Origin of the sequence: Microbacterium pratiae, assembly GCF_047302165.1 — a bacterium.
In the GTDB taxonomy this organism is placed as follows: domain Bacteria; phylum Actinomycetota; class Actinomycetes; order Actinomycetales; family Microbacteriaceae; genus Microbacterium.
This window is the reverse complement of record NZ_CP154843.1, coordinates 2,548,865-2,664,207: the sequence shown is the minus strand read 5'-3', so window position 1 is coordinate 2,664,207 and position 115,343 is coordinate 2,548,865. Positions and strand designations below refer to the sequence as shown.

Annotated in this window: 97 protein-coding genes, 2 tRNA genes and 2 pseudogenes (1 of these 101 cut by a window edge); 65 read left to right on the top strand and 36 right to left on the bottom strand. The window is 70.7% G+C overall.

Going from position 1 to position 115,343, the window contains the following annotated elements; all coding sequences use genetic code 11:
- Positions 1-18: 18 nt before the first annotated feature.
- Positions 19-1,251 carry a multiple monosaccharide ABC transporter permease gene (gene mmsB / locus AA0Y20_RS12625; RefSeq protein ID WP_412939544.1) on the top strand — a complete coding sequence of 411 codons (1,233 nt, stop codon included), beginning with the start codon at positions 19-21 and terminating at the stop codon, positions 1,249-1,251.
- 93 nt (positions 1,252-1,344) lie between these two features.
- Here mmsB and AA0Y20_RS12620 read toward each other — a convergent pair whose 3' ends face one another.
- From AA0Y20_RS12620 to AA0Y20_RS12560, 13 genes and pseudogenes are all read right to left on the bottom strand, one after another.
- Positions 1,345-2,286, bottom strand: a complete 942-nt coding sequence (locus tag AA0Y20_RS12620) for a quinone oxidoreductase family protein (RefSeq protein WP_412939543.1) — start codon at positions 2,284-2,286, stop codon at positions 1,345-1,347.
- Positions 2,287-2,306: 20 nt separating this feature from the next.
- Positions 2,307-6,413, bottom strand: a pseudogene (gene hrpA / locus AA0Y20_RS12615) (ATP-dependent RNA helicase HrpA); the annotation flags it as partial.
- Positions 6,335-7,117, bottom strand: a complete 783-nt coding sequence (locus tag AA0Y20_RS12610; protein WP_412939542.1) for a hypothetical protein — start codon at positions 7,115-7,117, stop codon at positions 6,335-6,337. The gene AA0Y20_RS12610 and the pseudogene hrpA, both read right to left, overlap by 79 nt.
- Positions 7,114-8,595: a protein kinase gene (locus AA0Y20_RS12605; RefSeq protein WP_412939541.1), complete on the bottom strand. Its 1,482-nt coding sequence runs from the start codon at positions 8,593-8,595 to the stop codon at positions 7,114-7,116. The genes AA0Y20_RS12610 and AA0Y20_RS12605 overlap by 4 nt, the downstream gene beginning before the upstream one ends.
- Positions 8,588-9,442, bottom strand: a complete 855-nt coding sequence (locus AA0Y20_RS12600; RefSeq protein WP_412939540.1) for a PP2C family protein-serine/threonine phosphatase — start codon at positions 9,440-9,442, stop codon at positions 8,588-8,590. The genes AA0Y20_RS12605 and AA0Y20_RS12600 overlap by 8 nt, the downstream gene beginning before the upstream one ends.
- Positions 9,442-10,782 carry an FHA domain-containing protein gene (locus AA0Y20_RS12595; protein ID WP_412939538.1) on the bottom strand — a complete coding sequence of 447 codons (1,341 nt, stop codon included), beginning with the start codon at positions 10,780-10,782 and terminating at the stop codon, positions 9,442-9,444. Before AA0Y20_RS12595 ends, AA0Y20_RS12600 begins: the two co-directional genes overlap by 1 nt.
- A 51-nt stretch (positions 10,783-10,833) precedes the next feature.
- Entirely contained in the window at positions 10,834-13,338 is a 2,505-nt protein-coding gene (locus AA0Y20_RS12590; protein WP_412939537.1) for a transglutaminase domain-containing protein, read from the bottom strand.
- On the bottom strand, positions 13,335-14,690 hold the full coding sequence (locus AA0Y20_RS12585; RefSeq protein ID WP_412939536.1) for a DUF58 domain-containing protein: 1,356 nt from the start codon (positions 14,688-14,690) through the stop codon (positions 13,335-13,337). The genes AA0Y20_RS12590 and AA0Y20_RS12585 overlap by 4 nt, the downstream gene beginning before the upstream one ends.
- Complete coding sequence (locus tag AA0Y20_RS12580; protein ID WP_120262379.1) at positions 14,687-15,652, bottom strand: AAA family ATPase; 966 nt, start codon at positions 15,650-15,652, stop codon at positions 14,687-14,689. The genes AA0Y20_RS12585 and AA0Y20_RS12580 overlap by 4 nt, the downstream gene beginning before the upstream one ends.
- 36 nt (positions 15,653-15,688) lie before the next feature.
- Positions 15,689-21,625 (bottom strand): Ig-like domain-containing protein, encoded by a 5,937-nt coding sequence (locus AA0Y20_RS12575; RefSeq protein WP_412939535.1) that lies wholly within the window; start codon positions 21,623-21,625, stop codon positions 15,689-15,691.
- A 1-nt stretch (position 21,626) separates the two neighbouring features.
- Positions 21,627-22,772, bottom strand: a complete 1,146-nt coding sequence (locus AA0Y20_RS12570; protein ID WP_412939534.1) for a serine/threonine-protein kinase — start codon at positions 22,770-22,772, stop codon at positions 21,627-21,629.
- A 111-nt stretch (positions 22,773-22,883) separates the two neighbouring features.
- The gene (locus AA0Y20_RS12565) at positions 22,884-24,005 is read right to left on the bottom strand and encodes an FHA domain-containing protein (protein WP_412939533.1); all 1,122 of its coding nucleotides are present in this window, start codon (positions 24,003-24,005) and stop codon (positions 22,884-22,886) included.
- 33 nt (positions 24,006-24,038) lie between these two features.
- Positions 24,039-25,634 carry a dolichyl-phosphate-mannose--protein mannosyltransferase gene (locus AA0Y20_RS12560; protein ID WP_412939532.1) on the bottom strand — a complete coding sequence of 532 codons (1,596 nt, stop codon included), beginning with the start codon at positions 25,632-25,634 and terminating at the stop codon, positions 24,039-24,041.
- 22 nt (positions 25,635-25,656) lie between these two features.
- Here AA0Y20_RS12560 and rsmI point away from each other — a divergent pair, with 22 nt between their 5' ends.
- On the top strand, positions 25,657-26,481 hold the full coding sequence (rsmI, locus tag AA0Y20_RS12555; RefSeq protein WP_412939531.1) for a 16S rRNA (cytidine(1402)-2'-O)-methyltransferase: 825 nt from the start codon (positions 25,657-25,659) through the stop codon (positions 26,479-26,481).
- 89 nt (positions 26,482-26,570) lie between these two features.
- On the opposite strand, the gene AA0Y20_RS12550 is transcribed toward rsmI, so the two are convergent.
- The 5 genes from AA0Y20_RS12550 to AA0Y20_RS12530 form a co-directional block, all read right to left on the bottom strand.
- Positions 26,571-28,907 (bottom strand): glycosyl hydrolase 53 family protein, encoded by a 2,337-nt coding sequence (locus AA0Y20_RS12550; RefSeq protein WP_412939530.1) that lies wholly within the window; start codon positions 28,905-28,907, stop codon positions 26,571-26,573.
- A 105-nt stretch (positions 28,908-29,012) separates the two neighbouring features.
- Positions 29,013-29,906 (bottom strand): sugar ABC transporter permease, encoded by an 894-nt coding sequence (locus AA0Y20_RS12545; RefSeq protein ID WP_412939529.1) that lies wholly within the window; start codon positions 29,904-29,906, stop codon positions 29,013-29,015.
- On the bottom strand, positions 29,906-31,534 hold the full coding sequence (locus AA0Y20_RS12540) for an ABC transporter permease subunit (protein WP_412939528.1): 1,629 nt from the start codon (positions 31,532-31,534) through the stop codon (positions 29,906-29,908). Before AA0Y20_RS12540 ends, AA0Y20_RS12545 begins: the two co-directional genes overlap by 1 nt.
- A 61-nt stretch (positions 31,535-31,595) precedes the next feature.
- Positions 31,596-32,828, bottom strand: coding sequence for an extracellular solute-binding protein (locus AA0Y20_RS12535; RefSeq protein WP_412939526.1), 1,233 nt, complete (start codon positions 32,826-32,828; stop codon positions 31,596-31,598).
- Positions 32,829-32,975: 147 nt separating this feature from the next.
- Positions 32,976-34,997 carry a beta-galactosidase gene (locus AA0Y20_RS12530; protein ID WP_412939525.1) on the bottom strand — a complete coding sequence of 674 codons (2,022 nt, stop codon included), beginning with the start codon at positions 34,995-34,997 and terminating at the stop codon, positions 32,976-32,978.
- 198 nt (positions 34,998-35,195) lie between these two features.
- Here AA0Y20_RS12530 and AA0Y20_RS12525 point away from each other — a divergent pair, with 198 nt between their 5' ends.
- From AA0Y20_RS12525 to AA0Y20_RS12515, 3 genes are read left to right on the top strand one after another with little or no spacing between them, the layout of a single operon-like run.
- Positions 35,196-36,212 carry a LacI family DNA-binding transcriptional regulator gene (locus AA0Y20_RS12525; RefSeq protein WP_412939524.1) on the top strand — a complete coding sequence of 339 codons (1,017 nt, stop codon included), beginning with the start codon at positions 35,196-35,198 and terminating at the stop codon, positions 36,210-36,212.
- 59 nt (positions 36,213-36,271) lie between these two features.
- Complete coding sequence (gene metG / locus AA0Y20_RS12520) at positions 36,272-37,831, top strand: methionine--tRNA ligase (RefSeq protein ID WP_412939523.1); 1,560 nt, start codon at positions 36,272-36,274, stop codon at positions 37,829-37,831.
- Positions 37,832-37,833: 2 nt separating this feature from the next.
- Positions 37,834-38,772: a TatD family hydrolase gene (locus tag AA0Y20_RS12515; protein WP_412939522.1), complete on the top strand. Its 939-nt coding sequence runs from the start codon at positions 37,834-37,836 to the stop codon at positions 38,770-38,772.
- A 4-nt stretch (positions 38,773-38,776) separates the two neighbouring features.
- On the opposite strand, the gene AA0Y20_RS12510 is transcribed toward AA0Y20_RS12515, so the two are convergent.
- Positions 38,777-39,754, bottom strand: a complete 978-nt coding sequence (locus AA0Y20_RS12510) for a LacI family DNA-binding transcriptional regulator (protein WP_412939521.1) — start codon at positions 39,752-39,754, stop codon at positions 38,777-38,779.
- A complete protein-coding gene (locus tag AA0Y20_RS12505; RefSeq protein WP_412939520.1) occupies positions 39,751-41,067 on the bottom strand; it encodes a glutamyl-tRNA reductase in 1,317 nt (438 codons plus the stop codon). The genes AA0Y20_RS12510 and AA0Y20_RS12505 overlap by 4 nt, the downstream gene beginning before the upstream one ends.
- 116 nt (positions 41,068-41,183) lie before the next feature.
- Here AA0Y20_RS12505 and hemE point away from each other — a divergent pair, with 116 nt between their 5' ends.
- The 10 genes from hemE (at position 41,184) to AA0Y20_RS12455 (ending at position 51,533) form a co-directional block, all read left to right on the top strand.
- Positions 41,184-42,254 (top strand): uroporphyrinogen decarboxylase, encoded by a 1,071-nt coding sequence (gene hemE, locus AA0Y20_RS12500; RefSeq protein WP_412939768.1) that lies wholly within the window; start codon positions 41,184-41,186, stop codon positions 42,252-42,254.
- A complete protein-coding gene (locus AA0Y20_RS12495; protein ID WP_412939519.1) occupies positions 42,239-43,657 on the top strand; it encodes a protoporphyrinogen/coproporphyrinogen oxidase in 1,419 nt (472 codons plus the stop codon). The genes hemE and AA0Y20_RS12495 overlap by 16 nt, the downstream gene beginning before the upstream one ends.
- The gene (hemQ, locus tag AA0Y20_RS12490; protein ID WP_412939518.1) at positions 43,654-44,343 is read left to right on the top strand and encodes a hydrogen peroxide-dependent heme synthase; all 690 of its coding nucleotides are present in this window, start codon (positions 43,654-43,656) and stop codon (positions 44,341-44,343) included. Before AA0Y20_RS12495 ends, hemQ begins: the two co-directional genes overlap by 4 nt.
- A complete protein-coding gene (locus tag AA0Y20_RS12485) occupies positions 44,343-45,557 on the top strand; it encodes a ferrochelatase (RefSeq protein ID WP_412939517.1) in 1,215 nt (404 codons plus the stop codon). Before hemQ ends, AA0Y20_RS12485 begins: the two co-directional genes overlap by 1 nt.
- A complete protein-coding gene (hemC, locus tag AA0Y20_RS12480; protein WP_412939516.1) occupies positions 45,554-46,534 on the top strand; it encodes a hydroxymethylbilane synthase in 981 nt (326 codons plus the stop codon). Before AA0Y20_RS12485 ends, hemC begins: the two co-directional genes overlap by 4 nt.
- Positions 46,531-47,301 (top strand): uroporphyrinogen-III synthase, encoded by a 771-nt coding sequence (locus tag AA0Y20_RS12475; protein WP_412939515.1) that lies wholly within the window; start codon positions 46,531-46,533, stop codon positions 47,299-47,301. The genes hemC and AA0Y20_RS12475 overlap by 4 nt, the downstream gene beginning before the upstream one ends.
- Positions 47,298-48,293, top strand: coding sequence for a porphobilinogen synthase (hemB, locus tag AA0Y20_RS12470; protein WP_412939514.1), 996 nt, complete (start codon positions 47,298-47,300; stop codon positions 48,291-48,293). The genes AA0Y20_RS12475 and hemB overlap by 4 nt, the downstream gene beginning before the upstream one ends.
- Complete coding sequence (gene hemL, locus AA0Y20_RS12465) at positions 48,290-49,609, top strand: glutamate-1-semialdehyde 2,1-aminomutase (protein ID WP_413331588.1); 1,320 nt, start codon at positions 48,290-48,292, stop codon at positions 49,607-49,609. Before hemB ends, hemL begins: the two co-directional genes overlap by 4 nt.
- Before the next feature lie 57 nt (positions 49,610-49,666).
- Positions 49,667-50,512: a 16S rRNA (adenine(1518)-N(6)/adenine(1519)-N(6))-dimethyltransferase RsmA gene (rsmA, locus tag AA0Y20_RS12460; protein ID WP_412939512.1), complete on the top strand. Its 846-nt coding sequence runs from the start codon at positions 49,667-49,669 to the stop codon at positions 50,510-50,512.
- A 100-nt stretch (positions 50,513-50,612) separates the two neighbouring features.
- Positions 50,613-51,533 carry a phosphodiesterase gene (locus AA0Y20_RS12455; RefSeq protein ID WP_412939511.1) on the top strand — a complete coding sequence of 307 codons (921 nt, stop codon included), beginning with the start codon at positions 50,613-50,615 and terminating at the stop codon, positions 51,531-51,533.
- Here AA0Y20_RS12455 and AA0Y20_RS12450 read toward each other — a convergent pair.
- Positions 51,478-53,175 carry a stealth conserved region 3 domain-containing protein gene (locus AA0Y20_RS12450; RefSeq protein ID WP_412939510.1) on the bottom strand — a complete coding sequence of 566 codons (1,698 nt, stop codon included), beginning with the start codon at positions 53,173-53,175 and terminating at the stop codon, positions 51,478-51,480. The two genes, AA0Y20_RS12455 and AA0Y20_RS12450, sit on opposite strands and share 56 nt — an antisense overlap.
- A 24-nt stretch (positions 53,176-53,199) precedes the next feature.
- Between AA0Y20_RS12450 and AA0Y20_RS12445 the strand changes: the two genes are divergently transcribed.
- From AA0Y20_RS12445 to AA0Y20_RS12410, 8 genes are all read left to right on the top strand, one after another.
- Positions 53,200-54,270 carry an aldo/keto reductase gene (locus AA0Y20_RS12445; protein WP_412939509.1) on the top strand — a complete coding sequence of 357 codons (1,071 nt, stop codon included), beginning with the start codon at positions 53,200-53,202 and terminating at the stop codon, positions 54,268-54,270.
- Complete coding sequence (locus tag AA0Y20_RS12440) at positions 54,267-55,208, top strand: 4-(cytidine 5'-diphospho)-2-C-methyl-D-erythritol kinase (protein ID WP_412939508.1); 942 nt, start codon at positions 54,267-54,269, stop codon at positions 55,206-55,208. Before AA0Y20_RS12445 ends, AA0Y20_RS12440 begins: the two co-directional genes overlap by 4 nt.
- Positions 55,205-56,518 carry a GNAT family N-acetyltransferase gene (locus AA0Y20_RS12435; RefSeq protein WP_412939507.1) on the top strand — a complete coding sequence of 438 codons (1,314 nt, stop codon included), beginning with the start codon at positions 55,205-55,207 and terminating at the stop codon, positions 56,516-56,518. The genes AA0Y20_RS12440 and AA0Y20_RS12435 overlap by 4 nt, the downstream gene beginning before the upstream one ends.
- Positions 56,519-56,631: 113 nt before the next feature.
- Entirely contained in the window at positions 56,632-56,922 is a 291-nt protein-coding gene (locus AA0Y20_RS12430) for a DUF427 domain-containing protein (RefSeq protein WP_412939506.1), read from the top strand.
- 4 nt (positions 56,923-56,926) lie between these two features.
- Positions 56,927-57,748, top strand: coding sequence for an ABC transporter ATP-binding protein (locus tag AA0Y20_RS12425; RefSeq protein ID WP_412939505.1), 822 nt, complete (start codon positions 56,927-56,929; stop codon positions 57,746-57,748).
- Position 57,749: 1 nt separating this feature from the next.
- A complete protein-coding gene (locus AA0Y20_RS12420; RefSeq protein WP_412939503.1) occupies positions 57,750-58,433 on the top strand; it encodes an ABC transporter permease in 684 nt (227 codons plus the stop codon).
- Positions 58,430-59,143 carry an ABC transporter permease gene (locus AA0Y20_RS12415; protein WP_412939501.1) on the top strand — a complete coding sequence of 238 codons (714 nt, stop codon included), beginning with the start codon at positions 58,430-58,432 and terminating at the stop codon, positions 59,141-59,143. The genes AA0Y20_RS12420 and AA0Y20_RS12415 overlap by 4 nt, the downstream gene beginning before the upstream one ends.
- A 54-nt stretch (positions 59,144-59,197) precedes the next feature.
- Complete coding sequence (locus tag AA0Y20_RS12410; protein ID WP_412939500.1) at positions 59,198-60,115, top strand: ABC transporter substrate-binding protein; 918 nt, start codon at positions 59,198-59,200, stop codon at positions 60,113-60,115.
- Between the two features lie 50 nt (positions 60,116-60,165).
- Here AA0Y20_RS12410 and AA0Y20_RS12405 read toward each other — a convergent pair whose 3' ends face one another.
- Both AA0Y20_RS12405 and AA0Y20_RS12400 read right to left on the bottom strand, forming a co-directional pair.
- Positions 60,166-61,989, bottom strand: coding sequence for an ABC-F family ATP-binding cassette domain-containing protein (locus tag AA0Y20_RS12405; protein WP_412939499.1), 1,824 nt, complete (start codon positions 61,987-61,989; stop codon positions 60,166-60,168).
- 70 nt (positions 61,990-62,059) lie between these two features.
- On the bottom strand, positions 62,060-62,578 hold the full coding sequence (locus AA0Y20_RS12400; protein ID WP_412939498.1) for a MarR family winged helix-turn-helix transcriptional regulator: 519 nt from the start codon (positions 62,576-62,578) through the stop codon (positions 62,060-62,062).
- A gap of 115 nt (positions 62,579-62,693) precedes the next feature.
- Between AA0Y20_RS12400 and AA0Y20_RS12395 the strand changes: the two genes are divergently transcribed.
- The 7 genes from AA0Y20_RS12395 (at position 62,694) to AA0Y20_RS12365 (ending at position 71,329) form a co-directional block, all read left to right on the top strand.
- A tRNA-Gln gene (locus AA0Y20_RS12395) sits at positions 62,694-62,765 on the top strand.
- A 1-nt stretch (position 62,766) separates the two neighbouring features.
- Positions 62,767-64,239 carry a bifunctional UDP-N-acetylglucosamine diphosphorylase/glucosamine-1-phosphate N-acetyltransferase GlmU gene (gene glmU, locus AA0Y20_RS12390; RefSeq protein WP_412939497.1) on the top strand — a complete coding sequence of 491 codons (1,473 nt, stop codon included), beginning with the start codon at positions 62,767-62,769 and terminating at the stop codon, positions 64,237-64,239.
- On the top strand, positions 64,214-65,248 hold the full coding sequence (locus AA0Y20_RS12385) for a ribose-phosphate diphosphokinase (protein WP_412939496.1): 1,035 nt from the start codon (positions 64,214-64,216) through the stop codon (positions 65,246-65,248). Before glmU ends, AA0Y20_RS12385 begins: the two co-directional genes overlap by 26 nt.
- A gap of 374 nt (positions 65,249-65,622) precedes the next feature.
- Positions 65,623-68,331, top strand: coding sequence for an HAD-IC family P-type ATPase (locus AA0Y20_RS12380; protein WP_412939495.1), 2,709 nt, complete (start codon positions 65,623-65,625; stop codon positions 68,329-68,331).
- Positions 68,332-68,418: 87 nt separating this feature from the next.
- On the top strand, positions 68,419-68,916 hold the full coding sequence (locus tag AA0Y20_RS12375; protein ID WP_412939494.1) for an FMN-binding protein: 498 nt from the start codon (positions 68,419-68,421) through the stop codon (positions 68,914-68,916).
- Positions 68,913-69,785: an FAD:protein FMN transferase gene (locus AA0Y20_RS12370; protein ID WP_412939493.1), complete on the top strand. Its 873-nt coding sequence runs from the start codon at positions 68,913-68,915 to the stop codon at positions 69,783-69,785. The genes AA0Y20_RS12375 and AA0Y20_RS12370 overlap by 4 nt, the downstream gene beginning before the upstream one ends.
- Positions 69,782-71,329: an FAD-dependent oxidoreductase gene (locus AA0Y20_RS12365; protein ID WP_412939492.1), complete on the top strand. Its 1,548-nt coding sequence runs from the start codon at positions 69,782-69,784 to the stop codon at positions 71,327-71,329. Before AA0Y20_RS12370 ends, AA0Y20_RS12365 begins: the two co-directional genes overlap by 4 nt.
- Before the next feature lie 295 nt (positions 71,330-71,624).
- On the opposite strand, the gene AA0Y20_RS12360 is transcribed toward AA0Y20_RS12365, so the two are convergent.
- From AA0Y20_RS12360 to AA0Y20_RS12350, 3 genes are all read right to left on the bottom strand, one after another.
- Positions 71,625-73,004: an HNH endonuclease gene (locus tag AA0Y20_RS12360; protein WP_412939491.1), complete on the bottom strand. Its 1,380-nt coding sequence runs from the start codon at positions 73,002-73,004 to the stop codon at positions 71,625-71,627.
- A gap of 324 nt (positions 73,005-73,328) precedes the next feature.
- A complete protein-coding gene (locus AA0Y20_RS12355; protein WP_412939489.1) occupies positions 73,329-74,990 on the bottom strand; it encodes a sensor histidine kinase in 1,662 nt (553 codons plus the stop codon).
- The gene (locus AA0Y20_RS12350) at positions 74,987-75,718 is read right to left on the bottom strand and encodes a response regulator transcription factor (protein ID WP_412939488.1); all 732 of its coding nucleotides are present in this window, start codon (positions 75,716-75,718) and stop codon (positions 74,987-74,989) included. The genes AA0Y20_RS12355 and AA0Y20_RS12350 overlap by 4 nt, the downstream gene beginning before the upstream one ends.
- Positions 75,719-75,806: 88 nt before the next feature.
- Here AA0Y20_RS12350 and AA0Y20_RS12345 point away from each other — a divergent pair, with 88 nt between their 5' ends.
- Complete coding sequence (locus tag AA0Y20_RS12345) at positions 75,807-76,820, top strand: magnesium and cobalt transport protein CorA (protein WP_412939487.1); 1,014 nt, start codon at positions 75,807-75,809, stop codon at positions 76,818-76,820.
- A gap of 96 nt (positions 76,821-76,916) precedes the next feature.
- Here AA0Y20_RS12345 and gndA read toward each other — a convergent pair whose 3' ends face one another.
- Both gndA and eda read right to left on the bottom strand, forming a co-directional pair.
- Positions 76,917-78,509 (bottom strand): NADP-dependent phosphogluconate dehydrogenase, encoded by a 1,593-nt coding sequence (gene gndA, locus AA0Y20_RS12340; protein WP_412939486.1) that lies wholly within the window; start codon positions 78,507-78,509, stop codon positions 76,917-76,919.
- Between the two features lie 69 nt (positions 78,510-78,578).
- Positions 78,579-79,241: a bifunctional 4-hydroxy-2-oxoglutarate aldolase/2-dehydro-3-deoxy-phosphogluconate aldolase gene (gene eda, locus AA0Y20_RS12335; RefSeq protein WP_412939485.1), complete on the bottom strand. Its 663-nt coding sequence runs from the start codon at positions 79,239-79,241 to the stop codon at positions 78,579-78,581.
- 96 nt (positions 79,242-79,337) lie between these two features.
- Here eda and AA0Y20_RS12330 point away from each other — a divergent pair, with 96 nt between their 5' ends.
- Together AA0Y20_RS12330 and AA0Y20_RS12325 are read left to right on the top strand one after the other, a co-directional pair.
- Positions 79,338-80,780: a gluconokinase gene (locus AA0Y20_RS12330; RefSeq protein WP_412939484.1), complete on the top strand. Its 1,443-nt coding sequence runs from the start codon at positions 79,338-79,340 to the stop codon at positions 80,778-80,780.
- Positions 80,777-81,745 carry a phosphoglycerate dehydrogenase gene (locus AA0Y20_RS12325; RefSeq protein ID WP_412939483.1) on the top strand — a complete coding sequence of 323 codons (969 nt, stop codon included), beginning with the start codon at positions 80,777-80,779 and terminating at the stop codon, positions 81,743-81,745. The genes AA0Y20_RS12330 and AA0Y20_RS12325 overlap by 4 nt, the downstream gene beginning before the upstream one ends.
- Here the strand turns inward: AA0Y20_RS12325 and AA0Y20_RS12320 are convergent.
- A complete protein-coding gene (locus tag AA0Y20_RS12320; RefSeq protein WP_412939481.1) occupies positions 81,720-82,415 on the bottom strand; it encodes a FadR/GntR family transcriptional regulator in 696 nt (231 codons plus the stop codon). The two genes, AA0Y20_RS12325 and AA0Y20_RS12320, sit on opposite strands and share 26 nt — an antisense overlap.
- A gap of 163 nt (positions 82,416-82,578) precedes the next feature.
- On the opposite strand from AA0Y20_RS12320, the gene AA0Y20_RS12315 reads away from it, so the two are divergent.
- Genes AA0Y20_RS12315 through AA0Y20_RS12305 form a run of 3 tightly spaced genes read left to right on the top strand, consistent with a single transcriptional unit; the run spans position 82,579 to position 85,806 of the window.
- Positions 82,579-83,967, top strand: coding sequence for a GntP family permease (locus tag AA0Y20_RS12315; RefSeq protein WP_412939480.1), 1,389 nt, complete (start codon positions 82,579-82,581; stop codon positions 83,965-83,967).
- 43 nt (positions 83,968-84,010) lie between these two features.
- A complete protein-coding gene (locus AA0Y20_RS12310; protein WP_412939479.1) occupies positions 84,011-84,778 on the top strand; it encodes an SDR family oxidoreductase in 768 nt (255 codons plus the stop codon).
- Positions 84,779-84,792: 14 nt separating this feature from the next.
- Positions 84,793-85,806 (top strand): zinc-binding dehydrogenase, encoded by a 1,014-nt coding sequence (locus AA0Y20_RS12305; protein ID WP_412939478.1) that lies wholly within the window; start codon positions 84,793-84,795, stop codon positions 85,804-85,806.
- A 94-nt stretch (positions 85,807-85,900) separates the two neighbouring features.
- Here AA0Y20_RS12305 and AA0Y20_RS12300 read toward each other — a convergent pair whose 3' ends face one another.
- Complete coding sequence (locus AA0Y20_RS12300; RefSeq protein WP_259455154.1) at positions 85,901-86,023, bottom strand: hypothetical protein; 123 nt, start codon at positions 86,021-86,023, stop codon at positions 85,901-85,903.
- A 213-nt stretch (positions 86,024-86,236) separates the two neighbouring features.
- On the opposite strand from AA0Y20_RS12300, the gene AA0Y20_RS12295 reads away from it, so the two are divergent.
- From AA0Y20_RS12295 to mfd, 3 genes are all read left to right on the top strand, one after another.
- On the top strand, positions 86,237-86,875 hold the full coding sequence (locus tag AA0Y20_RS12295) for a 50S ribosomal protein L25/general stress protein Ctc (RefSeq protein ID WP_412939477.1): 639 nt from the start codon (positions 86,237-86,239) through the stop codon (positions 86,873-86,875).
- A gap of 65 nt (positions 86,876-86,940) precedes the next feature.
- Complete coding sequence (pth, locus tag AA0Y20_RS12290; protein WP_412939476.1) at positions 86,941-87,522, top strand: aminoacyl-tRNA hydrolase; 582 nt, start codon at positions 86,941-86,943, stop codon at positions 87,520-87,522.
- A 58-nt stretch (positions 87,523-87,580) separates the two neighbouring features.
- Positions 87,581-91,177: a transcription-repair coupling factor gene (mfd, locus tag AA0Y20_RS12285; protein ID WP_412939475.1), complete on the top strand. Its 3,597-nt coding sequence runs from the start codon at positions 87,581-87,583 to the stop codon at positions 91,175-91,177.
- A gap of 15 nt (positions 91,178-91,192) precedes the next feature.
- On the opposite strand, the gene AA0Y20_RS12280 is transcribed toward mfd, so the two are convergent.
- The 3 genes from AA0Y20_RS12280 to AA0Y20_RS12270 all read right to left on the bottom strand — a co-directional run bounded on the left by AA0Y20_RS12280 (position 91,193) and on the right by AA0Y20_RS12270 (position 96,865).
- Positions 91,193-92,584, bottom strand: a complete 1,392-nt coding sequence (locus AA0Y20_RS12280) for a basic amino acid/polyamine antiporter (protein ID WP_412939766.1) — start codon at positions 92,582-92,584, stop codon at positions 91,193-91,195.
- Positions 92,585-92,705: 121 nt separating this feature from the next.
- On the bottom strand, positions 92,706-94,064 hold the full coding sequence (gdhA, locus tag AA0Y20_RS12275; protein ID WP_412939474.1) for an NADP-specific glutamate dehydrogenase: 1,359 nt from the start codon (positions 94,062-94,064) through the stop codon (positions 92,706-92,708).
- 128 nt (positions 94,065-94,192) lie between these two features.
- Entirely contained in the window at positions 94,193-96,865 is a 2,673-nt protein-coding gene (locus tag AA0Y20_RS12270; RefSeq protein ID WP_412939473.1) for a phosphoenolpyruvate carboxylase, read from the bottom strand.
- 114 nt (positions 96,866-96,979) lie between these two features.
- Here AA0Y20_RS12270 and AA0Y20_RS12265 point away from each other — a divergent pair, with 114 nt between their 5' ends.
- The 10 genes and pseudogenes from AA0Y20_RS12265 (at position 96,980) to AA0Y20_RS12220 (ending at position 106,188) form a co-directional block, all read left to right on the top strand.
- Positions 96,980-97,639: a MazG family protein gene (locus tag AA0Y20_RS12265; protein ID WP_412939472.1), complete on the top strand. Its 660-nt coding sequence runs from the start codon at positions 96,980-96,982 to the stop codon at positions 97,637-97,639.
- A 31-nt stretch (positions 97,640-97,670) separates the two neighbouring features.
- Complete coding sequence (gene hisS, locus AA0Y20_RS12260) at positions 97,671-98,927, top strand: histidine--tRNA ligase (RefSeq protein WP_412939765.1); 1,257 nt, start codon at positions 97,671-97,673, stop codon at positions 98,925-98,927.
- A 75-nt stretch (positions 98,928-99,002) separates the two neighbouring features.
- Positions 99,003-99,746, top strand: a pseudogene (locus AA0Y20_RS12255) (SGNH/GDSL hydrolase family protein); the annotation flags it as partial.
- Between the two features lie 96 nt (positions 99,747-99,842).
- Positions 99,843-100,520 carry an O-methyltransferase gene (locus AA0Y20_RS12250; protein WP_412939764.1) on the top strand — a complete coding sequence of 226 codons (678 nt, stop codon included), beginning with the start codon at positions 99,843-99,845 and terminating at the stop codon, positions 100,518-100,520.
- A gap of 98 nt (positions 100,521-100,618) precedes the next feature.
- Positions 100,619-101,899: a phosphopyruvate hydratase gene (gene eno, locus AA0Y20_RS12245; RefSeq protein WP_412939471.1), complete on the top strand. Its 1,281-nt coding sequence runs from the start codon at positions 100,619-100,621 to the stop codon at positions 101,897-101,899.
- A 31-nt stretch (positions 101,900-101,930) separates the two neighbouring features.
- Positions 101,931-102,401 (top strand): FtsB family cell division protein, encoded by a 471-nt coding sequence (locus AA0Y20_RS12240; RefSeq protein WP_412939470.1) that lies wholly within the window; start codon positions 101,931-101,933, stop codon positions 102,399-102,401.
- Positions 102,402-102,505: 104 nt separating this feature from the next.
- The gene (locus AA0Y20_RS12235; protein ID WP_412939763.1) at positions 102,506-102,976 is read left to right on the top strand and encodes a DUF501 domain-containing protein; all 471 of its coding nucleotides are present in this window, start codon (positions 102,506-102,508) and stop codon (positions 102,974-102,976) included.
- Positions 102,973-104,238 (top strand): S8 family serine peptidase, encoded by a 1,266-nt coding sequence (locus AA0Y20_RS12230; RefSeq protein ID WP_412939469.1) that lies wholly within the window; start codon positions 102,973-102,975, stop codon positions 104,236-104,238. The genes AA0Y20_RS12235 and AA0Y20_RS12230 overlap by 4 nt, the downstream gene beginning before the upstream one ends.
- 43 nt (positions 104,239-104,281) lie before the next feature.
- On the top strand, positions 104,282-105,718 hold the full coding sequence (locus AA0Y20_RS12225) for an NAD(P)/FAD-dependent oxidoreductase (protein ID WP_289331504.1): 1,437 nt from the start codon (positions 104,282-104,284) through the stop codon (positions 105,716-105,718).
- Positions 105,719-106,115: 397 nt separating this feature from the next.
- A tRNA-Leu gene (locus tag AA0Y20_RS12220) sits at positions 106,116-106,188 on the top strand.
- 69 nt (positions 106,189-106,257) lie between these two features.
- Here the strand turns inward: AA0Y20_RS12220 and AA0Y20_RS12215 are convergent.
- The 3 genes from AA0Y20_RS12215 to AA0Y20_RS12205 are packed head-to-tail and all read right to left on the bottom strand — an operon-like array spanning position 106,258 to position 108,257.
- The gene (locus AA0Y20_RS12215; protein WP_412939467.1) at positions 106,258-107,418 is read right to left on the bottom strand and encodes a tyrosine-type recombinase/integrase; all 1,161 of its coding nucleotides are present in this window, start codon (positions 107,416-107,418) and stop codon (positions 106,258-106,260) included.
- Positions 107,419-107,433: 15 nt separating this feature from the next.
- Positions 107,434-107,892 carry an ImmA/IrrE family metallo-endopeptidase gene (locus AA0Y20_RS12210; protein WP_412939466.1) on the bottom strand — a complete coding sequence of 153 codons (459 nt, stop codon included), beginning with the start codon at positions 107,890-107,892 and terminating at the stop codon, positions 107,434-107,436.
- Positions 107,889-108,257 carry a helix-turn-helix transcriptional regulator gene (locus AA0Y20_RS12205; RefSeq protein ID WP_412939465.1) on the bottom strand — a complete coding sequence of 123 codons (369 nt, stop codon included), beginning with the start codon at positions 108,255-108,257 and terminating at the stop codon, positions 107,889-107,891. The genes AA0Y20_RS12210 and AA0Y20_RS12205 overlap by 4 nt, the downstream gene beginning before the upstream one ends.
- A 94-nt stretch (positions 108,258-108,351) precedes the next feature.
- On the opposite strand from AA0Y20_RS12205, the gene AA0Y20_RS12200 reads away from it, so the two are divergent.
- The 16 genes from AA0Y20_RS12200 to AA0Y20_RS12125 form a co-directional block, all read left to right on the top strand.
- Positions 108,352-108,597, top strand: a complete 246-nt coding sequence (locus AA0Y20_RS12200; RefSeq protein ID WP_412939464.1) for a hypothetical protein — start codon at positions 108,352-108,354, stop codon at positions 108,595-108,597.
- Entirely contained in the window at positions 108,594-108,824 is a 231-nt protein-coding gene (locus AA0Y20_RS12195; protein WP_412939463.1) for a helix-turn-helix domain-containing protein, read from the top strand. The genes AA0Y20_RS12200 and AA0Y20_RS12195 overlap by 4 nt, the downstream gene beginning before the upstream one ends.
- Positions 108,821-108,952: a hypothetical protein gene (locus AA0Y20_RS12190; RefSeq protein ID WP_412939462.1), complete on the top strand. Its 132-nt coding sequence runs from the start codon at positions 108,821-108,823 to the stop codon at positions 108,950-108,952. The genes AA0Y20_RS12195 and AA0Y20_RS12190 overlap by 4 nt, the downstream gene beginning before the upstream one ends.
- Before the next feature lie 102 nt (positions 108,953-109,054).
- Entirely contained in the window at positions 109,055-109,240 is a 186-nt protein-coding gene (locus AA0Y20_RS12185) for a hypothetical protein (protein WP_412939460.1), read from the top strand.
- Complete coding sequence (locus AA0Y20_RS12180) at positions 109,237-109,455, top strand: hypothetical protein (protein WP_412939459.1); 219 nt, start codon at positions 109,237-109,239, stop codon at positions 109,453-109,455. Before AA0Y20_RS12185 ends, AA0Y20_RS12180 begins: the two co-directional genes overlap by 4 nt.
- The gene (locus AA0Y20_RS12175; protein ID WP_412939458.1) at positions 109,452-110,408 is read left to right on the top strand and encodes a hypothetical protein; all 957 of its coding nucleotides are present in this window, start codon (positions 109,452-109,454) and stop codon (positions 110,406-110,408) included. The genes AA0Y20_RS12180 and AA0Y20_RS12175 overlap by 4 nt, the downstream gene beginning before the upstream one ends.
- Before the next feature lie 3 nt (positions 110,409-110,411).
- The gene (locus tag AA0Y20_RS12170) at positions 110,412-111,185 is read left to right on the top strand and encodes a hypothetical protein (protein ID WP_412939457.1); all 774 of its coding nucleotides are present in this window, start codon (positions 110,412-110,414) and stop codon (positions 111,183-111,185) included.
- On the top strand, positions 111,182-111,652 hold the full coding sequence (locus AA0Y20_RS12165) for a hypothetical protein (protein ID WP_412939456.1): 471 nt from the start codon (positions 111,182-111,184) through the stop codon (positions 111,650-111,652). The genes AA0Y20_RS12170 and AA0Y20_RS12165 overlap by 4 nt, the downstream gene beginning before the upstream one ends.
- On the top strand, positions 111,649-111,972 hold the full coding sequence (locus AA0Y20_RS12160; RefSeq protein WP_412939455.1) for an HNH endonuclease: 324 nt from the start codon (positions 111,649-111,651) through the stop codon (positions 111,970-111,972). The genes AA0Y20_RS12165 and AA0Y20_RS12160 overlap by 4 nt, the downstream gene beginning before the upstream one ends.
- Positions 111,969-112,268, top strand: coding sequence for a hypothetical protein (locus tag AA0Y20_RS12155; RefSeq protein WP_412939454.1), 300 nt, complete (start codon positions 111,969-111,971; stop codon positions 112,266-112,268). Before AA0Y20_RS12160 ends, AA0Y20_RS12155 begins: the two co-directional genes overlap by 4 nt.
- Entirely contained in the window at positions 112,265-112,567 is a 303-nt protein-coding gene (locus tag AA0Y20_RS12150) for a hypothetical protein (protein ID WP_412939453.1), read from the top strand. Before AA0Y20_RS12155 ends, AA0Y20_RS12150 begins: the two co-directional genes overlap by 4 nt.
- Before the next feature lie 605 nt (positions 112,568-113,172).
- On the top strand, positions 113,173-113,820 hold the full coding sequence (locus AA0Y20_RS12145; protein WP_413331573.1) for a hypothetical protein: 648 nt from the start codon (positions 113,173-113,175) through the stop codon (positions 113,818-113,820).
- Positions 113,807-114,058: a hypothetical protein gene (locus AA0Y20_RS12140; RefSeq protein ID WP_412939451.1), complete on the top strand. Its 252-nt coding sequence runs from the start codon at positions 113,807-113,809 to the stop codon at positions 114,056-114,058. Before AA0Y20_RS12145 ends, AA0Y20_RS12140 begins: the two co-directional genes overlap by 14 nt.
- Complete coding sequence (locus AA0Y20_RS12135) at positions 114,055-114,507, top strand: hypothetical protein (protein WP_412939450.1); 453 nt, start codon at positions 114,055-114,057, stop codon at positions 114,505-114,507. Before AA0Y20_RS12140 ends, AA0Y20_RS12135 begins: the two co-directional genes overlap by 4 nt.
- Entirely contained in the window at positions 114,507-114,983 is a 477-nt protein-coding gene (locus AA0Y20_RS12130) for a single-stranded DNA-binding protein (protein ID WP_412939449.1), read from the top strand. The genes AA0Y20_RS12135 and AA0Y20_RS12130 overlap by 1 nt, the downstream gene beginning before the upstream one ends.
- Positions 114,984-114,994: 11 nt before the next feature.
- A protein-coding gene (locus AA0Y20_RS12125; protein WP_412939448.1) for a hypothetical protein crosses the window boundary here: on the top strand, positions 114,995-115,343 show its beginning. 560 nt of this gene lie beyond the right edge of the window; the window shows 349 of its 909 coding nt (coding positions 1-349); it begins with the start codon at positions 114,995-114,997; the stop codon falls past the right edge of the window.

The window sequence follows — 115,343 nt, the reverse complement described above, 5'->3', positions numbered from 1 at the left end:
GCCGCAGGAGATCCTCGAATGTCTCAGAACCTGAACGCTCCCGAGACCGCCGCCGGCGGCGGGATCAACCCGAACGAGAACCGCTTCACGCGGTGGCTCGGACATATCCTCGCCGACCTCGGCAAGAACGGCATCTTCATCGCGCTGATCGCGGTGGTGGCCCTCTTCGCCATCCTGACCAACGGCATCCTGCTGCGCCCGCAGAACCTGTCGAACCTGGTCGTGCAGAACGGCTACATCCTGGTGCTGGCGATCGGCATGGTGATGATCATCATCGCCGGTCACATCGACCTCTCCGTCGGATCGGTGGCCGCGTTCATCGGTGCCGTCTCCGGCGTGTTCGCCGTCAAGATGGGGATGCCGTGGTGGCTCGCCATCGTCCTGTCGCTCCTGATCGGTGCGCTGGTGGGCGCCTGGCAGGGCTTCTGGGTCGCGTACGTCGGCATACCCGCGTTCATCGTGACATTGGCGGGCATGCTCATCTTCCGCGGCCTGGCGCTCGTCGTGCTGGGCAACGCGAACATCGGCTCGTTCCCCACCGAGTACCGGGCCCTGGGGAACGGCTTCCTGGCCGGCATATTCGGAGAATCCGATCCAGACCTCTTCACGCTCCTGATCGGCGCGCTCGGCATCGTCGCCCTGGTGGTGCAGCAGTGGCGCACCCGGGCCGGACGCCAGAAGTACTCGCAGGACGTCGAGCCGCTCGTCTGGTTCGTCGCCAAGCTCGCCCTGATCGCCGTCGTCATCGGCTGGTTCACCTGGGCGCTCGCCTCGTACAAGGGCATCCCGGTGACGCTGATCGTGCTGGCGGTGCTGGTGCTCGTCTACGGCATCGTCATGAACCGCACCGTGTTCGGTCGTCACATCTACGCGATCGGCGGAAACCGCCACGCGGCTGAGCTCTCGGGCATCAAGACGCGCCGCGCGGACTTCTGGCTGTTCGTCAACATGGGCGTGCTGGCGGCGCTCGCGGGTCTCATCTTCACCGCACGACTGAACCTCGCCGGTCCCAAGGCCGGTGACGGCTTCGAGCTCGAGGCGATCTCGGCCGCCTTCATCGGCGGTGCGGCCGTGCAGGGTGGTGTCGGCACCATCGGTGGCGCGATCATCGGTGGCCTCATCATCGGCGTGCTCAACAACGGCATGTCGATCATGGGCATCGGCATCGAGTGGCAGCAGGCCGTGAAGGGTCTCGTGCTGCTGCTCGCGGTCGCCTTCGACGTCTACAACAAGCGGCGCTCGGGCAACTGACGTCGCGGGGCCGAACGAAGCGGCGCTCGCATCGGCATCCTGAGTGGATCGCCGGCGCGAGCGCCGCTCGTCTGTGTACCGCGTCGCGGCCGGTCAGGGCAGAAGCGTGATCTTGCCGGGCGTGTGCGCGGCGACCAGGCGGTGGGCCTCGGCCGCCTCGGCGAGGGGCAGCTCGGGACCGAGCTCGATCCGGAAGGCGCCCGCGGCCAGCAGCGCCGCGACGACGGGGATCGCCTCGGCGCGCCATGCCAGCTGCTGCTCGGTGAGCGGATCGGGGCTTCCACCGGAGAACGCGCGGATACCGAGGCCCGCGGCATCCGCGCCGCGCACGATCGTCGCGATGCGCGACCGGTCGGCGACCAGCTCGATCGACACGTCGAGCGCCTCGTCGGTGCCCGCGCAGTCGAGCGCCACGGTCACGCCCTGCGGCGCCGCCGTCCGGACGCGGTCGGCGAGTCCGTCGCCGTACGACACGGGTGTGGCGCCCAGATCGCGGATGCGTTCGGCGCGGGCATCGCTCGCCGTCGCGATGACGGACGCTCCTCGAAGCCGCGCGAACTGGATGGCCGCTTGACCGACCGATCCGCTGCCGGCGTGGATCAGCAGGGTGTCGGCGGGGCCGACGTCGAGCGAGCGCAACGACTGGTACGCCGTCGCCACCGGGATGCCGAGGGCGGCGCCGACGTCGGGCGACACCCCGACGGGCAGCGGAGTGAGCTTGTCGGGGGTCACCACGATCTCTGTCGCGTAGACGCCGCTCGCCCCGAACACCACGACCTCGTCGCCGACACGGAACCCGTCGACATCCGCTCCGACCTCGGTGACCACACCCGCGCCGTCGTTGCCGATGCGGCGCGGCTGGGAGATGGTGGCGGACGGGCGCAGGCCAGCGCGGAGCTTGTGGTCGATCGGGTTCACCCCGACGGCGGTGACGCGCACCCGCACCTGGCCGGGATCGGGTGCGGGGACCTCGATCTCGCGAAGAGTGAGGACCTCGGGTCCGCCGAATTCGGAGTACGTCACTGCGTGGGCCATGGGGCCACGCTACCGACTGATCAGCGCTTGTCGGCGAGCGTCTTCGTGATCCGTTGGATCGACACGGGGTCGGCCGTGCCGAGGCGCTGCGCGAACAGGCTGACGCGATACTCCTCGAGCAGCCACCGCGCGTGTCGCAGGTGCGGCGGGGTGTCGTCGGCAGGCGGGATCGTCCCGCCCGCCTCGGTGAACAGCGTCGCGGCGCGCTCGTACTCGGTGAGGCGCTGCCGGTCGCGTCCGGGGTTGTCGCTCAGGGTCGTCACGCGATCGAGAGCGCCCTGGAGGTATCGGGGCAGATGCGCGAGCCGGGCCGTGCCCGTCCGCGAGAGGAACCCGGGGAAGACCAGGCCGGCGAGCTGCTGCTTCACGTCGCCCAGGGCGGCGAGCAGGACCATCGAGTTCTCCTTGCGGATCGCCCGCTCGACCTCGCGCTGGAGAGTGAGGATGCGTGCGCCGAGCGAGACGGTCTGGAACAGCTCGTCGACGACGGCCGCCGAGAACGCGTCGCGCACCGCCTGGAACTGCGCCGGAGTGCGGACGGATGTCGCGGTGCGATTGATGACGCTGTCGGCCACGGCGACGCGCGCGTCTTCGATGAGCGCCTTGGCCGACGGGTAGGGGGATGCCGCGAGCGCGAGCTTCTCGGGTGCGGTGAGGTGGTCGAGGACGTACGTCGCCGGAGACGGCACCGACAGCAGGACGAGACGCCGGACGCCGGCCCGGGTCAGGTGCGCCGCCCGTTCGGGGGTCGCCTCGATGCGCAGGGCGACGCTCGCTCCCTCGTCGACGAGGGCGGGGTAGCCCCGCACGACGCCGCCTGCGACCCGGGTGTCGACGAGTTCGGGAAGCTCCCCGAAGGTCCAGTCGGTCAGACCCGTCTGCTCGGCGATGCCGCCGGCATGGTCGCCGGCCGGGCCCGGGCCGGGTGCGCCGGCCGGCACCGCGACCGCGGGTTGGGCGCCGGGACGCGGCGCGGCCTTCGCGAGGGAGCGGGCGACGGATGCCCGGCTGCGGTTCGAGAGCCGCCGCTGCAGCTCGGCCAGGTCGCGCGACGAGCCGAGCGGACGCCCGCGCTCGTCGACGGCACGGAAAGACATCGAGAGGTGCGCGGGCACGCGATCGAGGTCGAAGTCCGATGGGGTGACCGGCTGGTTCGCGACCCGCTGGATGCGTGCGGCGAGCGCGTCGCGCAGAGGGCGTTCGGGCAGGCCGTCCCGTGACTCGGGCCCGTCGCCGGAGAGCTCCTCGGCGAATCGCGATGCCCAATCGGCGGCGGGCACGACGTGGCGTCGGATCGCCTTGGGCAGTGCGCGCAGAAGCCCGGCGATCAGCTCGTCGCGCAGGCCCGGCACCTGCCAGTCGAACCCGTCGGGTCGGAGCGAGGCGAGCAGCGCAAGCGGGACGACCACGCTGACGCCGTCGTCCGGTGCGCCCGGCTCGAAGCGATAAGCGAGCGAGAGCACCTGATCGCCCTGACGCCACCGCGCCGGGAAGGCGCGCTCGTCGCTGCCGGACGCGTCTCCGGCGAGGTCGCTCTCGGTCATGTCGAGCAGGCGCGGCGTGCGCCCGGCGGCGTCGCGCCACCAGGCTTCGAACGAGCGGACATCAAACACGTCACGGGGGATGCGGGCGTCGTAGAAGGCGAACACCGCTTCGTCGCCCACGAGGATGTCGCGACGTCGCTCGCGCTCTTCGATCTTCTCGAGGCGTCGTCTCAGCTCGAGGTTCCGACGCTCGAAGGCGGTGAGCCGCTTGTCGAGGTGCGACGTGTTCCAATCGCCCTCGACGAGGGCGTGCCGCAGGAACAGCTCGCGGGCGAGCTCGCGGTCGCGTCCGGCCAGCTGCACGCGCCGGCGCGGGACGATCTCGACCCCGAAGAGGGTGACCTTCTCGGCGGCGACCGCGGCTCCGGCATCCTTCGACCAGTGGGGGTCGCTCATCGACCGGTGCGCGAGGTCGCCTGCCAGGTCCTCGGCCCAGGACGGGTCGATCGCGGCCACCGTGCGCGCGTAGAGCCGCGACGTCTCGACGAGCTCCGCCGCCATCACGGCGTCGGGGGAGGCCTTGCGCAGCCCCGACCCGGGGAAGATCGCGAACTTGGCGCCGCGAGCTCCGCGGTACTCGGCGCGGGGACGCTGGGGCTTGCCGCCGCCGCTGCGGCCTCCCGCCCCCCGCGCGCTCGTCGTGTTCCGCGTGTCGAGGATGCCGATCTGCGACAGGAGACCGGCGAGGATCGCGCGGTGCACGCGATCGGGATGGGCGGCTCCCGTCGCGGTCTCGGGCGGGTTCGGAACGTCGGCTTCCGCGTCGTCCGGGCGAGCGTCCCGGTCCTGCCTTCGGCGATCACGGTCGCGGTCACCGCGGGCGAGCGTGCTGAGCTGACGGTGGACGTCGAACCATTCGCGAACCCGGACGTAGTTGAGGTGCTCCGCGCGGCAGGTGCGCCGGAATGCGCTGGAACCGAGCTCGCGCTGCTGGTCCTGCAGGTGGTTCCACAGGTTCAGCAGCGTCAGGAAGTCGCTCGTCGGGTCGGTGAACCGGGCGTGGAGCCGATCGGCCTCGTCGCGGCGCTCCTCGGGCCGCTCCCGCACGTCCTGGATCGACATGCCCGCGACGATCGCGAGCACGTCGCGGGTCACGCCGAGCGTGCGCGCCTCGACGAGCATGCGTGCGAACCGCGGGTCGATCGGCAGGCGTGAGATCTCGCGCCCGATGTCGGTCAGGCGCCAGGCGCCTGTGTCGTCGCGGCGTACCGCGCGCAGCTCCACGAGGAGGTCGAACGCGGCCTTGACGCCCCGAGAGTCCGGCGGTGTCAGGAACGGGAAGTCGGCGATGTCGCCGAATCCGAGCGCGAGCATCTGGAGCACCACAGACGCAAGCGAGGTGCGGAGGATCTCGGGTTCGGTGAACTCGGGGCGCGAGGTGAAGTCGTCCTCGGCGTAGAGCCGGACGGCGATGCCGGCGGAGGTCCGGCCGGCGCGACCGGCGCGCTGCTGCGCGGATGCCTGCGACACGGCCTCGATCGGCAGGCGCTGGATCTTCGACCGGTTGCTGTAACGCGAGATGCGCGCGGTGCCGGCATCGACGACGTAGCGGATGCCGGGCACGGTGAGGCTCGTCTCGGCCACGTTGGTGGCGAGGATGACCCGGCGCCGCACACCGGCGACACGCGAAGGCTCGAAGACGCGGTGCTGCTCGGCGGCGGACAGCCGGCCGTACAGGGGCAGCACCTCGGTGGGGCGGGCATCCTTCGCGTAGGCCGACCGCACCGCATCCATCGCATCGCGGATCTCCGCCTCGCCGGGAAGGAAGACGAGCACGTCGCCGTCGGGCTCGCGGTCCAGCTCGCGCAGCGCGGCGATGAGTCCGTCGACGTCGTCGGCGGCCGTGTCGTCGTCGCCGGCGTCGTCATGGGGTCGGTAGCGCACCTCCACGGGATACGTCCGGCCCGAGACCTCGATGATCGGCGCGGGGGCGCCCTGAGCATCGGCGAAGTGCGCCGCGAAGCTCTCGGGGTCGATCGTCGCCGACGTGACGATGACCTTCAGATCGGGGCGACGGGGGAGGATGCGGCGCAGGTATCCGAGGAGGAAGTCGATGTTGAGCGATCGCTCGTGCGCCTCGTCGATGATGATCGTGTCGTACCGGCGCAGCATCCGGTCGCGGTGGATCTCATTCAGGAGGATGCCGTCGGTGACCAGCGCCACCTGTGTATCGGACGAGACCTGGTCGGTGAACCGCACCTTATAGCCGACGGCCCCGCCGAGCGGGACCTCCATCTCGGCGGCGATGCGCTCGGCGACGGTGCGGGCGGCGATCCGGCGTGGCTGCGTGTGCGCGATGCTCGTGCGCCCGAGCTCGAGACAGATCTTCGGCAGCTGGGTCGTCTTGCCCGAGCCGGTGGCCCCCGCAACGATGACGACCTGGTGCTCGCGGATGGCACGCGCGATCTCCTCCCGTGCCGCGCTGACGGGCAGCTCGGGCGGGAAGGAGATGACAGGGGCGGGCGAGGACACAGCCCTCCATCGTACGGCGCTGAGGCGCGGGGTCAGGCCTGTTCGGTGCGGATCTCGTCGAGCAGCGGCAGATCCGCGGCGGTGACGAGGCGGGAGAGCACGGCGTGCTCGACGAGTCGCGCGCGCCGGTTGGTGGCGAGTTTGCCCACACCGCCGCGCAGACCGCGGACGCCCTCACGATCGAGCTTGTCGCACACGTTGTCGAGCTTTCGGTTGAACGTCGTCAGCGGCCAGCCCAGGCGCTCGGCCGCGGCGGCCGACGTCGGCACCTGGCTCGATCCGACCATGCCGCCCCGGAGGATCGGCTCGCACATCGCGAGCAGCAGCAGCCGCTGGCTGGAGGTCAGCGCGACCGCCCCCACGGTGGTGGTGCCGATGTGCTCGTCCGCGGTGCGGGGGAAGCTGTCGCGCACGGTGAAGCGCGACCCATCGGTGTGGACGGTGAGCTCGTACGTGTAGGCGCCGGCCGTGAACATCACGACGAGCGCGGGGAAGACAAGCGGAACCCGTGCGCCGGGGCCGAGGACAGCCTGGTACGCGCCGTCGGGCGTCGCGAGACTGACGGAGATCGACTGGCCGGTGTTCGACAGCCACCACAGACCGTGCTCGGCGTCGATCGCGAGGAGGCGGCGATGCAGGTACGGGTTGGTGTCGATGATGAGGTCGGCGTCACGCCCGATCGCGTACGTCGTGCCGGCGGTGGGCCGGAACCACTCGCCGCAGAACTCGATCGCCACGCTCTCGGAGATCTCGCTCGCGGCGGTGACCCCGTCCTCGCGCACGTGCTCGTCGGTCTCATGCTCGATGCCTGTCATGCTCCTCCTCCGATCATCATCACGACAGCCGTCGCGGCCGCGCCGAGGACGACCGCCCCGACGCCGATGACCACGACGACCGTTCCTCTGCCGCGCCGTCGCGGTGCGGCTGTCGTCGGGGGCTGCCGCACGGGTGCCTCGACGCGGACACGTGAGACCTCGGCGAGATCGGGCGTCGTCCGCACACGGTAGCGCTCGCCGTCGCCGTCCGGGCCGACGGCCTGGCGCGCCGTATCGACTCGGCCCCGCACCAGGTCGTCGCGCCGCTGCCGCCGGACGAAGGCCGTCGGCTCCGGGTCGGCATCGCTCGCGGGGAGCTCCGGCGGCGCCGGGGGGTCCTCCGGGGCGGGCAGCGACCGCGCTGCGAGGCGGGTGTGCTCGTCGTCGGGATCAGTGCCGCGCGTCGAGAGGACGGTGCGGTCGTCGTCGGGTCGGATGCTGCGCGTCGAGAGGACGGTGTGGTCCTCCGTATCCATCGGCATCGCACCGCCCGGGACCGGACCGCGCCGGCGATCGGCGAGAACCGTGCGCTCGTCATCCCCGTCGCCGCCCCCGCCACCGGCCTCGACATCGGTGTCGGCCCGGCGCCGACGGGCGAGTACGGTGTGCTCGTCCGCAGGCGCGTGGCGATTCGACAGAACAGTTCGTTCGTCCTCGTCGTCCGCCGGAGCATCCGTCGGCCCGGACGCATCGGGGTCTCGCACGTCGAGGTGCGTGATCGGGATGTGCTGGTCGGCCTCGACGCGCTGCAGGGCGAGACCGAACTCCGCGGCAGAGGGGGCGCGGTCCGCGGCAGCTGCCTCGAGGGTGGCCAGGACGAGCGTCTCCAGCTCTACGGGAACCTCATCGGCACCGCTGAGAGACGACGCCGACTCGGCGACGGGGCGACCCGTCAGGAGCTCCGTCGCCGCCACCGCCAGTCCGTGGACATCGGTCGCTCGAACGGCAGCGCTCGCACCGGGCTCATCACGGCGCAGGAGGTTGTCGCGGTCGAAGCCGATCATCGCCGGCCAGCCGTAGTCGGTGGTCAGGACGTTCTCGATACCGACACGGCCGTGCGCGATGCCGTTGCGGTGGGCGGTCTCCACGGCGCCGCACAACCTGATCAGCAGGCGAAGCGCCTCGGGCACGCTCATCGGCCGGCGAGACGCGGTCTCGGCGAGGTCGGCGCGCGAGCAGTACTCCATCACGAGATACGGGCGGCCCTCGTCCGTCGTTCCGACGGACTGGACCGTCGCCACGCTCGGGTGCGTCGACAGCGCGACCAGTCGTGCTGCGCCGCCCGCGAACGCCTCGCGCTCGCTCCGGTCCAACGGGTCGCGGAACACTTTCACCGCGGCCGGGCTGCGGCCCTCGGCATCCCGATACAGGTACACGTCCGCGCGAGCACTCGACGCCAACAGCCGGTCTGGGCGGCGGGCGTCGATCTCGCCGGGAGCGGGCAGCGGATGCCGCGACCGTCGAGCCGGCTCAGTCATGATCGGCTCTGCGACGTCGCGAGCGCGCCGTGGCCACCTCGACCGTCGCGGTGACGGACTCGCTGTTCATGATGCCGCCCGTGGTGTCCTCGAGGCGGGGGCTGATGCCGCCGGCCACGACATCCAGCACGATCGTGCTGATGTTGTCGCGACCTCCGTGTGCGAGCGCCTGCGCGACGAGCGACTCCGCCGTCTGGGCGGGGGAGCCCCCCATCATGAGCCCGGCGCGGAGCGCCTCATCGGACAGCTCGCCGGTGAGTCCGTCCGAGCACACGACGATGCGCTCGCCGGTGACGATCGGGATGAGCCAGAAGTCGGCGCGGCTGCGCTCGCCGCCGATGGCTCGGGTGATGACGTTGCGGCCCTCGTACGTCGCCATCTGATCGCGGGTCAGCCGGCCGGCGTCGACCAGCTCCTGCGCGACCGAGTGGTCGATCGTCAGCTGTTCCAGGCGCTCGGTGAGCAGGCGGTATACGCGCGAGTCGCCGACGTTGACGATGAGCCAGCGCCGCACGCCGCCCTGCTGCACGGCAACGACGCCCGACAGGGTCGAGCCCGCGCCGCGGGTCGTGCCGGCAGCGACGAGGGCCACCGCAGAATGCGCCCGTTCGACGGCGTCGGCGACCTCTTCGGGACGCAGATCGTCGCGGCCGACGAGCGGCCGGAAGACCTCGATGACCGCGGCCGATGCGCGATCGCCGGCGTCGTGCCCGCCCATGCCGTCGGCCACGACGAAGACGGGATACTCGGCCAGCAACGCGTCTTCGTTCACCGACCGTCGGCGTCCCGTGTCGGTGCGGCTGCCGCTCGTCACATGGACGTCGATGGGAGGCGTGGCGGTGGTCATCAGGCCTCGGTGAGCTGGAGCTCGGCATCGCCGAGGTGGAAGATCCCCGAGACGGGGGTCGGTCCGGACGCCTCGACGTCGTCGGGACCGACGAAGACGCCGTTGGTGGAGGCCAGGTCGGTGATGGTCCACTCCGTGCCGGTATGCCGGAGCAGCGCGTGCGTCTTCGAGACGGTGCGCGTGACGTCGTCGACCGCGATGACCTGCGCGTCGGGTGCCTCGTCGGGGGCGAGCGGGTTGCGACCGAGGACGACGGCGGTGGCCGACAGGACGACCGTCGACCCGTTCGGGAGCCGGAGCGCGGTCTGCGGACCGCGACGGGCCGCCAGGACGGTGTGGTCGTCGATGTCGGCCTCGTCCGAGACCGGCGGCGCGACGGGGGCGCTCGGCGTCGCTGCAACCGGGGCCGCGACCGGGGCCGCGGGCTGCGCAGGCACCGCGGGCTGTCCCGCCGGGGCTGTTACCGGAGCGCCCGTCGGAGCTGACCACGCCTGCGGAGCGGCCGGGGCGGCCGGGGCCGAGGCGCCGGTCTCGGCGGGCGGGGGAGGCGGCGCCCAGGGGCTCGCGCTGATCGGCTCGGAAGGAGCAGGGGCCGTGGATGCGGCGGCGGGCGCGGGCGTTCCGGCCGCCGCGCTCGAGGGGGCGAACAGCGGCGGAGCGGGCACGGCCGCCGGTGTCGGAGTCGCGAGGGAAGTGGCGGCAGGCGGCGCCGGGACCCCGGTGTCGGTGGGCGGGGGAGTCCGGAACGGTGCCGGCTCCGCCGGCGCCTCACGACCGAGCCACCGCGCCGAACCCCAGCCGACGACGCTCGCCCACACCGGGAACAGCAGCGCGCCGAGCACGACGTACCCGGTGCCCAGACCGAACCCGCGGCACAGGGCGCGCAGCATCCGGATGTGGATCACCAGCGCGAACGCCACGAAGACGAGCCAGATGAGCGCGGGGACGATCGCTGCGGCGGCCAGTGCGCCCGCCGCGCTGCCGGCGTCGCCGCCGAACCCCGCGTTGAGGGCGATACCGGCGAAGAGCCCGGCCACGACGCCCGCGATGATCGTCACGAGGACGGCCCCTCCCGCGAGCACTGCCGCCCACCAGCCGCGCATCCCGGCGAGGACGAAGAGCTCCCAGATGTTCAGGACCGGGACCCAGGCCCGCCAGGGGTCGATTCCCGTCTTGCGGAACACGGCGGTCAGCGCGAAAGCCGTCCACACGTAGATCCCGATGCCGAGCACCACCTGGACGACCCCGAGCGCCGCGAACGCACCCGTGGGGCCGCCGTTCCCGCTCCCGAGCGCGATGACCGCCGTCGCGTGGTCGATCGTGAAGCCGTATGCCTTCACCTGTTCTCCTGCCTTCGAGCGCGGAGCGTTCCGCGCGTGCCGCGTGCCACCTTATCGATCTCGCCGGTCGCGCGGCAGCCGTTGCGCCCGGTCGATGCGACGCTCTCGTCGCATCAGGGAGCGCAACGACACCCGCGCCCGGAGCCGGGCCCAGAAACCCAGACCCTCGTCGAGCCGGGAGCGCTCGGATTCGACGATCTCCCAGAAACGATCCGCGTCGTCGGCGTCGGGCGGCGCGACGTCGAACACCGAGCGGTCGGCGAGTGTCGCCAGCTCGGCCGCGCCGGCCGATCCGCCGTACGCGGCGACGAGCTCGTGCCGCGTCCGCGAGCCCTGGCCGGGAAGCCCGTGGTCCACCGCGGAATCGACGAACTCCTGCCAGCCGCCCGTGAACCGCTCGACCGGATCGGCGCTCGTCCGGCGGCCTCGTCGGCGCGCGAGCTTGATCAGCACGATGAGCGCGAACGGCCCGAAGAGCAGCAGAAGGGCCAGCAGAGAGATCCCGCCGATCCGCAGCGTCGCCCACAGCGCGCTGAGGTCTTGCGATGTCGCCGTGTCGTCGCTCGGGCTCCGTCCGCCGTCGCTGGGGTTGGCGTCGGCGGGCTGCACCGTGTCGGCCTGCTCCTGCCGCACATCGGTGGGGATCTTCGGGTCCTGACGCTGCTGGGTGTCGGGAGAGGGGAACACCGCATGCTGCGGGGTCACGTCGACGGGGACCCAGGGTGAGCCGAGACCGCGCACCTCGAGCCATGCGGACATGTCACCGGCGGTGCAGAGACCGTCATCGCAGGTCGCGAGGGTGTCGTCGGCGGATTCCAGCCGCATCCCGACCACGATCCGGGCATCGAAGCCGAGCCGGTCGGCGATCATCATCGCGGCCACGGCGAACTGTTCGTCATCGCCGACGGCGGCAACCAGCGCGGCGTCGTCGTCGCCGCCGACCTCGTCCTCGCGAGCCAGGAGATCTGCGAAGAGCTGCTCGATGCGGTCGGTGGAGTGTCCCGCGCGGCTCGGCTGGAACGCGTAGTCGCCGAGCTCCGTCGCCCACGACGGCGGAGTCGCCGCATCGATCGTGAGGGCATGGCTGAGGAATCCTCGCGCGCGCAGCAGCTCGATCAGCTGTTCGAGGCCGGCGCCGCCCGAGCCGCCGGCATGCTCGTCGACCCATCGCACGAGGCTCTCGGGCACGATGTCCTCGCCGAGCGTGGGAGCCGATCGCGCGGGCTCGAGCGAGCCGAGCGCCGGAACGTCCTCGGGGTAGGCGGCCCCCTGCCGGTACTCGGCGCCCGTCGTCAGTCCCGGGTCGGCGAGCTGCACGCCCGAGGAGGTCTCGCCGTTGTAGTAGAAGCCGTCGGCCAGGGCCGCGGCATCCGCGCCGTCGAAGTCGATCGAGGTCACCGCACCGACCGTCGGCATCCACACGCCGTCCCAGCCTTCGATCGCGATGACCGCGGAGCCGGTGACCGATCCGGGCCTCGCGGGGAGAGCCGAGGGGACCCGGGTGAAGGACGAGCGCGGATCATCGGACGAGGCGGAAGGGTCGACGACGCGGGCGACCCGGCCGTCGTAGAAGGGCAGGGTTGCCAGGCGCACCCGGTCGACGCCCTCGGGGGCGGCGACGCGGAACACCGGCTGGTCGAACCGGTCGTCGCCGAACCACGTCCGGTACTGCCCGAGCGGGCTCAGCTCGGCAGCGAGCTCCAAGCGGGGGTCGACATCGGCCCGCAGGACGTCGCGCGTCGAGCCGGCGAGCGCCCACGGCGCGACGATCGTCGCGCCGACCAGGCCGACCGCGACCATTCCCGCGGCGGTCGCGGTGCGCCCGGCGAGTCCGCGGACAGGGCGACCAGCCCCGCGCACGCCCGTCGCGGCCGTCGCCGTGGCGATCGCGCGTCGTCGGTCCGCCGTCGTCCGCCATACGATCGCGCCGAGCGCCGCGACCAGGGCCGCCATTCCCACGAGCGCTTCGCGGCTCAGCGCCAGGGGTCCGAGGGCGGGAGCGGGCATCGGGGCCGTGGATCCGAAGGCGATGCCGAAGGCGGTGGGGACGAGCGCGAAGATGACGGCGAGCGGCCACCATCGCCCGCCTCGCCACGCGATCGACAGGGCGAGAACGGTGGCGCCGAGGAAGACCAGGAGCGCCGGTGCGAGTGTCGCCTGATAGCTGCCGAGGGGCAGCTCCAGGGTCAGGAGGTCCTTCCACCCGGTGACGGGGGCCGTCACGACGCCGCGCAGTCCGGGAAGCACCTGCGACAGCGAGCCGAGTGATCCGGGCGCCCCGAGGGGCAGACCGAGCACGAGGTAGGTCCCGATGGTGATGAGCGCGACCCACCAGCCGTTCAGGCGCCACCGCAGACCTGCCGCCGCGACAGCCGCCGCGGCGACCGTGGCGACGACGACGAGGACGACGAACGCCGGGCCGCGGTAGATCGGCCACGCGGCGAACGCACCCACGGCGATGACGAGCAGCAGGACCGAGGCCTGCACGATGAGGAAGCGCCACGGCGTCCGCGCGGCGCGTCGAGCGCGCAGGTCGCGGCGTGCGGGGGCGCTCACGACTGCGCCGCCCGCGACAGCAGGTGGCGGAGGTCGTCGAGCAGACCGATCGAGAGCACCGACATGGCTCCGAGCGACCGGAAGCCCGGTTCGGCCTCGAGCGAGCAGCTGACCGCGATCACACCGACGTCGGCGGGGAAGGCCAGCGCGGCGGACTGCAGCTGTGCGGCGGTCAACGTGGAGCCGCAGACGAGGAACGCGATCGAGACGTCGGGGTGGCTCTCGGCGGCGAGCGACGCGGCATCGCGCAACGGGCTGACGTGCTCGATGCGGTCGAGCCCCGCGAGGTCGTCGAGCAGCGTTCGCGTCGTGATCGTGGTGAGCTCGCGGATGGTGCGGATGCGGCGGCGCGCGAACTCGGGCACCTCACCGCCGACGACGACGTCGACGTCGCGGCCGTCGCGGATGCCGCGGATGCCGAGCGACGCGGCGGCGCTGACGGCGAGCTCGAACTCGTCGTCGGAGGCGTACTCGTCGTCGCCCACGGCGAGGGCGATGACCATGCGGCTGCGCCGCGTCTCCTCGTACTGGCGCACCATGAGGGTGCCGGTCTTCGCGGTCGACTTCCAGTGGATCTGACGCTGCGAGTCGCCGGCGACATAGGGGCGGATGGCGTGGAACGAGAAGTCGGCGTCGACGACGGTGCGCGACGCGCTGCCCTCCAGATCGCGGATGTACCCGGTCGTGGTGCTGCGCAGCGCCGTCGTGACCGGGTGGATGTAGAGCGTGTGCACGTCGTCCCAGGTGCCCTCGCGCTTGAGGATGCCGAGCGGGTCGCCCCGAACGGTGCGGGCCGGGCCGACCGTGATGATGCCGCGGCGGTGGGTGGGCACGACGACCTGCTCGGTGTGGGTGTGGCCGTGGCGCAGCAACGGCACGTGGACGTCGACGATGCCGTCGCCCACCGGGACGTCGATGCGGCCCGGGAGGGCGGGCGCGGTGCCGACATTGGTGATGACGAGCGTGCCCTCGACCGGGGTGCCGGCGACGACCCGGTCATGCTCGAGCTGCAGGTCGACCTGGTAGGCGCGTGCGCTGAAGAGGAACGGCACCGACAGCACGAGCAGCACGAGCGCGACCACGCCGGCAGCGGCGAGCTCCATGAGGCCGAGCGGGAGTCCGATGCCGAGGCCCAGGACGGCGGTGGCGACCATGAGCCATCCGGCGACCGTGACGGTCTCTGCGACCCACCGGGCCGTCGCTCGGGCAGCACGCCGCACGCGTCGCCACGATTGCACGCCGCGCACCGCGAGCACGGTGGTGCGGCCGGTCGTGCCGAACCGCGTGCGCGCGAAACCCGTGCCCTCCGAGAAGGAGGTGCGGGTCAGGCGGGACTCGGTGTCGAAGCTCACACGGTCTCTCTCTGGCTGGGCGGCACCGTGTCGAGGAGGACCTGCCCGATGACCGCGCCCGCGGTCACGCCGTCGAACTCGGCCTCGGGGTCGAGGATGAGCCGGTGCGCGAGCACCGGCTCGGCCAGCGCCTTCACGTCGTCGGGCGTGACGTAGCTGCGTCCGTGTGCGATCGCCCAGGTCTTCGCCGCCTTCGTCAGCGCGATCGCGCCGCGGACGCTCACCCCGAGGCGCACCTCGGTGGCGAGGCGGGTCGCCTCGATCAGGCGGGCGATGTAGTCGAGGACGAGCGCGTCGAGGTAGACCCCGCGCGCGATGTCGGCCATGCTCACGACGCCCTGAGGGGTGATGACCGGAGAGACCTCGCGGCGCGATTCGGCCGCGCCCTCGAGGATGCGTACCGTCGCGGCGTGATCGGGGTAGCCGAGCGTCGTCTTCATCAGGAAGCGGTCCAGCTGCGCCTCGGGGAGTCGATAGGTCCCCGCCTGCTCGACGGGGTTCTGCGTCGCGACGACGAGGAACGGCACACCGACGCGTCGGCTCACACCGTCGACTGTGACCTGGCCCTCCTCCATGACCTCCAGCAGGGCCGACTGCGTCTTCGGCGATGCCCGGTTGATCTCGTCGGCGAGGACGATGTTGGCGAAGATCGGTCCCTGGTGGAACTCGAACTCGCCGCGGCTCTGGTCGTAGACCGTGATGCCGGTGACGTCGCCGGGCAGCAGGTCGGGGGTGAACTGGATGCGGCTGCTCGTCCCCTGCACGGTCTGCCCCATCGCGCGCGCGAGCGAGGTCTTGCCGGTGCCCGGGTAGTCCTCGAGCAGCAGATGACCCTCGGAGACCATCGCGGTGAACGCGAGCTCGATGACGTGCCGCTTGCCGAGGACGACCTTCTCGACGTTGTCGACGAGCGTCGCGAACGTCTCCTGGAACCAGGCGGTCTGCTCCGGTGTGATGCTCATGGGGTCCTCTCGCTTCGCCGTGCGGCGGGGGTCAGGTCAGGGGGCGGTGTTGGTTTCGGCGGGCTCGGTCGGCTCCGCCGACGGCGGCGTGACCGTCTCGCACGTCTGGCGCACGGTGAACGGGTCGAGGGGGGCCAGCTTGCCGGTCCAGGTCACGGTGTAATCGACGTGCGTGATGGCTCCGGACGTCCCGCCGATCTGCGATGTGACCTCGTATGTGAGATTCGCCCATCGGGGATTCCAAGTGGCAGCCGCGGTGTCGGTGCTGCGGCAGGGCGGCAGGTTCTGGATGCTCACCGACACCGGAGTCGATGCGCTTCCTGATTCGGGGGAGATGGCGATCGGGTCCGAGCAATCGCTGTCGAAGCCGAGGAAGCTGTCGCACCACCTCGCCGTCCACTGGTCGTCGGGACGGTTGAACTCCGGCGAGAACGAGTCGCGCCGGTTGCCGTTGACGAAGTAGACGAGTCGGGCATCTTCGAACGGTTTGGCGCCGGGATCGCTGTGCGTTCCCTGGAGCGCGTAGGTGAAGCCGCTCTGGGCGTTCCCACTCGGCGTCGACGACACCCGGAACGTCATCCCGTTCGGCGCCTCGACGCTGCCGACCGGCCGTGCCGAGATCTCGGCACGGGTGACCCCGAAGCCCTTCTTGCCGTTGAACGTGTGCTCGGCACATGCCCACACCGTCTTGCGTTTGAATGCCTGCGCCTCGAACTGCTGGCTCGTCGCCGAACCGGACGGGACGCACGCGTCGGCCGACACCTCGCTGAACCCGATGAGGGTCTGCGTCCCGTCGCCGTTCGAGGTCACCGATGCGGTCACGCGCATCGAGTTCGACGTGTTGGTCTCCGACAGGGTCAGGCCCGGTGCCCCGACTCCGTGCGCCGTCACGGCACGCGACTGTCCTTCGCTCGAGCCCGCCGCGATGGGAGGCAGGTCGAAGGTCGTCAGCGGCGTCGCGGTGAGCGTCGTGGCGGAGTTGGAGCCGACGTCGTAGTTCGTGAAGGTCGCGGTACCGCCGACCACCGGACGCGTGTCCGATCCCTGGCGGCCGCCGGTCAGTCGGACGCTGCCGGTCGTGGCGTCGAGTCCCGTCACCGTGATCGTCGCGCGGCCGCCGTCGCGGCCGTTGGGCGCCGGCTCGAACGACGAGCCGGCGGGCTGTGCCGGCGGGCGGTAGGCCCAGGCCTGCGCGCGCACGGTCGATCGCGACTCGCCGACGGAGCTGTACGCGCGGGCTTCGTACGTGATCTTCTCGCCGACGGGAGCGGAGATCGGCGAGCACGATCCGGATGCCGGGCACGTGGCGACCTCGCGACCGTCCGCCGTGATGCGGTAGCCCTGGAGCGCGGGGTAGGACCCGCCGTCGGAGGTCACCCGCAGGCTCACGGAGTCGCCGGTGTACGCGGTCCACTCCATGCGGGCGGGATCGGCCGGGAGGCCCTGCAGGTCGAGGATGACCTGCCCGTTGCGGCCGCCGCTCGACTGGCGGCCCTGAGCGTCCTCGACGGTGAAGCTTCCGGTGCACTCGGCGGCGCCGGGGGCGTCCGCACTCCACGTGGCCCGAACCGCGGTGTCGCTCGCGCGCGAGAACGACACCCCCGTGCAGTTTCCGGGGCCGCTCGCGCCGACGAGCCGGAGCGGAGTCCCGGGCAGCGGGTTGACCTCGCCGGCTCCGCCGATCACCTCGATCGTGCACGAGGTCGAACCGCCGGACTGAGAGCAGGTCTGCACGGCGGAGCCGCCCTTGGGCAGGGTCGAGGGCGCCGGACCGACCGTCAGGAGCAGGTTGGCGGGAGCGGTGTCGGAGTGGCTCGGGAGGGAGATCGCGACGGGCTCCTGGCGGCCCGGGCGTGCGGCATCCGCTGCTGTCACGGTGGCCGTGTTGCCGTCGACGGTGACGGTGAACTGGTCGCCGCCATACGATTCGGCGTAGCGGACCGACTCCCAGTCGGCGCGACCCGCCCATTGGACCATCTGCGCGAGGTCGTACGTCTGGGTCGAGCCCGGGCTGACGGTGAGCGACGCGCTCCGCAGGCTGGGCTGCGGGATCTCCGCCTCGATGATCACCCGGAGCGTCAGGAAGGTCGCGACATCCTGCGTGCTCAGTCGCGCCGGCACGATGCAGCTGTCGGTCCAGGGCGCGCCGGCACCGGCGGTATAGCGGATCGTGGTGCCCGACACGACGCTGCAGACGGCTTCGCCCCGCGCCCCTCCCGCGCGGATGCCGTCGTCGACGACGAGGGTCGCGCCGCGGGGGATGCGCACGGCGTCGGCGAGGTCGATCTCGACGCTCTCCTTCTCCCGCACCTGCAGGGGCGGGAACCCCTCGCGCAGCGCGAGGCGGACATCGGCCTCGCCGGGAACACGGAGGAACCCGTACGAGGTCACCTCGGTCCCGTCGAACGCGGTGCCGGTGACTTCGAACGGGATCAGGCGCGACCGCTCGGGCAGCTCGCCCGAGATCTTCCAGCCGTCGACGTCGAGGTCGGTCGGCTCGCCCCACAACGACAGACGGAGGCCGGAGACGTCGCCGGTGTTCCACGACACCTGGCCGTCGAGCACGTCGATGCCCCGGGGGAAGTCCTCGCGGTTCTCGAGGGTCAGCACGGTGTCGCGCACGACGGGGTAGTCGGGCACCGGCTCGCGGACGGTCTTGACCACGATCAGCCCGATCGCGGTGTCGCCCCGCTCGTTGCGGACGGTGTAGGTGTACGAGAACGTGCCGAGCACCTCGCCCGCGCTCAGCGTCACGGCGCCGTTCTCGACGGGGCCGATGAGGGCCAGCAGCGCGTCGTACTCGCTCGACCCCTCCTGGGCGTTGGGCGCGACGTCGATCAGCTCGAGATCGCTTCCCGACGGGTCGATGTCGTTGTCGGTCGGGCGCACCACCGCCGTGCTCTCGGCGCCGACCTGCACCTGGAGGTAGTCGCTGTACGTGACCGGGCTGGGGTCGGTCTGCGTGTCGATCACGCCGACGCGGACGTCAGCGGTGCCGGTCGCTCCGCTGGGGTCGCGGACGGCGTAGCGGAACCTGACCTGTCCGCTGAACCCGTCGGGACTCGTGTAGACGATCGCCGAGCCGTCGGCCGAGATCGTCGCCGACCCCTGCTCGGGCTGCGCGACGATGCGGTCGAGCACCACCGGGTCGCCATCCGGATCGACGGCATAGCTGTCGAGCGGGATGCCGACCGACTGGCCGCTCAGCACGCGGCCGACGAGGGTCCGGGGGAGCGGGGCCTGATTCGACTCGTCGCCCACGACGGTGACGGTCACGCGCGCGGTGTCGGTGACCTCGGGGAAGCCGAGGCGGAAGATCGTGTACGTCAACGCGTACGTGCCGGCCTGTTCGGGCGCGAGGTAGCGGAGCACCCGGCTGGTGGCGAACGCGAGGCCGCCCCCGGTCTCGTTCACGATCGACGACGGGTCGATCGCGATGAGCGCGCCGGAGGGCGCGGTGTCGTTGTCGAGGACCGGGATGTCGATCTGGGTTCCCGCTCGCACCGTGACGGCGTCGTCGACGGCGATGGGCGGTTCCGCGCTGGCCGACGGCAGCAGGACCACCGTCAACTCGCCCTGCGCCGTCACGGCCGCGCTGCCGGTGCCGTCCGAGACCGTGTACCGCACGACGCCGAGCCGGCCGGGCTCGCCCGAATCCGTCGTGCCGCTCACGCGGAGGAGGCTCTGCCCCACCAGGTCGACGGCGAGCGACGCGAAGGGGTCGCTCTCGGGACGGATGTCGCTGAGCAGCAGCACCGAGCCGGCCGGATTCGACACCGCCGACGCGACGTCGATCGTCGCGTCCTCGTTCGGGCGGACGAAGGCGGTGAGGGGCGGGGTCGTGATGCCGGCCGATTCCGGTGCCAGCATCGTCACGCGCACGGTCGCCGTCGCCTCGGTGAGCGAGTCGCGGACGTTGTACTGCACCAGATACGAGCCGGGTGCGGAGGCGCTCACCACCATGCTGAGCGCGGCGGGGTTCGCCGCCGCCGCGGACTGCGCCTCGTCGAGCGGCACGACGCCGGTGAGGGAGACCGGCCCCGCGGCGCCCGTCACGTACGGCGCGACCGAGACGTCGAGGGGTTCGCCCACGACGCCGGTGACCGCGAACGACTCCGCGGTGAGCTCCGGGGTCGGGGTCACGGTGATGGTGAGCGGCTGCGTGACCGTCGCCCCGCGCGCGTCGGAGACCGTCACCGTGATCGTCACAGCGAGGCCTTCGGTCGCGTTGGGATCGGGATGCTGGTAGGTCAGCGTGCCCTCGGGTGACGTCGTCACGGTTCCGACGCCGGTGTCGTTCGTCGCGCCGGCCAGGAACACCGGGTCGCCCTCGGGGTCGACCCAGCCCTCGAGCAGCTCGGCCGACACGGTCGCCCCGGGAGCCACCGTGAGCGAGGGCCACGATGCGAGGCATCCCTCGACGCCGCACCACACCGGCGGATTGTTCTGGTCGTCGGGGACGACGGTGAGCGTGACCGTCGCGAAGTCCGACAGCAGTCCGTCGGCCGCGGTGCCGTCGGTCACGCGATAGCGCAGCGTCGCGGTCCCCGAGGCATCGGGAGACACCGCCACCGTCAGCTGCTGTTGCGCGCCCGTGATCGACGCGGTCCCGAACGCGGGATCGAGGTTCTCCAGCGAGGCCGGGTCGATGCTCAGCACGTCCTCGTTGGGGTCGTGATCGTTGAGCAGCACGGGCAGGAGCGTCACCGAGCCGGCACGGACGCCGAACGCGTCGTCGACGGCCACCGGCGGCTTGGGGTCGACGACGCGCTCCGAGGTCGCGTCATCCTGCTGCTCGACCTCGATCTGGCGATCGAGATCCCACTGCTGCGACGATGCGACGAGCGCGCCGTCGGGCACGTTCCAGACCCAGCCCGAACGGCGGTCGTTCAGTGCGAGCCTCGTGCCGTTGCCGATGAACGCGGGGTCGACGTTGTCGCCGATGTCCGCGCCGCGGTAGTCCAGGTCGGTTACGGTGTCGGGGTCGGCGCTCGACCAGAGAGACCCGGCCGACTCGCCGTCGCCCAGCCACGCGGCGTAGACGGTCGCGTCGAGCACGGCGGGCGTGGCCGCGGTGCCGGCCCCGGGACGATCGAGAGCGCGTGACGCGGTCGCGTCCGAGATGTCGACGGCGACGACGCCCTCGGTGTCGGCGATGTAGACGCTGTCGCCGTCGGGCGCGGCATCCTGCAGTCGCGCGCCCGCGGCGAGGTCCGTCGTCACCGGCTCGTCGCGTCCGCGCAGCCAGACGTCACCGGTCGCCTCGTCGAGGAGCACCCAGCGTGTTCCGACGACGCTCAGCTGTGTCGCCTCGATGTCGGCCGGGGCGGCGTCCTCGCCGAGGATGCTGCCCGTGCGCGAGTCGGCGCGGATCACGCGATCCTCCGCGGCGGAGTAGGCGTACACGACGCCGGCAGCGTCGACCGCGACGGCCGTGGCCACGAATCGGGGCCGCTCTTCGCCTTCGGGAACCTCGGCATCGGCATAGGGGTCGATCGGGATCCCCTCGCCGCCGCCGGACAGGCTCGAGCCGAACACCGCGCCCGCCTCCGTCTGGTAAGCGATCGCATCACCGGTCACGGCGATGTCGGCGGTTCCGGGAGGCGTCGGCGTGAAGACGTCCTCGGCGTCGTCGGTGAGGTCCGCGGGCCGGCCCATGTCGACGTCGGAGAACTGCGACGAGCCGTCACTGTAGACGAACAGGCGATCGGTGGTCTGGGCGAGCGCGCTGCCGTTGTCGACCTGCTTGACGGTGTCGATCTCGCCCAGCTCGAGGTTCACTCGCGCGTATCCGCTGCCGGCTCCGTTCTGGAGCGCCCAGACGGTGGGATCGTCGGGCGGCGTCTGCTGCGCGTCGTAGCCGGGCCAGACGACCGCCAGCGTCGCGGTGACCGCGAGAACCGCCGTCACCGCGCCTGCTGCGATCCAGGTCGTGCGGCGCACGCGGGGACGCGTGCTCTCACGCCGGGCCATGTCAGAACCCTCCGCCGACGATGAGCAGCGTCGTCATCGCGCCCACTCCGGCCACGAGCAGGGCACCGCCCGCGATCAGGGCGACTCGCGCCGCGGTTCCGAGACGGCGGGTCGGCTCGGAACCGGCGAGGATCGTCCCCTCGTCGGGACGACGGTCGACGACCCTCGTGGCCCGTGCCGGTCGACGCGACTCGTACGAGACCGAGGGGCGGACGGGCCCGCGCGCACGGTCGTCGGCGAAGTCGACGCTCGCTCCGGCCGCGGCCCATTCGTCGACGGCGACCTCCATGGGCGTGTGCGGGAGCCCGAGCTCGTGCTGCACCAGCTGCAGGTCGTGGGCGAGCTCCGCGGCCGTGGCGTGCCGCGCGCCGGGGTCGCGGCTCATGGCCCGCGCGAGCACCTGCTCGAGTCGTTCGGGGACGTCGGCGCGGCCGATCGGCGTGTATGCGGCCTTGCGGATGCGCGACTTCAGCTGCTCGCGGGTGTTCTGGCCGCTGCCCGCGCGTTCGAAGGGGCTCCGACCCGCGAGAAGCGAGTACAGCGTGGCGCCGAGGCCCCACACCTCTGCCGGCACCGAGCCCGAGACGCGCTCGTCGATGATCTCGGGTGCACTCCACGGCACCGACATCGCGAAGATCTCATCTCCGTCGGAGCGCCCCGAGATGGCCGCGGCGATGCCGAAGTCCGAGAGGACCGGCGTGCCGAAGGTCGTGATGAGGATGTTGGACGGCTTGATGTCGCGATGCAGCAACCCGGAGCGGTGCGCGGTCTCGAGCGCCGAGCCGATCTTCACACCCAGCTGAAGCACCTCGGCGACCGGGATCACCTCGCGCCGATAGCGGTTCGTGAGCGAGGTCGGGCAGTACTCCATCACGATGTACGGCCGCCCGTCAGAGGAGATCGAGGCTTCGTAGATCGTCAGGATCGAGGGGTGCGAGCTGAGGCGTGCCATGACGTCCGCCTCGGCGTTGAACATCCGGAGCAGGTTCTCATCGACGATGTCCTCGAGAAGGACCTTCACGGCGACCGGGCGGCGGGGGAGGTTCTGCTCGAAGAGGAAGACATCGGCGAACCCGCCGGTTCCCAGTGGACGGACGTAGGTGAAACCGGCGAGACCGGGCGGCGCGGAGGGCAGTCTCGACGCCACGTCACGCACCCCCCGTCGACGGGGGCACGCATCTGTGATCCCCCGGAATCCGAATCCCGTGAGATTTTTCTAACACACCGGCGTCAGCCCGGGAAATCGCTTGACGCCTGTTCACGAGGGCGACTCGAAGGACGCCAGCACGCCGTCGCCGAGATCGAGGACGGCGCCCGGCGAGACACGGGACGTCGCGCCGCTGCGGAGCAGTCCCGCTTCTCCCGATGCGTCGCGCACGATCGTGCCGTTCGTCGAGCCGAGATCGCGCACGACGAGCATGCCCTCGTCCAGCCGGACCTCCACGTGCGTCCCCGAGACCTCCTTGCGGGGCGATGGAACGGCGACGATGCGGGCTCCGGGATGCTGCGCGGCGCGCGGCGCGCGTCCGAGCACGATGGGGTGATCGAGCGGGTACTCGCCCCCCGGCTCGAGGCGCAGCACGTAGCGATGCGCGACCGGAGCTTCCGCCACCGGGGCGGAGGCCCGACGCGATCCGAGAACGGTGCTGTCATCGAGCTCGACCGGCGGTTCGGGCCTGGCGAGCGGTTCCGGCTGCGGCTCCGCGACCTCCGGCTTCGCGATCTCCGGCTCCGCGACCTCCGGCTCCTCGATCTCCGGCTCCGCGACCTCCGGCTCCGGCTGCGGGGTGCGCCGCGGGCCGAACGACGCGGTCAGCGTCCGTCGGTCGACGGCGACGGTCTCGAGGGGGTCGATGTCCTCGAGTGCGGGGACGGGGGCGGGGGAGGGGGAGGCGGTGACGGGGGTGGCCGGGGCGGCGACCGGCGGGTGCGAGGTCATGCCCCATTCGAGCGCATCGGTGCGGACGACACCCCGACCGATCGGAAGCAGCGAGATGCGGGCGTCAGTGCCGAGTCCCAGTGAGATTCCCGCGACATGCTGCGCCGAGCCCTCGACCCAGGTGCCCACGCCGGTTCCCGCGTAGCTGCTGCGCTGCGGGCCGTGCAGATCGATCGTCGCGGCGCCTCGGACGGCGACGGAGACCGCACTCGACCCGGCGTCGACGAGCTCGACCAGACCGAAGTCGGGCAGCGCCCCGATGCCGACGGCGGCGATCACCGACAGGACATCCTCGAACGCGGCATCCGGTGTCGTCATCGCCTCCCACACGGCGGCGGCGAGCGCTTCACCGGCGCCCGGGCCGAGGAGCAGGGCGAACCGGTCGGTGACCATCGCGAAACCCGCGCCGCGGGCGTCGTCGGGCGTCGGGTAGCGGAACACGCGCCTAGCCTACGGGTCGGCGCCGGCGCCGCGTCAGACCCAGCCGGGCAGCCAGTTGTGCAGTCGATAGAACTCGTAGGGGACCGAGATCGCGGACCACAGCGGGAACCAGAACACGGCGAGGACGAGGACGACCCCGAGGAACACCAGAACGATGCGCTCCACGCCCCGGGTGCTTCCACGGTCGCGCCGTGCGGACCGGATCGCGGATCGGATGACGAACACCAGTGCGAGCAGCAGGAACGGCTGGATCAGGACCGTGTAGAACTGGAAGATCGTGCGCTCGGGGAACAGCAGCCACGGCGAGTAGGTCGCGATGACGCCGGTCAGCACGATGCCGTAGGCGCCGTCCCGCGTGCGGAAGAACAAGTAGACGAGGTACAGCACGCTCGCCACGCCCGCCCACCAGACGATGGGGTTCGGCATGCTGTACAGGATCTCCCAGCAGCCGTTGGGGTCGGTGCACGAGCCGGTGCCGCCGGGAGTGCTGCCGGCGTACATCGACGTGGGACGCAGCAGCAGCGGCCACTGCACCGCCGGGCTCGCATAGGCGTGCGGTGTGGACATCCCCGCCGTCGAGCCGTACATCGACTCGTGGTATCGCCACAGACTCTGCAGCGGCAGCGGAACCCATGACCAGAAGCCCGTCGCCGGGTTCGCATCCGCCGCGTGCCGGTCGTAACCGCCGTCGGTGACGAACCAGCCGGTCCACGACGCGAGGTAGACCACGAGCGCCACGGGAACGAGCAGCACGAACGACACCACTCCCTGACGGGCGGTGGCGTCGGCGGGCCAATAGAGGATGCCGGCACTGCGGCGGGCCAGCGCGTCGCTGACGACGAGATAGATGCCGATCGCCGCCAGCACCCAGACGCCCGACCACTTCACCGCGGTGGCTGCGCCCGCCGCCGCTCCCGCGGCGATCACCCACGGGCGGTTCCACAGCACCGGCCCCCAGGCGGGGGCACCGACGTCGTCCCACCGTGCCGCGATGCGTTCGGCGAGCACGGCGCGCGTGCGGTTGCGGTCCAGCACCACGAACCAGAACGCCAGCAGCGTGAACAGCGTCAGGAAGATGTCGAGGAGGGCGACTCGGCTCATCACGATCCCGAGACCGTCGATCGCGAGCAGTCCGGATGCGAGCGAGGCGAAGACGACGGATCCGGTGAGACTGCGTGCCAGGAGGTAGAGCACGAGCACGCACGCCGTGCCGGCGAGGGCGGTGCCCAGACGCCAGGCGAACGTCGAGTCGGCGCCGAAGAGGGCCATGGGCAGCCCGATGAGGTACTTGCCGAGCGGGGGATGGACGACGAAGCTGCCCGTCGTCGTGAAGATGTCGGTCTCGCCGGCGAGGAAGCGCTCGTCGGCGCCGTCGGGCCAGGTCGCGGCGTATCCGAGCACCCACTGGCTCCAGGCGTCCTTGACGTAGTAGGTCTCGTCGAAGACGACGGCGTGCGGATGCGCAAGGTTCCACATCCGCAGGATCGCGGCGATCAGCGTGATCACGAGGGGGGCGATCCACGCCGCCCGACGGGCGAAGAGCGGGTCGCCGCCGACACGGTCGTGCCACCGGTCGAGAAGGGTCCTCCGACGCTTCTCGGGGAGCAGCGGCTCAGCGGTCGTCGTCACGCCGCCAGCCTATGCTGGGGCGGTGATCATCCTCGCCGCGACGCCCATCGGCAACCTCGGCGACGCCACGACGCGGCTCGTCACCGCTCTCGAGCAGGCGACGACCATCGCCGCCGAAGACACCCGGACGACCCAGCGCCTGCTCCAGGCTCTCGGCGTGTCGAACCGTCCGCGCCTCATCGCACTCCACGACCACAACGAGAAGCAGCGGGCCGACGAGATCGTCGAGCGTGCACGCACCGAGGACGTCCTCGTGCTCAGCGACGCCGGGATGCCGACGGTCAGCGATCCGGGCTTCGGGCTCGTGGCGGCAGCCGCCGCAGCGGGTGTCACCGTGACCGTGCTGCCCGGGCCGAGCGCCGTGCTCGCCGCGCTCGCCGTCTCGGGTCTTCCCACCGACCGGTTCGCGTTCGAGGGGTTCCCGCCGCGGAAACCGGGGGACCGGCGTCGACTCTTCGATCAGTTGGCCGGGGAGCAGCGGACGCTCGTGTTCTTCGAGGCGCCGTCGCGGATCGCCGAGGTGCTGCGCGCGATGGCCGAGGCGTTCGGCGGCGACCGCCGCGCGGCCGTCTGCCGCGAGCTGACGAAGCTGCACGAAGAGGTCATGCGCGGCACGCTCGAGGAGCTCGCCGCTTGGGCGAGCGACGGCGTCCGCGGCGAGATCGTCATCGTGGTCGACGGCGCCGGGGTGCGCGAGATCGACCCCGCGGATGCGCTCGCGCAGGTGCAGTGGCTCGTGGCCGACGGCATCCGGCTCAAGGACGCCGCCGCCGAGGTGGCCGGCGCGACCGGCCTGTCGTCGCGCGATCTGTACCAGGCCGCGCTCGCGGCTCGTACGCGCCCCTGACACGCCAACACACCGCCGCGAGAACGCACCGCCTCCGCGAGAACGCACCCTCTCGGGTACATTCTCGCGACGACGGTGCGTCCTCGGTGTCAGCTGCGTCGCATGCGAGCGCCGCGCCGGACCGCGAGGGGCAGGCCGACGACCAGCAGCAGACCGGCGAACGTGAGTGCGGCGAGGGGGAGCGCGCCGCCGGATGCTGCCAGGGCATCGGATCCGGCGGTGGGCGCGGGCGCCGTGCCGGGCAGTGCCGGTGCGGATGCCGCGGGGGCGGGCGCCAGCGCGACGAGCGCGTCGATCGCAGCTCGGAGTGTCGTCGTCGCGGCGTCGACCTCCGCCTGCGGCGTCGCCGGGTCCGCGAGGACCGAGCGCGCAGATGCCAGTGCGGAATCGACGGCGGCGAGGGATGCCGCGGTGTACAACGACCGGTCCAGCGAGTCGGCCTCGGCCGTCGCCGCCGTCAGCGACGAGAAGTCCGCCGCGGGCGCTGCGCGGACGAGCGCGACGTCGTCGATCGTCCCCCACGCACCGGCGGGAAGGTCGCCGGCGATCCGGACGGTGAGGGTGTCGCCCGCTGACGCGAACACGGCGTCGGTGACCGGCGTCGACCAGACGCGCCAGCCGTCCAGAGCGAAGTCGACCTCTGCCGGCACCGCGCGAGCGGAATCGCTGCCGGCGGTCAGGCCCAGCCGCAGGCGTCCGTCGGTTCCGGCGGACCCGCCCTGGGCGGCCGCGGTGGCGGTGTACCAGCCCGCCTCCGGCGCGACGACCTCCTGCGCAAGGGAGAAGCCGTACGCCGCGTCGGACCAGAAGTGCGACGAGTACGCGCCCGAGCGGGGGTCATCCGTCGCCCGCACGGTCAGGCCGCGGCCCTCCGAGCGCCACATCGACACGTCCGCGTCTTCGAAACCGCCGTTGCGCAGAAGATTGCGCGCGATGACGGTGACCGTCGCCGACGTGGCATGGCCCGCCGAGGTGGTGCCCGAGAAGGTGAACACGCCCACGCCGTCGACGGCATCCGCTCCCGGGGTCCACGCGACGCTCTGCTCCTCCGTCGTCCCGTCGGTGTACGACACGGTGACGGTGTCGGGAAGGGCGACCGGCTCGCCGTCCGTGACGGTGAGCGCGACACGCTCGACATCGCTGACGGTCCGCGGAGCGATCGACCCGGTGCGCACGTACGAGAACACGTTCAGCGATGCGAGCGGGTAGCCGTCGTGGTCGAACAGTGCCTGGTTGTCCCACGCGGAGCCGCCGAACCACTGGCCCGCGTCGTGAGGCTCGTATCCACCGGCGTAGCTCGATGCCCACCCGGATCCGTCGCGCTCCCAGAGCAACCGGTTGGACTCGAGCTGCTCGGGCGGACCGACCGGCAGCCACGCGGGCTCCCAGTAGAAGACGCCGAGGCCGGCCTCGCCCACGTTCGCGACGGCCTGCACGACGTCGCGGACGGCGGTGGCTTGGCCCTGCACGCTCACGGGGTAGCGCGCCGCGACTTCCGGGGTCTTCACGACGTTCGGGTGCCCGTCGCCGTCGTCGAGCGTGTACGCCCACGACGTCTCGGCCACGAGCACCTTCTTGTCGTACGTCTCGGCGATCTGCGACAGCACCGCAGTCAGGTTCTCGGGCGTACCGTGCCAGAAGGGGTAGTACGACGACGCGAACACGTCGTAGTCGACATCCCGTGCCTCGAGCTCGCGGGCGACGCCCGCGTAGAACCCGGGGCGCTCGGGGTTGGTGAAGTGCAGCACGACGAGGGCGTCGGGCATGACGTCGCGGATCGCGACCGACCCGGCGCTGAAGATCCGCGCCATGTCGTCCCACCCGGTCACCCCGGCGATGCCGCCGTTGGTCTCGTTTCCGACCTGCACCATTCTCACGTCGACGCCGGCGTCGCGGAATCGAGTGAGCGCGTCTCGGGTGAACGCACCGGTCGCCGCAGCCTTCTCGTCGACCGTCATCCCCGCCCATGCCTTCGGGGCCTGCTGCTTGGCGGGGTCCGCCCAGAAGTCGGAGTAGTGGAAGTCGACCAGCACCCCCAGGCCCGCCGCCGTCGCGCGCCGGCCGATCTCGATCGCCCGGGTGACATCGACGTCGCCGCCGCCGTACCCGTTGCCGTCGGCGTCGAAGGGGTCGTTCCAGACGCGGATCCGGATGTCGCTGACCCCGGCATCGCGGAGGATCGCGAACAGGTCGCCGGGCTCGCCGTCGGCGTCGCGGAACACGACGTCGGACTCCTCGAGCGACAACATCGACGACACGTCGACGCCGCCGATGAAGTCGGCCGGCAGGTTCTCGACCCGCGGCACCGTGATCGTGCTGGGGACCGGCCCGGCCGGTTCGTCGGCCGCCGCTGGGAGCGCGAGCGCCCCGACTGCCAGGACCGCTGCCGTGATGGCCGCGGTCAGCCGTGGGGTGGTTCGTGGCATGAGCCTCTCCTTCGAGGTCGGTGCGCAGGCGCGCGAGAGCGTACGGTCGTGGCGAGCACGTACCGTGAATGGTGTCGTTTCGGCGAGAGGGTGCGTTCTCGCGCGTCAGCCCTTGACGGAGCCTGCCGTGAGTCCGCCGATGATGTACCTCTGGAGGCCGAGGAACAGCGCCAGCACGGGGATCGACGCGAGCACGGCGCCCGCTGCGAAGAGGCCCCAGTTGCTCGCGAGCTGGTTCGAGACCCACTGGAACATCCCGACGGCGAGCGTCCAGTTGTCCTGCGACACCAGGACGATCTTCGAGATGATGTAGTCGCCGAACGACGCGATGAACGCGAGCAGCGCCACGACCGCGAGGATCGGGGTGACGAGCGGCATGATGATCCGCCAGAACACCTGGGCGTGCGTCGCACCGTCGATCTTCGCCGACTCGTCGAGCTCCATCGGGATCGTGTTGAAGAAGCCGTACATGAGGAAGGTGTTCACGCCCAGCGCGCCGCCGAGGTACACGCAGATGAGCGCGATCTTCGAGTTCAGTCCGAGGGCGGGGAACACCTCACCGAGAGCGAGCAGCATCAGGAAGATCGCGACGAACGCGAGCGCCTGCGGGAACATCTGGATGATGAGCAGCGAGGTCAGACCCGCGCGACGTCCGCGGAAACGGAATCGCGAGAACGCGTATGCGGCGGCGGCGCCCATCAGCACCGCGCCGACGGCGGACGCCCCGCTGACGATCAGCGTGTTGCCGTACCACGTCCAGTACGACGTGCCGCCGAGCGACGCGAAGTTCGCGACGTCGAAGACGCCGAAGAGCTGATTGCTCGCAGCGAGGCTTCCGCGCGGGTTGAGCGCTGCCGACACGACGTAGAGCAGCGGGAACATCGCGTAGAAGAGGATGACCAGCGCGACGAGGTACTTCCAGCCCACCTCGAGCAGCCACCTGCGGCGACGGGCGCCGGCACGGCTGGGCGGGGTGGCGACGGTGGTGGATGCGGACATCACTGGTACTCCTCCAGCTTGCGGGTCTGGCGGAACGCCAGGGCGGAGATCACGCCGATCACGACGAACACGAGGATCGACAGGGCACTGGCCAGGCCGTAGTCGGCAGCACCGCCCGAGACTCCCGAGATGCGCCAGATGGCGGAGATCAGGATGTCGGTCGAGCCGAGTGCGAAGGGCGCGCCGGGGATCGCCGGCCCGCCGCTGTTGAACATATAGATGACGGTGAAGTTGTTGAAGCTGAACGCGAACGACGAGATCAGCAGGGGAGCGGTCGACACCAGCACGAGCGGCAGGATGATCGCGCGGAACTGACGGAATCGGCCGGCGCCGTCGATCGACGCGGCCTCGAGGCTGTCGGACGGCAGCGCCTGCAGAGCGCCCGTGCACACGAGGAAGTAGTACGGATACGTCAGCCAGACGTTCACGAACAGCACGGCGATGCGGGCGAGCCACGGATCGCCGAGCCAGTCGATGTTCGCGCCGCCGAAGAAGAACTCGTTGATCACCCCGAACTCGGCGTTGAACATGCCGCGGAACAGAAGGGCCGACATGAACGCGGGGAAGGCGTACGGGAGGATGAACAGCGTCCGCAGGACCTTGCGGCCCTTCACGCGGGGGTCGTTGAAAATGAGCGCCACGACGAGCCCCATCGCGAACGGGATGATCACCGACAGCGCTGCCCACACGAACGTCCAGAGCGTGACGAGGGCGAGCGGCTCGAGGAGCCCGGGATCGGTGACGAGGCGCAGGAAGTTGTCGAACCCGACGTTCACGACCCAGCCGGTCGGCAGGGCCGCCCCATCGGCGGACACGAACCGTCCGTCGTCGGTCGCGGTGTAGACGGCGCCGGATGCCGTGTCGGTGATGGTCTGCGCGTCGGCATCCCAGGTCAGCGTCGAGAGGTACACAGCGCCGGTGGAGCCGTCGCGTGTTCTGATCGAGCCGTCGTTGGGGTCGTCCGAGACGGGCACGCGCAGCTCGACGATCTGTTCCTGAAGGGCCGGGTCGCCGAGGAACGTGCCGCGCGGGACGACGTTCCAGCCGGGGACGTCCGTGGGAGCACCCGAGCCGGACGTCTCGCCCACGACCTCGAGCGGTCGGTCGGTCGCACCCGCTTTGATCTCGCCGTCGTCGACGATCGCGAAGCCGTACTCGCCGCCCTGCTCGACGACGGAGAGCGGGTACGACGGCGAAATGTCGATGCGGCGCTCGCCCTGGGCGAGGGCGGCGGCCACCGCCTGCTCCTGAGAGCCGACGTGGCCGGCGCCGTAGTTGGTGAAGGCGATGTACGCCGTGTAGCCGAAGATGAAGACCTGGAACACGAGCAGGAAGGCCAGTCCCGGCAGCAGGTACTTCAGCGGCAGCGCGCGCTTGGTGAAGTAGACGACGTCGGCGGCGATGAGCAGGACGGCCGCGGCTGTCGCGATGATCCACGACTCCGCTTGGACGGCCGCGAACACCCCCATCAGGCCGAAGGCGTTGACGATCGCCATCAGCACGAGCTTCACGACGAAGCCCCAGCCGATGCCGGACCAGCGTCGGCCGTGCGGCTCGGGCTGCTGCGACCGATCGGGGGAGCGGGGCGGCGGGGCGCTCTCGCTCACGGTTCCCTGGGGGACCGACATGTGCATCTCCTTCACGAGAGGGGTCCGGGGGCGGAGCTGAGCGCTCCGCCCCCGGAGGGGGTCAGCCGATCGCGGCCTGGACGTCGGTCACCATGGTGTTCCAGGTGCTGACGGGGTCGCCGCCCTTGATGATCTGCACCTGTGCGGCGTTCCACAGGTCCCAGACCGAACCCATCTCGGGGATGGAGGGCTGGGGCACGCCGTTGGCGGCGGAGGCCAGGAAGCCGGCGACGACGGGGTCGGAGGAGACCTCCGCGGCGAGGGTCTTCCACGCGGGCAGGCGCGGGTCGGCCTCGTACAGAGCCCGCTGCGCGTCATCGGTCGCGAGGTACGTCGTCAGGAACTCCTGAGCGAGCAGCTTGTTCGAGCTCTCGGAGCTGATGTAGAAGCCCTGAACGCCCACGAACGGCGCGGCGACCTCGCCGCCGGCCGACGGGATGGGGTTGACCTTGACGTTCACGCCGTTCGCGGTGAGCGTGTCGATCGCCCACGGGCCCTGCACCGTGTACGCGGCGGTGCCGGCGGCGAAGAGCTCGTTGTTGGTGTCGTAGTCGATCGTGGTCGAGATCTCGCCCGAACCGGCCTCGCCGTGGGCGCCGAGCCAGGTGGCGAATGCCTCGCCGCCGGCGCCGCCCATTCCGACCTCGGCGGTGTAGGAGCCCGAGGCGTCCTGCACGAACACCGGAGCGCCGAACGACGTCTGGAACCCGTACATCGTGTACGCGTCGCCCTTCTGGCCCGCCGTGTTGATCACGAACGGACGCTCGGCGCCGGCTGCCTGGGCGCGCGCGATCATGTCATCGAACGACGACGGCGCCTCTTCGCCGACAAGGTCGGTGTTCTGCACGAGAGCGATGGTCTCGAGCGCGTAGGGGAAGCCGTAGAGCTGGCCGTCGTAGGTGAACGCGTCGACGGCGACCTTCTCGATCTGGTCGGCCTTGTCGCCGAGGTCGATCGTGTCGACGACACCGGCCGAGACGAACGAGCCGAGGAAGTCGTGGGCGCCGACGGTGATGTCGGGGCCCTCACCGGTCGGGACCTGGTTGATGAAGTCGTTGCGGATGTCCTCGAAGTTCTTCTGGACCAGCTCGATCTTGGTGCCGGTCTCGTCCTCGAACGCCTGCGCGGCGGCCTCGATCGCCGGCGCGCGGTTGGCGTCCGTCCAGACGACGAGAGAGCCGCCCGAGCCGCCGTCGGCGTTGCCGCTCTCGCTGGGGGTGCTGCCGCCGGCGCAACCGGCGAGCAGGACGGTGGTCGCCGCGACGGCGACGATTCCGGTCCCGATCTTGCGCATGGATCTTCCTTCCGAAGTGGTCGATCGGAAGGGCCTCGTGCGAGGTCGCTCCGTCACGACCGATGTGGATGCCGCCGCCGGATGGCGTCGGCTTCTTCTCTCAGTGCCTGCCGTGAGACGTCGACTGTCTCCCGGTCTCGGGTGCGGTCATCGACCGCCCCCCTGTGCTGTACGCGGTGCGCGGATGACGGCGACGTCGCCCGCACTCACCTCCAGCGTGCCCTCGACGGCGCGTCCTGTCACCAGGTCGACGCCGTCCAGGGCGAGTTCTGCGTCCGTCTCCGCGTGGTTGATCGCGATGACGTAGTCGTCGGTGTCGCCCGCGCGGCGGACGATCTCGAGACCGGCCGGCGCGTCGAGCGGGGCGATGCCCGCGTCGGCGTACACCTCGGCCATGATGGCGGCCAGGCCCGCGGCATCCGGTCGCGTGCTGACGTACCAGCCGGTGCCCGCGCCGTGCCGCTTGCGCGTCACCGCCGGCATCCCCGCGCCCGGTCCGTCGACGTAGGCCGCGCGGACCTCGGCGTCCGAGACGACGAGGTGCTCGTGCCAGATGTCGGCCGTGTGCGACGCGCCGTCGAACTCGATCGTGGTCGTCGTGCCCGCCCGCAGCGGCAGGTGCTCCTCGACCCGGATGCCGAGAGACGGCTCGAGCGGAGCGGCGAATCCTCCGGGGTGCACCGCGTCGTTCTCGTCGACCACGGCCGAGAAGAACGAGACCACGAGCGTGCCGCCGGACTCGACGTAGCGGTTCAGGTTGTCGGCATCGGCCTGGCGCAGGAGGTACTGCGCCGGGGCGATGACGAGCTTGTACCCGGAGAGGTCGTGGCCGGGCAGGGCGAAGTCGACCGTGATGTTGTCGCGCCACAGACGTTCGTAGAAAGCCCGGATGCGCTCGTCGTGCGAGACGTCCTCGGAGGGGCGCCACTCGAGGTCCTGTGCCCAGAACGACTCGAAGTCCCAGAGGATCGCGACATCGGCGTGCACACGCGAACCCCGTACTTCGGAGAGCCGGTTCAGCTTCGCGCCGAGGTCGACGACCTCGCGGAACACGCGCGACTCGGCGCCGGCGTGCGGCAGCATCGCCGAGTGGAACTTCTCGGCGCCCGAGCGTCCGGCGCGCCATTGGAAGAAGAGGATGCCGTCGGCGCCGCGGCCGAGGTGGGCGAGCGAGTTGCGCGCCATCTCGCCCGGTCGCTTGGCGACGTTGCGCGGCTGCCAGTTGACCGCCGATGTCGAGTGCTCCATCAGGATCCAGGGCTTGCCGCCGCCGACGGAGCGCGAGAGGTCGGCGGCGATCGACAGACCGATCTCGCCCTCGACGTCCGCAGCCCAGAGATAGTGGTCGTCCGAGACGATGTCGACCTCACGCGCCCAGGCCCACAGATCGCAGCCGTGGTGCTGGTTGGCCATGAAGTTCGTCGTGACCGGGAGCGACGAGAACCGTCGGATGGCGTCGCGCTCGGCGACGAAGCACGCGCGCAGCTGCGCGTCGGTGAACCGGGCGAAGTCGAGGCGCTGCGCCGGGTTGACGACCGAGGGGGCGGCGGCGGGGACGCCGACGTGCTCCCAGACGCCGTAGTGCTGGCCCCAGAAAGCCGTTCCCCAGGCCGCGTTGAGAGCGTCGAGCGAGCCGTACTTCTCCTGCAGCCAGGTGCGCCAGGCTCGCTGGGCGTGCGCGGAGTAGTCCTCGCCGACGGGAACGCCGTACTCGTTGTGCACGTGCCACATGACGACGGCGGGGTGGTCGGCGTAACGCTCGGCGAGGGTCGAGGCGATGCGGACGGCCGCTTCGCGGTAGGCGGGCGCGGAGTGCGACGCCATGCCCCGTGAGCCGAAGCCCATGACGACGCCGTCGCGGTTGACCGCGCGGGAGTCGGGATGCGCCGCGAAGAACCACGCGGGCGGGGAGGCCGTCGGGGTGCCGAGATCGACGGCGATGCCGTTGTCGTGGAGGAGGCCGATGATCTCGTCGAGCCACTCGAAGTCGAAGACTCCCTCGCTGGTCTCGATGAGCGCCCAGGAGAAGATCCCGACGCTGACGAGGTTCACCCCCGCCTCGCGCATGAGGCGGACGTCCTCGCGCCAGACTTCGCGGGGCCACTGCTCCGGGTTGTAGTCGCCGCCGTAGGCGATCCCGTCGATGGCCGGCCAAACGCTCGCAGGCATGAAACGCGTCCTCGTGTCTCTCAAAAGCGCCGGTCGAACTGTGACCGGTCACAGGGTGTGCGACAACTGTAAGCGAGCCCGCGATCCGGAACACGCGTCGTTATCGAACTGTGACCGGTCCCAGATGCCCTGCCAGGCTCGGCGTCTCCTTCGGGCGCGTGCCGACCCCGGCGTGCCGCGCGGAGTAGGCTCACCGACGTGAACGGCTCCATCGGCGCGTCGCGCAAACCGACCATCCGCGATGTCGCGGCGGCGGCCGGCGTCTCGCACGGCACCGTCTCGCGCGTCATCAACGGCGGGCACTGGGTCTCGCCCGAGGCGAGGGAGGCCGTCGACCGGGCGATCCTCGAAACCGGATACACCGCGAACCACGCCGCGCGGAGCCTGGCGACGGGGCGGTCGAACTCGCTCGCCTTCCTGCTGACCGAGCCTCAGCACCTGCTCTTCGCCGACCCGACCTTCGCCCTGCTCCTGCGTGGGGCGACCGAGGCGCTGGCGCAGCGGTCGATGACGCTCGTGCTCATGATCGCCGACACCGCCGCCGAGCGCGCGAACGTCGAGCGATACGTGCGCGCGGGACACGTCGACGGCGTGCTGCTCATCTCGTCGCACGAGTCGAACCCGCTGCTCGCCTCGCTGATCTCGGCGGGGGTGCCCACCGTGTGCACGGGCGTCCCGCTCGGGGACCGCGCCCACGTTCCCACCGTCTCGGTCGACGAGCAGGAGTCCGCGCGCACGATGACGCGCCACCTGCTCTCGCGTGGTCACCGCCGCATCGCCGTCATCACCGGACCCGACGACACCCCGGGGGGTCGCTACCGTCTGCAGGGCTTCCGCGACGAGATGGGCGATCTGTTCGACCCCGAGCTCGTGGAGCAGGACGTCTACTCGAGCGATGCTGGAGCCGCGGCCATGACTCGGCTGCTCGAACGCGCCCCCGACATCGACGCCGTCTTCGCGGCATCCGATGTCATGGCCGTCGGCGCGATCGCCGCCATCCGCCGCAGCGGGCGGCGGGTCCCCGACGACATCGCCGTCGCCGGCTTCGACGACTCGGGCCTCGCGGAGACGCACGATCCGCCGCTGACGACGATGCGACAGCCGTGGAACGAGATCAGCTCGGCCATGGTCGACATGGTGCTGCAGGTGATCGCCGGTGCCGAGCCCGAGCCGCTCGTGCTGCCGACATCCCTCATCGTGCGCGAGACGGCGTGACGCCTCACCGGCTCGACACACGGCACCGGCGGTCCGCGCACTCGAACTAGAATCTCGGGGTGAGCAACGGCCGCAGCTTCTACATCACCACGCCGATCTACTATCCGAGCGACCTGCCCCACATCGGGCACGGGTACACAACGGTGGCGGTCGACACGCTCGCGCGCTGGCACCGCCAGGCGGGCGACGACACCTGGATGCTGACGGGCACCGACGAGCACGGACAGAAGATGCTCCGCGCCGCGGCGGCGAACAACGTCACCGCTCAGGAGTGGGTCGACAAGCTCGTCGAGGAGTCGTGGTTCCCGCTGTTGCGCACCCTCGACGTCGCGAACGACGACTTCATCCGCACGACGCAGGAGCGTCACGAGGAGCGCGTGAAGGTCTTCGTGCAGACGCTCTTCGACCGCGGGTACATCTACGCGGGCGAGTACGCGGCGCTCTACTGCGTCGGCTGCGAGGAGTTCAAGCCCGAGGCCGAGATCGTGAACGGCACCGGTGCCTTCGAGGGACTCAAGGTCTGCGCCATCCACTCGAAGCCGCTCGAGCTGCTGCAGGAGAAGAACTACTTCTTCAAGCTCAGCGAGTTCCAGGACCGCCTGCTCGAGCTGTACAAGACCGTTCCCGACTTCGTGCGTCCCGAGTCGGCGCGCAACGAGGTCGTCTCGTTCGTCAAGTCGGGGCTGAAGGACCTCTCGATCTCGCGGTCGGCGTTCGACTGGGGGATCACCGTGCCGTGGGACCCGTCGCACGTCATCTACGTGTGGGTCGATGCGCTGCTGAACTACGCCACCGCGATCGGCTACGGCACCGACCCCGAGGAGTTCGCGCGGCGCTGGCCGGCGTACCACGTCGTCGGCAAGGACATCCTGCGGTTCCACGCGGTGATCTGGCCCGCGATGCTGATGGCCGCGGGGCTCGACGTGCCGCGCGGCGTCTTCGCGCACGGCTGGCTTCTCGTCGGCGGCGAGAAGATGTCGAAGTCGAAGCTGACCGGCATCGCGCCGACCGAGATCACCGACGTGTTCGGTTCGGACGCGTACCGCTTCTACTTCCTGTCGGCGATCGCGTTCGGGCAGGACGGCTCGTTCTCGTGGGAGGACCTGTCCGCGCGCTACCAGGCCGAGCTGGCCAACGGGTTCGGCAACCTCGCGTCGCGCACGATCGCGATGATCGAGCGCTACTTCGAGGCGATCGTTCCGGCTCCCGCGGAGTACACCGAGAGCGACCTCGCGATCCAGCGGGTCGTCGCCGACGCCGTCAGCGCCGCGGATGCCGCGATGGAACGCTTCCGCCCGGATGAGGCGATCGGCGCGATCTGGACGATCGTCGATGCGCTGAACGGCTACATCACGGAGAACGAGCCCTGGGCCCTCGCGAAGGACGACGCTCAGCGCCCCCGCCTCGGCACGGTGCTGTACACCGCGGGCGAGGGGCTGCGAGCCCTCGCGGTGCTGCTGTCGCCCGTGATGCCCGAGTCGACGCGCAAGCTGTGGGTGTCGCTCGGCATCGACGCCCGCATCGAGGACCAGCCGCTGCGCGAAGCCGGCACGTGGGGAGTGCTGCCCGCCGGCACGACGGTAAACGGGCTCGCCCCGCTGTTCCCGCGCGTGGCCTGAGCATGGTCGACTCGCCAGAAAACGCGGATCCGGCCGCCCCGACACCGTCACTTCGTGGCGAGTCGACGGATGACGTGTCGCAGTACGTGCGACAGCGTTCGCAGGCGGCTCGGGACGTACGCTGGCCGGAGGCGCCCGAACCGCTGACGGTGCCGGTGTACGACAACCACACCCACCTCGAGATCGAGGACGGCGACGAGCCCCGCTCGCTGGACGAGCAGCTCGAACTGGCGGCATCCGTCGGGGTGATCGGCGTCGTCCAAGCCGGCGGTGACATCGACTCGTCGCGGTGGTCGGCGTGGGCGGCGGCATCCCATCCCCGTGTGCTCGCCGCCGTCGCCATCCACCCGAACGAGGCGCCGCTGTACGCGGCCGCCGGGCGGCTCGACGAGGCGATCGGCGTCATCGACGAGCTCGCCGCGCAGCCCCGCGTGCGGGCGATCGGCGAGACGGGCCTCGACTTCTTCCGCACCGAGGAGGACGGGCTGCCGGCGCAGTTCGAGAGCTTCGAGGCACACATCGCGCTCGCGAAGAAGCACGGCATCGCGATGCAGATCCACGACCGCGACGCGCACGACGCCGTCCTCGAGACGCTGCAGCGGGTGGGCGCGCCCGAGCGCACGGTCTTCCACTGCTTCTCGGGCGACGCCGACATGGCGCGCATCGCCGCCGACCGCGGCTACTGGCTGAGCTTCGCCGGCAACGTCACGTTCAAGAACGCGCAGAACCTGCGCGACGCACTCGCGGTGACTCCGCGCGAGCGCATCCTCGTCGAGACCGACGCGCCCTTCCTGACGCCGACGCCGCACCGCGGTCGTCCGAACGCGCCCTACCTGATCCCGGTGACGCTGCGCTTCATCGCCGCCGAGCTGGGGATCGACGTCGACGAGCTGTCGGCCCAGGTGGCCGCCAACACGCTCGAGGTCTACGGCGAGTTCTAAGGCGTCAGCGCGTCGACGAGCCGCGGACGATCTCCCACGGGAGGTCGACGACATCGGGTGACGCGGCATCGCGGATGCTGCTGAGCGCTCGGAACATGGCGGCGGGAGCGAGTTCCGGGTGCACGCACACATGGGTGACGCCCAACCGGCTGTTGACGACGCAGTCGCTCGTGCAGAGGGCGACGAACTGCATGTCGCGGGGAATGACGAAGTCCATCTCCTCGAGCTGCAGGTAGATGGCCGGGCCCTCCTCGGCGAACGAGAAGATGGCGTCAGCGCCGGCATCGCGCAGCTCGCCGACGCGGCGGGGGAGCGCGCCGTGCTCGGCGTCGAGGTAGGCCACGAGCGGGTCGCGGCCGCGAACGGTGCTCCACGCGCGGTACGCGGTCTCGCCGATCTCGTCGCGGGGCGAACCGGCATCGTCGACGAGGAACCCGATCCGCCGCGCACCGCCGGCCTCCAGGAGTCCGAGGGCGGCGCGCACGGCTTCGTCGTACCCGGTGCGAACGGTGATCGACAGCTCCGTGTCGACGTACAGGTCGTTGGTGGCGACGGGGATGCCGCGGGCGATCGCCTCGCGCAGCAGCAGGTCGTCGGCGGCCACCTCGGCGAAGTAGACCACGTCGATCTGGGCACCGCGAAGCAGGTCGGGCCGAGCGGCGGGCAGCATCGTGACGGTGAAGCCCTGATCGGCTGCGGCGCTGACGAGCGCGCCGATGTGCCGGCTGCGGTGCAGGGCGCCGCGCTTCGACAGGTCGAGCTCGGCGTCCTGCGGGACGACGAAGCCCACCGACATCGTGCGGCCGCTCCGCAGCGCCGCGGCGTACTTGTTGGGCTGGTAGCCGAGCTCGGCGGCGATCGCCTTGATGCGCTCGCGGGTCTCGGGGCGCAGGCTTCCCCGGTCGTTGAGGGCTTGGCTGATGGCGGCCGTCGAGACACCCGCTCGCAGCGCGATGTCCTTCAAGGTCACCTGCCGGGTCATGATCGACCGACTCCCGCTTCGGCGTCCCGCGGGGCGCGCTCGGTCGGGATCGTGCCGGACGGCGCGGAAGCGGTGGTCGCGGCGGGGAACACCGTCGCGACGGCGTCGGCCCAGGCCGCGCCAGAGCCGGAGGAGGCGAGGGTGTGCCCCTGCGCGATGAGGCGGTGCAGCAGCACCCCCGAGAAGTGCCGCAGCGCCGCCTCGACCTGCGGCGACTCGCCGCGGAGCCGTGCGCGCTCGAGCTCGTCGTCGAGGATGCCGGTGATGTAGCCGCGCATCGCGACCACCGACGGAGCGACCTCGTGCACGCGGCGCGCCGCGGCGTGCCGGGCGGCGGCGCCGGCGACGATCTCGCGCGCCTCGTCGAGGGTGGCGAACTCGTCGATCGGGGCGTGGACGCGGATCGTCTCGAGGTCGAGCAGCTCGATGTCGGGGACATCGCGGAGAGCGGGATCGACGTTGCGCGGCAGGCCGAGATCGATGATCAGCTGCGTGCTGTCGGCCCCGTCGCGACGGGCGGCGTGCTCGGCCGCGGTCAGTGCGTAGGTGTCGGTCGTCGTCGTGCAGGTGACGATGACGTCGGCGGCAGCGGCCTCGTCGGCGTAGTGCTCTGCATCGACGGCGACGAGGTGCTCGCGCTGGGCGAAGCGGCTGCGCCCCGAGCGCGAGTGCACACGGACGTCGACGGCGCCCTTGTCGCGGAGCGCCGCGAGGGATGCCGCGGCGTACCGACCCGTGCCGACGAGCAGGACCCGCGCCGCGGACCAGTCCGCGACCCGCGAGGAGGCGAGCTCGAGGGCCAGACGGACGAGCGAGCGACCGGACTCGCCGATGCGGGTGCTGTTCTTCACGGCGCGCGAGGTCTCGGTGGCCCGCTGGAAGAGGTGCTCGAGCGGCGCCGTGGTCAGGCCGCCGCGCCGCGCGTCGTCGAGGGCTCGACGCACCTGCCCGGCGATCTCGTCCTCGCCGACGGCGACGGAGTCGAGTCCCGACGCGACGGAGAAGAGGTGGTGGGCGACCTTATTGCCGTGAGCGAAGTCGACGGTCTCGCGGACGGTGCGGTAGGGGAGGTCGCTCAGCTTGGCGATCTCCTCCATGGCGGCGTCCATAGCCGGGATCGTCGAGGGGAAGTCGGCGTCGTCGCGGAGGTCGAAGTACGCCTCGAAGCGGTTGCAGGTCGCCAGGACCACGGCACCCTGGATGGCTTCGTGGGCCTCTGTCAACCGGGTGCCGACTTCGTCTCCGATGACGGAGAGTCGCTCGAGTGAAGCGAGCGGCGTGGAGCGCTGATGCGCGGTGAGAGCGACAAGCACGTGCGGAAGAACCCCCTGGAATCGTGACTAGTATATCGATTAACTCATTCGAGGAGATCATCATTCCGGCATCCGCCCACCCTCTCGTCACGCACGCCACCGGCTCGAGCCGGCTCGTGCGCACCCTGCTCGGCGAACGCGTCGAGAAGACCCCCGTCTGGTTCATGCGACAGGCCGGCCGGTCGCTGCCCGAGTACCGCGCCCTGCGCTCGCAGGGCACGATGCTCGACGCGTGTCTGACGCCCGAGCTGGCGAGCGAGATCACGCTTCAGCCGGTGCGCCGTCACGGCGTCGACGCGGCCATCTTCTTCAGCGACATCATCGTGCCGCTCGCCATCCTCGGCATCGAGGTCGAGATCGCCGCGGGTCGCGGTCCGGTCTTCGCCCAGCCGCTGCGAACGGCCGCCGATATCGCCCGTGCGGTCGAGATCGATCCCGGACTGGTGCGCGAGCGCGGCGAGGCCATCGCGCGTGCCGTCGAGCTGACGACGGGGATGCTGGCCGAGGAGTCCGAGTCGCGCGGCGAACCGTTGCCGCTCATCGGCTTCGCCGGAGCCCCCTTCACCCTCGCGGCATACCTCGTGGAGGGCGGGCCGTCGAAGGACCACCTCGCAGCTCGACGCCTCATCCACGAGGACCCGTCCGCGTGGCGGGCGCTCACCGAGTGGCTCGCGCGCGTGACGGGCGAGTTCCTCGCGCTGCAGGTCGAGTCCGGTGCGAGCGCCGCGCAGCTGTTCGACTCATGGGCGGGAGGCCTTCCGCCCGAGGACTATCGCGCGGCGGCGTTGCCGGCCTCGGCGGCATCGTTCGAAGCCGTGCGCGCGCTTCCGGTCCCGGCGGGTGCGGGCATCGACCACATCCCGCTCGTCCACTTCGGCGTCGGCACCGGCGAGATCCTGCGAGACATGGCGTCGATCGGCATCGACGCGCTCGGCGTCGACTACCGCGTTCCGCTCGACGAAGCGGCTCGTCGCGTGGGCAGCGACCTCACGCTGCAGGGCAACCTCGACCCCGCGCTGCTGTTCGCCCCCGCCGAGGTTCGCGACGCCGCCATCGTCCGCATCCTCGAAGCCGGGCGCGCCGCACGCGCACACGTGTTCAACCTCGGTCACGGGGTGCCCATGGAGGCGGATCCCGACGCGATCAGCTCCGTCGTGCGCACCGTCCACGGGTGGCGGTCGGAGTGACCGTCGAGACCGACGTCGTCATCGTCGGGGCCGGCATCGCCGGGCTCGCGGTCGCGCTCGAGGCGGTGACGGCGGGCGCGCGCGTCCTGGTCGTCGAGTCCGACGACCAGATCGGCGGGATGCTGCGCCGCGGACGCATCGCGGGCATCGACATCGACCTGGGCGCCGAGTCCTTCGCCAAGCGAACCGATGCGGTACCACGGCTCATCGCCGACTTCGCCCTGCCGCTCGACGTCGTCGCACCGCGGTCGGGGCCCGCTCATCTCGTGTCGCAGCACGCCGTCGGCCTGCCCGGGCCGCGGTGGAGCCGGCTGCCCCTGCCGAGACGGACGGTCATCGGCATCCCCGCCGATCCGCTCGCCCCCGACGTGGTCGCGATCATCGGCGCCCGTGCAGCCGAGCGTGCCGCTGCCGAGGTGCTCGATTCCCCGATCGACCCGACCGCGTCGCTCGCAGACGTCGTCGAGGAGCGTCTCGGTGCCGGAATCGTGCACGACCTGGTCGATCCGCTGTGCCGCAGCATCTACTCGCAGCCGGCCGCGGCGGTTCCGCTGCCGCGCCTGCACCCGAAGATGTGGGCGGCGTTCGAGCGCACCGGCTCGTTGCTCGCCGCCGCGGCCGAGGTCGCACCGAACGCCCCCGGTGGCACCGCGGTCGGCGGCATCTCGGGCGGTATGTGGCGGCTCGCGGATGCGGTCGCGGCTCTCGCCGTCGAGCGCGGCGCCGTGATCCGCACCGGCGCGGCCGTCGGAGGTCTCGACACGGCATCCGGCTCCGGGGTCACGGTCACCCTCGCCGACGGCGAGACGATCCGTGCCGAGCGCGTCGTCGTCGCGGCCGGCCCCCGAGCCGCCGCGGCCTTGCTCGGCACAGGCAGCGACGCCATCGACGCGGCCGCCACGGCGCCCATCCAGCCGGCGGTCCGGTTGCTCACCGCCGCCGTCACCGCGCCCGATCTCGCCGCCGAACCCGTCGGGTCGGGCGTCATCGTCGCGCCCGACGCACGCACCGCCGCCAAAGCACTCACCCACATCGACGCGAAGTGGGCCTGGGCCCGCGAAGCGCTGCCGGAGGGGACTCACCTCGTCCGGCTCTCGGCCCGCGCCGACGACACGGCCGGTCTGGACTCCGCTGCTGCGGTGGCCCGCGAGATCTCGCACCTCACCGGGGCGCGTGTCGACCGAGGCGACATCGGCGAGATCCTGACGACCCGGTGGCGCGACGCCGTCGTGCCCGCCGAATCCGACGCGTGGACGGCGACCGTGATGGATGCCGCAGCGCGCGGCGTCCACGTCACGGGAGCCGTCGCCGCCGGCACCGGGCTCGCCTCCGTCATCCCTCACGCCCGCGCCCTCGCGCACGAACTCTTCGCCCGTCCCTCCGTTCGAAAGGACTCCCGATGACCGAACAGGTCCCGCTCGGATACACACTCTTCGCGATCCTCGCCGGCCCGCGACCGCGCCCGCAGGCACCCACCGACGCCGACCTCGCCGAGCTCGAGCGCGTCGTGGCCGGGCTGCCCGCCGCCGGGGTGACGGTCCGCGGACTGTACGACGTCACGGGCATGCGCGCCGGTGCCGACCTGATGGTGTGGCTGCACACGTCTCCCGGCTCGGACGACGACCCCGCGGCGCTGCAGCGCGCGCTGCGCGAGCTGCGCCGTACGGCGGCGCTGGCGGCCTTCGATCTCGAGTGGAGCGCGATGGGCGTGCACCGCGAGGCCGAGTTCAACAAGCGGCACGTGCCGGGCTATCTGCGAGGTGAGCAGGCCCGCGACTGGTTGTGCCTCTACCCGTTCGTGCGCAGCTACGAGTGGTATCTGCTCCCTGAGGAGGAGCGTTCGGCGATGCTCGCCCAGCACGGCCGCCAGGGCGCGAAGTTCACGGACGTCGTCGCGAACACCGTCTCCACGTTCGCCCTGAGCGACTACGAGTGGCTGCTGCCGCTCGAGAGCGACGAGCTGATCAGCCTCGTCGACCTCATGCGCGACCTGCGCGCCACCGATGCGCGGCGCCACGTCCGCGAAGAGGTGCCGTTCTACACCGGCCGACGCGTCGAGGTGTCCGAGCTGAGAGAGGTGCTGTCCTGATGAGCGCGAACGAGTTCCGCCCCAAGCCGCCGCGTGCCCAGAGCGCCCCGCCGTGTGCGCCCGGCTGCGCGGTTCCCGCGGCCGGTCCCGCGTCGTGCGGGGGAGCACCCCACGTGAGCGAGCCCACCTCCTACGACGCGCTCCTCCTCCTCGGCTTCGGAGGGCCCGAAGGGCAGGACGACGTCCTGCCGTTCCTGCGGAACGTCACGGCCGGTCGCGGCATCCCCGACGAGCGGCTCGAAGAGGTCGCGCACCACTACCGCCACTTCGGCGGCGTCTCGCCCATCAACCAGCACAACCGGGAGCTCAAGGCAGCGCTGGAGGCCGAGATCGCCGCGCGAGGACTGGGGCTTCCGGTCTACTGGGGCAACCGCAACTGGATGCCCTACGTCGATGACGCGCTGCGCGAGCTGCGCGCCGACGGACACCGGCGCGTCATCGCGATCGCGACCAGCGCGTACAGCTCGTACTCGTCGTGCCGCCAGTACCGCGAGGACCTGGCCGACGCGATGGAGGCGACGGGCTTGGCGGGCGAGGTCGAGATCGACAAAGTGCGCCAGTTCTTCGACCACCCCGGATTCGTCGCTCCGTTCGTCGACGGCATCCGTGACGGACTGGCCGAGGTCCGCGGGCGCGGCATCGCCGACGAGGACATCGAGATCCTCTTCTCGACGCACTCGATCCCCAACTCCGACGCCGACCGGTCCGGCCCGCCCGAGCGGGGCTTCGGCCCCGGCGGAGCGTACGTGGCGCAGCACACCGCGGTGGCCGAGGCGATCGTGGCCGAGCTCGGCACGACGAGCCCGTGGCAGCTGGTGTTCCAGAGCCGGTCGGGCCCGCCGTCCGTGCCGTGGCTCGAGCCCGACATCAACGACGCGATCGCCGAGCTGCCCGCCGCGGGGCGCAAAGCCGTGCTGATCGTGCCTCTCGGATTCGTCAGCGACCACATGGAGGTGCTCTGGGACCTCGACACCGAGGCGATGGAGACGGCCGAGGAGCACGGGCTGTTCGCCGTGCGCACGGCCTCGCCGAGCACCCACCCGGCCTACGTCGCGGGCCTGGTCGACCTCGTCGAGGAGCGTGTCAACGGGACGCCCGTCGACGAGCGCCCCGCGGTGACGTCGCTCGGCCCCTGGTACGACGTGTGCCGGCCGGGATGCTGCGAGAACAAGCGCCTGGGGTTCCAGCCCGCGCTCGCGGGGGTGGCGCCGTGACAGCCGCCGCATCCGACGCCGCAGCGACCGTTCAGCCGGTCCTGCGCCTGGGCACCCGCGCGAGCCTGCTCGCCACGACCCAGTCACGCCACGTCGCCGACGCGATCACGGCTGCGACCGGTATCCCCGTCGAGCTCGTCGAGATCACGACGGACGGCGATGTCCTGACCGGCTCCCTTGCGCAGATGGGCGGTACCGGTGTGTTCGCCACCGCTTTGCGCGAGGCGCTCCTGCGGGGCGACTGCGATCTCGTCGTGCACTCGATGAAGGACCTCCCGACCGCGCCGTATCCGGGCCTGACCATCGGCGCCGTACCGCCGCGCGCTCCGCAGCGCGACGTGCTCTGCGGTCCCACCGCCGGCGCGACCCTCGACGGCCTCCCCGAGGGCGCCGTCGTCGGCACCGGCTCGCCGCGACGCGTCGCCCAGCTGCTGCGCCGCCGGCCGGACCTGCGGGTTCGCGACATCCGGGGCAACATCGACACCCGTCTGCGCAAGATGCGCGACGGCGACTACGACGCGATCGTCCTCGCGGAGGCGGGACTGCGTCGCATCGAGCGCGACGCCGCGATCGGCGAGGTCTTCGCGCTCGACCGCTGGCCGACGTCCGCCGGGCAGGGGGCGTTGGCGGTCGAGATCCGCACCGCCGACGTCGACGGACCGATCGGTCGTGCGGTCGCCGTGGTCGACGATGCCGAGTCGTCGTCGCGGGCACTGCTCGAACGCGCCGTCCTGCGACGCCTCGAAGCCGGGTGCGCCGCTCCCGTCGGGATCTCCGTCACGGGGCTGGCAGCCGAGTCCGTCTTCGTCGCCGAGGTCTACGCCCCCGGTGGCGACCGCACCGTCCGCGCGCAGCGCGCGCTGCGCGACGACCTGACCTCGGACGATGCGCGCGAGTCGGTCGCCGCCGATGTCGTCGCCGAGCTGCTGGACGGCGGTGCTGCCGACATCGCCGATCTGCCGGGGACGAGCCGATGACCGGGGGTCTGCGCGGACGGCGCATCCTGATCCCTCGGGGCGGTTCCTGGGGTGAGCGGGTGCGCGATGAGGTCGAGCGACGCGGCGCGACGGGCGTGATCGCGCCCCTGATCGAGTCTCGCCCCCCACGCGACCTCGCCGCGCGCGACGCCGCGTTCGCCCGCTTGGCGGCCGGCGAGTATGCGTGGGTGTTCATCACGAGCGCCGCCACCGTCGAGCAGCTCGTCGCGCAGCGTGTGAGCATTCCGATCGGAACCCGCATCGCCGCGGTCGGGCGCCCGACCGCGCGTGCGGTCGCCGATGCCGGCTTCGAGGTCGAGTTCGTCCCGGTGGGCACCTCGTCCGCGACGAACATGATCGCGCAGTGGTGCGCCGGACGGTCGCCACGATCGACGGGGCGCTGCCTCGTGCTCCGCTCGGATCTCGCGATGGCCGTGATCAGCGACGAGCTCGAGCTGCAGGGCTACGACGTGGACGTCTGCATCTCCTACCGAACCGTCGGCGTCGACCTGACGCCCGAGGTCGCCGACGAGGTGCGCACCGGGACGATCGACACGGTGCTGCTCACGTCGCTCAGCGTCGGCCGCGAGCTGCGCCGACAGGTCGGCATCCCCGGGTCCGAGGTGTTCATCGCCTCGATCGGTCCCGGCACCACGCGCGACGCCGAGAAGCTCGGCTACACCGTGCATCACACCGCACACTCGCAGAGCGTCGACGCCCTCATCGCAGAGCTCGACGCACGACCCGCACCAGAGGATTCCCCATGAGCACCTTCCCCGAGCGTCGCCTGCGCCGCACGCGTCGCACCCCCGCGATGCGCCGCCTGTCGACCGAGCACCACCTCGTCGCCGCGCAGCTCGTGCTGCCCGTGTTCGTGAAGGAGGGGATCGACGAGGCGCTGCCGATCGCGAGCATGCCCGGCGTCATGCAGCATCCGCTCGAGGCGATCGCGAGCGTCGTGACGGATGCCGCGGACGCCGGCATCGGCGGCATCATGCTCTTCGGCGTGCCCGCCGTCCGCGACGCCGAGGGATCGGGGGCGGTCGCCGACGACGGCATCCTCAACCGCGCCATCCGCGTCGCGCGCGACGCAGCTCGGGGACGCATCACCGTGCAGGCCGACCTGTGCCTCGACGAGTTCACCGACCACGGTCATTGCGGTCTGCTGGCCGCCGACGGCTCGGTCGACAACGACGCGACCCTCGAGGTCTACGCGCAGATGGCGCTCGCCCAGGCCCGTGCCGGTGCCGAGGTGCTGGGGCTGTCGGGGATGATGGACGGCCAGGTCGCCGTCATCCGCGCCGCGCTCGACGGCGTCGGCCACACCGACGTCGCGCTCCTGGCCTACTCGGCGAAGTACGCCTCGGCCTACTACGGGCCGTTCCGCGACGCGGTCGAGTCCACGCTCCAGGGAGATCGCCGCACCTACCAGCTCGACCCCGCCAACGGTCGCGAGGGTGTCGCCGAGGCGATGCAGGACATCGCCGAGGGCGCCGACTACGTCATGGTCAAGCCGGCCGGCCCGTACCTCGACGTGCTCGCGCGCGTCGCCGACGCGGCCACCGTGCCCGTGTGGGCGTATCAGGTGTCGGGGGAGTACGCGATGATCGAACTCGCTGCTCGTGCGGGCGCCATCGATCGCGACCGCACGATCGCGGAGTCGCTCGTGGGCATCCGACGCGCGGGCGCCGACGTCATCCTCACCTACTGGGCCCGCGAAGTGGCCGACTGGATCCGCGCCGGAAAGGATTTCGCATGACCCGCAACGACGAGCTCTTCGATCGGGCCCGAGCCGTCATCCCCGGCGGTGTGAACTCGCCGGTCCGCGCCTTCGGGTCGGTCGGCGGCACACCGCGCTTCTACGTCTCGGCGAGCGGGCCGTACGTCACCGACGCCGAGGGGCGCGACTACGTCGACCTCGTCGCGAGCTGGGGCCCCGCCCTGGTCGGCCACGCGCATCCCGAGGTCATCGACGCCGTCGTCGATGCCGCACGCCGAGGACTGTCGTTCGGAGCGTCGACCCCGGCCGAGACGGAGCTGGCCGAGGAGATCCGCCGCCGTGTGCCGATCGCGGAGAAGATCCGCCTCGTCTCGACGGGGACGGAGGCGACGATGACCGCCATCCGGCTCGCCCGCGGTGCCACCGGTCGCGACCTGCTCGTGAAGTTCTCGGGTCATTACCACGGGCACTCCGACGGGCTGCTCGCCCAGGCGGGGTCGGGCCTCGCGACCCTTGCCCTCCCCGGTTCCGCGGGAGTGCCGGCGCCGATCGCCGCGCAGACCCTGGTCGTGCCCTACAACGACGAAGCCGCTCTCGAGGCGGTCTTCGCCGAGCACGGCGCGAACATCGCCGCGGTGATCACCGAGGCCGCGGGCGCGAACATGGGCGTCGTGCCGCCTGCGCCGGGCTTCACGACCTTCCTCCGCGAGCTGACGAGCCGTCACGGCGCGCTGCTCATCAGCGACAAGGTGCTGACCGGATTCCGCTCGGGGCCCTCGGGGTATTGGGGTGTCCTGCGGGAGGCGGGCGAGGACATCTCGCCCGACCTGCTGACCTTCGGCAAGGTCGTCGGCGGCGGCCTCCCCGTCGCGGCACTGGCGGGGCGCGCCGAGATCATGGACCTGCTCGCGCCGCTCGGGCCGGTCTACCAGGCCGGCACGCTCTCGGGTAACCCCGTCGCGGTCGCGGCGGGCCTTGCCACGCTGCGCCTGGCCGACGCCGGAGTGTACGACCGCATCTCGCGAGCGGCCGACACCGTGTCGGTGGCGGCATCCGCAGCGCTCGACGCCGCGGGCGTGCCGCATGTCGTGCAGCGGGCCGGAACGCTCTTCAGCGTCTTCTTCGGTGCCCCCGTCGTCGCCGGCGTGCCCGACTACGAGACGGCCACCCGCCAGGATGCCGGCGCCTACGCCGCCTTCTTCCACGCGATGCTCGACGCGGGGGTGTCGCTCCCGCCGTCTGCGTTCGAGGCGTGGTTCCTCACCGCCGCGCACGACGACGCGGCCCTGGAGCGAATCCTTGAGGCCTTGCCCGCCGCCGCTCGCGCCGCCGCCGCCGCGTCGGCCGACGTCTGACTCGCGCGTCGCGTCGTCCGTGGGGCGGCGCGACGCGGCACAACTAGGCTGGTCCTCATGCCTGTGACCCTGCTCGGTGCCACCGAGATCCGCGCCCTCGCGGCCGAACTCGACGTGACTCCGACCAAGAAGCTCGGGCAGAACTTCGTCGTCGACGCGAACACCGTCCGGAAGATCGTCCATGCCGCGCGCGTGCAGCCCGATGAGCGCGTCGTCGAGATCGGGCCGGGGCTGGGGTCGCTGACGCTCGCGATCCTCGAGACCGGCGCGCGGGTCACGGCGGTCGAGATCGACCATCGCCTCGCCGCGCATCTGCCGGTCACGGCGGCCCGCCACGGTGTCGCCGAGGGGGCGCTCACGGTGGTCGACGCCGACGCGATGAGGGTGACCGAGCTGCCCGGAGAGCCGACGGTGTTGGTCGCGAACCTGCCCTACAACGTCAGCGTGCCCGTGCTGCTCCACTTCCTCGAGACCTTCCCCTATCTCCAGCGGGGCGTCGTGATGGTGCAGGCCGAGGTGGCCGAACGCCTCGCCGCCGCGCCCGGCTCGAAGATCTACGGCTCACCGAGCGCGAAAGCCGCGTGGTACGGGTCCTGGCGCCTCGCCGGTACGGTCTCGCGTCAGGTGTTCTGGCCGGTGCCGAACGTCGACAGTCTGCTCGTCGCCTTCGAGCGGGATGCCGACACGCGTGGCGACGAGGCGCTGCGCCGACGCACGTTCCAGATCATCGACGCGGCTTTCGGGCAACGACGCAAGATGCTCCGTCAGGCCGTCTCGCCGCTTTTCGGCGGCACCGCGGCGTCGGCGTCGGCAGCCCTCGAGGCCGCCGGAATCGATCCGACGCTGCGCGGCGAACAGCTCACGATCGACGACTTCGTGCGGCTGGCGGCATCCGTTCACTGAATGATCATCAGCGCGTCATCAGCTTCCCCCGAAACATCCCGGTAACATTCGGGGCGAGCCGCGAGCGTCGCGGCGAGCATCACCCGACCCGGAAGAGACGATGCGAAGCGCCGAGTACCCGGCACCCGAGAGGGTGCTGCTGCACCTGAGCGACACCCATCTGCGAGCTGCCGGCTCGCAGCTCTTCGACCGCGTCGATGCGGCCGCGCACCTGCGCCGCGCCCTCGACGCGATCGAGGCGGCCGCCCTCCGCCCGGACGGGATCGTCTTCACCGGCGACCTCGTCGACCTCGGCGAGCGGGGGGCCTACGCCGAACTACGCGACCTGGTCGAGCCGTTCGCCGAGCGTCTCGGCACGCGCGTGTTCTGGGTCATGGGCAATCACGACGACCGTGCGGGTTTCCGCGAGACCCTGTGGCGAGAGTCCGGCACCGCCGAAGCGGCCGATCGGGTCGACGAGATCGACGGGCTCCGGCTCATCACGCTCGACACGAGCGTTCCCGGGGCGCACCACGGCGAAGTGCGACCCGAGCAGCTCGCATGGCTGCGGGAGGTGCTGTCGACGCCCGCGCCGCTCGGTTCGATCCTCGCGATGCACCACCCGCCGGTGCCGAGCGTGCTGCCGCTGGCCGCGAGCGTCGAGCTGCGTGACCAGCGTTCGCTCGCGTCCGTCCTCGCGGGGTCCGATGTGCGCGCGATCATCGCCGGGCACCTGCACTACTCGACGTTCGCGACGTTCGCCGGCATCCCCGTCTCGGTGGCATCGTCGACCTGCTACGCCCAGGACCTCACGGTCCCCGTGGGCGGCACCCGTCCGCAGGACGGCGCGCAGTCGTTCAACTTCGTGCACGTCTACGACGACACCGTCGTCCACTCGGTCGTCCCGATCGACGCGCCGACGACGCTCGAGTACACCGACGCGGGCGAGGCGCAGCGGCGGCTGGCCCAGGCCGGGATCGCTCCGGTCAGCGCTTCACGCCGGAGCGCGCCGCCGACGCGTCCCGTACCTGTCCTTCGCTGACGGCCGGGATCTCCCACGGAGCCCGGATCGGGAACATCCGCTCGAGAACGTCGCGCAGCGATGCCACCCGAATCTCTTCGGGGACCTCGGTCTCGCCGCCGTCGTTGAGGCAGAACATGTCGATGTCGCGGCGCTTCGCGAGCCGCTCCATTCCCGCGAGCGAGCGCGCCAGGGTGGTCTGCACGTAGCGGGTGCGCGGTACCGAGGTGGGGAGCGCCCGGCCCGTGAACATCGCGTAGTAGTGGTACAGCGAGTTCGTCACCGAGATGTCGGTCGCGGCCCGGAAGCGGGACGCCGCGGTGCGTCGGAAGTCCTCGGGGAAGGTCTGCTCGAGTTCGCTCATGACACTGCGGCGCAGGGGAGCGGCGCAGTGCTCCAGGTCACGGACGATGACCCGGCCGAAGCGCTCTCGCAGCAGGGCGCGGTTGACCCGCAGTCCGTTGTCGTGTCCCGAGCGCTCGAGGCGCGGGTCGCCGGAGCCGATGCGCACGTCGCACTCGACGAACGATGAGATTCCCCCGGGCGAGAAGAACAGCTCGGGGTGCACCGGGCGGCCGAAGAACATGTCGTCGTTCGAGTACAGGAAGTGCTCGGCGAGGCCGTCGATGCGGTGCAGCTGGGCCTCGACGGCATGCGAATTGTGCGTGGGCAGCGTCGACGGGTCGGCGAAGAACTCCTCGCTCCGGACGATCGTCACCTTCGGGTGATCGGCGAGCCAGGCCGGTGCGGGGGAGTCGGTGGCGATGAAGATCCGGCGCACCCAGGGTGCGTACATGTGCACGCTGCGCAGCGCGTAACGCAGCTCGTCGACATGGCGGTATCGAGCCGGGCCGTCGTCGCCTTCGCCGACGACGTACTCCGAGAGCTGCGCCGCACGCTGACGCTGGAACTCGCTGGCCGAGCCGTCGACCCAGGAGAACACCATGTCGATGTCGTGCGTGACCTCGCGCGGGTGGGGCTCGAGCATCCCGCCGACGGTCTGCCATTCGCGGCCGTAGCGCGTCGCGGTCACGATCTCGACGTCCTGCGCGGGCGTGAAGCGTCGCATGAGGGCGTTGGCCTGCGGCGCCTCGACCGTGGCCTCGCCGAAGCGCCAGAACTCGACCCTCACACCGTATTCATGGTCGTACCGACGTCCGCCGGTCGCGCTCACGCGCGGCCGATACGCACGGACGGCATGGGGCGCGGAGCCGGGGATGACGGCGTCGGCGGCGAAGACCGGCTCCGCCCCCTTGGCCTTGAGGTAGAGCGGCTCGTTCCGCCCGAGTGCCCGCAGGGCCGTCGTGACGCGCTCCGCGTCCGCGAGATCGACCGCAAGCGCCGGAGTATGGAGATCATGGCGGATCAGCAGCGCACGGATGCCGGCCGCGTCGAGCGCGTCGGCGAGCAGCAGCAGGTCCGCGGTGCGGGCGGCGTCGGGCGTCGTGGTCTCGTGGACGAGGCGCAGGACGCCCTCGTCGAGGACGACGTCATCGCGTCGCGCGGGCAGATCGATCCAGGGGTTCTCGCGGCGGGGCAGAGCGGAAAGGGCCAGGGTTTCCTCCTCGGGGGAATGATGTCTCGGTAGGCAGACTAGACATTCTCCGTTACATCGGTGTTTCCGCGCACCTCGAACATCCACCATCGAGCGGGTCGGGTCCACACGACGTGTCGATAGGCTCGGACCGTGACCGCCTCGCCCCGCTTCCCCGCTTCGCGCGGCGGAGACCTGCACCGTCCGTACACCGCCGCCCCCGACCGTTACGAGAGCAGTGCTTACCGCCAGGTCGGCTCCTCGGGACTGTTCCTGCCGCCGATCTCGCTGGGGCTCTGGTGGAACTTCGGCGACAACATCCCCTTCGACCGCCAGCGCGAAGTGCTGCGGCACGCGTTCGACCGCGGGATCACGCACTTCGACCTCGCGAACAACTACGGACCGCCCTACGGGTCGGCCGAGACGAACTTCGGCCGCATGATGCGCGAGGATTTCGCCCCGTATCGCGATGAGCTGATCATCTCGTCGAAGGCCGGATACGACATGTGGGACGGTCCGTACGGCAATCACGGGTCGCGGAAGTACCTCATCGCCAGTGCCGAGCAGTCCCTGAAGCGCATGAGCGTCGACTACGTCGACATCTTCTACTCGCACCGCGAGGACGACACGACACCGATCGAGGAGACGGTGGGCGCGCTCGACGCCCTCGTGCGTCAGGGCAAGGCGCTCTACGTCGGGATCTCGTCGTACTCGGCGGAGAACTCCGCCCGAGCTGCCGCAGCGGCCCGAGAACTCGGCACGCCCCTGGTGATCCACCAACCGTCCTACTCCATCCTCAACCGATGGATCGAGGACGGCCTGACCGATCAGCTGCGGAGCGACGGCATGGGCGCCATCGGCTTCATGCCGCTGCAGCAGGGGCTGCTGACGGGGCGGTACCTCGACGACGGCACGTCGGAGCGTTCGATGCAGCGCTTCTCGCTGCCCGACGACGGACGGTTGTCGGCTTCGGCGCTCTCCGGGCTGCGCGAGCTCGGAGATCTCGCCCGCGATCGAGGGCAGACCCTCGCGCAGCTCGCCATCCGGTGGACGCTGCGCGATCCCGTGGTCGCGTCGGCGCTCATCGGCGCATCGCGCACGGCTCAACTCGACGAGAACCTCGCGGCTCTCGACGGGCCGGATCTCACCGACGACGAGCTCCGGCGGATCGACGACATCGCTGCCCGCATCGGCTCGATCTGGGACGGGCCGGACGGCTCATGAGCCTCAGCGCCGTCCCCGACCGTGTGCGTGTGCGGGCCCCCGGCAAGATCAACCTCTTCCTCGACGTCGGAGCCGTGCAGGACGACGGCTATCACGATGTCGCCTCCGTGTATCAGGCCGTCTCGCTCTACGAAGACCTGGTGGCGACACCGGCGGACGACTTCACGGTGCGCGTCGTCGACGAGGCCGGTGCGCCCGTGCCCGGCGTCCCGCTCGACGATCGGAACCTCGCGCTGCGCGCAGCGCGGATGGTGGCGCGGGAGGTCGGGTACCTCGGCGGCGTGCACCTCGACATCTGCAAGGCCGTCCCGGTGGCGGGCGGCATGGGCGGGGGGTCGGCGGATGCCGCCGCCGCTCTAGTCGCGTGCGACGCGCTCTGGGGGGCCGGGCTGACGTCGCCCGCGCTGCAGGAGATGGCCGGCCGCCTGGGCGCCGACGTCCCGTTCTCGCTCATGGGAGGCAACGCCGTCGGTACGGGCCGCGGCGATCGGCTGAGCCCGGTGCTCGGGCGGGCCCGCTTCGACTGGGTCGTGGTGGCGGATGCCGGTGGACTCTCGACCCCGGAGGTCTACGCCGAACTCGACCGGCTGCGAGCCGAACGCCGACCCGACATCGCGCCGAGACCCGAGCCGCCGGAGGTCGATCCCGTCGTCCTTCAGGCTCTGCGGTCGGGCTCTGCCGACCTGCTCGCCGGCGCACTCCGCAACGATCTCCAGGATGCCGCGTGCGCGTTGCGTCCTGACCTGTCCGACCTGCTCGAGCGGGCCGCGGACGTCGGCGCGCTCACCGGCGTCGTCTCCGGCTCCGGCCCGACCCTCGCTTTTCTCGCGGCCGACGCCGATGCCGCTCGCGGCCTCGAACTGACCCTGTCCGCGATGGGCCACCGCGCCCGTCACATCTCCGGCCCGGTGACGGGCGCGAAAGTGGTGACCCGATGACCGAGATTCCGATCCCTCTGCTGCAGCGCGACGTCGACGAGGCCTCGCATCGCACGCTCTCCGAGCGCGGGCTGGCCTACCGCACCGTTCCGGCCGCCGACCCGGGGTTCGACGGCTGGATCCAGGCTGTCGCCCGCGGATTCCAGGACGGCGAGCGCTCCGCCGAGCAGATCGCCGGAGCGCGTGGCCGCAACAGCGGTCGTCGGCTGACGGGCGTGTTCGACGAGAGCGGGCCGCTCCCCGAGGTCGCCGTCGGCACGATCGCATCGTGGCCGTCCGAGCTCACCGTGCCCGGCGGGACGGTGCCGGCCGGTGCGATCAGCGCCGTCACGGTCGCCCAGACGCATCGACGCCGGGGCATCGCACGAGCGCTTCTCGAGGGGGAGGTGCGCACCGTCGCGGCGGCAGGTCTGCCCATCGCCATGCTCACGGTGACCGAGTCCACGCTCTACGGCCGCTACGGCTTCGCATCGGCGGCGTCGGCCGCCATCCTCGACATCGACACCCGCAGGGTGCGCTGGAGCGGGCCGGCGCCGGACGGGCGGCTCGATTTCATCGACCGTGCCTCGGCGCGCGACCTCGTCGCGACGCTTCACGACCGGACGCGGCACCGCACTCCCGGTGACATCGCACTGCCGCCGGGTCACGGCGACCGCTTCACCGGAACCGACCCCGACGCGAAGGACGGCGGCGACATCCGGTGCGTGCAGTATCGCGACGCGGCGGGCGAGGTGCGCGGCATCCTGACGTATTCGCTCGCGCCTCACGAGCGCGACATCGTCAAGGGCACGGCGAAGGTGACGATCCTCATCGCCGAGACCGACGACGCCTACGCCGCGCTCTGGCGGTTCCTGCTGGAGCTCGACCTGGTCGCTCACGTCCATGCCGAGCTGTGCTCCGTCGACGAGCCGATCCTGTGGATGATCGGCGATCGACGGGCCGCGTCGGTCACGGTCTTCGACCACCAGTATCTGCGCATCGTGGACGTTCCCGCGGCGCTCCGCGCACGCACCTATGGAGCTCCGGGGCGCCTGCTGCTGCGCGTGAGCGACCCGCTCGGGATCGCGACGGGGGAGTATCTCCTGACGGTCGACGACGACGGCACCGGCACGGTGTCGGCGGCGGCGGATGCCGAGACCTCCGGTGCCGAGGAGCTCGAGCTGTCGGTCGTCGAGCTCGCAGCCGTGTACCTCGGCGGCGTGTCTCCGGCGACACTCGGACGGGCCGGTCGCGTGCACGGCACCGGTCTCGCGCGTGCTTCGCGGATGTTCGCGTCGACGACCGTTCCGCGCGTCGGCCTCTGGTACTGACCGTTCCCGCGGGCCGGGAAACGCGGTTTTAGTCCATTTCGCGTCATGACGCAACATGGCCCGGGTGTCGGCTCCGAACGCTAGCGTGAGAGACCACAACGGAGGGCGGCGCCATGCGTGCACGACTGGGCGAAACGATCATCGCCGAAGCCGACGAGAGCGATCTCGTGCGGATCGAGGGCAACTGGTACTTCCCGCCGCGTAGCGTCGCCGCGGGTGTCCTGACCGAGAGCGACACCGCTTACACGTGCGCGTGGAAGGGTGACGCCCAGTACTTCGACGTCGCCGGCTCCCCGGACAAGGCGTGGTCCTACCCGACGCCCTATCCCACCGCCATCGAACGCGTCGGAACCGATTTCTCCGGATACGTCGCGTTCGACCGCTCGGTCGTGATCGAGAGCTGAACGCGTGATCGAGTTCCGCGACGTCGTCAAGGAGTTCCCCGACGGCACCCGCGCGGTGCAGGACTTCTCGCTGGTCATCCCGTCGCATCAGACGACTGTCTTCGTCGGATCGTCCGGGTGCGGCAAGACGACGCTGCTCCGCATGATCAACCGGATGGTCGAGCCGACCTCCGGTGCCATCGAGATCGACGGCGAGAGCGTCGCGACCGGTTCTCCCGTGCAGCTGCGCCGGCGTATCGGCTATGTCATGCAGAACTCCGGTCTGCTGCCGCACTTCACCGTCGCCGACAACATCGCGACCGTGCCCGTACTCACCGGCACGAGCCGACGCGATGCGCGTCGGCGGGCGCTCGAGCTGATGGAGACGGTCGGTCTCGACACCCGCATGGCCGATCGTTACCCGAGCCAGCTGTCGGGTGGCCAGCAGCAGCGCGTCGGTGTCGCCCGGGGGCTCGCGAACGATCCCAACATCCTGCTCATGGACGAGCCGTTCGGCGCTGTCGATCCCATCGTCCGTGACGAGCTGCAGCAGGAGCTGCTGCGTCTGCAGCGCGAGCTCGGCAAGACCGTCGTCTTCGTCACCCACGACATCGACGAGGCGTTCCTCCTCGGCGACCAGGTCGTGATCCTCGCCGCCGGCGCGCACAAGCTCCAGGTCGGCTCGCCCAGCGAGATCATCCGCGACCCGGCCGACGAGTTCGTCGCGAGCTTCATCGGGGTCGACCGGGGCAAGCGCGCTCTCCGTGTCGAGCGGACGGCGAACGGAGCGGTCCTGGTCGACTCCGAGGGCCGCACGCAGGGCGCCCTGGTCGAAGGCGACGTCTGACGTGTCGTGGATCTGGTCGAACCTCGACCTCATCTCCTCGCTCGCGCTCGACCACATCCGGCAGAGCGTCATCGCGATCGTGCTGGGCCTCGTGCTCTCGGTGCCGCTCGGGTGGGTGGCGTGGCGCTACCGGCTGCTGCGCGGCTGGGTCATCACCCTGACCGGGCTGCTGTACACGATCCCGTCCCTCGCGCTGCTCGTCCTGCTCCCCAGTGCGCTGGGGTACGGCATCCGCACCGAGACGAACCTCATCGTCGGACTGACGATCTACGCGATCGCGATCCAGACGCGCTCGGTCGCCGACGGCTTCGACTCGGTCGACCCCGGCGTCCGGCAGGCGGCGACGGCGATGGGCTACGGCGGGTTCCGGCGCTTCTGGGCCGTGGACCTGCCCCTGTCCGGCCCCGTGCTGCTCGCCGGTCTGCGGGTGATGGCCGTCTCGACGGTGTCGCTCGCCACCGTCGGCATCCTCGTCGGAGTCACGAACCTCGGCTACCTCTTCACCAACGGCATCCAGCGTCGCCTCCTCGAGGAGGTGTTCGCCGGCATCGTGGCCGTCGCGGTCATCGCGCTCGTGATCGACGCGCTGCTCGTGGTGATCGGACGTCTCGTCATGCCGTGGGCTCACGCCGGATCCGTGCGCCGCGATCGCCGCGCGCGCCGCCGACGGGAGGCGACCGCATGAACGTCTTCGTCGACGCCATCGCCTGGGTCCTCGACCCCGCCCAGTACACCGGTACGAACTCGGTGCCGTTCCTGATCGGGCAGCAGCTGTTCTATACGTTCGTCTCGGTGCTGATCGCGGCGCTCATCGCGGTGCCGATCGGCTGGGCCATCGGCCACACCGGCAGGGGCCGCGAGTTCGCCGTCGCCGTGTCGGGGGCGGCCCGCGCCATCCCGTCGTTCGGACTCCTGATCCTGCTGATCCTGCTGCTCGGGGTGACCCAGAAGACCGAGGCGGCATTCATCACCTTCGTCGTGCTGGCGATCCCGCCGCTGCTGGCGGGCGCCTACAGCGGACTGCAGGCGATCGACCGTCGCACGATCGACGCCGCACGGGCCGTCGGCATGACGGAGTGGCAGATCCTCTGGCGCGTCGAGGTTCCGCTCGGCTTGCCGCTGCTCATCGGCGGGCTTCGCTCGGCCGTCCTGCAGGTCGTGGCGACGGTGACGATCGCGGGCTACACCGACCTCGGCGGGCTCGGTTTCCGCATCATCCAGGGCATCGACCTGCGCGCGATCGATCAGGTCCTCGGCGCGGCGCTCGTGCTCGCGGTGCTCGCGCTCCTGCTCGATGCCGTGTTCGCCCTCCTGCAGCGCCTCAGCGTGCCGCGCGGCGTCCGTGCCGCCGACGCCCCGCAGCGGACCCGCCGACCCGTCGCCGCGACCGCCTGACCGACCATCCCGACCCACAGCACCCCACCTTCGCACCATCAGAAAGAGGAACCCATGTCTCGCTTCACGACCCGCCGCCTGTTGACGGCCGGTGTCGGCGTGCTCGCCGCCACCACCCTGTTCGCCGGATGCGCGAGCTCCGACCCGCTCGCCGAGGGCGGCGGCGACTCGGCTGCCCCCGCCGACGGCACCATCGTCATCGGCTCGCAGGACTACTACTCCAACGAGATCATCGCCGAGATCTACGCACAGGCCCTCGAGGGCGCCGGCAAGACCGTCGACCGTCAGTTCACGACCGGTCAGCGCGAGGCGTACCTGCCCGAGCTCGAGAGCGGTTCGCTGACGCTGTTCCCGGAGTACACCGGCAACCTGCTGCAGTACTTCGACGAGGACACGACGGCCCGCACCTCGGACGACGTCTACGCCGCCCTCGCCGACGCGCTGCCCGAGAACCTGACGGTGCTCGACCAGGCGACCGCGAGCGACCAGGACTCGTACACCGTGACCGCGGCCTTCGCCGAGCAGTGGAACCTGACCACGATCGCCGACCTCGCGAACGTGACCGAGCCGCTCACCCTCGGCGGTCCCGCCGAGCTCGAGCAGCGGCCCTACGGCCCGACGGGCCTGGCCGACACCTACGGCATCCAGGTCGGCTTCCAGGCGACCGGCGAGACCACGGTCGACGACCTCGTCGCCGGCACCGTCAACGTCGCCAACGTTTTCACGGCCGACCCCCGCATCCAGACCGACGATCTGGTCGTCCTGGAAGACCCGGAGGGCCTCTTCCTCGCGTCGAACGTCGTCCCGGTCGTGAACAAGGACCTCGCGGGCGAGGTCGAGGACACCATTAACGCCGTCAGCGCGAAGCTCACCCCCGAGGCCCTGGTCGCCCTGAACGTCCAGAGCACGGTGGACAAGCTCGAGCCGGCCGCGATCGCGAAGAAGTTCCTCGAGGACAACGGACTCGTCTGATCCGCCACGAAGCCCCCGGTGCCCAGAGTGCCGGGGGCTTCGTCGTGTGGTCAGCCGTCCATGGCCTCGCCGAGCTCGAGCCAGCGCTCTTCCAGGGTCGCCGTCTCGGCGACGAGCTCGTCGCGCCGACGCTGCAGGCCCATGATCCGTTCGAAGTCGTCGTGCGCGTCCGCGAGCTGGGCGTCGACGGCCGCGATCTCGCCCTGGATCTTCTCGAGTCGGCGGTCGATCGCGGAGACCTCCTTCTCGGCCGCGCGCCGCTCCGCGCCGGTCAGCGCGGGCGTCGTCGAGCTCGACGGTGGTCCGCCCGAACCCGAAGAGGGCGCGGCTGCCGTCGCGTTCGACCCCGTGCGCCCGGGCTGTTCGCGACGCAGGCGGAGGTATTCGTCGACACCTCCGGGAAGGTGTCGCAGCCGACCGCCGAGGATGGCGTACTGCTGATCGGTCACGCGCTCGAGGAAGTACCGGTCGTGGGAGACGACGATGAGCGTCCCCGCCCACGAGTCGAGGAGGTCCTCGATGGCGGCGAGCATGTCGGTGTCGAGGTCGTTCGTCGGCTCGTCGAGGATCAGGACGTTCGGCTGGTCGAGCAGGATCAGCAGCAGCTGGAGACGCCGCTTCTGCCCGCCCGAGAGGTCTTTGACCGGTGTCGACAGCTGAGCCGAGCTGAACCCCATCCGCTCGAGGAGCTGCCCCGGCGTCAAGTCCTGCGCCTTCGACCCCGACCCGACCGTGTAGCTGGTCCGCAGGTTCGAGATGACGACGCGCACGGGCTGTTCGAGATGCTCGTCGAGCTCAACCATCCGCTGCGAGAGGGTCGCGACCTTGACCGTCTTGCCGTGCTTGACGCGCCCCGTCGTCGGTTCGACCGTGCCGGAGATCAGCCCCAGAAGGGTCGACTTGCCGGCGCCGTTGACGCCGAGGATGCCGGTGCGCTCGCCCGGCGCGACACGCCATTCGACCTTCTCCAGCACGACGCGATCGCCGTAGCTGACGCCGGCGTCGAGGACGTCGACGACATCCTTGCCCAGTCGTGACACCGCGAGGGACTGCAGGGCGACACGATCGCGGATCTCGGGGACATCGGCGATCAGCTCGTTCGCGGCGTCGATCCGGAACTTCGGCTTGGAGGTGCGGGCAGGGGCGCCACGGCGCAGCCATGCCAGTTCCTTGCGGGCGAGGTTCTGCCGGCGCGCTTCGATGGCGGCGGCCTGCCGGTCGCGCTCGACGCGCTGCAGGATGTAGGCCGCGTATCCGCCCTCGAACGGCTCGACGATGCGATCGTGGACCTCCCACGTCGCGGTGCAGATCTCATCGAGGAACCAGCGATCGTGCGTCACGACGAGGAGCGCGCCCGAGCCCGCCGACCAGCGGCGCTTGAGGTGCTCCGCGAGCCACGAGATGCCTTCGACGTCGAGATGGTTCGTCGGCTCGTCGAGGAAGACGACGTCGTAGTCGCCCGCGAGCAGCGCCGCGAGCGACACGCGGCGGCGCTGACCACCGGAGAGGCCGCGGATCGGTCCCTCCCAGTCGAGATCGCCCAGGAGCCCCGCGATGACGTCGCGCACCCGCGCGTCGCCCGCCCACTCGTGGTCCGCGAGATCGCCGACCACCGCGTCGCGGATCCGGAGGTCGTCGTCGAGGTCATCGGCCTGCGCGAGAACTCCGACCCGGATGCCGCCGCGGACGGTCACCCGGCCGGCGTCGGGCTCGACGAGCCCCGCGAGCATGCGCAGGAGGCTCGATTTGCCGTCGCCGTTGCGGCCCACGATCCCGATGCGGTCGCCCTCGTCGACACCGAGGGAGACCCCGTCGAACACCACTTTGGTCGGATACTCGAGGCGAAGGCCCTCGGCTCCCAGAAGATGCGCCATATTGCTTCCAGGCTAGGCCACGCTCACCGGGCGCACGCCGGACGCACGCCGGCGGACCGGCTCGATCGGATCAGCTCGATGCTGCCGGGGGAGAGCCGTCGAACCCCAGCGAGAGCTTGCGCAGCAGCGAGGCCAGGCGATCGCGGTCGCTCTTCGACAAGCCCGCCAGCAGCACCGCCTCCGCGTCGACGAGACGCGTGATCGCGGCATCCACTCGGATCCGTCCGTCGTCGGTCAGGGTCACGAGCACGCTGCGACCGTCGCCCGGGTCCGACTCGCGTCGCACGAGTCGGCGCGCGACGAGCCGATCGATGCGATTGGTCATCGTCCCGCTCGACACGAGCGTCTGCAGGAGCAGTTGCTTGGGGCTCAGCTGGTACGGCTCGCCCGCGCGGCGCAGCGCCGACAGCACGTCCCACTCCCACGGCTCGAGATCGCTGCGGCGGAACGCCTCGCGTCGCGCACGGTCGAGGTACCGCGACAGCCGGTCGACCCGGGAGAGGACTTCGAGGGGCGAGAAGTCGAGGTCGGGGCGTTGCAGCGTCCACGCGCCGACGATGCGGTCCACCTCGTCGGTCTCGTGTGCCATGGCACCATTATCGCGAACCGCGCGAACCGCGAACCGCGAACCGTGACACTGGCGATGCGGAGACGCGGCACCGCGCGCTCTGGCAGACTTGTCGGGCTGCATCTCGGTGCGGCGGTCCGCCGTGGTGTAATGGCAGCACGACAGCCTTTGGAGCTGTGAGGTCTAGGTTCGAGTCCTGGCGGCGGAGCATGAGCGACACCCAACTCGACCCCCGTCTCGCTGTCGTGATCCTCGCCGCGGGGCAGGGGACGCGGATGAAGTCGTCCCTCCCGAAGGTGCTGCACCGCATCGGCGGTCGCCCCCTCGTCGGGCATGTGCTCGACACCGCGCGCGACCTCGCGCCCGCTCATGTGCTCGTCGTCGTCCGGCACGAGCGCGATCGTGTCGCAGAAGCCGTGCTCGGCGTCTCACCCGAGGTCGTCGTGGTCGACCAGGACGAGATCCCCGGCACGGGCCGGGCCGTCGAGGTCGCGCTCGACCGGCTGCCGGACTTCGCCGGTGATGTGCTCGTGCTCAGTGCGGACGTTCCGCTCCTCGACGACGTCACGCTGCGCGTGCTGCTGAGCACGCACCGCGCATCGGGCGCCGCCGCCACCATGCTGAGTGCTCACCTCAGCGACCCGACGGGCTACGGTCGCGTCATCCGCGACACCGCCGGTGGCGTCGACCGCATCGTCGAGCACAAGGACGCGACGGACGCCGAGCGCGCCGTCGACGAGATCAACGCCGGGGTGTACGCCTTCCAGGCGGCGCCGCTGCGCGAGCGGCTCGGACGGATCAGCACGGCCAACGTGCAGGCCGAGAAGTACCTCACCGACGTCGTCGGGATGCTGCGGGCCGATTCCCTCGCGGTCGCGGCGCAGCCGGTGGGTGACGCGAGCCTCATCGTCGGCGTCAACGACCGCGTGCAGCTCGCCGAGGCCGGGCGCCTGCTCAACGCGCGCACGGTGCGTCGGTGGCAGCTCGAAGGCGTGACGATCCAGGATCCGGCGACCACCTGGATCGACGTCACGGCGGCCCTGGCACCCGACGTCACGGTGCTTCCGAACACGCACATCCTGCGCGCGACGGTGATCGCGGAGGGGGCGACGGTCGGCCCCGACACGACGCTGACCGACTGCGAGGTCGGGGCCGGCGCCTCGGTGACGCGCAGCGACGCTACTCTCGCCGTCATCGGCGCGGGCGCCACCGTCGGGCCCTTCTCGTACATCCGGCCGGGCACGCAGTTGGGGGAGCGGGGCAAGATCGGCACCTTCGTCGAGACGAAGAACGCCGTCATCGGGGAAGGCAGCAAGGTGCCGCACCTGTCGTACGTCGGCGACGCCGAGATCGGCCGCGGCGTGAACCTCGGCGCCGGCGCCATCACCGCGAACTACGACGACCTCGCGAAGCATCGCACCGTCATCGGCGACGAGGTCCACGCCGGCTCGCACAACGTCTTCGTCGCGCCCGTTAAGATCGGTGAGGGCGCCAAGACGGGCGCCGGAGCGGTCATCCGCAAGGACGTCCCGGCCGGTGCTCTCGCGCTCAGCGTCGCCCCCCAGCGCAATGTCACAGGGTGGGTCGAGAAGAACAGACCCGGTACTGCAGCCGCCGCAGCAGCGGCACGCGTGCGGTCTTCACAGGAAGCGGACGATGGCTCGCAAGAAGAACACGGTTGACCTGGACGTCTCGCGGGGGATCGCCCCGGGACTGGTCGCCAAGACCAAGAAGCGCCTCGTCGTGGCATCCGGTGGCTCGCACCCCGCGCTGTCGGCCGATGTGGCGACCCAGCTCGGCACCGAGCTCGTGCCCACCGAGCACCGCACGTTCGCGTCGGGTGAGATCCTCACGCGCTTCGAGGTGTCGATCCGTGGCTGCGACTTCTTCCTCCTGCAGTCGTTCGGCCCGCCGGTCAACGAGTGGCTCATGGAGACGCTCATCATGCTGGATGCCGCCAAGCGCGCATCGGCCAAGCGCATCACCGTCGTCGCGCCGTACTATCCGTACTCGCGTCAGGACAAGAAGGGGCGCGGGCGTGAGCCCATCAGCGCGCGTCTCGTCGCGGATCTGTTCAAGACCGCCGGCGCGGACCGTGTGATGAGCGTCGATCTGCACGCCGCACAGATCCAGGGCTTCTTCGACGGACCCGTCGACCACCTGTTCGCCAAGCCGGTGCTCCTGGAGCACTTCGAGCGCACGCTCAGCCCGGAGGACCGGGCGAAGCTGACCGTGGTCTCGCCCGACACCGGCCGGGTGCGGGTCGCCGACACCTGGTCGGACAGCCTGGGTGCGCCGCTCGCCATCATCCACAAGCGTCGCGACCCGAACGTCGCCAACCAGGTCACCGTCAACGAGATCGTCGGTGATGTCAGTGGACGCGTCTGCCTGCTCGTCGACGACATGATCGACACCGGCGGCACCATCGTCAAGGCCGCGCAGGCTCTGAAGAACAGCGGCGCCGAGCGCGTCATCGTCGCCGCCACGCACGCCGTCTTCAGCCACCCGGCCGTCGATCGGCTGCAGGATGCCGCGATCGACGAGGTCGTCGTCACCGACACCATCCCGCTCGGCGACGACAAGCGCTTCCCCGGCCTCACCATCCTCCCGATCGCCCCGCTCCTGGCGCGCGCGATCAAGGAGGTCTTCGAGGACGGTTCCGTCACCAGCATGTTCGACGGCGCCGCCTGACTCGAGCCTCGAGCCACCCCGCCCCGCGCCGGCCCGGCCCTGCCAGCCCCGTCCCTGCGGCATCCACCGTGTGCCGTCCACAGGCTGAGAGCCACCGGAGCATGGTCCGCGGCCGCTTACGGGCGGGTTGGGCCTGTGCAGGGCACACCCACCGCGGTCGTGTTCGTCGGACCTCCTCCCCTCGGCCGGCTGTCCTGCCGAAGGGCTGAATGTCCGGTGGCCGTGCCTGCGGGCTGTCCCGTCGTCAGGCTGACCGGGTGCGCGGGGCGCCTCGGCGGTGTCCGGAGGCCGTTCAGCCTGTTGGCGGCACGGCGGGGGATCTTGCACGGCGGCGGCCGGTGTGGCGGACGCCCCCACGCCGTAGGATCGGCGGCATGGCTGCCCCCCTCTCCGAGGCGGACCTCGAGTCGCCTCGCTCTTACGCTCGTCCCGTCGATGAGGTCTCCGGGGCGCTCCGAACCAGCGCCGACGGGCTGAGCTCGGACGACGCCGCGAGACGCCTCGACGTCATCGGGCCCAACGTGCTCCCGGAAGCGAAGCGCACGCCCGCGTGGCTGCGGTTCCTCTCGCACTTCAACGACACCCTGATCTACATCCTGCTGGCCGCCGCCGCGATCAAGGCGGTCATGGCGGATTGGCTCGATGTGTGGGTCATCCTCGCGGTCGCCATCATCAACGCGGTCATCGGGTTCGCGCAGGAGGGTCGGGCGGAGAAGGCGCTCGCGGGCATCCGCGGGATGCTGTCGTCGGATGCGAGCGTGCGGCGTGACGGCTCATGGCGGAAGGTGCCTGCCGCCGATCTCGTGCCCGGAGACGTCGTGCGCCTGGCGCCCGGCGACAAGGTCCCCGCCGATCTCCGGCTCATCCAGGCGAGCCAGCTGCGCATCGACGAGGCGGCTCTGACGGGAGAGTCGGTTCCGGCGTCCAAGCGGACGGATCCCGTGGACGTCGACGCCGGGGTCGGCGACCGGACGCCGATGGCGTTCTCCGGAACCATCGTGTCGGCCGGGCAGGGCCAGGGGATCGTCACCGGGACCGGCGCCCGCACCGAGATCGGCAAGATCCAGGCGCTGGTCGGCGGCGCCGGTGCGCTGACGACCCCGCTCACGAAGCAGCTGGACGCCTTCGGGCGGGTCCTGACGCTCGTCATCCTCGGGATGGCGGCGGCGATGATGCTCATCGGTCGCTTCGTCCACGGGATGCCGTCCGGCGAGCTCGTCTCGGCCACCATCGGATTCGCCGTGGCAGCCATTCCGGAGGGCCTCCCGGCGCTGGTGACGATCACGCTGGCGATCGGCGTCCAGCAGATGGCCCGGCGCCGGGCCATCACGCGCAAGCTCCCCGCCGTCGAGACCCTGGGCTCGGTCACGACCGTCTGCTCCGACAAGACCGGCACGTTGACGAAGAACGAGATGACGGTGCGGCGGATCGTCACGCCGCTCGCCCGGTACGACGTCTCGGGATCGGGGTACGAGCCCACCGGTGCGATCGAGCGGACGGGTGGAGCCGAAAGCGCAGGCGGCGACCTCTCGGCCGTTCTGGCCGTCGCGGACCTCTGCAACGACGCCGATGTGATGTCGGACGAGGATGGCTGGAAGCTCGTCGGCGAGCCGACCGAGGGTGCCCTGCGCGTCGTGGCGATGAAGGGCGGCCACGACGGCGAGGCCGACGGTGTCCGGCGGATCGATGTGCTCCCGTTCGACTCGGAGAACAAGTTCATGGCGACGCTCAACGAGGGCCCTGACGGGTCTCGGGCGCTGCTCGTGAAGGGGGCACCCGACCGTCTGCTCGACCGGTCGGCGCGTCAGCGTGGGGCCCGCGGACCCGAGGAACTCGACCGGCAGTTCTGGGATGCCGCCGTCGCCGAGCTGAGCGCGGAGGGTCTGCGTGTCCTCGCCGCGGCCCGCAAACCGTCGCGTCTCGACGAGGTCGGACTCGACGACGTCGAGGAGCTGGAGTTCCTCGGGCTGTGGGGCATCCTCGATCCGCCGCGCCCCGAAGCCATCGAGGCGATCGCCGACTGCCACCGGGCCGGCATCCGCGTGAAGATGATCACGGGTGACCACGCGGGAACCGCCGTCGCCATCAGTCGCGAGATGGGGCTGATATCGGAGGACGAGCCCCGCGTGCTCACCGGGGGAGAGCTCGAGTCGCTCAGCCAGGAGAAGCTCAAGGATGTCGTGCGTGAGGTCGACGTGTACGCACGGACGAGTCCCGAGCACAAGATCCGTATCGTCCGGGCTCTCCAGTCGCACGGTGAGGTGGTGGCGATGACGGGTGACGGCGTCAACGACGCGCCCGCCCTCACCCGCGCGAACGTCGGTGTCGCGATGGGCATCAAGGGCACGGAGGCGACGAAGGAAGCTGCCGAGATCGTGCTCGCCGACGACAACTTCGCGACGATCCGGTCGGCGATCCGCGAGGGACGCCGGATCTACGACAACCTGCGCAAGTCCGTCGTCTTCCTGCTGCCCACCAATGGGGCCCAGTCGCTCGTGATCCTCGTCGCCGTCGTCTTCGGCTTGGCGCTGCCGCTGTCTCCGGTGCAGGTGCTGTGGGTGAACATGGTCACCGCGGTGACGCTCTCGCTCGCTCTCGCCTATGAGCCGGCCGAGCCCGGGATCATGTCGCGACCGCCGCGGTCGAGCGGGGGATCGATCATCTCGTTGCGCGAGCTCGCGTTCGTCCTGGTCGTCTCGGTGCTGATCGGTGGCGCGACACTCGCCGCGTTCGTGATCGTTCGGGCTACGGGCGCCGACCTCGACGTCGCTCGAACGGTGTCGGTGTCGGTGCTCGCGCTGGGACAGCTGGCGTTCCTGCTCAACTGTCGCTTCCTGACCCGGTCCAGCGTGACTCGTGATGTCCTGCGGGGCAATCGAGTGATCTGGTGGTCGGCCGCGGCGCTCGTCGGGCTGCAGCTGATCTACACGTATGTGCCCTTCATGAACGTCCTGTTCGAGTCGCGGCCGCTGTCGGCGCAGGCGTGGCTGCTTCCGCTCGGCTTCGCCGTGGCGATCTTCTTCGCGGTGGAAGGGCTGAAGGCATTGTGGCGGACGCCTCGCCGACTCGATGCAAACGCATAGGAACAACAGAGGGGCACCATGGTGACGGGCCGCTAGCGTGAGATCAGCCCACCTCCCCCCGGAGGGGCACGACACAGGAGGACCCTCATGATCCACGCCACTGCCGTACCCCGTTCACTCCGAGTGACCGCCGCCGCGGCCTCCGTCGCCGGGCTCGCGCTCCTGGCCGGCTGTGCGGGACAAGCCGACGCCGAGCAGCCCGGGTCGGGCGCGGCGCCGTCATCCGACGCGACACCCACGACCGGCTCGACCGGTTCGGCCGGCTCGGACGGGGGTGCCACCGGCGGAACCTACACGGATGGCACCTACACGGCCGAGGGCACCTATCAGACCCCGGAGGGGCCCGAGACGATCACGGTGCAGCTCACGATCGCGTCGGACGCCGTGACGGCGGTCGAGGTCACCGGCGAGCCGACCCGACGCGAGAGCAAGCAGTATCAGTCGCAGTTCATCGGCGGCATCTCGGATGCCGTCGTCGGCAAGAGCCTCGACGACGTGAAAGTCGACCGTGTCGCGGGCTCGTCGCTCACGAGCGGCGGCTTCAACGCGGCCGTCGAGGAGATCCGCACCGACGCGGCGGCATGACCGCCGTAGCGCCCGTTGCGGGACGGTGGGAGTTCGAGGCCATCGGAACCTCCTGGCGTGTCGACAGCGAACGACCGCTGCGCGACGTCGATCGCGCGGCGGTGACGTCTCTGGTCGAGGCGTTCGACCGCGACTGGTCGCGGTTTCGAGAGGATTCGACCGTCCGTCGGCTGGCGTCGGGCGGCTCTGTCGCCGCACCGCCGGATGGCGCGGCGATGGTGGCTCTCTATGGTGCGCTGGCGGATGCCACGGACGGTGCGGTGAATCCGCTCGTGGGAGATGCGCTCGCCCGGCGCGGGTACGACGCGTCGTACTCGATGCGCGACGGGGGAGCGGTCGCGGCACCGGACCAGTGGCGTGACGTCGTCGAGGTATCCGGTGACCGGCTCACGCTGCACCGGCCCGCGACGATCGATGTGGGCGCCGTCGGTAAGGGGCGTCTCGTCGATCTCGTGCTCGAAGAGCTGCGTCGGCGCACGACCGGCTGGCTCGTCGTCGATGCGAGCGGCGATCTGGCGATCGACGGGGTGAGCCAGCGCGTGGCTCTCGAGCATCCGTACGACGCCTCACGTGCGGTGGGAGTGTGGACGCTGGATGCCGGGGCGCTGTGCGCCTCGGCGACCAACCGCCGCGCCTGGGGCGACGGTCTGCACCATGTTCTCGACGCCCGAACCGGCGAGCCGGTGCGGAGCTACGCGGCGACCTGGGCGGTCGCCGCCGATGCGATGACGGCGGATGCCGTCGCCACGGCCCTGTTCTTCGACGGCGGCCCGCGGTTCGCGGAGCGCAGCAGGGCATCGTGGGTGCGGATGCGCACCGACGGGTCCGTCGAATGGTCACCTCACTGCGAAGCGGAGTTGTTCGTATGACATCCCTGACGGCCCTTCGGAACCGTGTCGTCGGTGCGCTCGGACGCGTGTCGATGTACCGGTTCGTCCTCGTCGCGCTGTCCGTGCTCGCGGCGATCGCGTTCGTCCTGACGCTCGCCGGTCAGATCGCGGGCGATCCCGTGGCCCTGCCGGTCTCGCTCGTGGTGCTGGCCGTCGCGATCATCGCGGTGGATGCCGTGGCGCAGCGGTTGCTCGGTCGTACCTGGCGCGTCGAGTCGGCAGCGATCACGGCCCTGATCTTGTTGTTCGTCCTGCGCCCGACGCTCGAACCCGCGGGGCTGGCTGGGCTCGCGATCGCGGGAGCGGTCGCCTCGGCGTCGAAGTATCTGCTGGCCTGGCGCGGACGCCATATCTTCAACCCCGCCGCCGCCGGAGCGACGGTGCTGACGGTGCTCAGCATCCCGTTCCCCGACCTCGGCGCCTCGGCATGGTGGGTGGGGTCGCCCGTGCTCGCGGTGCCTGTCGTCGTGCTCGGGGCGCTCGTGCTCGTGCGAACCGAGAAGGTGCGGGTCGTCGCGGTGTTCCTGGTCGTGGCGGTCGCTGTCGCCCTTGCGCGCACGTTCGTGCAGTACGCGCAGGTCTCGCTCCCCGTCGACGCGACCGTCATCGGGCAGGTGCTGTGGTCGTCGCCGTTCCTTTTCCTCGGCGCGTTCATGCTGTCGGAGCCGTTGACGCTGCCGCCGCGTCGGCGACAGCAGTACGCGGTGGCAGCGCTCGTAGGAGCTCTCGCCGGATGGCCGATCCTCATCGGCGACGTGAGCCTGGGCCAGGAGCGTGCGCTGCTGATCGGCAACCTGCTCGCGTTCGTCTTCGCCTACCGTGCTGCGGTGCGGCTGACCTTCGTGGAGCGCACTGCGCTGACCCCGTCCGTTCGCGAGCTGACATTCCGAGCTCATCGCGGCTTCCGGTTCCGTCCGGGCCAGTACCTCGAGCTCGAGGTGCCGCACCGTCGGGTGGACGCGCGGGGGACACGGCGCGAGTTCTCGATCGTCTCGGCGCCGGCGGAGCTGCCGGAGGTGCGCATCGCGATTCGCGAGGGGTCGCAGTCGAGTTACAAGAAGGCCCTCGCGCTGGTCGAGCCCGGTCGCGATCTTCCCGTCACCGGTGTGTGGGGCGATTTCGTGCTGCCCGCGCGGACGGATGCGAAGGTCCTGCTGGTCGCTGCGGGGATCGGCGTGACGCCCTTCGTGTCGCAGTTGCGCGAGATGCGACTGTCCGGGGAGCAGCGTGACGTCGTGATGGTCTACGTGGCATCGGATGCCGAGGAGCTGGCATTCCGCGACGACATCATCGCTGCGGGTATCCCGGTGATGGTGGTGACGCGGGATGAGCCGCGGAACCTTCCCGATCACTGGCGCTGGACCGGGGGCGAGCGGTTGAGCGCCGACTCGCTCGCAGGTCTCGTGCCGGATCTCGGCGAACGGCACGCCTTCATCTCCGGCCCCCCTCGACTCATCGCCGACCTGGCTCCCGCGCTGTCGAAGGCGCGCTCGCTCACGACCGACGCATTCGCCGGCTATTGAGACGCCCGCGCTGCGAGCCGCGGGTCGAGCGCGCGTCGAGCAGGGCTGGCGTCGGATGGTCGGCGTCTAATGGCCGGCGTCGGATCGCTGGCGTCGGATCGCTGGCGTCGAATGGTCGGCGTCGGATCGCTGACGTCGGATGGTCCGCGTCGAGCGCGGCTCGTGTCGGATTGCTGGCGTCAGTTGGTCGGCGACGAACGGCCGGCGTCGAGCGCGGTTGGCGTCGGGTCGTTGGCGTCAGATGGCCGGCGACGAATGGCCGGCGTCGAGCGCGGCTGACGTCGGAGGGCTGGCGTCAGAAGGGTGGTGGTTCGTCGGGTGAGGCTTCACCGGGTGCGGGGTCCGGTGGTGGATTCGTCGTGTCGGTGGTGTCGCCCGTGTCGATCGTGAAGCACACCGCCGGCGTCGGTGCGTCTTCGCGGTAGACCCGCCCGAGGGGTGAGGTCCATTCCAGAACCCCGCCTCCCACCTGCCGCACTTCCCATTTCGTGAATTGCTTCATCGAGTGGTGTCTTTGGCAGAGGTGGGCGAGGTTGTAGATGTGGGTGTGCCCGCCGAGGGTGTAGTCGATGGTGTGGTCGAGTTCGCATCGGATCGCGGCTCGTCGGCATCCGGGGAACCGGCAGTGCTGGTCTCTGGCGGTGAGGAGTTTCTTCATGGCCGCGGTGGGCCGGTAGGTGTCGATCTCGACCGGGGTGCGGGTGACCGGGTCGATGAACAGCCGATCCCACTCCGATACCTGCCCGGCGAGCTGTCGTACCGTGTCGGCGTCGATGAGCCCGGCCCCGACAACCTCGGCTGGGTTCTCATCCGTGCCCGTCAGGGTCTCAGCGGTCACGGCGACCTGCACCCGTGCTCGGATCGCGCCGAGCCCACCGGCCCGGTCGGCCCCGTAGGTCGGGTCTACGACGGGTGCCCCGCTGAGGACGAGGTCGCCGAGGATGTCCGCGCGCAGTTGGTCCATCGTCCGGACATCCGATGCGGCATCCGCTCCCGCAGCATCCGTCCCCGCACCCTCAGCCCGGGCGTCCTTCACGGACTGCCCCATCTGCGTGAGGCGGTCGAGGATTCCGGCGGCGATGACGGTGGGGAGGGTGGCGATGAGGTCCGACATCCCGTCCGCACCGTGCGATACCCGAACGCACCTGCCCGCGGCGGCTTCTCGGTGCCGGTCGGTGAAGGTGCGTTCGTGAAGTTGCTCGGCCAGGGCCCGCAGGGCCGGCTTCACCCGCGTCGCGATATCCCGCTCACAGACCGCTATCGCGGCGACCTCGAACTCGCCCCGCACCTCATCGGGCAGCCCGGTTCCCGCTTTGACGACCACCTCGATGTGGTCGCGGGTGATCCGCCGCTGCTCCCACGCCTCAAACACGGCCGGGTAGTCATCGACGATCGTCAACGCATGGTCGATGTCGGCCTGCAGGCGCCGGTCGCTGCGCCGCGCCAGCCCGGCCGCTTCGGCCGCGACCGACCGCAGCTCCATGTCCGACGCCATCCCGCGCACACCCTCACGGCGCGCTTCACGTAACGCCGACCGGCCCAGTTCAGCCAGAGCCCGCACCGACGCGACATCCGCGTCATGCACCAGCGCGAGCGCCTCGCCGTACGCCGCGATCGCGGGGCCGTGCGGCGAGACCTCGCCACCGTCCGCACCACCACCCGCGTTCGCTGTCATGTTCCCATTGTGGCAGCAGGGTCCGACATTGAAGTCGAACAAAGATACGAAGGGTGAGAACTCATTCGACCCGCCACGTGGGGAGGAACCGCCGGCGCCGGTGCCGGACCCTCGCGACGGCGGACGGCGGACGGCGGACGGCGGACGGCGGATGGCGAGGAAGGGCCCGCTCTCGCGACTGCTCCGCCGCTGGCACCGCAACCCGAACCGGCACCCGAGCCGGACCGCGACAGCGGCACTGACGCCTGCGCCAGGCGAGTGACCGCTCGTCTTCGCGGAACCTCGTCTCACGCCGAAGCGCAATGACCCGCAGTGTGGTCTAGGTCATCGCGGCAGCTCGTCGTCGGGATCGCCGAGAGGCTGACCGTCCGAAACCGCGCCGCCGTCCAAAACCGCGCCGCCGTCCGAAACCGCGCCGCCGTCCGAAACCGCCCCGCCGTCCCCGGCCGCCCCGCCGCCCGGCCCCGCCGCGACCCCCGCGGTTCCCGGGTCAGCCGGTCGCGCCGTCAGGCGGAGCTCGAACGTGGTCGATCCCGGCTCGCTCTGCACCGTCAGCGAGCCGCCGTGCGCCGCGACGATCGCGCGTGCGATCGACAGTCCGAGGCCGGTGCCGCCGGTCTGACGTGCCCGCGAGCTGTCGCCGCGTGAGAAGCGCTCGAAGATCTCGTCGGCGACGGCCGGATCGATACCGGGGCCGTCGTCGTGGACCGAGAGGATCGCGGTTCCGTCGGCGACGCGCACGGCGGTGGTGACGGTCGTCCCGGCGGGAGTATGGACGCGGGCGTTGGCCAAGAGGTTCGCGACGACCTGCGTGATGCGGGTGGCGTCCGCCGCGACGACGACGGGTTCGTCACCGACATCCAGCCGCCACTCGTGGTCCTGACCCGCTGCGCGCGCGTCGGCCACGGCGTCGATCGCGAGCGCGGTGAGGTCGACGGTTCCGTAGACGAGCTCCTGTCCCTCGTCGAGTCGCGCGAGGAGCAGCAGATCTTCGACGAGGCTCGTCATGCGCAACGACTGCGCCTGGATGCGCTCGAGCGCTGCTGTCGTGGTCTCTTCGACGCCGGGCACTCCCTGGCGCATCGCGCGGAGCGAGAGCTCCGAGTATCCGCGGATCGAGGCGAGCGGGGTGCGCAGCTCGTGGCTGGCGTCCGCGACGAACGACCTCATGCGCTCCTCGTTGCGCTGTCGTGCGACGAGGGATTCGTCGACGTGGTCGAGCAGTGTGTTGAGGGCGGCGCCCACTCGGCCGATCTCGTCGTGGTCGTCGGTCTCTTCGGCGGGCACGCGCTCGGTGATGGAGACAGCGCCCTGCGACAGGGGGAGCGACGCCACGCGCGTCGCGGTGTCTGCGACCACGCGCAGCGGGCGGAGGGCTCGTTGGATGACGACGGCGATTGCTGCGCCCAACAGAAGCAAGCCGCCGACGGTGACAATGGTGATCGTGGTGGCGACGGTTGCGACCGTGTTGTCTACCTGCGCGAGCGGCATCGCACCCAGGCCCGTGGCGTCGCCCACTTTGAACGACACGACACGGTAGGCGCCGAGGTCGCCGATCTGGATCGTGACGGGACCGGAGCTGAGGTCTGCCGCGGCGAGGTCGCCGAGCTCGTCGGCGGTGAGGCTCCGGATGCCTTCTTCGCCGTCGAAGGTCGCACCGGTGAGGGGCCCGCGCGGGTCTTGGATGAGGAGTGTGTAGCCGTACGGGAGCCCCTGCGTTCCCGCGATCGTCTCTTCTGCGTTACGTAGTCGCACGACGTAGCCGCTGCTGTCGAAGAACTGAAGGTTGCGGGTGAGTGACACCGCGTTCGTCTCGACGGTCAAAACCAGGACTGTCTTGATCGTGGTGGCGAGTCCGACCGCACTAGCGATCAGCGTCAACGCGACGACGCTGACGACGGTGAGCATCAGTCGCGTCTGCAGCGTCCAGCGCTTCCGCACACGGCGGCGCCCGAGCTCGTGCGCGCGTCCGGGGAGGGCGATCACTGCGGCGCTTTGATCATGTAGCCCACGCCTCGGACGGTGTGGATGAGCGGCTCGCGTCCCGCATCGATCTTCTTTCGCAGGTACGAGATGTAGAGCTCGACGACCGAGGAGCGTCCACCGAAGTCGTAGTTCCAGACCCGATCGAGGATCTGCGCCTTCGACACGACGCGGCGCTGGTTGCGCATGAGGTACCGGAGCAGCTCGAACTCGGTCGCGGTGAGTTCGATGCTCGTCCCGGCGCGCTCGATCTCGTGCGAGTCCTCGTTGAGCGTCAGGTCGCCGACACGCAGAATCGGATCGGCGCCGCCCGCCGTAGCGGTGCCGGCCCGCCGCATCAGGCCGCGCAGGCGCGCAACGACCTCCTCGAGGCTGAAGGGTTTCGTGACGTAATCGTCGCCGCCGGCAGTGAGGCCCGCGACCCGGTCACCGACGGAGTCCTTCGCCGTGAGGAACAGCACCGGCACATCGTCGCCCGACTGCCGAAGCCGCTGCAGCACCGACATCCCGTCGAGGTCGGGCATCATGATGTCGAGGACCATGGCATCGGGCTCGAACTCGCGTGCGAGCGTGAGCGCTTCGAAACCGGATGCCGCGGAGCGGACCTCCCACCCCTCCATCTTGAGCGCCATCGAGAGCAGGTCGGTGAGCATCTGTTCGTCGTCGACGACGAGGACGCGCAGCGGGGAGCCGTCGGGACGCTGCAGGGTGGCGGGTGCTGGGGTGGTCATGCTGCCATTGTGAGGCGTTCTCTATGGAGAAGCTATGGACGATGCTATGTCTGGGCTGTGAGCATGCGCGGTGGCATACGGTGACGTCATGACGAACGTTGAGACGGCGGTCTACGTCGACGGCGCAGCGGCGGGCGAGGGGATGCCGCCGGAGGAGGCGGTCGCGCTGGCGGAGGAGCGGGGAGGCTTCGCCTGGGTCGCGCTCGTGGATGCGGGCGACGCTGCGCTCGAGGCGCGCGCGACCGCACTCGGGGTGCCTGCGATCGCGGTGAAGGAAGCCCTGCGGCCGCACCAGCGCTCGATCTTCGAGAGGTACGGCGACCACGCGTTCGTGGTGCTGCAACCCGCGCACTACGACGACGAGAGCGAGACCGTCCGTTGCGACGAGATCGACGTCTTCCTCGCCCCCCACGTCATCGTGACCGTCACGCGGTCGGACCGGATCGATCTCGCTGAACTGCGGAGCAGGCTGCAGAAGCACCCGCAGCTCCTGCGCCGCGGACCGGCATCGGTCATGTGGGTGCTCGCAGAACTCGTGACGACCGGCTACCGTGCGGTGCTCGACGGCGTCGAGAACGACATCGACGAGATCGAGGACCAGCTCTTCGGCGATGACCCCGGTGTGTCCCGGCGCATCTTCGACCTGCAGCGCGAGGTGATCGACCTCGCGCACGCCACGTCGCCGCTGCCCGACGTGCTGACGCGGCTCGGAGCGACCCTCACCGATGCGGCAGCGGGCACGGAGCCCGCCGGGTGGGACGACGTCCGGGGGCGCGCCCAGTATGTGGCGGAGCGCGTGCAGTCGATGCGACACACCCTCGACGATGCGCTGACGATCCACGCGACCCTCGTGAACCAGCGGCTCGACGAGAAGATGGCCGACCTCACGGTCGTCCAGGTGCGCCAGAACGAGCAGGTCAAGAAGATCTCCTCGTGGGCGGCGATCGGGTTCGCACCGACCTTCGTCGCGAGCGTCTACGGGATGAACTTCAAGTTCATGCCCGAGCTCGCGCAGCCGTGGGGCTATCCGATGGCGCTCGGGCTGATGGTGCTCCTGAGCGCCGGTCTGTACGGGATCTTCAAGCGCAACGACTGGCTCTGACTGTCCGCACTCTCTGACGTCTCGCGTCGTCGCATACGGCGGAGGCCCCGCCGAGCGAGAATGCTCGACGGGGCCTCGTAACCTCGGAAGTCGGGGTCAGTGCGTGTCTTCGGCCTCGACCTCGGAACGGTCGCCCGACCACAGCGTGTGGAAGGTGCCGTCTTTGTCGATGCGCTTGTAGGTGTGCGCGCCGAAGAAGTCGCGCTGGCCCTGGATGAGGGCTGCCGGCAGGCGCTCCGCACGCAGGCCGTCGTAGTACGAGAGCGACGAGCTGAAGGCGGGAGCCGGGATGCCGGCACCGGCAGCGGCCTGCACGACGTGGCGCCATGCGTCCTGGGCTCGGCCGAGCGCCTCGACGAAGTACGGTGCGGTCAGCAGGACGGGGAGCTCGTCGCCGGTCGCGTAAGCGTCCGCGATGCGGTTGAGGAACTGCGCGCGGATGATGCAGCCGCCGCGCCAGATCTTCGACACGGCACCGAGGTCGATGTTCCAGCCGTACTGGGCAGCACCGGCGCGGATCTCGTCGAAGCCCTGCGAGTAGGCGACGATCTTCGAGGCGTAGAGCGCGAGGCGCACCTGCTCGATGAAGGCGTCGGCGTCGTCGACGGTGAACGAGGCGTCGTCGGGGCCGGGCAGCGAGCCGGAGACGTCGCGCTGCTCGCGGTGGCTCGAGAGCGAACGCGCGAACACGGCCTCGGCGATGCCGGAGACGGGCACGCCGAGGTCGAGCGCGGTCTGCACGGTCCACGCGCCGGTGCCCTTGGCGCCGGCCTGATCGACGATCACGTCGACGAGGGGCTGGCCCGTGGCGGCATCCGTCTGGCGCAGCACCTCGGCGGTGATCTCGATCAGGTACGACTCGAGCTCGCCGCGGTTCCACTCGGCGAAGATGTCGGCGATCTCGGCGGGCGACTTGCCCGTGCCGCGGCGGATGAGGTCGTAGGCCTCGGCGATGAGCTGCATGTCGGCGTACTCGATGCCGTTGTGCACCATCTTCACGAAGTGTCCGGCGCCGTCGTGGCCGACGTGCGTCACGCAGGGCTCGCCCTCGGCGACGGCGGCGATCGACTTCAGGATCGGGCCCAGGGTCACCCAGGACTCATCGGGGCCGCCGGGCATGAGCGAGGGGCCGAGGAGGGCACCCTCCTCACCGCCGGAGACGCCCATGCCGACGAAGTTGAAGCCGGCTTCGCGGACCGCCTTCTCGCGGCGGATGGTGTCGGTGAAGAGCGAGTTGCCGCCATCGACGATGATGTCGCCCGGCTCGAAGACGCGCATGAGCTCGTCGATGACGGCGTCGGTGGGGCGGCCGGCCTTGACCATGATGATCGCGGTGCGCGGCCTCTGCAGGTTGGCCGCGAACTCCTCGTACGAGAAGGCGGGGAGGAAGCCCGCCTCCGGGTGGGTCTCGATGAGCTCATCGGTCTTCGAACGCGAGCGGTTGAACACGGCGACCGTGTTCCCTTCACGGCTCGCGAGGTTGCGGGCGAGGTTCGAGCCCATGACGGCGAGTCCGACCACACCGATGTTGGCGGAGCCCGAGCCGGCCTCGGCGGAAGCGCTGCTCTCGTCGGGGGTCGGACGGTCGACCTCCTCGGGACGCGGGGCGCCCTCGTGGACCGTGGCCGCTTCGTGCGGCGCCTGATCCTGATCGGTCGAGGGTCCTGTCGGTGAGGGGGTCGACGCCATGCGTAGCTCCAGGTTCGCGTGCGGGTGGGGGTGCCAGGGACTGCGAGAGAGCCTGGCTCTCTCGCCACTTTATCCGTTCGGCAGGCTGGCCGGAGCGGCTTGCGAGAAGGCCGCGACGCGTGTGACGGCGTCGGATGTCGCTCGGATGATGCGGACGGCTTCGCGCGCCTCGACGGCGGCCCGCGGCAGCATCCACGAACCGCCGACAGCGGTCACCTGCGGGTGCGCGAGGTAGGCGTCGAGGTTCGTGGCGTCGATTCCGCCGGTCGGCACGAACCGCAGGTCGCCGAAAGGACCCGCCAGTGCGCGGAGGGCGGGGAGGCCGCCCGAGGTCTCGGCGGGGAAGAACTTGAGGGTCGTGATGCCGGCGGCGAGCGCCGCCATGATCTCGGTCGCGCTGACGGCTCCCGGAACGAGGGGAACTCCGAGGTCGGCGGCTCGCTCGGCGACGGCGGGATGGAATCCGGGGGAGACGAGGAAACGGGCGCCCGCGGCGACGGCCGTATCGACCTGGGCGGGCGACACGATCGTGCCGGCCCCGACGAGCACGTCGCCTCGCTCGGCGATGGCTTCGATGGCGGCGGGCGCTGCCGCGGTGCGGAAGGTGATCTCCGCCACCGGGAGCCCGCCCTCGGCGAGCGCATCGACGATGAAGAGACCCTCCTCGGCGGAGTCGGCCACGACGACCGGGACGAGGCGGTGGCGGGCGATCTGATCGAGAACAGCGACCATGATGTTTCTCCTCGGGGTGTCCATCGTCGGCCGAATGATCATATCATTGGGTCTCGGCGACGCTGCTGCCCGCCGGACACCCGACGATGGGCCCTCATGAAGATCCTCGCTCTCGAAGCCAGCACCACCTCGGCGAAGACCATGCTCTTCGACACGGACACCGGCGCGGTCTCCGTCCGCAGCCGCAGGTTCGAAGTCGACGGGCCCGACTCCGCGGTCCGGGACGGCGACGCCATCTACATCCAGCTCATGGCGCTCGGCCGCGAAGCCGCCGCCGGCCAGCGGATCGACCTCATCGTGCTGAGCGGCACTTGGCATGGCCTGACGCTGCGTTCCGAGGACCTCTCCGCCGTGACTCCGGTGATGGAATGGCCGTACACCGGAGCGCAGGACCTCAGTGCGGCCCTGCGCGCTGACGACGACTTCACGTGGTGGTTCTACGAGCGCACGGGATGCATGGTCAACGCGATCTACCCCGTGTTCAAGCTCCAGCACCTGCGGTCGCAGGGCCTCGACATCGACGGGCTGCTCGCGCTCGACCAGGCCAGCCTGATCTTCGCCCGGATGACCGGTGAGATCTGGACGAGCGACTCGCTCGCGTCCGGCAGCGGGTTGCTGTCGGCATCGGACGCGACGTGGGATCGCGAGGTCATCGACCGGTTCGACCTCGGCCGCGTCCGGCTTCCGGAGCTCCACGAGACGACCGCGACGGCACCCCTGTCGGCGGAGGCCGCGGTGCTCCTGGGGCTCACCGCGGGCATCCCGGTGCTCACACCCGGCCCGGACGGCGGCTTGAACCAGATCGGCGACCTCGCGACGGAACCCGGCGAGATGACCTTCTCGATGGGAACCAGCGGTGCGCTCCGGGTGGCGTCGCGCCATCCGGCGTTCTCGCCCACCCTCAGCACCTGGTCGTACCGCTCGCCGCTCGGTGCGCTGAGCGGCGCCGCGACCTCGGGATGCGGCAACTGCGTCGACTGGGCGCGCGACCGCCTGTTCGGAGCGTCGACGGACTACCTCGACATCGAGCCGTCGCTGTCGACGGAACGCGTGGACCTGCCCGTCTTCCTGCCGTTCCTGTTCGGCGAGCGGAGCCCGGGCTGGCAGGACCAGCGCCGCGGCGGCTTCGTCGATCTCGCGCCTGCTCATTCGCGGGTCGACATGTACCAGTCGGTGCTCGAGGGCATCGTGTACTCGCTCTTCCACTGCTACAAGGAGCTCACGGCGCTCGGGGGAACGCCCCGTCGCATCGTCCTCTCCGGCGGCGTCCTCTCGTCGCCCTTCTGGACCCAGCTGACCGCCGACGTCTTCGGGGTCGAGATGCAGGTGTCGGCTCAGCAGCACACCTCGATCGTCGGCGCGGTGCGGATGGGGATGCTCGCGAGTGGGCTCGACCTGCGGCATCCCGCCTTCGACGACGTGGAGGTGCGGACGATCACGCCACGCGCGGAGCACCGCGACCGGTATGACGAAGGCTTCGCGCGCTACCTCGATCAGTACCAGCGCACCGTGCCCGGATCGTCGCAGGCGGCGCGATGAAGGTGCTCGTGACGCCGACGTCGCTCTGCCGCGATCCGGACGGCGCGTCGCTGCGGAGACTCCGTGAGGAGGTCGGCGAGGTCATCGTCAATCCCCACGGGCGCCCGCTCACGGCGGCGGAGCTGGTGCCGCTCGTCGCGGACGTCGACGGGATCATCGCCGGACTCGACGAGTACGACGAGTCCGTCTTCGCGGCCGCGCCCCGGTTGCGTGTCCTCGCCCGCTACGGGGTGGGTGTCGACCGGGTCGACCTGGATGCCGCCGCGTCGCGAGGCGTCACCGTCACACGCACTCCCGGGGCGAATGCGATCGCCGTCGCTGAACTCGCGATCGGCCTCGTCCTGGCCGCCGCGCGGCGCATCCCGAGGCTCGACGAAGCGGTGCGCGCGGGGGAGTGGCCGAGACTCCACGGCAAAGAGCTCACGGGTGCGACGGCGGGAGTCGTCGGCTTCGGCGCCATCGGGCGCCTGGTCACCGAACGGGCGCGGGGCCTGGGGATGACGGTGGTCGCCTTCGATCCGATGCTCCCCGACGAGGTGTTCGCGCAGGCCGGCGTCGAGCGGGTGGACATCGACGAGCTGTGCCGCCGCAGCGACGTCGTGAGCCTGCACGTCCCGCTGCTCCCCGAGACGCGCCATCTGCTCGACGAGCGCAGGCTGGGCCTGCTGCCGCCGGGGGCGATCGTCGTCAACACCGCTCGAGGGGGACTGCTCGACGAGGGTGCGGCCCGCCGTGCGCTCGACGAGGGGCGCCTCCACGGCGTGGCGGTCGATGTCTACGAGACCGAGCCGCCCTCCCGTTCGCCGCTCGTCGGGCACCCGGGCGTGGTGGCGACGCCGCATGCGGGAGGTCACACGAGCGGTGCCGTGCAGCGGATGACGGACCAGTCGATCGACGCGCTCGTGACGGCGCTCCGGGGCGGTCGGCCCGACGGGCTGGTCACACCAGCGCCCGCACCTCGCTGAGGACCGCGTCGACGTATCCCCGGGTGTGGCGCTCGGCGCCGTCGGCGTCGCCGCGCGCGATCGCCGCGGCGGTCCGCACATGGTTGTCGAGGGCCTCTTCGTAGGGAACCGCGGGGGTGAGCCCCACGTCGGAGCGTCCCGCGATGACGGCGGCGATCGCGGCTTTGTTGGCCGCGAGCATGAGGTTGCCGCTCATGTCGAGGATGAGGTCGTGGAACTGGATGTCGACCGCGAGATACTCCGGGGAGGCGCCCTTGCCGCTCCGGCCCAGCTCCTCGAGTCGCGAAGCGAGGCGCAGGAGCTCTGAACGCTGCACATCGGTGCCGCGCTGAGCGGCCAGGCGCGCCGCGATCGGCTCGACGGCGGAACGCAGCTCGTTCACCACGACGATCTGGTGGTCGCGGCGCGGCGAGGCGAGCTGCCAGCCGATCAGGCGGGTGTCGAGCGCGCTCCACTCGTTCGTCGGCGTCACGGTGAGACCGACGCGTCGGCGAGACGAGAGCATCCCCATCGCCTCCAGCACGCGAACCGCTTCGCGGATGACCGTGCGAGAGACGCCGAACTCGGCTTCGAGGTCGGCCAGCGTGCACACCGATCCGGGAGCGAGCTCGCCGGAGGCGATGCGGAGCCCGAGCGCGTCGAGCACGGACCCGTGGGATGCCTGCGCCATGACGCCTCCGAAAAATACGATCAGTGGTTGTAAAAGATACGATCATTGTGCGAGGATCGCTCTGCTCCGCTGCCGTGGCACGGGGTAGCTCGAATACTAACGCGGGACGATCCGCGGGGTTCAGCCCCGGGGCGTCCGCTTCCCGACATCAACGGAGATACCGATGGAAGACTGGACCCAGACGCTGGGTGCCGGACCGCTGCTGCTCATCGCAGTCGGCGCGATCGCCCTGATCCTGTTCCTGATCATCGTCTGCAAGGTGCATGCCTTCCTGACGCTGATCATCGTCTCGCTGCTCACCGCGTTCGTCGCGCAGGTGCCGGTCTCAGCGATCGCCAAGACGCTCACCGACGGCTTCGGCGGGACACTCGCCGGGGTCGCCCTGCTTGTGGCGCTCGGCGCCATGCTCGGCCGGCTCATCGAGCATTCCGGCGGCGCGAAGTCGCTCGCCGACAAGTTCGTCGAGGTGTTCGGCGAGAAGCGTGCCCCGTTCGCGCTCGGTATCGCCTCGCTCATCCTCGGCTTCCCGATGTTCTTCGACGCGGGGCTCGTGATGATGCTCCCGATCATCTTCGCGATCGCGCGCCGCGTCTCGAAGGCGAACGTTCTGCTGTTCGGCATCCCCGCCGCCGCGGCCTTCTCGGTCATGCACGTCTTCCTGCCGCCGCACCCCGGGCCGGTCACCGCGACCGAGGCCTACGGTGCGAACCTCGGCCTGGTCCTGCTCCTCGGCCTCGTCATCGTCTTCCCCGTCTGGTACGTCTCGGGCTACCTCTGGGGCAAGTTCATCGCCGCTCGGATCCCGCTGCCCGTCCCGGCGCTGTTCGGCGAGAAGGACGACGACCAGCCAGCGAACCCGCCGCGTCCCCGTACCGTGATCCTGCTGCTGCTCCTGCCGATGTTCCTGATCTTCCTGAACACCGGGCTCACGACTCTCGCCTCCGCCGGCGCTGTGTCGACCGACGACCTCTGGGTCCAGGTGCTGGTGCTCCTCGGCAACTCCTTCGTGGCTCTGCTCATCACGGTGATCGTGGCCACCTTCGTCCTGGGCACGCGCCGCGGCGAGAACGGCACCGCGCTCGAGAAGGTCGTCGACTCGGCCCTCGGCCCCGTCGCGTCGGTCATCCTCATCACGGGTGCCGGCGGAATGTTCGGCGGAGTCCTCCGTGCTTCCGGAATCGGCGACGCGCTCGCCGACACGCTGTCCGACCTGGGCCTGCCGATCATCGTCGCGGCCTACGTCATCGCGGTCATCATCCGTCTCGCGCAGGGCTCGGCCACTGTCGCGCTCGTCACCGCCGCGGGCCTCGCGGCGCCGGCTGTCGTCGCGGGCGACTTCAACCCCCTCCAGGTGGCCGCGATCGTGCTGGCCACCGCGGCCGGCTCGGTGTTCGCCGGGCACGTCAACGACTCGGGCTTCTGGCTCGTGGGCCGTCTCATGGGCATGGACGTCAAGACGACGCTCAAGACCTGGACGGTGCAGCAGGCCATCGAATCCGTGACCGCGTTCGTCCTGGTGCTCGGTCTGTTCGGGCTCGCGTCGCTCATCTGACTTCGCCGACGACTGCTTCCCTTCCGGACGACAAGGAGTTCCGATGTCCTCTCTGTTCGATGTGACTGGGCGCGTCGCCCTCGTGACGGGCTCGTCGCGAGGGCTGGGGCGCTCCCTCGCGCTCGCCCTGGCCCGGGAAGGCGCCCGAGTCGTCGTGCACGGGCGTGACGCCGAGGCGGTCGAGCGCACGCGGCGCGAAGCCGCCGAGGCGGGATCGCCCGCACCGGTGTCAGCCGTCTTCGACGTCACGGATGCCGCTGCCGTCGAGGCGGGCGTCGCGGCGATCGTCGCCGAGGTCGGGGTTCCCGACATCCTCGTGAACAACGCGGGGATCCAGCGGCGCGCCCCGTTCGCAGAGTTCTCGGTGTCCGACTGGGATGAGATCGTCGCCGCCAACCTCAACGGCGTCTTCTACGTCGCGCGTTTCGTGGCGCCGGGAATGGTCGAGCGCGGGTCGGGGAAGATCGTCAACATCGCCTCGGTGCAGTCGGCGCTCGCACGTCAGACGATCGCGCCGTACTCCGCGACCAAGGGGGCGGTCGCGCAGCTCACGAAGGGGATGGCGGCCGACCTCGCCCGTCACAACGTGCAGGTCAATGCGCTGTCGCCCGGCTACTTCGCGACCGAGATGAATCGCGCTCTCGTCGACGATGCCGACTTCAGCGCGTGGCTCACGCAGCGCACGCCAGCACAGCGCTGGGGCGACTTCAGCGAGCTCGACGGAGCCCTGCTCTTCCTCTGCTCGAACGCCTCGAGCTTCGTGTCGGGGCAGAACATCTTCGTCGACGGCGGCATGACTGCCGTCGTCTGACCGGAAGGACCACCATGCGCGCAGCACACATCCACGGCAAGCAGCAGATCGAGATCTCCGATGTCGCCGAGCCGGTCGCCGGCCCGGGGGAGGTGCGTATCCGTGTCGACTACGTCGGCATCTGCGGGTCGGACCTCCACTACTACTACGAGGGCGCGAACGGTGCGTTCGTCGTGCGGGAGCCCCTCATCCCCGGGCACGAGCTCAGCGGCCGGATCGACCTCGACCCCGCGGGTGAGTGGGAGCCCGGCACGCCGGTGACACTTCACCCCGCCACCTTCGGCCGGAAGGTCGAGGCGATCGCGGACGATCCCCACCTCTGGCCGGGCGGCGCCTACCTCGGCAGCGCCTCGACGACGCCGCACACCCAGGGCGCCCTCGCCGAACTCGTCGTCGCCGATCGCGCCATGGTGCGACCGCTGCCGACGACCCTGCCGATCCGTCGCGCCGTGCTTGCGGAACCGCTCGCGGTGGCTCTGCACGGGCTCGGCAAAGCAGGCGATGTCGTGGGCGCGCGTGTGCTCGTGACCGGGGCCGGTCCCATCGGACTGCTGGCGGTGGCCGCAGCGATCGCCGCGGGCGCGGGCGAGGTGCACGCTACCGATGTGCTGGCCGGGCCGCTCGAGCGAGCACGACGACTCGGTGCGACGACGACGTTCGACGTGACGAGCGAGCAGCCGCCCGCCGACGCCTACGACGTCGTGCTGGAGTGCTCGGGAGTCGCGGCGTCGGTGTCCGCGGCGCTGCGCGCTGTGCGCCCGGCCGGGCGCGTCGTGCAGGTGGGAATGGTTCCCAACGAACCGCGACCGGTCAACCTGGCGCCGTTCATCTCCAAGGAAGTGCTCTACGTCGGCACGTTCAGATTCAAGGATGAGATCGACGAGGCCGTCCGACTGCTCGATGAGCGCCCCGAGATCGAACAGGTGATCACCCACGTCGTCGACGCCGACGACATCGTCGAGGCGTTCGCGACGGCGAAGGACTCGGAGGCATCCGGCAAGGTCGTCGTCGCGGTCTGGCCCGGGTAGCAGCACGGACACGAACGCGCGGGGCGCGCCACCGGTGAGGTGACGCGCCCCGCGCGTTCGTCATCGGGTCGTCGCGGCGACGCCCGGAGACGGGTCAGCCCTTGCGGTAGCCCTGTCGTCCCATCGAGAACAGCGCGAGGCTGACGGAGACGATCGAGCCGAGCGTCATCGCACCGATGACCCACAGAAGCACGTGTGAGAACCAGCCGTAATCCATTTTTCCTCCGGGCGTAGACGACGTCTCATCCACCCTACCCAGCGCTGGTAGAGTGGGGGTGTACTTCGGCGAGGGATGCCGCGTGCCCGCTGTGCGGGAACCGGGATCCGTGATCGACGAGGGTGTGTGCAGGACGTTTCCTCTCCACGCGCTCGCGTTCGCGTCGAACCCGCATACCGCTGAGCCGGGCCTCGGGCCCACAAGGAGAAACGCATGTCCACCGAGACCGACACCAAGGTCGTTGCAGAGACGCGCACCAACTTCGGCAAGGGCTTCGCCCGCCGTCTGCGTGCCGCTGGCCAGATCCCCGCCGTCATCTACGGCCACGGCACCGACCCCGTGCACGTCGCCCTGCCGGGTCACCAGATGCTGCTGCTGGTCCGCCGCGCCAACGCGGTGATCGAGCTCTCGATCGACGGCAAGGAGCAGCTGGTCCTCGTCAAGGACGTCCAGCGCGACCCCGTGCGCCAGATCATCGAGCACATCGACCTCCTCGTCGTGAACAAGGGCGAGAAGGTCCAGGTCGACGTTCCCGTCGTCGTCACGGGCGAGCCCTTCTCGGGCACCATCGCGACGCAGGACGCGTCGTCGATCACGCTCGAGGTCGAGGCGACCCACATCCCCACCAACGTCGAGGTCGACGTCGAGGGCCTCGAGGACGGCGCGCGCATCACCGCCGCCGACCTGACGCTGCCCCGCGGCGCAGCGCTGATCACCGACCCCGAGACGCTCGTCGTCGCCGTGTCGGTCCCCGCATCGACGCTGGCCGCCGCCGACGAGATCGAGGCTGCCGACGAGGCGACCGCCGCCGAGCAGGCCGACGAGGCCGAGGGCGACGCGAAGTCCGAGTAAGACTCATCCGTGCGGAGCCCGTTCTCACCTCGTGAGGACGGGCTCCGTCGTTCGAAAGGCGCGCCATGGCGGACACCTGGCTCATCATCGGTCTCGGCAACCCCGGGCCGCGTTACGAGGCGACCCGGCACAACATCGGCCAGATGGTCATTGATGAACTCGCGAGCCGGCGGGGTGAGACCCTGCGCGCGCACAAGGCCAACGCTTGGGCTGCCGAGTCGTGGCTCCGTCCGGGCGCGGCCAAAATGGTGCTGGCCAAGCCGAAGACGTTCATGAACGTCTCGGGCGGCCCCGCGGCGGCCCTGGCATCGTTCTACGGCATCGATCCGGACCACGTCGTCGTCGTCCACGACGAGCTCGACATCCCCTTCGACACCATCAAGCTCAAGACCGGCGGGGGGCACGGCGGGCACAACGGCGTGCGTGACATCGCCAAGGCGCTCGGCACCCCCGAGTTCGCGCGCGTCCGCGTCGGGATCGGCCGGCCCGCCGGGGCGCAGGATCCGGCCGATTGGGTCCTCGACCCGTTCTCCGCGACCGAGCGCAAGACGCTCGGCATCCTCGTCTCGGATGCGGCGGACGCGGTCGAAGCGGTCGTGGGCGACGGCCTCCTCTCGGCCCAGCAGCGCTTCCACGCTCCGCGCTGAGCCCGCTCCGGGGGCGCGGAGAGACGCCCGTGTCGGTGGCCGGCGGTAGGCTTCTGTGGTGACAGTTCCCGGGATCGTGCGCGCCCTTTCGCAGGCTGACTCCTTCCGGGAGGCGGTGACATCCGGTGCGGTCGGCAGCGTCGACTACTCGCTCGCCGACGGCCTCGACGCCCCGCTCCTCGCCGCGCTGCTCGAGCAGCGCCGCCGCGACGGACGCCCCGCGGTCGTTCTCGCCGTGGCCCCCACCGGTCGACGTGCCGAGACGCTCGGTGCTGCGCTGCAATGCCTCGTTCCCGAGGCCGAGATCGTCCATTTCCCGGCATGGGAGACCCTGCCGCACGAGCGACTGAGCCCAAGCCCCGAGACGGTCGGCCGCCGCCTCGCGGTGCTCCGCCGCGCGGCCGCGCACGACGGCGGCACGCCCCTCATCATCACGGCGTCGGTGCGTGCGGCGCTCCAGCCCCTCGCCGCCGGTCTGACCGACGCCGAGCCGATCTCGCTCACGGTGGGCACGCGGGGGAGCGACCTCGAGCAGGTCGTCCGCCGGCTCATCGAACTCGCCTACCACCGCGTCGACATGGTCTCGCGCCGCGGCGAGTTCGCCGTGCGTGGCGGCATCCTCGACGTATTCCCCGCCGCGGCCGACCACCCGCTCCGCGTCGACTTCTTCGGTGACGAGGTCGACCAGATCCGTGCGTTCTCGATCGCAGACCAGCGATCGCTCCCGGGCGAGGTCGACACGGCCGAGCTGCTTCCGGCGCGCGAGCTGCTGTTGACCCCGGCTGTCCGCGAGCGGGCCGCGGCCATGGCGCCGACCTTCCCGAGCCTGACGGGCATGCTTGAGAAGATGTCGCAGGGCATCCCCGTCGAGGGTATGGAGTCGCTCCTGCCCGCGCTCGCGGAGGGCGTCGTGCCGCTCGTCGACTATCTGCCTCGCGGCTCCGCGATCGCCCTCGTCGACCCCGAGCGCTCGCGCACCCGCGCGCGCACCCTCGGCGAGACCAATCGCGAGTTCCTCGAGGCCGCGTGGAGCGCGGCGACGGCCGGGGCGGACAGCCCCGTCGACCTGGGAGCCGGCGACTTCCTGACCCTTCCCGCACTGCGTGAGGCGATGCGCGAGCGCGCCGGCGTGTGGTGGGCGCTCAGCGCTTTCGACTCGGGCGCCGCGGATGCCGCTGACGAAGGGCTGACCGACACGGGCGACGATCTGCGTATCGACGGCAGTGCGGTCCCCTCGTTCCAGGGCAACGTCGATGGAGCCACCGCTCACATCGGCGACCTGCTCGCGCGCGGATGGCGCGTCGTCGTGTGCGCGTCGGGCCCGGGGCTGGTTGACCGTGCCCGCGACGTGCTGGCCGAACGCGGCATCGCCGCGCGGACGAGCGACGGGGTCGACGAGCTCTCCGACGAAGCGGTCGCGGTCTGTGTCGTGGCGTCGCTCGAGCGCGGCTTCGAGTCGGCAGAGGCGAAGCTCGCCGTCCTCACCGAGAGCGAGTTCTACGGCCGCACGATCGGCAACGACGGCCGCGTCGTGAAGAAGCTCGCGACGCGTCGGCGCAACGTCGTCGACCCGCTGCAGCTCAAGCCCGGCGACGTCGTCGTGCACTCGACCCACGGCATCGGCAAGTTCGTCGAGCTCGTGCAGCGCGAGGTGTCGAGCGGCGGCCGGAACCCGGTCAAGACGCAACGCGAGTATCTCGTGCTCGAGTACGCCCCCGCCAAGCGCGGCTATCCGGGCGACAAGCTCTTCGTCCCGACCGATCAGCTCGACCAGCTCTCACGCTACGTGGGCGGCGAGGCACCGGTGCTCTCGAAGATGGGCGGCAGCGACTGGGCCGCCGCGAAGGGCAAGGCGCGCAAGGCGGTCCGCGACATCGCCGTGGAGCTGGTCAAGCTGTACTCGGCGCGCATGGCCTCCAAGGGCCACGCGTTCGGCCCCGACACGCCCTGGCAGCGGGAGCTCGAGGAGGCCTTCCCGTTCGCGGAGACGCCCGATCAGCTGCAGACCATCGACGAGATCAAGGCCGACATGGAGAAGCCGATCCCGATGGACCGTCTGCTCTCGGGCGACGTCGGCTTCGGCAAGACCGAGGTCGCCGTCCGCGCCGCGTTCAAGGCGATCCAGGAGGGCAAGCAGGTCGCCATGCTCGTGCCGACCACGCTCCTCGCCAAGCAGCACCTCGAGACGTTCACCGAGCGCTTCGCCGGCTTCCCCGTCAAGGTGCGGCCGCTGTCGAGGTTCCAGACGCCGAAGCAGGCGCGCGAGACGGTGGCGGGGCTCGCCGACGGCACCGTCGACATGGTCATCGGCACCCACCGCATCCTCACCGAGAAGGTGGCGTTCAAAGACCTGGGCCTGCTCATCATCGACGAGGAGCAGCGTTTCGGCGTCGAGCACAAGGACTCGCTGAAGAAGCTGAAGACCGGCGTCGACATCCTCGCGATGAGCGCGACGCCGATCCCGCGCACCCTCGAGATGGCCGTCACCGGCATCCGTGAGATGTCGACGCTCGCGACGCCGCCCGAGGAGCGGCATCCGATCCTCACCTACGTCGGTCCCCGCAGCGACAAGCAGATCGCCGCCGCCATTCGACGCGAGCTGCTGCGCGAGGGACAGGTGTTCTTCGTGCACAACCGCGTCCAGTCGATCCAGCGCGTCGCGGCGCAGCTCGGCGAGCTCGTGCCCGAGGCCCGTATCGCCGTCGCTCACGGCCAGATGGGGGAGCACCAGCTCGAACAGGTCGTCGACGACTTCTGGGAGCGTCGTGCCGACGTCCTCGTCTCGACGACCATCGTCGAGACCGGCCTCGACATCTCGAACGCCAACACGATCATCATCGACCGCGCCGACAAGTACGGACTGAGCCAGCTGCACCAGCTGCGCGGACGCGTCGGCCGCGGTCGCGAGCGTGCCTACGCGTACTTCCTGTACGACGAGAACAAGCCGCTCAGCGAGACCGCCGCCGATCGGCTCGAGACCATCGCGGTCAACAACGACCTCGGCTCGGGCATGCAGGTCGCCCTGAAGGACCTCGAGCTCCGCGGCGCCGGCAATCTGCTGGGCGCGGAGCAGGCCGGACACATCGCCGGGGTCGGATTCGACCTCTACCTGCGTATGATCGGCGAGGCCGTTTCGGCGTTCCGCGGCGAGGAGGTCGACGGCCCCGCCGAACTGCGGCTCGAGCTGCCCGTGGCCGCGCGCATCCCCGAGGACTACATCGACAGCGAACGGCTGCGACTGGAGGCCTACCAGAAGCTCTCGGCGGCAGCAGCCGTCAGCGCGAAGGACGACGCGATCGATCTCGTCGTCGAGGAACTCACCGATCGATACGGCCGCCCGCCCGCCGAAGTGGAAGGTCTGCTCGCGGTCGCACGCCTGCGTCGACGCGCAGCGCAGTCCGGGCTCACCGACGTCGTCGCGATGGGGCCCAACCTGCGGGTGGCGCCGGCGCGACTTCCCGAGTCGATGCGCATCCGGCTGCAGCGGCTGTATCCGAAGGCCAAGCTGCTCGCCGGGGGCGAGGCGCTCGTGGTGCCGCTGCCGACAGCCGCGGGCGCTGTGCTCGCCGACGCCGATCTCATCGCGTGGACGGGGCAGCTGCTCGAGCAGCTTTTCCCGGTCGCCGCGCCGGCCGCCGCGCCCGCTACATCCTGACGACGCGGCCGCGGGTCAGATGCTGATCCGGCCCGTGGCCAGCAGCACGATGGCGCTCACTGCACCGACGACGGCGGCCGCGAACACGATCCATTCGACCTTCGTGAAGACGCGTGCCCCCGCCCGTCGGCGTGCGGCTGCGAACAGTGCGGTGCCGGGCACGATGATCAGCAGCGACAGCAGAAGGTAGTGCGCCCCGGCCGCGATCAGGAGGAAGAGGGTGTAACCGGTCGCGATGACGGCGACGACCAGGTCGCGTAAACGTGCACGGTCGCCCGGGCCGTACGTCTCGCCGGTGAGAGTGAGCTTGAGGGCGTAACCGGCCGAGAGGACGAACGGGATCAGCACGAGAGCGCTCGTCAGATCGAGCGCCACCGAGAAAGCGTTCTCGGCGAACAGGACCACGACCAGCAACACCTGCACGAGCGTCGTCGAGAGCGTGAGCGCACCGACCGGGGTGTCTTCGGCGTTGGTGCGCGAGAGGAACGCCGGCAGATCGCCCGACCGCGACGCCTCCAGCAGGACCTCGGCGGCCATGAGCGTCCACGAGAGGTAGGCACCGAGCACGGCCACGATGAGCGAGACACCGATGAACACCGCACCGGCGGGACCCACGATCGTCTCCAGGACTCCGCCCAGCGAGGGCTCGGGAAGCGCCGCGATCTGCTCGCGTGGCATCACGCCGAACGAGACGATGGTCACCGAGGCGAAGACCGCGAGCACGCTGAGGAAGCCGAGGAGCGTCGCACGCCCCACGTCACGGCGCGAGCGGGCGTGACGAGAGTTGACGCTCGCCCCCTCGAGGCCGATGAAGACGAAGACGGTGACGAGCATCGTGGCGCGGATCTGGTCCCACAGGGGCGCTCCGGACGGTCCCGCCCAGTTGGCCGCGAACACCTCGGGGTCGAAGACCGTCGCGCACAGGACCACGAACACGATGATCGGAAGCGTTTTGGCGATGCTGACGACACGGTTGACCGCGGCGGCGGCGCGGACCCCGCGGCGGATCAGGATGAAGAAGAGCCAGAGCCCGGCCGACGACACGGCCACCGCCGCGATCGTGTCTCCGGCGCCGAGGGCGGGGAAGACCGCCCCGAGCGTCGAGGTGATGAACACCCAGTAGAAGACGTTGCCCGCGCACGCGCTGGCCCAGTAGCCGAAGGCGGAGAAGTAGCCGAGGTACCTTCCGAAGCCGGCCCGCGCGTAGCTGTAGACGCCCGCGTCGAGGTCCGGGCGGCGGTTCGCGAGCAACTGGAACGCGAAGGCGAGGGCGAGCATGCCCCCGCCCGCGACCGCCCACGCGACGAGAGTGCCCGCCACTCCGGTCTCGGCTGCGAACCCCGCGGGGAGCGAGAAGACCCCCGCGCCCACCATCGACCCGACGACAAAGGTCGACAGGGTGAGCATCGACACGGTCGCCGGGCGGGCTCCGGGACGCGTGAGCGCGGACTCCGCGGAAGAGGAGGGATCGGAAGGCACGGGGAGAAATCCTAACCCGCCGCGTACCTCGCCCGGCGGCGCGGCGGCGTCAGATGACTCCCTGGGCGAGCATCGCGCGCGCGACGCGCTCGAAACCGGCGGCGTTGGCCCCCACGACGTAGTCGCCCGCGTGGCCGTATCGTTCGGCAGCGCTGAAGGCGGCGTCGTGGACGTCCTTCATGATCTCGCGCAGCTTGTTCTCGCTGTCGGCGAAGCCCCAGCGCTGACGCGAGGCGTTCTGGCTCATCTCGAGGGCCGAGGTCGCCACTCCGCCGGCGTTCGCGGCCTTTCCGGGACCGAACAGCACACCGGCCGCGCGGAACGCGTCGACCGCCTCGGGGGTGGACGGCATGTTGGCGCCTTCCACCACGACCCGGACGCCGCCGTCGATGAGCGCCCGCGCGTCGTCGCCGTCGAGCTCGTTCTGCGTCGCCGACGGGATGGCGACGTCGACCGCGGTGCCCCACGGGCGACCGCCTTCGACGAACCTCGCGCGGGGCCGGTGGTCCAGGTACGCCGAGATGCGTCGGCGGTCGATCTCCTTGACCTGCTTGAGCACGGCGAGGTCGATCCCGTCGTCGTCGACGACCGTCCCCGACGAGTCGGACGCCGTGATCGGGGTGGCACCGAGCTGGTAGGCCTTCTCGATCGCGTAGGTCGCGACGTTGCCCGAGCCCGACACGGCGACGCGTTTGCCGTCGAGCGACTCGCCCCGGACGGCGAGCATCTCCTGCGCGAAGAAGACGGACCCGTAGCCGGTCGCCTCGGTGCGCACCTCGGCGCCGCCCCACTGCACGCCCTTGCCGGTGAACATGCCCGACTCGTGACGGTTCGTGATCTTGCGGTACTGGCCGAAGAGGTAGCCGATCTCGCGCGCACCGACGCCGATGTCGCCGGCGGGAACGTCGGTGTGCTCACCGAGATGGCGGTAGAGCTCGTTCATGAACGACTGACAGAAGCGCATGATCTCGGCATCCGACCGTCCGTGCGGGTCGAAATCGCTGCCGCCCTTGGCGCCGCCGATGCCCTGACCGGTGAGGGCGTTCTTGAAGATCTGCTCGAAGCCGAGGAACTTCACGATCGAGAGGTTGACCGACGGGTGGAACCGCAGTCCGCCCTTGTACGGGCCGAGCACCGAGGAGAACTGCACGCGGTAGCCGCGGTTGACCCGGACGATGCCGGCGTCGTCGAGCCACGGCACCCGGAACATGATCTGCCGCTCCGGCTCGACGAGCCGTTCGAGGATGCCGTCGCGCGCGAGCTCGGGCTGCGCCTCCACGACGGGCGCGATCGCCTCGAGCACTTCGTGCACGGCCTGCTGGAACTCTGGCTCGTGCGGATTGCGCTGGAGGACGGTGTCGAACACCGACTGGACGGAGGAGGGCAGGGGAGCGTGGTGTTCGGTCATGGTGGAGCTTTCTGGCCGAGCGGGCGGGACCCGATCCACGGTAGCGGGCGCGACGGCGTCCGCCCGGCCATGTGACGATCGGGACGATGGGGTGAGGGCGGCCGCGGATCGCGGCCCCCGGGGAGGGGTCACCCGGTGTTCTGCAGGCCTGCCGCGACGCCGTTGACGGTGAGGAGCAGCAGCCGCTGCCACTCGGGTGGGGTGGGGGCGTCGTGCTCGGTCGAGCGCAGCACGCGCAGGGCGCGCAGCTGGAGCAGCGAGAGGGCGTCGACGTACGGGCTGCGCATCTTCACGGCGCGCTGGAGCACGGGCTTGTTGGCGAGCAGACCGTCGCCGCCGGCGATCCGCACGACCCAGTCGCGGGTGAGCAGCATCTCGTCGACGACGAGCTGCGCGAGGTCGTCGCGGTCGGCGAGGGCGAGGTGACGACGCGCCATGCGCGGGTCGGCTTTCGCGAGGCTCATCGCCACGTTGTCGATCACGGTGCGCAGGAGCGGCCACTGCTCGTACGCCTCGCGCAGGAGCGCTTCGTCGCCGACCGCTTCGAGCGCGGTTCCGAGCCCGAACCAGCCGGCCAGGTTGATCCGCGCCTGCGTCCACGCGAACACCCACGGGATCGCGCGGAGGTCTTCGAGCGACTCGACCGACAGCCCGCGACGTGCCGGACGGGAGCCCAGCGCGAGGAGTCCGATCTCCTCCATGGGGGTCACCGCCGCGAACCAGGGAGCGAACCCGGGCGCCTTCACGAGCGAGAAGAAGCGCTCGCGCGAGGCGGCGTCCATCGTCGCCGCCACATCGGCGTACCGTTCGGCGGCACGACTGTTCCGTTCCTCGATCGAGGGCGCCGAGGCCAGCAGGATGGCGGCGGCGACCTGGTCGATGTGCCGGAGGGCGATGTCGGGGTCGCCGTAACGGGCGAAGATGACCTCGCCCTGCTCGGTGAGCTTGAACCGGCCGTCGACCGAGTGCGGCGGCTGCGCGAGGATCGCGGAGTTCGCGGGTCCGCCGCCGCGGCCGAGCGCGCCGCCGCGGCCGTGGAACAGCGTCAGCTCGATGCGCTGCTCCTGCGCCCACGCCGCGATGCGCGCCTGCGCCTCGTAGAGGGCGAGGTTGGCCGCGACGGGTCCGACGTCCTTCGACGAGTCGGAGTAGCCGAGCATGACCTCCAGGCGGCGGTCCGTGGCGTCGAGACGCGCGGCGAACGCCGGGTGGTTGACGATCTCGGCGAGGATGCCGGGAGCCGCCTGCAGATCGGCGAACGTCTCGAACAGCGGGATCACGTCGAGCACCGGTGGGGTCCCGTCGGGGCCGACCGCGTGTCGGGCCAGGGCGTGCACGTTCGCGAGGTCATCGGCCGACTGCGTGAACGAGACGATGTAGCGTCCGGCCGCGCGCGGCCCGAACCGCTTCTGCACCTGCGAGATGGTGCGGAAGACCTCGAGCACCTCGACCGCGAGGTCGCTCAGCTCGCCGCCGGCCTCGCATTCCGCGAGCACCTTCGCGTGCACGGCCGAGTGCTGGCGCACCTCGAGCTCGGCGAGATGGAAGCCGAAGGTCTCGACGGCCCAGATGAGCTGCTGGAGCGCACCGAACGCCTGACGCTTGGCGCCTGCCTCGTCGAGCGAGCTCTGCACGACGCGCAGATCGGCGAGGAACTCCTCGGGGTCGCTGTAGGCGAGATCGGCATCGCGCGCCCGCGTCGCCCGGATACGGCGCGCGAGGAGCATCATGACCCGCTTGTGATGCTCGCCGGGGGCGCGCTTGACGGCGTCGGCGGCGCCGTCGTCGTCGGATGCGGCGAGCCGGTCCCAGAGCGCGCGCAGCGCCGTGCTCGGCGGAGTGGTGTCGCCCGACATCGTGAGCCCGCGGCCGACGCGCTCGGTGCTCCGCTCGAGCCCCGGCAGCACGTGCTCGGCGGCGATGCCGGCCGCCTTCTTCGTGACGGATGCCGTGACGAAGGGGTTGCCGTCGCGGTCGCCGCCGACCCAGGTGCCCAGTCGTACGAACGGCGACACGACGGGGGGACGGCTTCCCGCGACCTCGCCCTGCAGGGCATCGTCGAGACGGCGGTAGACCAGCGGGATGGTCGTGTAGAGGGTGTCGTCGAACACCGCCATGACCGCACGCACCTCGTCGGTCGGCGTCGGCTTCTCGGCACGCAGCGGCGACGTGCGCCACAGGGTGTCGATCTCCTCGAGCATGCGCCGACGGGCGCGGCGGTGCTCGGCGCCGCCGGCGGCGGAGTTCTCGAGCGTCTCGAGGAGGGTGACCAGGCGGCGGATGCTCTGCGAGACCGCGCGCCGACGCGCTTCGGTCGGGTGCGCGGTGAAGACGGGGTGGAAGCGCAGATCGCGCAGGCGGCGAGCGGCCTCGTCCTCGCCCACCTCCGACGAGAGCTGCGCGTAGGCGGCGGGGATGGAGTCGCTTGCGCTGTCCTGATCGGAGATGCCCGCACGCTCGCGGAGCAGACGCACGCGCTGGTGCTCCTCGGCGAGGTTCACGAGGTGGAAGTACACGGTGAACGCGCGGGCCACCTCGTCGGCGCGGGAGACGCTGAACGATTCGGCGATCGCGGCGGCTCGTTCGAACGCCTCGGGGGAGTCGTCGGTGTAGGCCTGGATCGTGGCGCCCCGCAGACGCTCGACGTCGTCGAAGAGCCCGGGGGAGCCGCTCTCTCGCAACACCTGCCCCAGCATCGAGCCGAGCATCCGCACGTCGGAGCGCATCGCCTCGGGAATCTCCTGCTCGGCCTCGTATCGGCCGACGAGATCGATGGCTTCAGTTCGGGTCAGCTCGCGCATGTCTCCAAATTACTGGCACCCGGGAGCTGCGATTGACACGGTCGTCACGGACGGGCTGCCCGACCCCCTTGTGTTACGTCGGACTACCCTGGGACTCCCGTCCGAAGGAGTCCGATGTCCGATCCGTTGCGCGATGCGGCCGACACGATGCGCGCGGTGCGCGACCGATGCGTGTGGACGGCGCAGATATCCCACCGCGACCTCGTGCCCTATCTGATCGAGGAATCGGCGGAGGTCGTGGATGCCGTCGAGGCCGGTACTGCTGCGGATCTTCGCGAGGAGCTGGGCGACCTCCTCTGGCAGGTGCTGTTCCATGCCGAGATCGCGTCGCGGTCGGCATCCGAGCCCTTCGACATCGACGACGTCGCGCGCGGCCTCACCGAGAAGATGGTGCGTCGGCATCCTCATGTCTTCGGCGACGAGACGGCCGAGACGCCCGAGCAGGTGCTCGTGCTCTGGAACGCGGCGAAAGCGGCCGAGAAGCGCACGCGCACCAGCGTGCTCGACGGAGTGTCCGTCCACATGCCGACGCTCGCCCTAGCCCAGAAGATGCTCGCCAAGTCCGCGCCCATCCTGTCGGCGGCACCACCGCTCACCGCGGAGCCGCCGGCTGACGAGGCCGAGCTCGGCGACGCGCTCCTCGCACTCGTCGCGCACGCCCGCGCCCAGGGCTGGGATGCCGAACGTGCGCTTCGCGAACGGCTGCGCTCGCTCGACGCCGACATCCGCGCGGCCGAGGGCGCCGGTGGCTCCGTCGCCGACCTGGAAGGATAGGGCGGTGCCCACCGTGAACCCGCCGCGCGGCATGCGCGACTTCCTCCCCGCCGACAAAGCCCGCCGCGAGCGCGTTCTCGCCGTCGTCCGCGAGCGCTACCGCGCCCACGGCTTCGACGAGATCGAGACGCCGGTCATGGAGGAGTACGGACGTCTGCACGCCGGCATCGGCGGCGACAACGAGAAGCTCGCGTACAACGTCCTCGCGCGTGGACTCGACGCCGACGGTATCCGGGCCGCAGCCGATGACCCCGCTGCGCTGACGGACCTCGGGCTCCGCTACGACCTGACGGTGCCCCTCGCCCGGTTCTACGCTTCGCACCGTGCGGAGCTGCCGACCGTGTTCCGCGCGATCCAGATCGCCCCCGTCTGGCGCGCCGAACGGCCGCAGAAGGGCCGCTACCGGCAGTTCGTGCAGTGCGACATCGACATCATCGGAGACGCCACTCCGCGCGCGGAGGCCGAGCTGATGACGGCGAGCCTCGACGCGCTCGACGCGCTCGGATTGACCGGAGCCTCGGTGCGCATCAACGACCGGCGCGTGCTCGACGCCATGCTGGCGACGTTCGGATTCGCCGAGGCGGAGCGTCCCGGGGTGCTCATCACGATCGACAAGCTCGACAAGCTCGGAGTCGACGGCGTCGTAACGGAGCTGCGCGAGCGCGGCGCGACGCCGGCCGCGGCCGACGCGTTCGAGGCTTTCCTTCGTCGCACGCCGTCGGATGCCGCGGGCTTCGACGCCGACGGCATCCGCGCGAGCCTTCCCGAGGGCGTGGGCGATGACGTGATCGCGCACCTCGTCGGCATCGGCGAAGCCGTGCGCGCGGCGCGCGGAGGCTCGGCCGAGGTGCCCCTGGTCTTCGATCCGTTCCTCGTGCGCGGGATGGGCTATTACACCGGCACGATCTTCGAGCTCGCGCACCCCTCGGTGTCGTACTCGCTCGGCGGGGGCGGGCGCTACGACGGCATGATCGGTCGCTTCCTCGGGTCGGACGTGCCGGCCGTGGGCTTCTCTCTCGGATTCGAGCGGCTCGTCGACCTGCTGGGCGCCGGCGCGGGAGACAGCCGAGACGGCATCGTGCTCGTCCACGACCGCGACGTGCCGCTGCCCGAGCTCCTCGCCGCGAAGTCGCACCTCGTCGCGAACGGTGCGCGGATACGGCTCGAGCAGCGACCGAAGAACCTGAAGGCCCTGCTCGAGCGTGCGGCCGCCGACGGCTATGCCGCCTTCGTGACGCTGCGTGCGGGGGAGGACGTCCAGGCGGCCGAGCCGCGCTCGATCGGCTGACGGGACCCGACGCCGTTCCCACGGGCGTCGATCGGGCTTCCGGATCCGTTCACCCGGCAGTGTTGTGCTGGCGCCATGACCACACCCGCGGTGCGCATCGCCGCTGCCGTCGGCGGAGCCGTCCTCTCGGCCGGGGCCGTCGCGCTCACCTCGCGCGTCGTCCTGGCACGGCAGGCGGCCCTCGCGCGGGAGCGGATCGGCAAGCCTCTGGGCGAGCTCGCACTCGACGCGGATCGGCTGTGGCGCCGCTCCTATGCCGGCGAGCCCGTGCGTCTGGTGATGCTCGGCGACTCGCTCGCCGCGGGTCTCGGGGCCGAGCGCCGGAAGGACACCCTCGGCGGGCGGCTCGCACGCGGTCTCGCGCAGCGAGCGCGTCGGCCGGTCCGGCTGCGTACCGGTGCCGTCGTGGGCGCGGAGTCGTCGACACTGCTCGACCAGATCGCCGCCCTCGGCGACGATGCCGTCGCGGATGTCGCGGTGATCGTGGTCGGCGGCAACGACGTCACGCACCGGATCCCCGCCGGGGTCGCCGCCCGCAGCCTCACCGACGCCGTCGAGGCGTTGCGCGCCCGAGGATGCGCCGTCGTCGTGGGCACATGTCCCGACCTGGGTGCTCTCCGCCCGGTCCCGCAGCCGCTCCGGACGTTCGCGTCGCGGGCATCGCGGTCGCTCGCCGAAGCGCAGGAGACCGCGGCGCGGGCCGCCGGCGCGCGGGTCGTCTCCCTCCGCCGAGCCGTCGGGCCGGTGTTCGTCGACAATCCGGAAGAGATGTTCTCCCTCGACCGGTTCCACCCCAGCGCCCTCGGGTACCGGCGCACCGCCGACGCGCTGCTCCCGGCCGTGCTCGCGGCCCTCGACGAGGCGACGGCGGCTCGGATGCTGGCGCGCGCGGACGTCGTGCGGTTGGCTGAGAGCATGACGACCGACCCCACTCCCGAGACCTGGCGACGCACCGACGCGTACCTGACGGACACCCTCGTGACACCCGATCCGGCATTGGATGCCGCTCTCGCGGACCAGCGCGCGGCCGGGCTGCCCGAGATCGAGGTGTCGCCGCTCAGCGCCAAGCTGTTGCAGCTGCTCATCCGCATCGGTGGCGTACGCCGGGTTCTCGAGATCGGCACGCTCGGCGGATTCTCCACGATCGCGATGGCGCGCGCGCTGCCCTCGGACGGGCGGCTGCTGACGATCGAGGCGGAGCCGCGCAACGCGGACGTGGCCCGCGCCAGCATCGCGCGCGCCGGCGTCGACGATCGGGTCGAGGTGCGCGTCGGCCGTGGCGCCGACGTGCTCCCGGACGTCGACGAGGAATTCGACCTCGTCTTCATCGACGCCGACAAGGAATCCAACACGATCTACCTCGACCACGCGGCGCGGCTGACGCGCCCCGGTGCGATCGTCGTGGTCGACAACGTCGTGCGTGGGGGACGCGTGAGCGACCCCGCGACGGAGGACGAGCAGGTCGCCGGCACACGTCGCGCGCTCGAGATGCTCGCGCGTGATCCGCGCTTCGACGCGACGGCGCTGCAGACGCTGGATCTCAAGGGCTGGGACGGCGTCGCCCTCGCCCTGCGGGTCGACTCCGCGTCATAGTCCCGGCAGACCCGGTGGCGGCGGTCACGGTCATCACTAGACTCAGAGTGGACCGACGACGCTCCACGACTCACCCTCCACAAGCAAGGAGTACCCCTGTGGCACTGATCGAGGCTGTAGGCGCACGCGAGATTCTGGATTCGCGTGGCAACCCGACCGTTGAAGTGGAGGTGCTCCTCGACGACGGCATCGTCCAGCGTGCGGCCGTCCCCTCCGGCGCGTCCACCGGCGCGTTCGAAGCGTACGAGCTCCGCGACGGCGACAAGAGCCGCTACGGCGGCAAGGGCGTGCTCAAGGCCGTCACCGCCGTCATCGACGAGCTCGGACCCGCCATCGAAGGCGTCGACGCGAGCGAGCAGCGCATCATCGACGAGATCCTCATCGCGACCGACGGCACCGAGAACAAGTCGCGCACCGGCGCGAACGCCATCCTCGGCGTCTCGCTCGCGGTCGCGAAGGCAGCGGCCGACTCGGCCGACCTGCCGCTGTTCCGCTACCTCGGCGGACCGAACGCGCACGTCCTGCCCGTTCCGCTGTTCAACGTCATCAACGGCGGCGAGCACGCCGACAACGGCATCGACATGCAGGAGTTCTTCCTCGCGCCGATCGGCGCCGAGAGCTTCAGCGAGTCCCTCCGCTGGGGCACCGAGGTCTACCACGTCCTGAAGGGCGAGCTGAAGGCCGCGGGCTACGCGACCGGTCTCGGCGACGAGGGCGGCTTCGCGCCTGACCTGCCCAGCAACCGCGAGGGGCTCGAGTTCCTCGTCAAGGCGATCGAGAAGGCCGGCTTCAAGCCCGGCTCGGAGATCGCCCTTGGTCTCGACGTCGCGGCGACGGAGTTCTTCAACGACGGCGTCTACCGCCTCGACAACAAGGACTGGAACGCCGAGCAGCTGACGGACTACTACGTGCAGCTCGTCAACGACTTCCCGATCGTCACGATCGAGGACGCCCTCGCCGAGGACGACTGGGACAACTGGACCGCCCTCACCGAGAAGCTCGGCGACAAGGTGCAGCTCGTCGGTGACGACCTCTTCGTCACCAACCCGGCACGTCTGGCCGACGGCATCCGCCGCAAGGCCGCGAACTCGCTGCTCGTGAAGGTCAACCAGATCGGCACGCTGTCCGAGACGCTCGACGCGATCGCGGTCGCGCACCGCGCCGGTTACACGACGATGCTCTCGCACCGTTCGGGTGAGACCGAGGACACGACCATCGCCGACCTGTCGGTGGCGGTCAACGCCGGCCAGATCAAGAGCGGCGCGCCCGCACGCTCCGAGCGTGTGGCGAAGTACAATCAGCTTCTGCGCATCGAGGAGGAGCTGGGTGACGCCGCGGAGTTCATCGGCCGCGCTGCGTTCCCGCGATTCCAGGGCTGACCTGCGCTGAAACGTAACGAGAGGGGGAGCCGTGGTCAAGACGACGGCTCCCTCTTCTCGTGCCCGGCGCCGAGTCGACGTGCGCGAGTGGATGGGTGGGATCCGCGTGTCGGGCTTCGCCTTCATCATGCTCGGCCTCGTCGTGCTGGCCGCCTGCGTGCTCGTGCCCTCGGTCAGCACGTATCTCGACCAGCGCGCTCAGATCGCGGCGCTCGAGGAGTCGGTCCGCGTCGGCCAGGACGAGGTCGACGCGCTCTCGGCGGAGCGCGAGCAGTGGCGCGACCCCGCCTTCATCACGACGCAGGCGCGTGAGCGGCTGTACTACGTCCGCCCGGGCGAGGTCGTCTATCTCATCGACGACGACCTCCCGGCATCCGCTGTTCCCGACGACCCGGCGGCAGTGTCGAGTGACGTGGAGCGCACGCGGACCGACTGGATGTCGCAGTTCGTGCGATCGGTCGTGACCAGCGGTTCGGCGCGCACGGCCGCGACCGCACCCTGATCGTGGCCGCCGAGGCGCCCCAGAAGTCCGCCAGCGACGGACGGTAGCCTGTCAGGGTGACTGCTCCCGCTCTGACGCCCGCGACCGACGCCGACCTCGAGGTCATGCGCGAACAGCTCGGACGGCCGGTGCGCGGAGTCGTCGGCATCGCCGCCCGGTGCGTGTGCGGCAACCCGACGGTCGTCTCGACGGAGCCGCGGCTGCCGGACGGCACGCCCTTCCCGACGTTCTACTACCTGACGCACCCGGGGGCCACCGCCGCGATGTCGGCGCTTGAGGCGACCCACGTCATGCGCGAGCTCTCCGACCTCCTCGGCGACGACCCCGAGATCGCCGCCGCCTACCAGCGGGCCCACGAGCAGTACCTCGCCGACCGGGCCGCCTACGGAGAGGTCGAGGAGATCGCGGGGATCTCCGCCGGAGGCATGCCGACGCGTGTGAAGTGCCTTCACGCCGTCGCGGCGCACGCGCTCGCGGCGGGCCCCGGGGTCAATCCGATCGGCGACCTCGCGCTCGAGCGATCGACGTGGTCGCCCGAGCGCTGCACCTGCGTGACTCCGCGGGTGGCCGCGTGACGCGGCGCGTCGGGAGGCTCTTGCGCGCCGCCGTCGCAGGCGTGCTCATCGTCGCCGCCACGACGGCGGGGGCCGTCGTTCCGCCGACCGACCCGGCTCGCCAGGCGGAGTACTGGCTCGATGACTACGGCATCCGCACGGCGTGGCAGACCACGCGCGGGGCCGGCACGACGATTGCGGTCATCGACACCGGCATCGGGCGCGGCCCGGCGGAGTTCGAGGGCGCCGTCAGCGCGGGCGCGGACTTCTCCGGGTCGGGAAGCGCGGACGGCCGCACGCCGGTGGGTGGCGACGACCGTGACCACGGCAGCTGGGTCGCCTCGCTCGCGGCATCCCGCGGGACCGGGCCCGACGCCGGGATGATCGGGGTGGCGCCCGACGCGAAGCTGCTCTCGCTGTCCATCGGCTTCGGCGGCAGTTCCGACATCCCGTTCGCCACGCAGGTCGCCGACGCCATGACGTGGGCCGTCGACCAGGGCGCCGACGTCATCAACCTCTCGTTCACGACGAACCTCCTCGAGTGGGATCCGTCGTGGGACACGGCCTTCCAGTACGCCTACGACCACGACGTCGTGGTCGTCGTCGCCGCGGGCAACCGGGGTACGGGAACCGACCGCGTCGGAGCGCCGGCGACGATCCCCGGGGTCCTCACGGTCGGCGGCGTCGATCGCGGGGGAGTCGCGAGCCAGGAGGCGTCGACGCAGGGCATCACGATCGGCATCTCCGCGCCCAGCGAAGGCCTGCTCGGGGTCTCGGCCGACGGTCGCATCGTCGTGTGGGACGGCACCAGCGGCGCGGCGCCGATCGTCGCCGGAGTGGCCGCGCTGGTGCGCTCGGCGCACCCCGGGCTCGACGCGAACAACGTCATCAACCGGATCATCAAGACCGCGCGCGCCGTCCCGGGCGTCACGGCGAAGCCCGACCCGCTCTACGGCTACGGGCTGCTGGATGCCGCGGCCGCGGTGAGCGCCGCGGTTCCCGCGGTGTCGGAGAACCCGATGGGCGATCTCGCGGAGTGGGTGCGCATCTATCGCCGGGCGGAGCAGGCGCCCGCACCTCAGCCCACGACGTCGCCCGTCGCGCTGCCGGAGCTGCCCGCCGCCGACCCGCCGTCGGAGACCGCATCGCCGCTTCTGCCGAGCATGAACACGCTCCTGTACGGGACCGTCCCGCTCTTGGGTGCGACCATGGCCGCTATACTGGTGGCGCTCGGCGTCACTGCTGCTGTCCGGCGCATCCGATCGGCCCGCGCGTCGCGCTAGCCGAGCCCCCGATCAAGGAGTTCTTCCGAACGTGTCCACATCTGTGCCCCAGATCCTCGTCGTCGGTGGCGGCTACGCCGGCTTCTACACCGCGTGGAAGCTCGAGAAGCACCTCCGCAAGGGTGAGGCCGAGGTCACCATCGTCGACCCGCTGCCGTACATGACCTACCAGCCCTTCCTCCCCGAGGTTGCGGCCGGTGAGATCGAAGGCCGCCACGTCGTCGTCGGCCTCCGCCGTCACCTCAAGCGCACGAACGTCGTCAACGCGAAGGTCACGAAGATCGACCACGCGAACAAGGTCGCCACGATCACGCCCGAGCAGGGCGAGCCGTGGGAGCACCGCTACGACCAGATCGTCGTGACGGCCGGTGCCGTCTCGCGCACCTTCCCGATCCCGGGCATCGCCGACAACGCGATCGGCCTGAAGACGGTCGAAGAGGCGATGGCGATCCGCGACCGCATCCTCACCAACTTCGACCGCGCGGCCAACCTGCCCGCCGGTCCCGAGCGGGACCGTCTGCTGACCGTCGTCGTCGTCGGCGGTGGCTTCGCGGGCATCGAGGTGTTCGCCGAGCTGCGCGCCATGGCGTCGTCGCTGCTGAAGAGCTACCCGCAGCTCCGCTTCGAGGACACGCACTTCCACCTCATCGAGGCCATGGGGCGCATCATGCCCGAGGTCTCGCTCGAGACGAGCCAGTGGGTCCTCAAGGACCTCGCGAAGAAGGGTGCCAACGTGCACCTCGACACCCAGGTGCAGGGCGCCGAGGGAGGCAACGTCGCGCTGTCGACCGGTGAGGTCATCCCCACCGACGTCATCATCTGGACCGCTGGTGTCATGGCGAACCCGACGGTCGTCCGCGGCAGCGACCTGCCCGTCGAAGAGCGCGGTCGCATCCGTACCCGCGCCGACCTGCGTGTGGGCACTCCCGAGGAGATCGTCGAGGGTGCATGGGCCGCCGGTGACATCTCGGCCGTCCCCGACCTGACCGGTGGCGGCGTCGGCGGGTACTGCGTGCCCAACGCGCAGCACGCTGTGCGTCAGGCCAAGCTGCTCGCGAAGAACCTCGTGGCCGTGCTTCGCGGTGAGACGCCGCGCGAGTACTTCCACAAGAACCTCGGAGCGGTCGCCGGCCTCGGCCTCGGGAACGGCGTGTTCCAGTCCGGCAAGATCGCGATCAAGGGCTTCTTCGCCTGGGTCGCGCACCGCGGCTACCACGGCCTCGCGATGCCGTCGTGGGAGCGCAAGTGGCGCGTCGTCGGCGACTGGTGGATGAACTTCTGGCTCGGCCGCGACAACGTCGCGCTCCAGGGCACGCTCACCCCGCGCGCCGCGTTCGAGGAGTTCGCCGCGCGTCCGCGTCCCGCTCAGCCGGCCGCGGAGAACCCGCAGCCGCCGATCGACCCGAAGAGCGTCGCGAAGGACGAGGGCGCCGCCGCGGTCGCTCCCGCCGAGAAGGACAACAAGGTCAACGCGAGCTGACACGCAGCTGCCATGAGGCCCCCGCACCCTAGGGTGACGGGGGCCTCGTCGTTCTCCCGCGGCCTGTGCCTCGCGCATCGCGGCTGCTGCTGGTGCTGGTGATGCTGGGGTTGGGTTGGCAGTTCGCGCCCGTTCACGGGCTGTGAGTGGGCGTGAGCTGCCAGGTGAGGGCTGGGGTGAGGGCCGGTGGGGTTGGGTTGGCAGTTCGCGCCCCTTCACGGGCTGTGAGTGGGCGTGAGCTGCCAGGTGAGCTGCTGGGTGTGCGGGCTGGTGAAGTTCGCCTGGCAGTTTGCGCCCCTTAACGAACTGTGAGTGGGCGTGAGGTGCCAGGTGAGCTGTCAGCTGAGGGGCGGGCTCACGCGAGGCGCGTGCGGCCGGGCCGGTAACGTGGGGGCGGGCCCCCGTAGCCCAATGGCAGAGGCAGGCGACTTAAAATCGCTTCAGTCTGGGTTCGACCCCCAGCGGGGGCACCGCATAAATGCTGGTCAGACCGACAAAACGGCCGCCACGAACCTCGGTTCGCGGCGGCCGTTCGCTATTTACTCGCTGTTTTGGCCGAACGCCTCGAGCGCTGAAGTCGCGTCGGGGCCGATCGCGAGAGGCTGGGCGTAGTGCTTTCGAGTCGTGTTGTCGCTCGTGTGGCCGAGCTGATCTCGCGCGACGACGATGCCGAGTTCGTCCCGAAGGCGAGTGGCGACCGCCTTCCGAAGCGACCGGGGCGTCACGTCGGCGTATGGCGTGCCGGCGAGAGCATCTCGCCAGCTGCGCCGCAGGTTGTGAGGCCAGCGCAGCGTGCCGACAGCTGAGGGGAAGACCCAGTCGCAGTACGAGTCGATGCGTCGCCGGGTGAGTACGTCGGCCGCATATCCCGGGAGCTTCAACACCCGACGCGAAGCATCCGTCTTCGGGTGCTCCTGCCAGAACACCTTCCCGTCGGTCCCGAGCACGACGATGCCATTGATCGCGACCGTCGCGTGCGGGAGCGCATCGAGATCGACGTCCTGCCATCGCAGGCCGAGCACCTCGGTCGTGCGCGCACCGGTGCCGGTGTAGAGGTCGAAGAGGTCGCCGAGGTCTGCGGTCCTCCGGTTGCCGCGCTTGTCGGGGGTAGCATCCCACGCCCGCATGAGCGCGCGCATCTCCCTGACCGAGTGCTCGTCGGGAGCGACGACCGGCTTGCGCGGCTGGACTATACGTCCGACGTCGCGAACCGGGTTGCTCGGGATGGCGCCGTGCCGCACGGCTAGCGCGAACACGTGCTGCAGCAGCGTGCGAGTCGTCTTGGCCGTGGACGCCCCATTCGACTCCGTGACGCTCTTCAAGAAGCGGTCGACACGCGGGACCGTGGCTTCCCCGAGACGCACGTTCCCGAACCCGACCCGGACGATCGTCGACAGGATGTCGGTGTATCGCCGGATGGTCGCGATCGCGAGCTCCGATCGCTCCGGTTCGGCGAGCCATTTCTCCGCGGCCTGCTTCACGGTCGTCGTGGGGCCGAGATCTTCGTCGGCGGGGGCGAGGTGGGCCTTCATCGCGCGTATGAGCGTCCGCTCGGCGTCGGCCGGCGTCTTGCCCTGACGCTGCATCTTGCGCGTCTTCCCGTCAGATCCACGGAGGTAGGCGACCGCGGTCGGTTTGCCGTCGACGACGGTCCGGCGGATCTTTCCCCACGTCTCGAGCTCTAGTGGTGGCCGTGCCATTGGCGCGCCTCGCTTCTAGTGGTGGTCGGTGGTCTCGCGGTGGTGCCACATTCCGGCGCCCATCTTCGCGCCGACGTAGACGGTGTCACCAAAGCGGGTGAGGATGCGTTGGAACGCCTCGACGATGTCCGTCGTCACGTCCAGCTCGAGCGCGATCGCGTCGACGTGGCCGGTGTGGACGCGCTCTGCAAGCTCGTAGTCGTCGATGTCGATCAGCCGGAGTGCCGCCCACTCGTCCGCACGTCGCTCCTGCTTCGCGTTGCGCGGGCCGAAGCGGCTCGGCACGTCGGCGAACACGGCGTGCGCGCACTCATGGGCTGCTACGGACCGGTGGAGGCGACGCCGCATCCCGGGACGCAGTCGGATCAGGCTCAGGCGGTGGATGTATTCGCCGTCGCGGTCCTCGGGCAGCTCTGCGTACACGACATCGACGCCGAGTGCATCGATCGTCTCGCGTATGTGATCGTCGATCACTCGTCCCCCTCGTCGCCGCCGCGGTCACGCCCCTTGCGCTTCGCAACGGCGTCGAGGCTGTCGGCGGCTCCGGACAGCGACCCGAAGCGGCCGGCGATCACGTTCGCCGGCGCCTCGCGCTCCTCGAGGTCGAAGCGCTCTTGTGCGCGCTGCACGATCACCTGCGCGTCAAGGCCGACGATCTCGCCGATTCGGTAAGCGACGGGCACCGGAATCGCCCGCTTGCCGGTGACGTAGTTGTCGAGCGCGCTGCGAGCGATGTCCATGTCGCGCGCGACAGACGAAATGCTCATCCCCGCCGCCGCAATCTCGGCACGGATCTGCTTACCAAGAGCCGCGTTGAAGCGGTCGGCACGTGACGTCATATGGGTGACTCTAGCACCGCGGCGAGTGCGATGTGTAGTCAAATCGGGACAGTCTGTCGTTGCATGCAGTCATTTGACGATGTACTGTCCTCGTATGGCTACAGACACCCGACGCACCGTCGCCGCAGCGGTGGCATTCGAGATCGGTCAGGCCGACCGCTCGAAGCGGTGGCTCTCCGACCGCACCGGCATCCCGTACTCCACCCTCGACCGCAAGCTCAAGGCTCAGGTCGACTTCAACTTCAGCGAGCTGTTCCTCATCGCCGAGGCGCTGCGCATCGATCCTTCCCGGTTGACGCCGCCGGCGTTCGTCCCCGCTCACGAGGCGGTCGCGTCGTGAGCGCCGCACCGCAGACGGAGGAGCGGCGCGGGCCGGTCCTGACGACGGCGCGGGCCGCAGAGTATTGCGGGATCGCGAAGCAGACCCTCTACAACCTCATCTCCGAGGGCAAGCGACCGGGGGTCGACTTCCCCCGGTACTTCAAGCAGGGCCGACTCAACGTCTTCTATGCGTCGGACCTCGACGAATTCATGTCGAACCGCATCACTCCGGCGCGCGCAGCATGAACGGCATCAACCCCGACGAGATCCCGCTGTGGTTCGCGATCCCCGCTGGCCTGGTGCTGTGGGGCACGTGGATCGCGATCTGCGTCGCCGAGGCGCGCGAGAGGCTCCGTCGGATGAGTCAGCAGTGACGCCGGCCGGCACTTACTGACCCACCACCGATCACCCGGGGCGACGTCCCCGATGTTTCGTCGAGCCCCGGTGCGGCACTCGACCACTCGAAGGAAATGAGCATGACCATCGATCTCACAGAAGCCGTCGAGCTTCCTGCCCCCATTCCGGCCCGCGTCGGCCAAGGCGTCGAGCTCTGCGTGAGCCGCGACCGTGACCTGCTGGCGCGCACGGTCATTCTCGCGACGGGCGGTTTCGCTGCGGCGGTCGCAGTGCTCCTGATCCTCGGAGCGGCGGTGATCGCGTGACCCTCGCCGACGCCGCCCCGGTGACCATCCCGACCCGCGTCAAGGTCGACGACCCGTTGCAGGTCGGCGACATCGTCACCGTCGACGACGTGCGCTGGAAGATCCGCGCGATGAGCCGATCGGGGACCACCCGCCTGCAGTCCATGAACACCAGCAACGTCGACATCTGGTGGACGACCACCGTCGACACCCTCCCGAAGCGAGCGAACCGATGAAGCAGCCCACCGCCCGAATCGTCGTCCCTGCAGGCGCTGACCGCGAGCTCTGGCTCGTCGAGCGCGGCGAGGGTGTCACCGCCTCCAACGCGTGGCGTATCGCCCGCGCTGGCCTGAAGGCGCGCCGCACGATCGTCGAAGAGAAGATGAACGGCGCCCGGTTCCGCGGCAACGCCGCCACCCGTGCCGGGTCCGCCCGCGAGGCCGCGCTGCTCGACGAGGCCGCCGAGCGGCTGCAGAACGTCGTCGCGAACGACGCGCTCTGGGCCGCCGCCGACAACGATCTCCACCGCGCGACGCCCGACGGCTTCGGCTGGGACGGCGACGGCCGCCTCGCGGTCGTCGAGGTGAAGTCCCACGAGCACGGCTGGAAGCACGACGGCATCCCGATCGAGCACTACGCGCAGCTGCAGTTTCAGATCCGTGTCATGGGTGCCGACTTCGGCCTCTACGGCTTCGAGGTCCGAGACGAGGACGACCAGCCGCCCGCGGACGGCGCGACGTGGAAGGTCGTCGGGCGCGACGACGAGATGATCGCCTGGCTCGTCGAGCGCGCCGACGACTTCATCGCCTGGCGCGACGCCGGATGCCCCGACGTCAACGACCTGCCCGACGACGTCGCCGCCGCCCTCGAGGCGTGGGCACCGCTGAAGCTCGCGCTGACCAAGGCGGCCGAGGCGGAGAAGGCCGCGAACGCCGCGCTCAAGAAGGCGATCGCGAAGCTCCCGCATGCCGCCCGGTTCGGCGCCGTCGGCATGGGCAAGAGCGGCGGCTTCCAGCTCTCCGTCAGCGAGACCGTCGCCATCGACGAAGCCGCATGGGCAGCCGCCGACCCCGACGCGCACGAGCGCGCCGAGCGCATCCGCGTCGAGCTGGCCTACGCCGAGGCCGACGCCGCGCGCCGATACCCGAAGACCTCGCGTCGCACGACGCTCAACTTCCAGGAGGCGTGAGCCATGCCCGAACCCCGCACCATCACCGTCGAGGCCGCCCGCGCCGCCGTGCTCGCCTCCGGCCAGCTCGCCGCCATCGACGGCCCGCACTTCCTCGCCGACCCGGAGGCCGAGTGGCTCCGCTACCACGTCAAGCCCGAGCCGCCCCTGCTCGCCCGCGTGATCATCACCCGCACCGGCCAGCAGCCCCGCGAGATCGTCGTCAGCTGGGCCGAGTACGAGAAGCAAGAGCAGAGCGACCCCGACTGGAACGCGACCCGCGCCGAGAAGCCCATGACGATCTTCGGCTCCGAGGCCGAGCGCCACGCGTACCGCGTCGTCTTCGCCGACATCCTCGTCCCGCTGCTCGTCTCTCACCCCGCCGCGACCGTCGACCCCGCGCCGTGGGACGCGCCCGCCAAGCCCGCACAGCGGGACTGGGCTGCCGAGATCGAGTCCGCGCAGACGATCCTCGACATCGACACCATCGACCGCGAGGCGCGCGCCGTCCGCGCGTTCCGCGCCGACGCCGAGGGCACCGCGCTCCACCGCCAGCTCAAGGCCAAGCGAAAGGCGCTCGCCGAGAACGCGCCGGCTGAGGACGCCTGGGCGCCGGGTTCGGGGGCGGCCGACACGGGCGCGAATCTCCTCGCGAACCTCGAGCGCTTCACCGACGCGCAGGCTGCGGGGCGCGTGCGGGCGGATGCCACGCCGACCGGCATCCGCCGCCCGCAGGATCACCTGCCCGGCAACCGTGCGAGCCGCCGCGCCTCGAAGCGCAAGGGCGGCCGGCGATGAGCGACGAACCGAACCACGTCGACCCCGCCTCGGGGGTGCTCGTCACCATCCCGGCCGGGTTCGACATCGTCCCCCTGAACGTCGCGATCCTCGACGAGGATCTCCTCGCGCAGTGGTCGCCGACTCCCGCGCAGGTCATCGGCGCGCTCTCGATCGCCCGGGCGAAGAACATCGCCGCGCCCGGCGCGCTCGCCGACTACCGGCAGAAGCTGAAGGACGCCGAGCGGGAGCGGAAGATCGCGCTCGGCCTGGCCGTCAAGAAGCTGCGAGACGAGTACGGCCGCGGCGCGACGATGACTGAGCTGCGCGAGTTCGCGTACGGCGTTGACGAGCGCCTCATGCGCGCGGTCGACGCGTACGACGAGGCGTGGCTGCTGTTCGAGTACGCGAAGGACTTCGCCGAGGCCGTCGAGCGCGACGTAACCCTGCTGCAGTCGATCGCGAAGTCAGTGCGGGGCGAGAAGTGACCCGCGCGACCGTCGACCCGATGGCCGACGCCCGCCCCGTCGTGAAGGGCCGTTCCGGCGGCATGTGCGAGCGCTGCGGCGCCGCGCGCGCGACCGACATGCACCACCGGCAGCTGCGCCGCCACGGTGACCACCTGCCCGCGAACCTCGTGCACGTCTGCCGTACCTGCCACAACGCCGTGCACGCCGACCCCGCGGCCGCCGAGCTCGCCGGGTTCACCGTCCCCTCGTGGGCGAACCCGCGCCAGTGCCCGATCAACCACTCCGTCTGGGGCCGCGGGCGCCTCGACGACGACGGCGGATGGAGCGCCGCGGCATGAGCATCATCGGGTCGGCCTTCGCTGATTGGCGGGAGGTGCGGGAGGAGTACGAGGAGGTTCGTCTCGCGGCGTACATGCTCGCCGAGGAGGCGGCGAACGGCGCGCTGTTGAACGCACGCGGCCGCGCGGCGGGGATTGACCCGGGCTCGCTGTTCATGGGCAACGAGCGCCGCGCCCGCGCGTACGCATCGCCCGAGCTGCTCGAGCACTGGGAGAAGCACCCGCGAGTGACCTATGCCGACTACGAGCGGCAGTGGGTTCGCGAGCGTGAGGCCGAGATGGGGCTCGCGTCGTGAAGGCGGCATGCAAGTTCGGATGCTGCACCGCCGAGGTCGCCGCGCTCCCCGATGGGGGATGGTCGTCGACCGAGAAGGGCTGGGTGCTCGACATCCGCCGTCAGGAGCACGTGCGCCGCGAGCGGGAAGCGGAGTTCGCGCGCATCGACCAGATGCACGCAGCGATCTACCGCCCGTGCGCCGTCTGCGAACAGCTGGCGGTCCGGCTCGACACGTTCGGGCTGTGCAGCAAGAACACCGAGACCCACAAGGCCCGCCGCGGCGGGCTCACATTCGCACCAGCAGGGAGAAGACGATGAGCGCGACGGCAGACCGGTCGATCGGCACTGGGCGCCTGGGCGTGGCAGAGCCGTCGCCGACGAGGACCGCGCCGGAATTGTGCCCCGTCATGTTCCACCCGCCCGTGACGTACAACGCGCGGCTGGACCGGACGTGGTGCCTGTGCGGGCGCAAGTCGTGGATCGGCGACGTCGCGATGCACGGTGTCGCATGCTGCGGCGGCCCTCTCGTCGTCCCGACCTCGCATGCGGAGGAGGGGGACCGATGAGCGCGATGCCTACGTTCGCGATGACGTATGTCGTCTACTGGCCCGCGTCCCGCGTCCTGAAGGTGGGGCGCGCGTGGAAGTGGAGCCGCGTCGAGAAGCTCATGCGCGCCGGCGCGCACGTGATCGTCTGCGCCCGGGGCACGGATGCCTCGTGGGAGCGCGAGGCGCTGCGCGTGCTGGCGCGCTGGTTCCCCCGGGCATTCACCGGGTGGGACTACGCCGAGGCGGTGCTCGGCCGCGGCGGGAAGGGATGGACCGAGTGCTTCACGGTCCACGAGCACGACGTGCAGTTCGCCCTCGACAAGTGCATCGAGGGCTTCGCGAGAGGGAACGACCAGGGTGTCAACGAAGCAACGAATGATCAGCGCGGCCGACCTGGCGCACCTCGACGAGGTGCCGCACGAGGCGAAGCCGACGGCGCTGTGGCTGTGGTTGAACCTCGACCCGCTGGGTCGGGGATCGATGGACCCGGCATGGATCGCGCGGGAGACGTTCTCGACGCCGGACGACGTGCTCGAGCACCTCGTCGCGCTGATGGACGCCGACTTCCTGACGACGTACGTCGCGGGCGGCGCCGAGTGGCTGCTGCTGCTGCACCCTCTGCGGGTGGACATGCGCGGCGTGCGGATCTCGACCCCGGAACCGCCGGCGAGGGATCGTCCATGGACGTCCGTGGCTGTGGGGCGGGGGAGCGCGGGCGGGCGCGAGCGAGCGCGGGAGCGGGCAAGGGCGCAGGTGCGGGCGGAGGACGCCGCGCGAGCCGATGCGTGGGACGCGGTGGCGCAGGACCGCGAAGAGGAGCCCGTGCTGCCGGAGCGCCCGCTGATCCTGGATGCCCCGCCGATGTTCTGCGACGACCACATGCCGCACGGTGCCGGGAAGACGAAATGCGGACCCTGCCGGGATGCTCGCCTCAAGCGCGACAAGTGGCTCACACGCCGGGTCTACGAGGAGAAGCTCACCGTCCACTTCGAGCGGGTGGGGACTGACGATGAACCGTTCTGAGCGCGCGATCGCGGCCATCCTCGACACCGAGCTACGGCTCCGCCAGGAGGCGATCGAAGCCGCCGACGACCGCGCGCTGCAGCGCCTCCGCGACGCCGGGCTGCACTTCCGCACCGTCGGCGAAGCCGTCACCTACCAGCGACGCCAGCGCGACGCCGCACGAGCCACCGCCGCGCTCATCGACGCGCGCAACGAGATCTCAGCCAACCGAACCATTCCCGAGAGGAAGACAGCATGACGAACCCTCACCGCATCGACATCGAGCTCGAGGCCGACGGCACGATCCGCCCGAAGCTCACCTGCAGCGCAACCGAAGGTGCCAGCTGTCGGCTGCACTGCGGCATCTGCGAGGACTACTGGGAGGACGATCACGACCAGCACGCACTGACCGACCAGGGCTACTGCCTGGCCGTCGAAGGCTGGTTCGACGATCCCGGCGTGATCTTCGAGCTCTACAACGGCGACACGACGCCGCTGCGCTCCGGCCCTGTCGTCTTCTCCTGGGATGGCGACTCGACCCTGTGGGCGTACGACCCCGAGCACCTGCCGCTCGAGGACGCCCGGCGCGCGCTCGTCGATTCCCTGTCGCACGTCGACGAGAGCACGGACCCGCTAACCCTCGCCGTCCGCGCGACTGCCGCGCTGCAGGGGGACCGTAGCTGGGAGAGCGTCGAGGTGGCGGTCTGATGCCCGGCGAAACCGTCCTGACCGTCGTCGGCAACCTGACCGCTGACCCCGAGCTGCGCTACACGCAGAACGGCCTCCCGGTCGTGAACTTCACGATCGCGAGCACCCCGCGCACCTTCGACCGTCAGGCGAACGAGTGGAAGGACGGCGAAGCGCTGTTCCTGCGCGCGTCGGCCTGGCGTGACTTCGCCGAGCACATCGCCGGGTCGCTCACGAAGGGCATGCGGGTCGTCGCGACCGGTCGTCTGCGGCAGCGGAACTACCAGGACCGTGAGGGCCAGACCCGCACCGCGATCGAGCTCGAGGTCGACGAGATCGGCCCGAGCCTCCGCTATGCGACCGCGCAGGTCACTCGCGCAGCGGGCAACGGGTCCGCGGCGCAGCCGGCGGCATCGCAGCGCTCGCAGGAGCCCTACGCCGCGCCTGTGTCCGAAGACGGCTCGTGGACCGTTCCGAGCGACGACACCCCGTTCTGAGAGGAGATCCCATGTCCGAAAGAGGATGCGTGCTCGGGTGCACGGTGCCCGACCTGCACTATGCGACGTGCGCCTGGTACGGCGTCAATGACGCGCAGGCAGAGCTCGCCAAAAGGGCCGGAGTCGCTGTCTGCGCGGGGTGCGTGCCGGCGCCCGCCAGCGACGGCGTGATGATCTGCGAGCGCTGCTATCGCCGGATGCGCGGGCACATCGACAACGCTGCTGATCTCGTCGGTCGACTGCGGTCGCTCGCCGACCCGCGCAAGGCGATGGTCTACGACGCGATGCGGTCCTCGTCGGGGAAGGGGACAGAGGCGCCCGCGCCGACGCCGGCGGACCTGATCGACGCGTCTGAGGATG

Coding starts and splice junctions, on each gene's coding strand:
- mmsB (WP_412939544.1), top strand. CDS start 19: ATGTCTCAGAACCTGAACGCTCCCGAGACCGCCGCCGGCGGCGGGATC.
- AA0Y20_RS12620 (WP_412939543.1), bottom strand. CDS start 2,286: ATGGCCCACGCAGTGACGTACTCCGAATTCGGCGGACCCGAGGTCCTC.
- AA0Y20_RS12610 (WP_412939542.1), bottom strand. CDS start 7,117: ATGACAGGCATCGAGCATGAGACCGACGAGCACGTGCGCGAGGACGGG.
- AA0Y20_RS12605 (WP_412939541.1), bottom strand. CDS start 8,595: ATGACTGAGCCGGCTCGACGGTCGCGGCATCCGCTGCCCGCTCCCGGC.
- AA0Y20_RS12600 (WP_412939540.1), bottom strand. CDS start 9,442: ATGACCACCGCCACGCCTCCCATCGACGTCCATGTGACGAGCGGCAGC.
- AA0Y20_RS12580 (WP_120262379.1), bottom strand. CDS start 15,652: ATGAGCATCACACCGGAGCAGACCGCCTGGTTCCAGGAGACGTTCGCG.
- AA0Y20_RS12575 (WP_412939535.1), bottom strand. CDS start 21,625: ATGGCCCGGCGTGAGAGCACGCGTCCCCGCGTGCGCCGCACGACCTGG.
- AA0Y20_RS12550 (WP_412939530.1), bottom strand. CDS start 28,907: ATGCCACGAACCACCCCACGGCTGACCGCGGCCATCACGGCAGCGGTC.
- AA0Y20_RS12545 (WP_412939529.1), bottom strand. CDS start 29,906: ATGTCCGCATCCACCACCGTCGCCACCCCGCCCAGCCGTGCCGGCGCC.
- AA0Y20_RS12540 (WP_412939528.1), bottom strand. CDS start 31,534: ATGTCGGTCCCCCAGGGAACCGTGAGCGAGAGCGCCCCGCCGCCCCGC.
- AA0Y20_RS12535 (WP_412939526.1), bottom strand. CDS start 32,828: ATGCGCAAGATCGGGACCGGAATCGTCGCCGTCGCGGCGACCACCGTC.
- AA0Y20_RS12530 (WP_412939525.1), bottom strand. CDS start 34,997: ATGCCTGCGAGCGTTTGGCCGGCCATCGACGGGATCGCCTACGGCGGC.
- AA0Y20_RS12515 (WP_412939522.1), top strand. CDS start 37,834: ATGGTCGACTCGCCAGAAAACGCGGATCCGGCCGCCCCGACACCGTCA.
- AA0Y20_RS12510 (WP_412939521.1), bottom strand. CDS start 39,754: ATGACCCGGCAGGTGACCTTGAAGGACATCGCGCTGCGAGCGGGTGTC.
- hemQ (WP_412939518.1), top strand. CDS start 43,654: ATGACCGAACAGGTCCCGCTCGGATACACACTCTTCGCGATCCTCGCC.
- AA0Y20_RS12485 (WP_412939517.1), top strand. CDS start 44,343: ATGAGCGCGAACGAGTTCCGCCCCAAGCCGCCGCGTGCCCAGAGCGCC.
- AA0Y20_RS12475 (WP_412939515.1), top strand. CDS start 46,531: ATGACCGGGGGTCTGCGCGGACGGCGCATCCTGATCCCTCGGGGCGGT.
- hemB (WP_412939514.1), top strand. CDS start 47,298: ATGAGCACCTTCCCCGAGCGTCGCCTGCGCCGCACGCGTCGCACCCCC.
- hemL (WP_413331588.1), top strand. CDS start 48,290: ATGACCCGCAACGACGAGCTCTTCGATCGGGCCCGAGCCGTCATCCCC.
- rsmA (WP_412939512.1), top strand. CDS start 49,667: ATGCCTGTGACCCTGCTCGGTGCCACCGAGATCCGCGCCCTCGCGGCC.
- AA0Y20_RS12455 (WP_412939511.1), top strand. CDS start 50,613: ATGCGAAGCGCCGAGTACCCGGCACCCGAGAGGGTGCTGCTGCACCTG.
- AA0Y20_RS12440 (WP_412939508.1), top strand. CDS start 54,267: ATGAGCCTCAGCGCCGTCCCCGACCGTGTGCGTGTGCGGGCCCCCGGC.
- AA0Y20_RS12435 (WP_412939507.1), top strand. CDS start 55,205: ATGACCGAGATTCCGATCCCTCTGCTGCAGCGCGACGTCGACGAGGCC.
- AA0Y20_RS12430 (WP_412939506.1), top strand. CDS start 56,632: ATGCGTGCACGACTGGGCGAAACGATCATCGCCGAAGCCGACGAGAGC.
- AA0Y20_RS12415 (WP_412939501.1), top strand. CDS start 58,430: ATGAACGTCTTCGTCGACGCCATCGCCTGGGTCCTCGACCCCGCCCAG.
- AA0Y20_RS12410 (WP_412939500.1), top strand. CDS start 59,198: ATGTCTCGCTTCACGACCCGCCGCCTGTTGACGGCCGGTGTCGGCGTG.
- AA0Y20_RS12405 (WP_412939499.1), bottom strand. CDS start 61,989: ATGGCGCATCTTCTGGGAGCCGAGGGCCTTCGCCTCGAGTATCCGACC.
- AA0Y20_RS12400 (WP_412939498.1), bottom strand. CDS start 62,578: ATGGCACACGAGACCGACGAGGTGGACCGCATCGTCGGCGCGTGGACG.
- glmU (WP_412939497.1), top strand. CDS start 62,767: ATGAGCGACACCCAACTCGACCCCCGTCTCGCTGTCGTGATCCTCGCC.
- AA0Y20_RS12385 (WP_412939496.1), top strand. CDS start 64,214: ATGGCTCGCAAGAAGAACACGGTTGACCTGGACGTCTCGCGGGGGATC.
- AA0Y20_RS12380 (WP_412939495.1), top strand. CDS start 65,623: ATGGCTGCCCCCCTCTCCGAGGCGGACCTCGAGTCGCCTCGCTCTTAC.
- AA0Y20_RS12375 (WP_412939494.1), top strand. CDS start 68,419: ATGATCCACGCCACTGCCGTACCCCGTTCACTCCGAGTGACCGCCGCC.
- AA0Y20_RS12370 (WP_412939493.1), top strand. CDS start 68,913: ATGACCGCCGTAGCGCCCGTTGCGGGACGGTGGGAGTTCGAGGCCATC.
- AA0Y20_RS12365 (WP_412939492.1), top strand. CDS start 69,782: ATGACATCCCTGACGGCCCTTCGGAACCGTGTCGTCGGTGCGCTCGGA.
- AA0Y20_RS12360 (WP_412939491.1), bottom strand. CDS start 73,004: ATGACAGCGAACGCGGGTGGTGGTGCGGACGGTGGCGAGGTCTCGCCG.
- AA0Y20_RS12350 (WP_412939488.1), bottom strand. CDS start 75,718: ATGACCACCCCAGCACCCGCCACCCTGCAGCGTCCCGACGGCTCCCCG.
- AA0Y20_RS12345 (WP_412939487.1), top strand. CDS start 75,807: ATGACGAACGTTGAGACGGCGGTCTACGTCGACGGCGCAGCGGCGGGC.
- gndA (WP_412939486.1), bottom strand. CDS start 78,509: ATGGCGTCGACCCCCTCACCGACAGGACCCTCGACCGATCAGGATCAG.
- eda (WP_412939485.1), bottom strand. CDS start 79,241: ATGGTCGCTGTTCTCGATCAGATCGCCCGCCACCGCCTCGTCCCGGTC.
- AA0Y20_RS12330 (WP_412939484.1), top strand. CDS start 79,338: ATGAAGATCCTCGCTCTCGAAGCCAGCACCACCTCGGCGAAGACCATG.
- AA0Y20_RS12325 (WP_412939483.1), top strand. CDS start 80,777: ATGAAGGTGCTCGTGACGCCGACGTCGCTCTGCCGCGATCCGGACGGC.
- AA0Y20_RS12320 (WP_412939481.1), bottom strand. CDS start 82,415: ATGGCGCAGGCATCCCACGGGTCCGTGCTCGACGCGCTCGGGCTCCGC.
- AA0Y20_RS12315 (WP_412939480.1), top strand. CDS start 82,579: ATGGAAGACTGGACCCAGACGCTGGGTGCCGGACCGCTGCTGCTCATC.
- AA0Y20_RS12310 (WP_412939479.1), top strand. CDS start 84,011: ATGTCCTCTCTGTTCGATGTGACTGGGCGCGTCGCCCTCGTGACGGGC.
- AA0Y20_RS12305 (WP_412939478.1), top strand. CDS start 84,793: ATGCGCGCAGCACACATCCACGGCAAGCAGCAGATCGAGATCTCCGAT.
- AA0Y20_RS12300 (WP_259455154.1), bottom strand. CDS start 86,023: ATGGATTACGGCTGGTTCTCACACGTGCTTCTGTGGGTCATCGGTGCG.
- AA0Y20_RS12295 (WP_412939477.1), top strand. CDS start 86,237: ATGTCCACCGAGACCGACACCAAGGTCGTTGCAGAGACGCGCACCAAC.
- pth (WP_412939476.1), top strand. CDS start 86,941: ATGGCGGACACCTGGCTCATCATCGGTCTCGGCAACCCCGGGCCGCGT.
- AA0Y20_RS12280 (WP_412939766.1), bottom strand. CDS start 92,584: ATGCTCACCCTGTCGACCTTTGTCGTCGGGTCGATGGTGGGCGCGGGG.
- gdhA (WP_412939474.1), bottom strand. CDS start 94,064: ATGACCGAACACCACGCTCCCCTGCCCTCCTCCGTCCAGTCGGTGTTC.
- AA0Y20_RS12270 (WP_412939473.1), bottom strand. CDS start 96,865: ATGCGCGAGCTGACCCGAACTGAAGCCATCGATCTCGTCGGCCGATAC.
- AA0Y20_RS12265 (WP_412939472.1), top strand. CDS start 96,980: ATGTCCGATCCGTTGCGCGATGCGGCCGACACGATGCGCGCGGTGCGC.
- hisS (WP_412939765.1), top strand. CDS start 97,671: ATGCGCGACTTCCTCCCCGCCGACAAAGCCCGCCGCGAGCGCGTTCTC.
- AA0Y20_RS12250 (WP_412939764.1), top strand. CDS start 99,843: ATGACGACCGACCCCACTCCCGAGACCTGGCGACGCACCGACGCGTAC.
- AA0Y20_RS12235 (WP_412939763.1), top strand. CDS start 102,506: ATGCGCGAACAGCTCGGACGGCCGGTGCGCGGAGTCGTCGGCATCGCC.
- AA0Y20_RS12215 (WP_412939467.1), bottom strand. CDS start 107,418: ATGGCACGGCCACCACTAGAGCTCGAGACGTGGGGAAAGATCCGCCGG.
- AA0Y20_RS12205 (WP_412939465.1), bottom strand. CDS start 108,257: ATGACGTCACGTGCCGACCGCTTCAACGCGGCTCTTGGTAAGCAGATC.
- AA0Y20_RS12200 (WP_412939464.1), top strand. CDS start 108,352: ATGGCTACAGACACCCGACGCACCGTCGCCGCAGCGGTGGCATTCGAG.
- AA0Y20_RS12190 (WP_412939462.1), top strand. CDS start 108,821: ATGAACGGCATCAACCCCGACGAGATCCCGCTGTGGTTCGCGATCCCC.
- AA0Y20_RS12185 (WP_412939460.1), top strand. CDS start 109,055: ATGACCATCGATCTCACAGAAGCCGTCGAGCTTCCTGCCCCCATTCCG.
- AA0Y20_RS12175 (WP_412939458.1), top strand. CDS start 109,452: ATGAAGCAGCCCACCGCCCGAATCGTCGTCCCTGCAGGCGCTGACCGC.
- AA0Y20_RS12170 (WP_412939457.1), top strand. CDS start 110,412: ATGCCCGAACCCCGCACCATCACCGTCGAGGCCGCCCGCGCCGCCGTG.
- AA0Y20_RS12165 (WP_412939456.1), top strand. CDS start 111,182: ATGAGCGACGAACCGAACCACGTCGACCCCGCCTCGGGGGTGCTCGTC.
- AA0Y20_RS12155 (WP_412939454.1), top strand. CDS start 111,969: ATGAGCATCATCGGGTCGGCCTTCGCTGATTGGCGGGAGGTGCGGGAG.
- AA0Y20_RS12145 (WP_413331573.1), top strand. CDS start 113,173: ATGATCAGCGCGGCCGACCTGGCGCACCTCGACGAGGTGCCGCACGAG.
- AA0Y20_RS12140 (WP_412939451.1), top strand. CDS start 113,807: ATGAACCGTTCTGAGCGCGCGATCGCGGCCATCCTCGACACCGAGCTA.
- AA0Y20_RS12135 (WP_412939450.1), top strand. CDS start 114,055: ATGACGAACCCTCACCGCATCGACATCGAGCTCGAGGCCGACGGCACG.
- AA0Y20_RS12130 (WP_412939449.1), top strand. CDS start 114,507: ATGCCCGGCGAAACCGTCCTGACCGTCGTCGGCAACCTGACCGCTGAC.